The 97,329-nt window shown below is 49.2% G+C and carries 70 protein-coding genes, 5 tRNA genes, 2 rRNA genes and 2 pseudogenes (2 of these 79 cut by a window edge); 38 read left to right on the top strand and 41 right to left on the bottom strand.

Translation table 11 applies throughout. The annotated features are described in order from the left end of the window. From BQ2633_RS10365 to BQ2633_RS10335, 5 genes are all read right to left on the bottom strand, one after another. Positions 1–1,509 (bottom strand): 23S ribosomal RNA (locus BQ2633_RS10365); it reaches 1,380 nt to the left of the window's first position. Positions 1,510–1,771: 262 nt separating this feature from the next. Beyond that, a tRNA-Ala gene (locus BQ2633_RS10360) sits at positions 1,772–1,845 on the bottom strand. A 32-nt stretch (positions 1,846–1,877) separates the two neighbouring features. Continuing rightward, a tRNA-Ile gene (locus BQ2633_RS10355) sits at positions 1,878–1,951 on the bottom strand. Between the two features lie 161 nt (positions 1,952–2,112). Next, positions 2,113–3,639, bottom strand: a 16S ribosomal RNA gene (locus BQ2633_RS10350). Together the 16S and 23S rRNA genes with 2 tRNA genes alongside form the textbook arrangement of a ribosomal RNA operon. A gap of 936 nt (positions 3,640–4,575) precedes the next feature. Continuing rightward, positions 4,576–5,388: an ADP-ribosylglycohydrolase family protein gene (locus tag BQ2633_RS10335; protein ID WP_075566926.1), complete on the bottom strand. Its 813-nt coding sequence runs from the start codon at positions 5,386–5,388 to the stop codon at positions 4,576–4,578. 258 nt (positions 5,389–5,646) lie between these two features. On the opposite strand from BQ2633_RS10335, the gene BQ2633_RS10330 reads away from it, so the two are divergent. The 6 genes from BQ2633_RS10330 to BQ2633_RS10305 all read left to right on the top strand — a co-directional run bounded on the left by BQ2633_RS10330 (position 5,647) and on the right by BQ2633_RS10305 (position 16,786). Continuing rightward, a complete protein-coding gene (locus tag BQ2633_RS10330) occupies positions 5,647–6,924 on the top strand; it encodes an MFS transporter (RefSeq protein WP_075566925.1) in 1,278 nt (425 codons plus the stop codon). A gap of 279 nt (positions 6,925–7,203) precedes the next feature. Further along, entirely contained in the window at positions 7,204–8,493 is a 1,290-nt protein-coding gene (locus BQ2633_RS10325; protein WP_075566923.1) for an O-acetylhomoserine aminocarboxypropyltransferase/cysteine synthase family protein, read from the top strand. A 39-nt stretch (positions 8,494–8,532) separates the two neighbouring features. After that, entirely contained in the window at positions 8,533–9,477 is a 945-nt protein-coding gene (gene miaA / locus BQ2633_RS10320) for a tRNA (adenosine(37)-N6)-dimethylallyltransferase MiaA (RefSeq protein ID WP_075566921.1), read from the top strand. A 199-nt stretch (positions 9,478–9,676) separates the two neighbouring features. Next, positions 9,677–9,750 (top strand) — tRNA-Met (locus tag BQ2633_RS10315). A gap of 265 nt (positions 9,751–10,015) precedes the next feature. Continuing rightward, on the top strand, positions 10,016–16,081 hold the full coding sequence (locus tag BQ2633_RS10310; protein WP_141700203.1) for a hypothetical protein: 6,066 nt from the start codon (positions 10,016–10,018) through the stop codon (positions 16,079–16,081). Between the two features lie 222 nt (positions 16,082–16,303). Next, positions 16,304–16,786 carry a glutathione peroxidase gene (locus tag BQ2633_RS10305; RefSeq protein ID WP_428829846.1) on the top strand — a complete coding sequence of 161 codons (483 nt, stop codon included), beginning with the start codon at positions 16,304–16,306 and terminating at the stop codon, positions 16,784–16,786. A gap of 95 nt (positions 16,787–16,881) precedes the next feature. Here BQ2633_RS10305 and BQ2633_RS10300 read toward each other — a convergent pair whose 3' ends face one another. Beyond that, positions 16,882–19,467, bottom strand: coding sequence for an endonuclease MutS2 (locus BQ2633_RS10300; RefSeq protein WP_075566916.1), 2,586 nt, complete (start codon positions 19,465–19,467; stop codon positions 16,882–16,884). Positions 19,468–19,806: 339 nt separating this feature from the next. Continuing rightward, on the bottom strand, positions 19,807–20,088 hold the full coding sequence (locus BQ2633_RS10295) for a hypothetical protein (protein WP_075566915.1): 282 nt from the start codon (positions 20,086–20,088) through the stop codon (positions 19,807–19,809). Positions 20,089–20,642: 554 nt separating this feature from the next. Here BQ2633_RS10295 and BQ2633_RS10285 point away from each other — a divergent pair. Further along, positions 20,643–21,566, top strand: a complete 924-nt coding sequence (locus BQ2633_RS10285) for a hypothetical protein (RefSeq protein ID WP_346048608.1) — start codon at positions 20,643–20,645, stop codon at positions 21,564–21,566. Positions 21,567–21,812: 246 nt separating this feature from the next. Here BQ2633_RS10285 and mtgA read toward each other — a convergent pair whose 3' ends face one another. Both mtgA and BQ2633_RS10275 read right to left on the bottom strand, forming a co-directional pair. After that, entirely contained in the window at positions 21,813–22,517 is a 705-nt protein-coding gene (gene mtgA / locus BQ2633_RS10280; protein WP_075566912.1) for a monofunctional biosynthetic peptidoglycan transglycosylase, read from the bottom strand. 117 nt (positions 22,518–22,634) lie between these two features. Further along, a complete protein-coding gene (locus BQ2633_RS10275; protein WP_075566911.1) occupies positions 22,635–23,111 on the bottom strand; it encodes a DUF3127 domain-containing protein in 477 nt (158 codons plus the stop codon). Between the two features lie 305 nt (positions 23,112–23,416). Here BQ2633_RS10275 and dnaN point away from each other — a divergent pair, with 305 nt between their 5' ends. The 5 genes from dnaN (at position 23,417) to BQ2633_RS10250 (ending at position 30,467) form a co-directional block, all read left to right on the top strand. Next, complete coding sequence (gene dnaN / locus BQ2633_RS10270) at positions 23,417–24,541, top strand: DNA polymerase III subunit beta (RefSeq protein WP_075566910.1); 1,125 nt, start codon at positions 23,417–23,419, stop codon at positions 24,539–24,541. Positions 24,542–24,703: 162 nt separating this feature from the next. Continuing rightward, positions 24,704–25,954 (top strand): bifunctional phosphopantothenoylcysteine decarboxylase/phosphopantothenate--cysteine ligase CoaBC, encoded by a 1,251-nt coding sequence (coaBC, locus tag BQ2633_RS10265; RefSeq protein WP_075566909.1) that lies wholly within the window; start codon positions 24,704–24,706, stop codon positions 25,952–25,954. Continuing rightward, complete coding sequence (gene porD, locus BQ2633_RS10260; protein ID WP_075566908.1) at positions 25,936–26,850, top strand: type IX secretion system protein PorD; 915 nt, start codon at positions 25,936–25,938, stop codon at positions 26,848–26,850. The genes coaBC and porD overlap by 19 nt, the downstream gene beginning before the upstream one ends. A gap of 148 nt (positions 26,851–26,998) precedes the next feature. Then, positions 26,999–28,666 carry a DNA repair protein RecN gene (gene recN, locus BQ2633_RS10255; protein WP_075566907.1) on the top strand — a complete coding sequence of 556 codons (1,668 nt, stop codon included), beginning with the start codon at positions 26,999–27,001 and terminating at the stop codon, positions 28,664–28,666. A gap of 31 nt (positions 28,667–28,697) precedes the next feature. Beyond that, positions 28,698–30,467, top strand: coding sequence for a tetratricopeptide repeat protein (locus tag BQ2633_RS10250; RefSeq protein WP_075566905.1), 1,770 nt, complete (start codon positions 28,698–28,700; stop codon positions 30,465–30,467). Positions 30,468–30,583: 116 nt separating this feature from the next. Here the strand turns inward: BQ2633_RS10250 and pyrH are convergent, their stop codons facing one another. The 6 genes from pyrH to BQ2633_RS10220 all read right to left on the bottom strand — a co-directional run bounded on the left by pyrH (position 30,584) and on the right by BQ2633_RS10220 (position 37,211). Further along, a complete protein-coding gene (gene pyrH, locus BQ2633_RS10245) occupies positions 30,584–31,291 on the bottom strand; it encodes a UMP kinase (protein WP_075566903.1) in 708 nt (235 codons plus the stop codon). A 145-nt stretch (positions 31,292–31,436) separates the two neighbouring features. Next, entirely contained in the window at positions 31,437–32,819 is a 1,383-nt protein-coding gene (locus BQ2633_RS10240) for an MATE family efflux transporter (protein WP_083234032.1), read from the bottom strand. A gap of 51 nt (positions 32,820–32,870) precedes the next feature. Further along, complete coding sequence (locus tag BQ2633_RS10235; RefSeq protein WP_075566901.1) at positions 32,871–33,788, bottom strand: biotin--[acetyl-CoA-carboxylase] ligase; 918 nt, start codon at positions 33,786–33,788, stop codon at positions 32,871–32,873. Next, entirely contained in the window at positions 33,772–34,182 is a 411-nt protein-coding gene (locus BQ2633_RS10230) for a YraN family protein (RefSeq protein ID WP_075566899.1), read from the bottom strand. Before BQ2633_RS10230 ends, BQ2633_RS10235 begins: the two co-directional genes overlap by 17 nt. A gap of 321 nt (positions 34,183–34,503) precedes the next feature. After that, the gene (locus tag BQ2633_RS10225; protein ID WP_009437905.1) at positions 34,504–34,938 is read right to left on the bottom strand and encodes a nucleoside deaminase; all 435 of its coding nucleotides are present in this window, start codon (positions 34,936–34,938) and stop codon (positions 34,504–34,506) included. A gap of 128 nt (positions 34,939–35,066) precedes the next feature. After that, a complete protein-coding gene (locus BQ2633_RS10220) occupies positions 35,067–37,211 on the bottom strand; it encodes a Tex family protein (RefSeq protein WP_075566897.1) in 2,145 nt (714 codons plus the stop codon). 797 nt (positions 37,212–38,008) lie between these two features. Here BQ2633_RS10220 and BQ2633_RS10215 point away from each other — a divergent pair. Next, the gene (locus BQ2633_RS10215; RefSeq protein ID WP_075566895.1) at positions 38,009–39,259 is read left to right on the top strand and encodes a hypothetical protein; all 1,251 of its coding nucleotides are present in this window, start codon (positions 38,009–38,011) and stop codon (positions 39,257–39,259) included. 330 nt (positions 39,260–39,589) lie between these two features. On the opposite strand, the gene BQ2633_RS10210 is transcribed toward BQ2633_RS10215, so the two are convergent. From BQ2633_RS10210 to BQ2633_RS10170, 9 genes are all read right to left on the bottom strand, one after another. Continuing rightward, a tRNA-Leu gene (locus BQ2633_RS10210) sits at positions 39,590–39,673 on the bottom strand. A 51-nt stretch (positions 39,674–39,724) separates the two neighbouring features. After that, complete coding sequence (locus BQ2633_RS10205) at positions 39,725–40,330, bottom strand: hypothetical protein (protein ID WP_075566893.1); 606 nt, start codon at positions 40,328–40,330, stop codon at positions 39,725–39,727. 56 nt (positions 40,331–40,386) lie between these two features. Then, the gene (locus tag BQ2633_RS10200) at positions 40,387–40,875 is read right to left on the bottom strand and encodes a hypothetical protein (protein ID WP_075566891.1); all 489 of its coding nucleotides are present in this window, start codon (positions 40,873–40,875) and stop codon (positions 40,387–40,389) included. Between the two features lie 289 nt (positions 40,876–41,164). After that, positions 41,165–41,803: an orotate phosphoribosyltransferase gene (gene pyrE, locus BQ2633_RS10195; protein WP_075566889.1), complete on the bottom strand. Its 639-nt coding sequence runs from the start codon at positions 41,801–41,803 to the stop codon at positions 41,165–41,167. Between the two features lie 110 nt (positions 41,804–41,913). Next, entirely contained in the window at positions 41,914–43,173 is a 1,260-nt protein-coding gene (locus BQ2633_RS10190; RefSeq protein ID WP_075566887.1) for a lipid-A-disaccharide synthase, read from the bottom strand. A 123-nt stretch (positions 43,174–43,296) separates the two neighbouring features. Then, on the bottom strand, positions 43,297–44,082 hold the full coding sequence (gene surE, locus BQ2633_RS10185; protein ID WP_075566885.1) for a 5'/3'-nucleotidase SurE: 786 nt from the start codon (positions 44,080–44,082) through the stop codon (positions 43,297–43,299). Between the two features lie 126 nt (positions 44,083–44,208). After that, positions 44,209–45,249, bottom strand: coding sequence for a FecCD family ABC transporter permease (locus BQ2633_RS10180; protein ID WP_075566883.1), 1,041 nt, complete (start codon positions 45,247–45,249; stop codon positions 44,209–44,211). A 99-nt stretch (positions 45,250–45,348) separates the two neighbouring features. Continuing rightward, positions 45,349–46,812, bottom strand: coding sequence for an ABC transporter substrate-binding protein (locus BQ2633_RS10175; protein ID WP_141700202.1), 1,464 nt, complete (start codon positions 46,810–46,812; stop codon positions 45,349–45,351). Further along, positions 46,800–47,909, bottom strand: coding sequence for an asparaginase (locus BQ2633_RS10170; RefSeq protein ID WP_075566879.1), 1,110 nt, complete (start codon positions 47,907–47,909; stop codon positions 46,800–46,802). The genes BQ2633_RS10175 and BQ2633_RS10170 overlap by 13 nt, the downstream gene beginning before the upstream one ends. A 306-nt stretch (positions 47,910–48,215) precedes the next feature. Between BQ2633_RS10170 and hflX the strand changes: the two genes are divergently transcribed. After that, complete coding sequence (gene hflX / locus BQ2633_RS10165; protein WP_075566877.1) at positions 48,216–49,577, top strand: GTPase HflX; 1,362 nt, start codon at positions 48,216–48,218, stop codon at positions 49,575–49,577. Between the two features lie 308 nt (positions 49,578–49,885). Here hflX and BQ2633_RS10160 read toward each other — a convergent pair whose 3' ends face one another. The 6 genes from BQ2633_RS10160 to BQ2633_RS10135 all read right to left on the bottom strand — a co-directional run bounded on the left by BQ2633_RS10160 (position 49,886) and on the right by BQ2633_RS10135 (position 59,812). Next, positions 49,886–50,197 carry a DUF2149 domain-containing protein gene (locus BQ2633_RS10160; protein ID WP_141700231.1) on the bottom strand — a complete coding sequence of 104 codons (312 nt, stop codon included), beginning with the start codon at positions 50,195–50,197 and terminating at the stop codon, positions 49,886–49,888. An 81-nt stretch (positions 50,198–50,278) separates the two neighbouring features. Next, positions 50,279–50,881, bottom strand: coding sequence for a MotA/TolQ/ExbB proton channel family protein (locus tag BQ2633_RS10155; protein WP_075566873.1), 603 nt, complete (start codon positions 50,879–50,881; stop codon positions 50,279–50,281). Positions 50,882–51,038: 157 nt separating this feature from the next. Further along, positions 51,039–51,758, bottom strand: coding sequence for a hypothetical protein (locus BQ2633_RS10150; protein WP_075566871.1), 720 nt, complete (start codon positions 51,756–51,758; stop codon positions 51,039–51,041). A 266-nt stretch (positions 51,759–52,024) separates the two neighbouring features. Next, complete coding sequence (locus BQ2633_RS10145) at positions 52,025–56,662, bottom strand: cobaltochelatase subunit CobN (protein WP_075566869.1); 4,638 nt, start codon at positions 56,660–56,662, stop codon at positions 52,025–52,027. A gap of 151 nt (positions 56,663–56,813) precedes the next feature. Continuing rightward, entirely contained in the window at positions 56,814–58,913 is a 2,100-nt protein-coding gene (locus tag BQ2633_RS10140; protein WP_083234030.1) for a TonB-dependent receptor plug domain-containing protein, read from the bottom strand. Positions 58,914–59,098: 185 nt separating this feature from the next. Continuing rightward, positions 59,099–59,812 carry an HmuY family protein gene (locus tag BQ2633_RS10135; protein WP_075566865.1) on the bottom strand — a complete coding sequence of 238 codons (714 nt, stop codon included), beginning with the start codon at positions 59,810–59,812 and terminating at the stop codon, positions 59,099–59,101. Between the two features lie 618 nt (positions 59,813–60,430). On the opposite strand from BQ2633_RS10135, the gene BQ2633_RS10130 reads away from it, so the two are divergent. Both BQ2633_RS10130 and BQ2633_RS10125 read left to right on the top strand, forming a co-directional pair. Then, positions 60,431–62,809: a cation:proton antiporter domain-containing protein gene (locus BQ2633_RS10130; protein WP_075566863.1), complete on the top strand. Its 2,379-nt coding sequence runs from the start codon at positions 60,431–60,433 to the stop codon at positions 62,807–62,809. 150 nt (positions 62,810–62,959) lie between these two features. Then, positions 62,960–64,291 (top strand): aminoacetone oxidase family FAD-binding enzyme, encoded by a 1,332-nt coding sequence (locus tag BQ2633_RS10125; protein ID WP_075566862.1) that lies wholly within the window; start codon positions 62,960–62,962, stop codon positions 64,289–64,291. Positions 64,292–64,827: 536 nt separating this feature from the next. Here the strand turns inward: BQ2633_RS10125 and BQ2633_RS10110 are convergent. Further along, the gene (locus BQ2633_RS10110) at positions 64,828–65,826 is read right to left on the bottom strand and encodes a 2-hydroxyacid dehydrogenase (protein WP_075566860.1); all 999 of its coding nucleotides are present in this window, start codon (positions 65,824–65,826) and stop codon (positions 64,828–64,830) included. 242 nt (positions 65,827–66,068) lie between these two features. After that, a complete protein-coding gene (locus BQ2633_RS10105; protein WP_075566859.1) occupies positions 66,069–67,925 on the bottom strand; it encodes an ATP-dependent DNA helicase in 1,857 nt (618 codons plus the stop codon). Between the two features lie 99 nt (positions 67,926–68,024). Here BQ2633_RS10105 and BQ2633_RS10100 point away from each other — a divergent pair, with 99 nt between their 5' ends. After that, positions 68,025–68,834, top strand: a complete 810-nt coding sequence (locus BQ2633_RS10100; RefSeq protein ID WP_346048598.1) for a helix-turn-helix transcriptional regulator — start codon at positions 68,025–68,027, stop codon at positions 68,832–68,834. Between the two features lie 35 nt (positions 68,835–68,869). Here BQ2633_RS10100 and BQ2633_RS10095 read toward each other — a convergent pair whose 3' ends face one another. Then, positions 68,870–69,121, bottom strand: a complete 252-nt coding sequence (locus BQ2633_RS10095) for a DUF6965 family protein (RefSeq protein WP_075566858.1) — start codon at positions 69,119–69,121, stop codon at positions 68,870–68,872. A gap of 630 nt (positions 69,122–69,751) precedes the next feature. Between BQ2633_RS10095 and BQ2633_RS10090 the strand changes: the two genes are divergently transcribed. The 3 genes from BQ2633_RS10090 to BQ2633_RS10080 all read left to right on the top strand — a co-directional run bounded on the left by BQ2633_RS10090 (position 69,752) and on the right by BQ2633_RS10080 (position 71,973). After that, the gene (locus BQ2633_RS10090) at positions 69,752–70,522 is read left to right on the top strand and encodes an acyl-[acyl-carrier-protein] thioesterase (protein WP_075566857.1); all 771 of its coding nucleotides are present in this window, start codon (positions 69,752–69,754) and stop codon (positions 70,520–70,522) included. 210 nt (positions 70,523–70,732) lie between these two features. Beyond that, positions 70,733–70,805, top strand: a tRNA-Thr gene (locus BQ2633_RS10085). Between the two features lie 142 nt (positions 70,806–70,947). After that, the gene (locus tag BQ2633_RS10080; protein ID WP_176720126.1) at positions 70,948–71,973 is read left to right on the top strand and encodes a YitT family protein; all 1,026 of its coding nucleotides are present in this window, start codon (positions 70,948–70,950) and stop codon (positions 71,971–71,973) included. Positions 71,974–72,287: 314 nt separating this feature from the next. On the opposite strand, the gene BQ2633_RS10075 is transcribed toward BQ2633_RS10080, so the two are convergent. From BQ2633_RS10075 to BQ2633_RS10055, 5 genes are all read right to left on the bottom strand, one after another. Then, positions 72,288–73,088 carry a TrmH family RNA methyltransferase gene (locus BQ2633_RS10075; protein ID WP_075566856.1) on the bottom strand — a complete coding sequence of 267 codons (801 nt, stop codon included), beginning with the start codon at positions 73,086–73,088 and terminating at the stop codon, positions 72,288–72,290. 360 nt (positions 73,089–73,448) lie between these two features. Continuing rightward, positions 73,449–73,637, bottom strand: a complete 189-nt coding sequence (locus tag BQ2633_RS10070) for a hypothetical protein (RefSeq protein ID WP_075566855.1) — start codon at positions 73,635–73,637, stop codon at positions 73,449–73,451. Positions 73,638–73,820: 183 nt separating this feature from the next. After that, positions 73,821–75,566, bottom strand: coding sequence for a DUF349 domain-containing protein (locus BQ2633_RS10065; protein ID WP_075566854.1), 1,746 nt, complete (start codon positions 75,564–75,566; stop codon positions 73,821–73,823). 404 nt (positions 75,567–75,970) lie between these two features. Further along, complete coding sequence (locus BQ2633_RS10060; protein ID WP_075566853.1) at positions 75,971–76,897, bottom strand: magnesium transporter CorA family protein; 927 nt, start codon at positions 76,895–76,897, stop codon at positions 75,971–75,973. Positions 76,898–77,520: 623 nt separating this feature from the next. Then, complete coding sequence (locus tag BQ2633_RS10055) at positions 77,521–79,446, bottom strand: HD domain-containing protein (protein WP_346048594.1); 1,926 nt, start codon at positions 79,444–79,446, stop codon at positions 77,521–77,523. A 369-nt stretch (positions 79,447–79,815) separates the two neighbouring features. On the opposite strand from BQ2633_RS10055, the gene BQ2633_RS10050 reads away from it, so the two are divergent. Beyond that, positions 79,816–80,676 (top strand): sigma-70 family RNA polymerase sigma factor, encoded by an 861-nt coding sequence (locus tag BQ2633_RS10050; protein ID WP_009437939.1) that lies wholly within the window; start codon positions 79,816–79,818, stop codon positions 80,674–80,676. Between the two features lie 342 nt (positions 80,677–81,018). Continuing rightward, on the top strand, positions 81,019–81,381 hold the full coding sequence (locus BQ2633_RS10045; protein WP_075566852.1) for an ABC transporter: 363 nt from the start codon (positions 81,019–81,021) through the stop codon (positions 81,379–81,381). A 367-nt stretch (positions 81,382–81,748) separates the two neighbouring features. Here BQ2633_RS10045 and BQ2633_RS10040 read toward each other — a convergent pair whose 3' ends face one another. Beyond that, positions 81,749–82,264, bottom strand: a complete 516-nt coding sequence (locus BQ2633_RS10040) for a hypothetical protein (RefSeq protein ID WP_075566851.1) — start codon at positions 82,262–82,264, stop codon at positions 81,749–81,751. Positions 82,265–83,062: 798 nt separating this feature from the next. Here BQ2633_RS10040 and BQ2633_RS10030 point away from each other — a divergent pair. The 5 genes from BQ2633_RS10030 to BQ2633_RS10010 all read left to right on the top strand — a co-directional run bounded on the left by BQ2633_RS10030 (position 83,063) and on the right by BQ2633_RS10010 (position 88,074). Then, a complete protein-coding gene (locus BQ2633_RS10030) occupies positions 83,063–83,578 on the top strand; it encodes a hypothetical protein (protein WP_075566849.1) in 516 nt (171 codons plus the stop codon). A gap of 136 nt (positions 83,579–83,714) precedes the next feature. Then, entirely contained in the window at positions 83,715–84,302 is a 588-nt protein-coding gene (locus tag BQ2633_RS10025; protein WP_075566848.1) for a hypothetical protein, read from the top strand. Between the two features lie 138 nt (positions 84,303–84,440). Beyond that, positions 84,441–84,956, top strand: a complete 516-nt coding sequence (locus BQ2633_RS10020) for a hypothetical protein (protein ID WP_075566847.1) — start codon at positions 84,441–84,443, stop codon at positions 84,954–84,956. Between the two features lie 413 nt (positions 84,957–85,369). After that, entirely contained in the window at positions 85,370–86,161 is a 792-nt protein-coding gene (locus BQ2633_RS10015; protein ID WP_075566846.1) for a hypothetical protein, read from the top strand. Between the two features lie 632 nt (positions 86,162–86,793). After that, entirely contained in the window at positions 86,794–88,074 is a 1,281-nt protein-coding gene (locus BQ2633_RS10010) for a glycoside hydrolase 5 family protein (RefSeq protein WP_075566844.1), read from the top strand. A gap of 741 nt (positions 88,075–88,815) precedes the next feature. On the opposite strand, the gene BQ2633_RS10005 is transcribed toward BQ2633_RS10010, so the two are convergent. Continuing rightward, a complete protein-coding gene (locus tag BQ2633_RS10005; protein WP_075566836.1) occupies positions 88,816–89,115 on the bottom strand; it encodes a hypothetical protein in 300 nt (99 codons plus the stop codon). A gap of 396 nt (positions 89,116–89,511) precedes the next feature. Here BQ2633_RS10005 and BQ2633_RS11670 point away from each other — a divergent pair. The 6 genes and pseudogenes from BQ2633_RS11670 to BQ2633_RS09975 form a co-directional block, all read left to right on the top strand. Continuing rightward, positions 89,512–89,685: pseudogene (locus BQ2633_RS11670) on the top strand (polymorphic toxin type 47 domain-containing protein); the annotation flags it as partial. Positions 89,686–90,308: 623 nt separating this feature from the next. Further along, the gene (locus BQ2633_RS09995; protein ID WP_075567370.1) at positions 90,309–90,932 is read left to right on the top strand and encodes a hypothetical protein; all 624 of its coding nucleotides are present in this window, start codon (positions 90,309–90,311) and stop codon (positions 90,930–90,932) included. Between the two features lie 148 nt (positions 90,933–91,080). After that, positions 91,081–91,929, top strand: a complete 849-nt coding sequence (locus BQ2633_RS09990) for a hypothetical protein (protein WP_075566833.1) — start codon at positions 91,081–91,083, stop codon at positions 91,927–91,929. Between the two features lie 68 nt (positions 91,930–91,997). Next, on the top strand, positions 91,998–92,249 hold the full coding sequence (locus BQ2633_RS09985; protein ID WP_141700200.1) for a hypothetical protein: 252 nt from the start codon (positions 91,998–92,000) through the stop codon (positions 92,247–92,249). A gap of 285 nt (positions 92,250–92,534) precedes the next feature. Then, positions 92,535–92,906: a polymorphic toxin type 44 domain-containing protein gene (locus BQ2633_RS09980; protein WP_075566831.1), complete on the top strand. Its 372-nt coding sequence runs from the start codon at positions 92,535–92,537 to the stop codon at positions 92,904–92,906. 209 nt (positions 92,907–93,115) lie between these two features. Beyond that, on the top strand, positions 93,116–93,658 hold the full coding sequence (locus BQ2633_RS09975; RefSeq protein ID WP_346048587.1) for a DUF4948 family protein: 543 nt from the start codon (positions 93,116–93,118) through the stop codon (positions 93,656–93,658). Between the two features lie 15 nt (positions 93,659–93,673). Here BQ2633_RS09975 and BQ2633_RS09970 read toward each other — a convergent pair. Further along, positions 93,674–94,045, bottom strand: a pseudogene (locus BQ2633_RS09970) (conjugal transfer protein TraG); the annotation flags it as partial. Between the two features lie 579 nt (positions 94,046–94,624). On the opposite strand from BQ2633_RS09970, the gene BQ2633_RS09965 reads away from it, so the two are divergent. From BQ2633_RS09965 to BQ2633_RS11215, 5 genes are all read left to right on the top strand, one after another. Next, positions 94,625–94,906 carry an immunity 17 family protein gene (locus tag BQ2633_RS09965; RefSeq protein WP_075566830.1) on the top strand — a complete coding sequence of 94 codons (282 nt, stop codon included), beginning with the start codon at positions 94,625–94,627 and terminating at the stop codon, positions 94,904–94,906. Between the two features lie 23 nt (positions 94,907–94,929). Continuing rightward, the gene (locus BQ2633_RS11620; RefSeq protein ID WP_075566829.1) at positions 94,930–95,535 is read left to right on the top strand and encodes an RHS repeat-associated core domain-containing protein; all 606 of its coding nucleotides are present in this window, start codon (positions 94,930–94,932) and stop codon (positions 95,533–95,535) included. A 74-nt stretch (positions 95,536–95,609) separates the two neighbouring features. Then, on the top strand, positions 95,610–96,224 hold the full coding sequence (locus BQ2633_RS11365) for an Imm25 family immunity protein (protein ID WP_075566827.1): 615 nt from the start codon (positions 95,610–95,612) through the stop codon (positions 96,222–96,224). A 349-nt stretch (positions 96,225–96,573) separates the two neighbouring features. Continuing rightward, complete coding sequence (locus BQ2633_RS09945; RefSeq protein ID WP_075566823.1) at positions 96,574–97,062, top strand: hypothetical protein; 489 nt, start codon at positions 96,574–96,576, stop codon at positions 97,060–97,062. 61 nt (positions 97,063–97,123) lie between these two features. After that, positions 97,124–97,329, top strand: the start of a protein-coding gene (locus BQ2633_RS11215; protein ID WP_346048584.1) for an RHS repeat domain-containing protein. The gene runs 277 nt beyond the window's last position; 206 of the gene's 483 nt are visible here — the first part of the coding sequence; the start codon lies at positions 97,124–97,126; its stop codon lies off the right edge, out of view.

Here is a 97,329-nt window from a genome sequence, read left to right as displayed (position 1 = left end):
CTACAATCTTTAACGAGCTATTCCGTCAGCTCGCGGAAGTGTCACTCCTCCGTCTCCACATCGCCAACAAAGATAGTAACGGAATATTAACCGTTTCTGCCATCGGCATCACCATTAGGTTGAACCTTAGGTCCCGACTGACCCAGGGACGATTAACGTTGCCCTGGAAACCTTAGTCTTTCGGCGAGAGTGCATCTCACACTCTTTATCGTTACTTATACCTACATTTGCTTTTCATGAAGCTCCAACAGAGGTTATCCTCTATCTTCAAGGCCGCATGAATGCTCCCCTACCGATATCATTTGATATCCCACGGCTTCGGCAATAGACTTTATACCCGATTATTATCCATGCACAGTCCCTCGACTAGTGAGCTGTTACGCACTCTTTGAATGAATGGCTGCTTCCAAGCCAACATCCTAGCTGTCACGGGGACCACACTTCGTTAGTTTAACTTAGCCTATATTTCGGGGCCTTAGCCGGTGGTCAGGATTCTTCTCCTCTCGGGCGTGGACCTTAGCACCCACGCCCTCACTCCCGGGCTTAGCCTGTGTGCATTCGGAGTTTGTCTGGACTTGATAGGCGGTGAAGCCCTCGCATCCAATCAGTCGCTCTACCTCACACAGGGAACGCCCGAGGCTGCACCTAAATGCATTTCGGGGAGTACGAGCTATCTCCAAGTTTGATTGGCCTTTCACTCCTACCCTCACCTCATCCAGAAGCTTTTCAACGCTTATTGGTTCGGTCCTCCATCCCGTGTTACCGGGACTTCAACCTGGACAAGGGTAGATCACTTGGTTTCGCGTCTACCACCGCCGACTATGCGCCCTATTCAGACTCGCTTTCGCTTCGGCTTACGTGCTTCATAGCACTTAACCTTGCCGACGACGGTAACTCGTAGGTTCATTATGCAAAAGGCACGCCGTCACACCATAAGGTGCTCCGACCGCTTGTAGGCGTACGGTTTCAGGAACTTTTTCACTCCTCTAAAAGAGGTGCTTTTCACCTTTCCCTCACGGTACTGGTTCGCTATCGGTCTCTTACGAGTATTTAGCCTTGGCGGATGGGCCCGCCGGATTCAGACAGGATTTCACGTGTCCCGCCCTACTCAGGATACCACTATGCTTCATACGATTGTCGAGTACGAGACTGTCACTCTCTATGGTCGCTCTTTCCAAAGCGTTCCTCTAACTGTAATTCTTGCAACGTCGTGGTCCTACAACCCCATATAGACCGAAATCTATATGGTTTGGGCTCTTCCCCGTTCGCTCGCCACTACTAGGGGAATCATTATTATTTTCTTTTCCTAGGGGTACTAAGATGTTTCAGTTCCCCCCGTTAGCCTCCCGCATTTGCGGGATAACAGGTCTTCAACCTGCTGGGTTGTCCCATTCGGAAATCTGCGGATCAATGGTTATTTGCACCTACCCACAGCTTATCGCAGCTTATCACGTCCTTCATCGCCTGTAAGAGCCTAGGCATCCACCGTACGCCCTTAATTACTTCCTTTTCCTTATTCTAGACGTTAGGAATTAGACGTTAGACCTTAGTCTTTGCTAATCCTTTCGTAACTAGAAGGTGGGAATATACTTAAAGCTGTACTTTCGTTTACCTTTGTTTCGTTACTTGGATGATTCTCTGTTTTCGCATCTCACCTTGCGATGGATGGAAACAAGAATCAACTTGTTGCGTGTTCAATATGTCAAAGATCTCTTGCTCTGTCATTATGCTTTGATGTCTTATCATCATTGCGACTGAGCAGTAGAATGAGTGGAGAATAACGGATTCGAACCGTTGACCCCCTGCGTGCAAGGCAGGTGCTCTAGCCAGCTGAGCTAATCCCCCAAATCTTCGGAGCGCGGTGCTCCGTTTGCAAGTAGTCCCAGGCAGATTTGAACTGCCGACCTCCACATTATCAGTGTGGCGCTCTAACCAACTGAGCTATAGGACTGGCAGAAAAAATCCACGCAAGTCAAACTACTTCAGAGCTGCTCGGCTTCATCTTTCTCTTATGCTTAGCATAACCTATTGCGAGAAGTATAGGTGACAATCTTCTAAATTGTACCATTTTCTTTTATTTCCATTCAAGTAACCAGGTAACTGAACTTCCAGAAAGGAGGTGTTCCAGCCGCACCTTCCGGTACGGCTACCTTGTTACGACTTAGCCCCAATCACCAGTTTTACCCTAGGCCGACCCTTGCGGTCACGGCTTTCAGGCACCCCCGGCTTTCATGGCTTGACGGGCGGTGTGTACAAGGCCCGGGAACGTATTCACCGCGCCATGGCTGATGCGCGATTACTAGCGAATCCAGCTTCATGGAGTCGGGTTGCAGACTCCAATCCGAACTGAGAGAGGTTTTTAAGATTAGCATCCTGTCACCAGGTAGCGACCTTCTGTACCCCCCATTGTAACACGTGTGTAGCCCCGGACGTAAGGGCCGTGCTGATTTGACGTCATCCCCACCTTCCTCACATCTTACGATGGCAGTATCCCTGGAGTGCCCAGCATTACCTGATGGCAACCAAGGAAAAGGGTTGCGCTCGTTATGGCACTTAAGCCGACACCTCACGGCACGAGCTGACGACAACCATGCAGCACCTCCAAGAGTGTCCGAAGAAAAATCTATCTCTAGATTCGTCACTCTTAGTTCAAGCCCGGGTAAGGTTCCTCGCGTATCATCGAATTAAACCACATGTTCCTCCGCTTGTGCGGGCCCCCGTCAATTCCTTTGAGTTTCACCGTTGCCGGCGTACTCCCCAGGTGGTATACTTAATGCTTTCGCTTGGCGGCTTACATTATATCGCAAACCGCGAGTATACATCGTTTACTGTGTGGACTACCAGGGTATCTAATCCTGTTTGATACCCACACTTTCGAGCCTCAGCGTCAGTTGCAGCCCGGACACCTGCCTTCGCGATCGGAGTTCATCGTGATATCTAAGCATTTCACCGCTACACCACGAGTTCCAGCATCCCTGTCTGCACTCAAGACTACCAGTTTCAATGGCTAACGATGGTTGAGCCACCGTCTTTCACCACTGACTTAATAATCCGCCTACGCTCCCTTTAAACCCAATAAATCCGGATAACGCCTGGACCTTCCGTATTACCGCGGCTGCTGGCACGGAATTAGCCGGTCCTTTTTCTGAAGGTACATACAATAGAGGACACGTCCTCTTTTTTATTCCCAACTAAAAGCAGTTTACAACCCGGAGGGCCGTCATCCTGCACGCTACTTGGCTGGTTCAGACTTGCGTCCATTGACCAATATTCCTCACTGCTGCCTCCCGTAGGAGTCTGGACCGTGTCTCAGTTCCAGTGTGGGGGACCTTCCTCTCAGAACCCCTACCGATCGAAGGCTAGGTGGGCCGTTACCCCGCCTACTACCTAATCGGACGCATCACCATCTCATACCGATAAATCTTTGGTTATATCACCATGCGGCAACATAACAACATCGGGTATTAATCTTACTTTCGCAAGGCTATCCCCGAGTATGAGGCAGGTTTGATACGCGTTACGCACCCGTGCGCCGGTCGCCATCAGAAGAAGCAAGCTTCTTCCATGCTGCCCCTCGACTTGCATGTGTTAAGCCTGTAGCTAGCGTTCATCCTGAGCCAGGATCAAACTCTTCATTGTAATATAATAATTTGTTTTGATTCTGTATAAATTGCTCAGCTTCCTGTCTTGTTACTTTGGATTTGGAGTAGAAATTGACGGTACAATTCATTTTACCCGAAGCACTTCTGCTTCATTGTTGATTGTTCCTTGTACTTCTCTACAATCTGTTATGTAATCGTTTCAATGACTTCGCAGCTCGTTTGCTGCTGTCAGGCGTTCAGGTTGTCAAGTCTCATCTAACTAAGCACGTTGTATCTTAGCAAGTGACCCTTGCGTCCCGATTGCGATGCAAAAGTACGGCAAGATTCGCAAACTACCAAGACTTCCTACAAAAAAAATCGCAGAAAAATTTCAGATAGTGATATTTTGCAATCTAGACTACGCAGGATTATACTACAAAGCCCATTTTTCGCCCAAATTCCCCAGAACGAGATTTGAGGCTTTTTGTCCCCTTTTGCCGTGTTTTGCTCCATCTCATCGTAAAAACGGGCTTTATGTCCCTTAAATACTTCCTTAACCGGCATCATTTCTCGAGCATTTCTCGGAGATTGTCAGTGAATGATCGGCACTTCCTCAAAAAACGTTGAACATTTCTCGAAAAATCTCGGACGTTTCTCCAAAAACGTGGGAGATTTTCCAAATTTCGTTGGACTTTTTCCAAAAAACGTCGGAGTTTTTTTCAGTCCCCTCCGAGAGAAGATTTCTCACAGCAAATAGAAACACAAAAAAAGCAGGAAATGGAAGAGCAGCAAGCATAGAAGTTCAACCTTTAATTGCTAGAATAGACAACTTTCAAGCATAAACACACAACTATAATATAACGCGCGCGCGAAGGAAATTCATGCAACAGCGGCGAAGGTAGATATGCGTACTCAAAAACAACAAAAGTGGCGAAGCGCGCTTTGCACTTCACCACTAAGTTTCTACTCGTTTTCAAGAAATAAATAGCATCTTTCATTTTGCTCCATATTTATCTTCAAACTCACTGAGCAGCTTCTGAAATTCTTGAGGAATATAGTTCATCGCTTTTTGGCGCATATCCTCTGGAATACCGTAGAGCGCTTCGGCAATTCCCCCAGTGATGCAACCAATCGTGTCGCTATCCCCGCCAATGCTCACCGCATTGCGGACGGCATCTTCAAAGTTATCTGCTTTGAGCGCGCAAATGATGGCTTGCGGCACACTGTCTTGGCAAATTCCGCCATTGCCTTGTCCATCGATGCCACGCCAAGAATAACGCTGCTGCAGTTCCTCAACCTCCATCGTCAAGTCATAACCAAATTGTTGTGTGATGCGTTTTTCGATGTCCGATGCCGAAGTTCCTTGTCGCGCCCACAAAATCGCCATCGCGGTTGCTTGTGCTCCTTTCACACCTTCAGGATGGTTGTGGGTGCAATCGGCAGATTTCTTAGCCCATATCATCACTTCTTCTTCCGAATCAAAAGCCCAACCTACAGGCGCAACGCGCATGGCACTACCATTGCCACAACTATTATAGGGCAACGCTGCTCCACCTCTAGCTTTCTCAATGACCCATTGTTGGAACATCCCTCCATAACTCCCCATCGGGCATGGATAGTTCATGGCGTATGCACAATAGAATTCTGCAGCATCTCCTCCACGCAAGATCCATTCTGCGGTGGCAAAAGTGAGAATACTATCATCGGTACACTCCATTCGGGTTTGAAAAAAAGGAAAGTCTTTAGTGCGGATATTATCGAACTCATAAATGCTTCCAACAATATCACCAATAATTGCGCCTAACATATCTATCGTGAATTAGGATTAAACAAAAGAGAACCGCATTTTATGATCAATACCATTCGTATGAGGTCAGTGGCAGTAGCTTACGATGAAACAAAGATACGCAAAATAATGGAGAAACAGAACGTGATACGAAACAACTTTAATAAGACGATAGAGAAAAGCCGTTGGCACTCTTTGTCAATATCTCATTTTCTGTTATCTTTGCATGACAATTTCTAGCTAAATCATTCGCATTCTATCTACCAATCATCTGCAACAATGAATAATACCTCTATCAAATCTCGCCTCATTGGCATGAACTTCCTAGAGTTTGCTGTGTGGGGAGCTTATCTCATCTCCATGGGCGGCTTTTTAGCCAGCAAAGGCATGGGAGCCAACATCGGCTGGTTCTACTCCATCCAAGGTGTCGTGTCCATCTTTATGCCAGCGATTGTGGGCATCTTGGCAGACCGTTTCATCCAAGCCCAGCGCATGCTCGCTATTTGCCACTTCATCGCTGCAATCTGCATGATTGGTGTGGGCATCATCGGCAGCCAAGCGGAGTTTAGTTTTTGGGAAATCTTCCCCATCTACACCCTCAGTGTGGCAGCATATATGCCCACTCTCGCCTTGTCCAACTCCGTATCTTATAATGCCCTCGAAAAATATAATCTCGACACGGTGAAAGCCTTCCCCCCCATCCGTATATTCGGCACCATCGGTTTTATCATCTCTATGTTGGCAGTCGATTTCTTGGGTTGGCAGCACGGTCCTCAGCAGTTTTATGTTTCTGCAGGTTGGGGACTTGTTCTAGCCCTCTATGCACTCACTCTTCCGGAGTGCCCCACTGCCAAACGCGAATCAAGGAAGCATAAAGGTTTGGTCGAAGCCATGGGATTGCGCGCCTTTGCCCTATTCAAGCACCGTCGCATGGCATTTTTCTTCATCTTCTCTATGCTGCTCGGGGTAAGTTTGCAAATCACCAATGGATTTGCCAACACCTTCATCAGTAGCTTCAGCGCCCAAAAGGCATTCGAGGGAGTGTTCTTTGTGGATCATGCTAATTTATTGATTTCACTTTCACAGATTTCAGAAACATTCTGCATCCTGTTGATACCTTTCTTCCTGAAACGCTATGGCATCAAGACCGTGATGCTCATTGCCATGATGGCTTGGGTGCTACGTTTTGGACTATTTGCCATTGGCACTCCCGCCTTCCCCCAAGTCATCTTCCTCATACTCTCCATGATCGTCTATGGTGTAGCGTTCGACTTTTTCAATGTCTCTGGTTCGCTCTTCGTGGACAAGGAATGCGACTCTTCCATTCGTTCCAGCGCACAAGGTCTGTTCATGCTCATGACCAATGGCATTGGTGCCTCTGTCGGCATGGTGGGCGCACAATGGGTGGTCAACCAACACACCCAAAACGTGAATGGTGCGCAGATTGGTGACTGGGCTAGCGTATGGTATACCTTCGCTGGTTATGCTCTTGCCGTAGGTATTGCCTTCTTCTTCCTCTTCCAGGAGGAAAAGACACCCAATCAAGTCAAAAAATAGCACATTGTGATCTCGGGGCATCTGCTCAAGCACAAAAAAGCACTAGAATATCATTCGGCTAAAGAATAAGTTTGGCGCGCCTCAGCAGAATATTCTTCTGAAGTGCGCCATTTTCTTCGAAAAAAGAGGAGATTTTCAAACAAAATTCGGTAGAACTAAAAACGACACGCTATCTTTGCAGAAAAATCAGCGTCACATCACATACTGCACTTCCTCAAAGTTAGATTGTTATTAGGCAGTTGCTGACGATTAAATCACCAAACTTCACAGTATCCTATTATGGCAGAACAACATCCACACATCGACACCCTTTGTCTCACTGCAGGTTGGAATCCTAAAAACGGCGAGGCACGTCAGTTGCCCATTGTGCAAAGCACCACTTTCAAATATGAGTCAACGGAACAAATGGCGCGCCTATTTGATTTGGCGGAGTCTGGTTATTTCTACTCTCGCTTAGCCAATCCCACGTGCGATGCTGTGGCTGCCAAAATCACAAAATTAGAAGGTGGTGCAGCAGGTTTGCTCACTTCGAGTGGACAAGCTGCCAACTTCTTCGCGGTGTTCAACATCTGCAATGCTGGCGACCACTTCATCGCCACCAACGGCATCTATGGCGGCACTTTCAACCTCTTTGCCGTAACGCTCAAGAAAATGGGCATCGACTGTACCTTTGTCAGTCTCGATGCCACTGACGAGGAGATCCAAGCTGCTTTCCGCCCCAACACGAAGTTGGTGTTTAGCGAAACCGTCACTAACCCTGGTTGCCGTGTGTGCGACATTGAGCGTTGGGCAGGCTTTGCACATGCCAACGGAGTGCCTCTCGTGGTGGACAACACCTTCCCCACCCCAGTAAATTGTCGCCCCATCGAATGGGGAGCCGACATCGTGACGCACTCAACAACAAAATACCTTGATGGTCAGGGACGTTGCGTAGGAGGTTGCGTCATCGACAGCGGTAAGTTTGACTGGTCTGCTCATGCCGACAAATTCCCAGGTTTGACACAGCCTGACGAGAGTTATCACGGACTGACTTACACAGAAACCTTTGGCGAAGTGGCGTATCTGGTTAAAATCGTCGCTCAACTGCAACGCGACCTCGGTTGCTGCCAAAGCCCCCAAAATGCTTATCTCCTGAACAACGGCATTGAAACACTGCATTTGCGCATAGAGCGTCATGTAGAAAACGCGCGTCGTGTCGTAGATTTCCTCAAAAACAATCCTCAAGTGGCTTGGGTGAACTATGCTGGCGACAAGGACAGTCAGGATTATACATTGGCACAAAAATATCTTCCCAATGGCAGCTGCGGTGTGCTCTGCTTCGGTCTGAAGGATAAGTCGAGAGAAGCCGCTGTTCGTTTTCTCGACGCCCTTCGCCTCATCAACATTGCCACCCACGTGGCAGACGCTAAGAGTTGCGTGCTCCACCCTGCTAGCCACACACACCGCCAACTCTCTGACGAACAATTAGAAGCCGCTGGCATCCCCGTCGACCTCATTCGTTTGAGTATTGGTATTGAAAATGCCGACGACCTCGTAGCCGATTTGGAGCAAGCCCTCCAACAATTCTAAGGCTTCCATCCAGCGCTCGTCTAACCGCTCACTGATTCTATGGAATATCCTCCACAACTAGACATCATCTCTATCCTCGGTCCCACCGCCTCGGGCAAAACGTCCTTGGCGGTGGCACTGGCGTATCAGTTGGGCACTGAAATCATCAGTGCCGACTCTCGTCAAGTCTATCGACGCATGGACCTCGGCACAGGCAAAGACCTTGAAGACTATCTCATCGATGGTCACGCTGTGCCCTATCATCTGATTGACATCGAAGAACCTGGCACCAAATACAATCTTTATCGCTATCAGCACGACTTTTTTGAGACCTTGGGCGACATGCGCGCACGCGGTCTTCGCCCTGTCGTGTGTGGTGGCACGGGACTGTATTTAGAAAGCGTGATTCGCGCTTACAACATCAGCCATGTGCCGCAGAATCCTGCATTGCGTGCAGAGCTGGAAGGAGAGTCGCTCGAAGCGCTCACCGCTCTTCTCACCGAACTGAAAGCTCGTTCGGGACAAGCCATGCACAACACCACAGACGTGGACACTGCCAAACGTGCCATTCGAGCCATCGAAATCGAGACCTACAATCTCGAACACGGAGCCAGTGAGCGCAACTGCCCCACCCTTCGCAACATCACCTTTGGTCTGTCCCTCGATCGTGAAGTGCGTCGCCAACGCATCACCGAGCGTCTGCACCAGCGTCTCGAAAATGGCATGGTGGCAGAAGTGCAAAGCCTCCTCGACGAAGGCATTCCAGCCGAAGACCTCATCTATTATGGTTTGGAATATAAGTTCCTCACCCTCCATTGCACTGGTCAACTAACCTACGACGAAATGGTGCAGCAACTCGAAACAGCCATCCACCAGTTTGCCAAGCGACAAATGACGTGGTTTCGCGGCATGGAACGTCGTGGCTGCCCCATCCACTGGATTGATGCCTTGTTGCCCACGGACGATAAACTAGCCATCATCGAGCAAACTTTGAAGAATCTTTGAGGTTTTTCAAAGCCCACGATCCTTGTCCTCCGCCCATTTTAGGCAAATCATCCGATGCAAAAGTAGAGCCATACAAGGAAAAAAGCCCACCAAAGCTGTGCGAATACTAGAAATTCAACTATTGATTGCATTTTTCCACCAAATTATTTGGTGATATAGAGAAAATATCGTATTTTTGCACTCGCAAACCAGCAATAACGGCGAGGTAGCTCAGCTGGTTAGAGCGCAGGATTCATAATCCTGAGGTCCCGGGTTCAATCCCCGGCCTCGCTACTCGAAAAGACCCAAGCGTTGCTTGGGTCTTTTTTTTAATAGCTATTTAGTTGATCTTAGAGAATGCCAAATTGCCTTCTTGTAATCTCCCACAGAGCTTGGCACAGAACTTGGCACAGACCCTCTTATGCTTCTCCATCTAACCACACAGACATCCATGGAGCAACGCAACCATCATGAAACTACACAGACCTTCATGAAACAACGCTGACAATAGCTTATTCTTACGAAATAAAACATCAAAGCAATAATTTAATTCTACATTATGCACAGATTTCTACAACGAACCATCATGATGCTTATGCTGGTGGTAGGTTTCTGTTCCTCTGCCCTGGCAGAAGGCACAGCACTTGCCGAAGGTTACTACCGCATCATGAGTCGGAAAACGAATTTACCTGTCCATGTGCACAATCGTCAGTTGGGCTACGTTTCAGAACAAGCAGGTGCTGAAAACCCCAACAACATTGACCTCACTCGTGTATGGAAGGTGAAACTCGTCAATGGCAAGTATTGGATCATCAATGTGAGCGAAGGACTCCCCGTTCAACAGCATGGTCTGACCAATGTCACTTTCTCCGTGGGGTACAGCCCTGCCGACTACTACATCAAAGCAGCCACTGGCACTGGTAGCAACGGCTATTGGGTGATTTCTACCAACCCTGAATTCAAAGACAAAACGCTTTGGCACAATGGTGGTAGTGGTCTTGTACAGAACTGGGAAAACCCCGACGGCACCAACAACCACTGGAAGTTTGAAGCCCTGAACACTGAAGAGCGAAAGCAAGTAGAGAGTTTCGAACAGCAATGGCCCAAACTCGAAGCAGGTTTTCTCCATTTAGCACAGCTCCGCGAAGGTGGATTGTATCGTATCAAAAACGCTCAAGGTCAGTATTGGCAAGAAAACACCCAAAACAATCAGCTCAAGACCACAACTACCACCAGCAGCACTGATTTCAGCACGCTTTGGATTGTAGAGGCCAATGGCGACGGTTTTGCTTTCCGCAATGCCGCTACAAGCCGCTATGCAGCACCAGTAGATGGTGACAAACCGCTCACCACATCTTTGGACAACCGAAAGTTGTGGTTGGACTTCAAACACAGCTCAGAAAATTACTATAACATCAGTGGTAATAACACCTTCGCTGATGGTAGCTGCTTCGTCTTTGCCAACAACATCCTTAAGGGTGGCAACGCTCGCGTCAAGACCACTCAAAAGAATGAGAAAAAAGAGGATGTCACCGTATTCTCTCCCAACACCGCTGCCGACTGGCAATTAGAAAAGCCTACCGACGTATCAGAAGATGATATCAAGGCTGAAATTCGCAAAAAGACGAATGCAGCCTTCGTACCCGTTGAAAACAAACACTATCTGATACGCAACGTAGCTTATCCCAATCGCGTGCTCACCGTTCGTAGCACCTCTACTAATGTGATGGGCGATGTGCGCAACGAACGCGAGATGGGACAAATTTGGACCTTCGTGAAGGTGGATGGAAAATGGGCGATTCGCAGTGTTGTGAACCAACACTTTGTGGGTAACTCCGCAGGTCGCTCAGCAAACTATCAGATGACGGAGAGCCAAGCTCCCTTCACCATCCAACAACAAGACAAATGGTTCCCCTACTTGGCCTTTGTGGGTCCCAATGGTGGAAGCCTCCACTGCGCTAGTTCTGCAGACTTCAAAGTGGTCAACTGGGACGCTTCTGCCACAGCCTCAAAGTGGCAGCTCGAAGAAATCAAACTTGACGAAAAAGCACTCCAAGCGTATAATGATAAAATCAACACTCAGAATGAGCTAAAAAACAACAGCCAGAGCTATTCTGAAAAGTTGAATAAATTCTTCAAGGACTACGCTTGTTCCGAGTTGCAAGACAACTATAAGGCGATGACTGATGAGCAATTTAAGGCTGCATTGAAAGCTGAAAATCTTCCTCAGTTGCTCATCGACATGGCACTTCGTGTGAAGACCAATACTTGGAACAGCCAGAACACCGAAGCCAACCACTACGAAAAGTTCTTCCGCATCCAAGACTATCAGTCTTATAGCCATCCACAGAAATGGGCAAGAGAAAACAAGCTAATGCCCATTACGTTCAATCAGTATTCACAGCTCACCAATCCTACGGGTATCACCATCCCTGAAAAGGAATTTGTGTTGCTCTTCGTGGACAAAGACACTCCCAACGAGTGCGAACTCAATGCAGAACTCGTGCAAGGCAAGAGCACTACGGGTAGTCTCACCAAATTGCATAAAGGTGTCAATGTCATTTATTCCGACCAAACTGCACACCTCTACATCAACTACGTCATCAACAACGTAGAATTGAAGCATACAGACCAACCCAAGATTCGCATTCACGTGGAAGGTGGTAAAGCCAATGGCTTCTTCGACATCAACACGATGAAGAATGCAGACTGGGATAAGCTCCGCAAGCTCAAACAATATGATTTCTTCACCGACGACGTGATTCGTCTTAAGTCCAAACACACCATTCACAGCGTTAGTTTGAGCGGTGTAGAGGAACAACAAGACAAGAAGAACTGGATTTACAACGGAGAAGACAAAGGTATCGTTGGCGTACTCGGCAAATGGGACTGGGTGCACACTCTCGAACAAGAATTCTTCACCCCCAAACGCTACGAGGATCGTTTCAACTGCTTGATGTTCAGCACTGACGCAAGCGGACTTTATGCCTTCCCTTATGGCACATTCATCGGAACCGTTAGCTCCACTTTCAGTTATCACGAATGGGCAAAGGGTAGTCAATACGACAATGCTGGTAACCTCTGGGCGGTTGTCCACGAGACTGGTCACCACTACCAACGTCTCTTCAACCTTGCGCGCTGCCTAGAGAGCTCCAACAACCTCTGGTCTAACATCGCAGTCTGGAAACGCGGTGCGAGCGTGAGCCGTTTGCAAAATTCTCAGAAACTTTTCGACCGCTTCAACAATAAAAAGTCGTGGCTCGACATGGACTTGAACGACCGCACACGCATGTACTGGCAGTTGTGGTTGTACTACGTAGAATTGGGACACAAACCCACCTTCTTCAACGAATTGTTCGACAAGTTCCGCGAGAATCCTATCGACTTCTCCAACGCTAAAACCGACTTCTTGCGATTTGCTCAATTCTGTAGCGAAATTGCACAAGAAGACCTCACGGAATTCTTCACTTTCTATGGTTTCTTCAACAAAGTCGGCAAAAACATCCCTTACAAGTATAACGACGATTTCTATGATAAGTCTTATGGTGCTGCCACCATCACTATAGACCAAGCAGACATCGACGCTTGCAAGGCGGCGATGAAGAAGTACACAAAGAAAAACAACAATCTTATCTTCATCGACGAGCGCATCCGCAAAACTCCTGCCACCTACGAAGGTGCCAAACCAGGTGAAATGCGCTGGGGCACAATTGGTGGTATGGATCCAGGTGACAATCGCGTGTTTGGTGATGTGGGTCACTACGAAGACTTCGGCAAGCCCGGACAACCTGGTACTTCCGCAGCGCCCCAAGCAGTACTGATCGATGGTCGCACCGTGCGCATTCAAGGCACTGGAGCTGTGGGCTACAAGGTATATGATGAAACAGGAAACCTCGTCATGGTGGCAAACACCAATGACTTCCTTATTCCCAATAACCTGACACTCGCTAAGTTGACTGTAAACGTAGTTGGAGGTAATGGTAATGAAGTGAAGATCATCGAGAATGGTCAAGTAGTGGAACAATACAAGAAGCGATTCACTTTTGACAATCCTGCCAACCTCACCTTGTCAGAAGGTAAAGACTCTCCTCTGGGTAAATATTATATTCGCAAACACGAGTCAAATAATGGAAAGCTATACTATTTGACCCCTGACGGACACCCCACAGATCAGCTTGACAACGCAGGTCAATTCCTCGTTATGGCAAGCAGATTCTCTGGTGAATACTACCTCTATTCACTTGGTAAGCAGCAATGGATTTCCTATGAACCCAATAAAAACTATTGGGGAGAGCTCGGTTATCATGGAGAACCCAATCTCTTCCGTTGGAAGGATGAGATGACACAGTCCCAAACGTGGAAAATCACTCGCGAGAACAATTACTACAAAATTGCGCTGCAAAAAGACAGCAGAGTATTGTGGAACTGGCATGGAGGGATTAATTCCAAGAATAGCGTAGGTTTCTACAACTCTCAAACCGACGCTGGTTCACGTTGGGTGTTCGTTCCTGCTGACTTCACCACGAAATATCTCGCTCTCGTGAAGCACGCAGATAGCATCATGGTGCGCGATGCAGCCAAGGCGGTAAACACAGCGCCTTATCACCAAGAGTTCCGCAACCACTTGGCAAAAGAACTCGAGCGCCTCACCGCCACAGAAGACGACATCACCGCACTCAAGTCAAAGCTAGCAGCTTGGGAAACCTGGCGCACAGCTGACAGCACACTCACCGCAGATGCTAGTCGTGTGGTAAATACGCAAAAACTTCTCAACGAGTTTAAGGCGAAGCTTGCTGCGACCACCCTTGCAACATCGACCGATGCTACAGCCCTCACTACACTCAAAGCTCAAACAACTGCTTGGAAGACTTGGCTCACTGCTGACAGCACACTTGCTGCTGATGCAAGCCGCTCTGTGAACACCCAAAAACTCCTCGGTGAGTTGAAGACACAGCTCGCAGATGTTTCTTTGGTTGCTTCCACCTCTGAGGCAGATCTCAACAAGGTTAAAAAGCAACTCCCAGCTTGGAAACAATGGTTGAAGGCAGACGAACTCTTGCAGAAAGATGCAAATAAAGCGAAGCACAGCCTCACTTTCTACAACTCTTTCAAGACCAATGTGACCAACGCTGCTGCCAGCACTGCTGCCACTGAACCAGCCCTCCAAAAACTATCTGAGCAAATGACCGCATGGCCCGTGTGGCGCGATGCCGACAGTTTGGTGCAAATCCCACCTTATGGCAATCCTCTCAACACGAAGTTCCGCGCCCCCTTCACCGTGTTGGTAGAAAAGGACTACACGGAAGTCGCACAAGTGCAGGAGCTCAAAGACTTCAGCCGCTATTTCCGTCTGCTCGTCACTGCAGACAGCTTGTTGAGTCAAACCAACCCTGGTTATCCTTTGGCGAAGTTTAAAGAGATGTCAGGAGTTGAAGCCTGGCCTTTACAAGACGCAGCGGCAGAGCCCAAACCCGACTTTGGCTGGGAAATGTATCTTGAAACCATTCCAGATATGTGGGCAGGCCCTGCAAATCGTCCACAAATAAAGAGCGATAAAGAGGCCTACTTCATGCCCGAAGATGGTAAGATTTATCGTCTCCGCAGCTACTACGATGATAGATATATCACTAGCGAACCTGCAAATTCATCTAACGATGGAATTATGACCCCTCTTAGCCTATCTAAGCAGGTAAATAATTCAACCCTTTGGATTCTTCAACAAGACCAAGCAGGAAAACAATACCTAGCAGCTGCAAGTGGAAAAGGCTATCTCTCTCGAATGGCAAACAAAAATCACGGAAGCCTCAGCAACGAACCTGCAGAAATTTCCTTCGGCACAGCCAGATTAATCCAAGATAAAGGGATGCATCAACAAAAAGTTGGTACACTCTACATCCGCAATGCAGGTATGTCTCTCGTTGGTTGGAAAAATGACGATGCCATTGGTGGTCATATAGGAACAGACGCTAACCCCGTATGGCACCAAGAACATGGTATAGCCGGCACGAGCTTCTACTTCGACACCGTAGCAGATGCCACCTTCACCGTCACCACTTACGCCGGTAGCAATGGTAACTACGCCACTACGCAATTGCCTTTCGCAGCCAAAATTCCCGAAGGACTCATCGTCTATCGTGTGAAACAAGTGGCTGCCGAAAAGAATCTCGAACTTGAGCTCTTTGAAGGCAACGTGCTTCCTGCTAACACTCCTGTGATTCTCTCCAGCGAAACCGCAGGTAGCTTCGAGTTGCACCCCACCACATGGGCTGCTCCTCTCGAAACCAAGCTCCAAGGAACGAATCTTCCGCTCAAGGCTTCTGAGAAAAGTTCTGGAATGAAGTACTACGCGCTCACCATCGACGACGACACCCAAGAGTTGCTCTTCCGCCTCGTTGAAAATGATGTCGAAATCCCTGGCAACCGCGCCTACTTCACCCTACCTCTTGGCACTCCAGCGGCTTCTACACTCTCCTTCGTCCTACCTCCTGTGGTGACCAAGGTGAAAGCAACAGCCACCAAGAACAGTGCTTCTCAAAAGTTCTTCAACCTTGCCGGACAACGCGTCAATGCTTCCTCAGCAACTGGCGTCGTAATTTCACAAGGACAAAAGATGATCATTCGATAATCTTTCTCTCTCTTCTCATTAAGACCGACCCTCTTCACCGAGTGGTCGGTCTTTTGTTTTCAACTCAGCACACACGCGTGTGTTGGCTTTCGACTTTCCCACACTCCACAATCTGAAGCAAGGTTAAGTCTTAAATATATCGCTTACTATATAAATACTTTTTCCTACCTTTGCACTCACAACAAAGCTAATTCAACCCAACAAGGTATTCTCAAACATACAATCATGATATACGATTTCTCCACCGTCACCAGCAAAGGTGCGCCCTACCCTCTCTCCCAACACAAAGGGCAAGTGCTCCTCATCGTCAACACGGCTAGCAAATGCGGATTCACCCCCCAGTTTGCCGAACTCGAACAACTCTATCAGCAATACAAAGACCAAGGCTTGATGATACTTGGCTTCCCCTGCAACCAGTTTGCGGGTCAAGAACCAGGCTCTGGCAGCGATGCAGAAGCCGCTTGCCAACTCAACTATGGCGTCACCTTCCCCATCATGCACAAGATCAAGGTGAACGGAAGCGAGGCGGATCCCATATTCCAATATCTCAAATCGCAAGCAGGCGGATTCCTCACCAACGCCATCAAATGGAATTTCACCAAATTCCTCATCTCTCGCGATGGCACCGTGATTCGCCGCTACGCGCCCATCACCAAACCCAGCAAGATAGCCAAAGACATCGAAGCCATGTTGGCGCAGTCCTAAGAACGATTCCTCAACATAAATTCAACGCAAAAGCATCACCGCTCACCAACCCGAAAGTTGATGAGCGGTGATGCTCGTTTTTGGAAGAAAGAAAACTATCCCAACTCTACAACGGTGATGCCAGCACCGCCAAATTGGATGTGTTCATCGCGATAGTCGCGCACACCAGCCACGGTGTCGAGATATTGACGAATCATCGTGCGGAGTGCTCCCGTGCCTGTGCCATGGAGGATGCGCACCCGCTTTTGTTCGAGGAGCAAAGCATCGTCGATGAAGTAGTTCACAGCCGTGAGCGCTTCTTCGCCACGCATGCCACGCACATCCAGTTCAGGACGGAAATGGAGCTTCTTCTCGTACATCGCATCGCGCGTTTCCTTGCTCACGAAGGTAGACACCTGCGACACCGAAGGCTTCTCCACAGGTCGCGTCGTCACCTCCAAACGGTTCAGCGGCACTGTCGTGGTCATCACGCCAAACAGCACGCGCACGGTCTTGCCATTGATGGTTTGCACACGGCCCACACTGTGTTGCCCCTTGATGCGCACATAGGAGCCCACTTCCACCTTAGCTTTCGGCACGACAGCAGGTTGGGGATCATTCTTCTGCGCGATAGCACCGAGCAGCGAACCTAAGGCACCTTGCGCCTTCTTATTGTCTTTTTTGCGCTCTTGTCGGCGGCGTATCTGATCCATCTTGCGCGCGATGGCATCGTCTTTCTGTTGCTTCTCGATGGACTTTACCTCCTCACGGAATGCCTCCAGTTCCTGGCGCGCTTCTTTGGTGCGCTCCTTCTCTGCCTGACTTTCACGAATGGTGCGAATGGTATTTTCAATCGCGGCATTCGAAGCCTGCAACATACGCTCAGCCTCTTGACGCGCATCGGAGAGTACCTCCTTCTTCTGCTGAGAGAGCGTGGTGAGTTCCTCTTCGTAGTGGGCTATGGTCTGCTCGAGCTTCTTCTCGCGGTCGTGGATGTTCTTGCGCTTGTTTTCCCAATACATCTTGTCGCGCACAATGTCTTGCAGATACTTGTCGCTCATCACATAGTCCTTGCCCACCAAATCTGCGGCATAGCGGATGACATCTTCGGGAAGCCCAATCTTGCGCGCGATTTCCACCGCAAACGAACTACCCGGATTGCCAATTTGCAGCATGAAGAGAGGTTGCATCTTGGCACGATCGTAGAGCATCGCACCGTTGATCACATGTTCCGACTGCTCGGCAAAGTGTTTCAAGTTTTGATAGTGCGTGGTGATGATGCCACAAGCCTCACGTTCCACAAACTTTTTGAGAATCGCTTCTGCCAGTGCCCCACCGATTTGCGGTTCTGTGCCACTTCCAAACTCGTCGATGAGGAGCAAACTCTTGCTGGTGCAATGCTTCATCATCGACTTCATGTTGAGCAAGTGCGAAGAATAGGTGGAAAGGTCATTTTCGATGCTCTGCTCGTCACCGATGTCGATAAAAATATCGTCGAAAATGCCACACACCGAGTTCTCACGCACAGGCACAGGCATGCCGCACTGGAGCATATACTGCAACAATCCCACCGTTTTCAAGCAAACCGACTTACCACCGGCATTAGGACCAGAGATGAGCAAGAGTTTGGCACGATGGCGCAGCGTCACATCCAGCGGAATCATCTTTTTGCCGTGACGTTCCAGACTCTGTTGCAAGAGGGGGTGACGCGCTTGCACCCATTCGATGCAAGGAGCTTTCTGCAAACGAGGCACCACCGACTCAAACTGTTCGGTGAAGATCGCCAAAGCACGAAGATAGTCGATGTGTGCCAAAAACTGCATCGAGTGGAGAATGTCGCTGATATGCGGACGAATCTCGGAAGAAAGGATTTGCAAAATGCGAATCACCTCACGCTTCTCCGCAGCCTTGAGTTCGCGGATGCGGTTGTTGGCATCCACCACCGCAGCAGGTTCGATGAAGACGGTCTTTCCGCTCGCACTCTCATCGTGAATGATACCTTTGATTTTACGTTTCAGCGCAGGAGCCACGGGGATGACCAAACGGCCATCGCGAAGCGTGGGCGAGACATCACGATCGATGTATCCTTCGGCTTGCGCCTCGTTGATGATGGAGCGCAGACTGTGGCTGATGTTGCGCGAAGTCACCTCGATGCTGTGACGAATGTTGAGCAATTCGGGGGTGGCAGTGTCCTTGACCTTGCCATATTTGTTGAGCACAAGGTCAATGCGCTTGATGATTTGTGGAAATGCGCTCACGCCTTCCGTCATGCGTGCTAAAGCAGGATAGACCACTTCGGACGACACCTCAGCATCCTCCGTCTGGCTCGCTCCATTTTCGGACACTGCATCCGTCCCTTCTCCACGAGGTCTGAAAAACTGCACAAGGCTCACCACGGTTTGCAGCGAGCGTTTGAGATCAAAAAGGTCGAGTTCTTCGAGATACGTACGTTCGGGACGAATGCGCAACAAGGGTTGTCGCACATCATAGAAGTTTTCCTCATACACTTCCTCTTCGGTCATGCGGAAGAGGGCAAATTCGCGGGCTTGTTCGAGCGATTCTTTCACCAGCTCGAATTTGTTGGAAAACTTCACTTGATTGTCCACCCACTCCGTGCCTAAGGTCGACATGCATCGCCCTTTGAGCAGGGTGCGCACCTCGGAAAAACCGATTTTATGTTCGAAGTTATTGGGATAAATCATTGGAGTTCTTTCTATTTGTCTGCAAAGATACGAATAAAATGGCGCGTGCACGAGAAGAATAGTCCTTGCTTTGCAAGAATTTGCAGTGTGTTCCCCCTGCTGACTTTCCTCATAGCGCACAAAGCGCCTTAATGCGCCCTCCTTTCCATTCGACTCGCAGTGAAACACATAGCGCTCAACTAACCTTTCCGCTTCTCATTGGGAGGTTTTAGGAAAGTGGGGAGCGACGCTTCACTAGGTCTGTATTAACTCAAGTGAAAAACAGAGGTTTTCAAACAAAAAAAAGACCATTAAACCTTTCACATTTCAAAAATCGCAGTGATTTAGCCTTATCCAACGTCATTCCCCCTCCTCTTCCCCTCCTTTAGGATTAGCTTGTTGCCATACTTCAACTCGAAACATCCACTCATTGCGCCAAGGATGAGCCACTACTTTCCACATCTCACAACTGCGCGCAGCGTGATGGTAGGAGTTTTCTAAAAAGACTTTTTTTGACCTTTCCTTCTTTTCTTGGTCATCAGATGAAAAAATGAGCACCAGTTTCTCGCGTGCGCGCGTTACGCGCGCCTTCCCTAGGATTTTTGTTTTTTTGCTTTCACAACCTTCACCATCTCCCTGCAAAATAGGGGGTGAGTTTTCTTATGGAGACGTTTCCTTTTGGGGAACATTTTCAGGCGATTTCTCGGCAAAAATCATCGTTCGTGTGAAGGTTGTGAAAGTGAAAAGATAAAAATCCCTGTAATGCGTGCGCGCGTTACGCGCGCGAGGGGCTTTGCAAAACCATTTCTTTGCGGTCTATTTTTGGGGCTTTCCCACTTGTGCGAAAAAATCTCCCACGTTCTAAAAAAAATCTCCGAGAGTTTTCCAAAAAACTCCCACGTTTTTCCAAAAATCTCCGACATTTTTTGAGAAAAGTCCGACGTTTTACGCTGCAATTCAGTCCCTTTTTGTCATCTTATGGTCCATGCGGTAGACCGTACAACGAAACTGAATCCTATTTGGCTCTTCTTGTGGCACAGCTACCATGAAGAATTGTGCAAAATAGCAGATTTAAGATACAAAAACACGAACATCACACTTTTTTCTACAATTATCTAACAAAAGACTTGGTATTATGACTACAAATCACTAAATTGCACACAAAAACAAAACAAAGCCACCCCATAAAATCAACTATGAAGATGGCATTCTCTCCATTTTCCCGAAAGATTCACCACACGTTGCTCGTGCTGGGACTTCTGTTTATTGGATGTTTTCTTTTCTCTTGTCAGACAGATGAGGGGACGGAGCAACCGTCTCCACAGAAGAAAGCGCAATACAAGGATCCTAGACTGGTCATGAGCTACTACAATGATGTATTCGACATCTACAACTTCTGTGAAGCTCCCTTTGTGCATCCCGACACCATACAATGTCGCATCGTGGGGGATGGTACACTACCATACGAAAAGAAACATCAAGTTGTCCCTACCGTGGAGCACAAAGCCCTTATAGACGGATTCATCAAAAACTGGCAAGCAGATGGGAGATTGTCTTCCGCAAAAGAGCAATGTGCTTTTGGGGTTTTCGATGACTCGCTCACGGCAGTAGTAAGACTGACAGGGGAAAAGGCATTTCCCTCTCCTATATATGCTCAACAACGTATGAAAGAATTGGGGGCAGACCTCCCAGTGCACTATGCGGCAACGGAAGGTTTTCGCTCTGTACAACTGATCAACCCTCCTGTGGCGATTCGCGTAGCCTTATATTATCGTTATACGGCTAATGATGAAGATCTCAAAAGTAGAGAAAAGGATGTAACAGCCGAAGCATACATTGTGAGCTTTGACCCTCGGGTGGCCATAGCACGCGGAGGAATCGGAGAAAATGGACGCAACCTCAAGGTGGTACGACGCAAACTCACCAGCATGACTGCCGAAGATTTTCGATGGCTCAATGCAGACTTCTTCATCGACATTCCGCGCAAAGCAGACACACCACGCAAAGACAAGGGGAAGTGCATCGGTGCTAAGGTGTATATTGAACGGGAAGATGGCACAATTATAAAATCTGGCTCCTTCCTTTTGGCGGAGGCATCCCTGTCTTTTATCCTGAGATAGAACATGATTATGACTATGCCATCCCTTGGTTCTTTCACCACAACCGAGGAATTAGAAAGCCGAAATAGAACAACAAGGCAACCCGACAAAGTATATTTTTTCCTTTCGAAAAAGAGATGAGAGGGGAGGAATGAGTGATATTCCTCCTTAAAAACTATCGAAGCGGGCTGACTTCACAAGTGGAAGTCAGCCCGCAATATTTTGCTCCATAAAAATAGGAATGAGAAAAAGGACAAGCTCTAGAAATCAGTCCTTTGTAGTGTTTTCCCAAGGTTTGATGTGCTTCATCTGTCGCAAAATCCAACGCTGGCGACTACGCATGTAAGGCGTGGGTTCCGCACTGTTGAAACGCAGAGGAGCTGGCAGAGATGCGGCTATCATGGCGCAATTTTTACGCGAGAGTTCACTTGCAGAGCAATGAAAATTCTCTTGTGCCACAGCTTCGGCACCATAGATGCCATCGCCCATCTCGATGCTATTGAGATACACCTCCATAATGCGCTCCTTAGACCACAGGAGTTCGATGAGAACGGTGAAATAAACTTCAAATCCTTTGCGCACCCACGACGAAGTGGGCCACAAGAAGACATTCTTTGCCGTCTGTTGCGAGATGGTGCTTCCTCCACCGCTTTTGCCCCCATTAAGACGTTGACGCACAGCATAGCCGATGGCTTGAGCGTCAAATCCATTATGCTGCATAAAACGCTGGTCTTCACTGCTGATGACGGCGCGAGGCAAAGCGGGGGAGATTTCAGAGAGGGGCACCCAATCGTGTTTGAGACGCGGTGTTTCTCCACGTCCCACTTGCTGCACACAGCGAATCACCATGAGAGGGGTGAGCGGCACAGGCACCCAACGATAGATGAGGGTGACCAAGACTGTGGACGCAAAGAAAAGAAGAACAGCCCAGCGCACAATGCGCCAAAACAATTTGACAGGATTGACAGTCATAAGCGGCATAAGAGGATAGACAAAACAAAAATAAGACTACCTTTCAAGCAATTTAGCCCCAACATAGAAAATGTTGGAGCTAAAGATGGATGTATTCGTCTTTCAAATGAGATAGCCTTAGAAGGGAAGGTCGTCACCGGGATTGGATTGTACTTCAGGCGCTGTAGGAGCGGCGGGAGCAGAAGGTGCTGCGGGAGCCGTAGGAGCCTGACCAAAGTTACCAGTTCCAGCAGCAGGCTGAGTGAAACCACCTTGGGGAGCAGGAGCAGGTGCACCATAACCTGGAGCAGGTGCTCCATAAGCAGGAGCGCCCATGGCTTGAGGTGCAGCCACACGCCAAGCGCGAATGGAGTTGAACCAACGACCTTGGTATTCGCGTGCATCGATGTCAAAGCTCACGGTGTATTCTTGACCTACTTGTATATTGAATTGGTTGAGACGATCTTCGCCAAAGACATCAAATACGCAGCGGCGAGGATATTGCTCAGTGGTGGTTTCGAGCACGAAAGACTGCATTTTCCAGGGATTACCCGTGTTATTAGAAACGCCAGAACGTGGTTCGAGTGCCACAATGATTTTACCAGTAATTTCCATGTAGAGAGTATTATTGTTTGGTGTGCAAAGGTAACGATTTCTTTTGGAAAAGGCATACTAGCCGGCGCAATTTTGTGGAGGGAAAGGAGAAAATTGAGGGCAGTGCAAAAAAAACAAGAGAAGATGCGGTAGAATCGAAAGAAAAGCGTAAATTTGCCTATTAGTAAAAGTGCGTACGCCCAATGAATACTGCCACGACCCAACCAACGGTTTATTGAGATTTTCAAGCAGTTTCTTGAGTTTTTCCAACGTTGCGGGCAAGCACTAGATTCAACAAAGCATCATAACCCAAAGAATAAGCCCTTATGAAGTTCGTTATTTCCAGCAGCCTCCTATCACAACGATTACAGACCTTAGGACGCGTGATTCCTTCTAAGAATAGCATGCCCATTTTGGACAATTTCCTCTTCCAAGTGGTCGATGGCAAACTCACGCTTACGGCTTCGGACAATGAGATTACCCTCCGCACCACCCTCGAATTGGTGGAAAGCGATGGTAACTTGAGTTTTGCGGTCAACGCAAAGACGCTGCAAGATGCCATGAAGGAAATCCCCGAACAACCGCTCGAATTTACGGTTAACCCTGATGGCCTTGAAATCAGAGTAGACTTCCAAAATGGTCACTACACCCTCGTGGGACAAAATGCCGACGAATATCCTGTGACCAAAGGTTTGGAAGGCGAAGTGTCTACCTTGGTGGTGGATGCTCAGCGCTTGTATAGCAGCGTGAGCCGCGCGCTCTTTGCCGCTGCCGACGACCCTTTGCGCCCCGTGATGAACGGTGTCTTCTTCGATTATCAGAGCAATGGTTTGGCAGTGGTGGCTTCCGATGGCAGAAAATTGGCTTGCAGCCGCTTGCTTGACCTTACCAGCGACGCGCCCACCTCGTTCATCCTCCACAAAAAGCCTGCCAACATCTTGAAAGGCATCCTGCAAAAGGAAGATGGCGACTTGACCATCCAGTTTACCAAGCGCAATGCGACCTTCAGCACGGAGAACTACGAACTCTCTTCGCGCCTCATCGAGGGTAACTTCCCCAACTACAACAGCGTGATTCCTAGAGAAAATCCCAATCTCGTGACGGTGAACCGCGCGGCTTTGGTGTCTGCACTCCGTCGTCTGCTCATTTTCTCCAACGCTGGCAGTCCCCTCATCAAAGTGCACGTTGAGCCCAGTCGCATGATCCTTTCTACTCGCGACAGCGACTATGGTCGTTCGGGTGAAGAGTCCTTGCTCTGCGAATATACGGGCAACCCCATGAACATCGGTTTCAAGGGTACGCTCTTGATGGAACTACTCAACAATCTCGAAAGCGAAGAAATCGTGTTCCAACTTGCCGATCCTTCTCGCGCTGGAGTGATTGTTCCTGCCGAACAACCCGAAAATGAGGATGTGCTCACCCTCCTCATGCCCATGATGCTCAACGATTAAGACGCACACTCGCTCTTAATCTCCGCAGCACCTCCGTTTGTGTTCATGTGTCGCTCCTAGAGAGGGACTACGCGCTGCCTCTTCGTGAGGGAGAACGATGACGCAGACGCAGGTGCTGTGTGGGATATTCCCATACACCTCCCATTTTGACTCTTCGTCTTTATGCTCTCTTCTCTTCACAACAAGCACATCGTCCTCGGCATCACCGGGAGCATCGCTGCCTACAAGGCTTGCACGCTGGTGCGTCTGCTCATCAAAGCGGGTGCAGAGGTGCAAGTGGTGATGACTCCTGCTGCCAAAGAGTTCATCACTCCCCTCACCCTCGCCACCCTCAGCCGAAAAGCGGTAGCGAGCGAGTTCTTTGATCGCAGAGATGGTTCGTGGCACAGCCATGTAGACATGGGGCTTTGGGCAGATGCTATGATCATTGCCCCTGCTTCTGCGGCTACGATTGGCAAGATGGCACACGGCATAGCAGACAACTTGCTCATCACCACCTACCTCTCCATGAAAGCACCGGTGTTTGTGGCACCTGCCATGGATTTGGATATGTTTGCGCATCGCACCACGCACGACAATCTCGAGCGACTTCACGAGTTTGGACACCACATCATCGAACCGCAGGATGGCGAATTGGCGTCGGCTCTCGTGGGAAAGGGACGTATGGAAGAACCTGAGCGCATAGTCGAAGTGCTGGAAGCCTTTTTTGCGCAAAAAGAGGGAGCGACAACCGACCATGCGGATGCTCCAGCCTCCAACGATGTTCCCTCACGCGGACGTGTGCTGGTGACCGCTGGTCCCACCTACGAGAAGATTGACCCAGTGCGCTTCATAGGCAATTACTCCACCGGCAAGATGGGTTTTGCACTCGCAGAATCTTTGGCAGAAGCTGGCTTTGAAGTGGCACTTGTGGCTGGACCCGTGGCACTCACCACCCAACATCCTCGCATTCACCGTATTGACGTGGAGAGCGCAGCCGAGATGTACGAAGCTGCCATGCGCGAATTTCCTTCGTGCGTGGGCGGTATCCTCTGCGCTGCCGTGGCAGATTTCACCCCCAAAGTGGTGGTTACGGAGAAAATCAAGCGCGAAACAACGGGAGAATGGAACATTCCGCTCCAACCCACGCAGGACATTGCCCGAAACTTAGGACAAATCAAAGAAAATCGCTGGCTTGTGGGCTTTGCGCTCGAGACCCACGATGAGACCACACACGCGCTCGACAAGATGGCGCGCAAGGGACTGGATGCCATCGTGCTCAATTCTCTCCGCGATGAAGGAGCAGGTTTTGGATACGACACCAACAAGGTGACGATTTTCAGCCTTGATGGTGCAGAAAAATCCCTTCCTCTTCTGCCTAAAACAGCAGTGGCACAAGCCATTGTACAAGAACTATGCGAAAAATTCTGCTAATCCTTTTCGTCCTCTGCACTGCGCTCATGCCCTCATCGGTGTGGGCGCAAGAACTTGATGCCACTGTCACTTTCAACACCCGACAAATCGAAGGGACGAACACGGCTGTATTTGACAATCTGCAGCGCGCACTCACCGACTTCCTCAACGAACGACAGTGGACGAACCTACAGTTTCGCCGCGCTGAGCGCATCCGCTGCACCTTCAACTTCACCGTGCAGCAATATGATGAGAGTGACCACCGCCTCAACTGCGTGCTCACCGTCACCGCTACGCGCCCCATCTACAATGCGACATACACCACGACGACTTTCTCCACACGCGATGGGAGTGTCAACTTCCGTTTTCAAGAATTTGACAAACTGGAATTTCGTCCTGAGACGCTAGACAACGACCTCACGGCGATTATGGCATACTATGCCTACCTCATCATCGGTTGGGATCTCGACACGATGTCGCCGAAAGGGGGAACGGAGCAACTGCAAATGGCACAATCCATCTGCAACAATGCGCAGTCGCTCCAACTCTCTGCCAAAGGTTGGAAAGCTTTTGACGATGGCAAGAATCGCTATGCCGTTATCAACGATTATCTGGACGGAGCGATGGAGCCTTTTCGCTTGATGCAATATGAATATTATCGCAAAGGACTCGACCAAATGGCGGAAAATGCAGAACGCGGGCGCGCTGCCATCACCGCTTCTTTTGAACATCTGGCAAAAGCACGCGAGAACAAGGCGATGAGTCTCCTGCCTCAGCTCTTTACGGAGTTTAAGGCGGACGAGATTGTCAATATCTATCAAGGGAAATCTACCCAAAAGGAGAAGGACTTCTTGGTCGATCTCCTCGGACGCATCAACGCTTCCAAAAATTCTTCGTGGAACAGAATTAGGAATTAGACGTTAGAGGTTAGACATTAGACGTTAGAAAGTAGATATGTCTAATAGCAACTAGCGACTGCGCACCGCCCCTCAAAAGTCTAAAGATTGCATCTAACGTCTAATGTCTAAAGTCTAATGTCTAACGTCTCCCCTCTAACGTCTAAATATGCTTCTTTCATTACATATTTCCAACTATGCCCTTATTGATCAGCTCGACCTCACGTTAGAGCAAGGAATGTGCGTGATTACGGGTGAAACAGGTGCGGGTAAGAGTATCATTCTCGGTGCACTCGGACTGTTGCAGGGCAACCGTGCCGATGCCAAAGCCATCAAAAGCGGTGCGAAGAAGTGCGTTGTCGAAGGCACTTTCGATATCACTGGACTTGCCGTGGAAGAACTGTTGCAAACGGCTGACATCGACCTAGAAGACAGTACTATCATCGTGCGCAGAGAAGTGACGGCAGCCGGAAAAAGTCGCACCTTCATCAACGACACGCCCACCACACTAGGCGTGCTGCGCGAGGTGAGCAGCAAACTCATTGACATTCATTCGCAACATCAAAATCTCCTCTTGAGCAACGAGGACTTTCTTCTCGACACCCTCGACTCGGTGGCAGGCAATCAAGCCCTCATCGGCGAGTATCACGCAGCCTTCCAAACCTGGCACCAAGCGGAACACGCACTTCGCCAACTCCAGCAGACGGCACACCAACAAGAGAGCGACAGAGAGTTTTGGGAATTTCAACTAGCACAGATTGACGAAGCGCAACTGCAGGAAGAGGAACAAGCCCAACTCGAAGAGGAGAGCAAAACCCTCGAACATGCTGAAGACATCAAGAGTGCTTGTTATCAAGCGGTGGGATTTCTCCGCAACGATGAGCACGATGTGGTGCAATTACTCCGAAGCGCAAAATCTGCCCTCGAAGGGGCTGCGCGCTATATGGGAGGTCTTGACGAACTCAATGAACGTCTGTCGAGTGCGCGCATAGAACTCGACGATGTCCTCAGCGAAATTGAATCGAAAGCCGAAGAGGTGGACTTCGATCCTGAGCGTTTGCTCTGGGTGAATGACCGCCTGTCCACCATCTATTCCCTAGAAAAGAAACACCAAGTCAGCGAAATCAGCGAACTCCTCGCTATTGCTGAGGATTTGCGCCAACGACTCTCGGCTATCGACAATGCCGATGAGCGCATCGCTGCCGCAGAAGCTGAGGTGAAACGCACCTTTGCTGCGGTCACAGCCTTGGGGGCTCAACTCACTGCGGCGCGCCAACAAGCGGCAACGGAGATGGTGGACAATCTCACCCAAGGGCTGCAAGAACTCGGCATGCCTTCTGTGCAAATCCTCTTCGATTTCACCGCGCGTCCTCGTCCCGACCGTATGGGCTGCGATGCGGTGCGCTTTCTCTTCACTGCCAACAAACAGATGCCGCTGCAAGATGTGGCACAAACTGCCTCTGGCGGTGAAATCGCTCGTGTGATGCTCACCCTCAAAGCCTTGATAGCTCAAAAACGTAACCTCCCCACCATTATTTTCGACGAGATCGACACGGGTGTGAGCGGTACGATGGCAGAGCGCATGGGACGTGTGATGCAACGCATGGGACAAACCGCACAAGTGCTCTGCATCACCCACTTGCCGCAGATAGCCGCACTCGGGAAAGTGCACTTTTGGGTGCACAAACAAGAGAGCGACACCGGCACAACTTCCAGCATCCGCACCCTCTCTGACGAGGAGCGTGTGCAAGAAATCGCCAATATGCTCTCGGGAGCTGCCATCACGGATGCAGCTTTGGCAAATGCTCGCCAACTTCTCACCGAGGGTGCACAATAATCCACAACCTTCAACGCAAGATTCTTCACCAATGAAATACCTCCTTCCCCTTGCGCTGGCTTTCCTTCCCACGCTGAGCCAAGCGCAGAAGCCCAACGATGCTCAACAAGCTGTGGTGCGCGTAGTAACCTTCAACGAAAAGGGAGATACACTCCACACCACTTATGGATACTTCGCATCTCCCACGGCAGAAGTCGTAGCTCCCTACGCTGCCTTCCGAGGTGCCACTCGCGCTGTTGTGACCGACACCAAAGGTCGCCAAGCCGATGTGCTGCGCATTGTAGCTGCTAGCGACAACTACGATATGGTGCGTGTCACCACCGCCATGCCCACCAAGAAATTGCCCTTCCTCACGCGCAGCACAGCAGTGGGTGCGGCTGGTACAGCGTGGCAACAGACGTTTTTCTCCACCGAAAAACAAGCGCAACCTCTTGCTACCAACGTCCTCTCGGCAGATGCTAACAACAACTTCCCTTACTACACCCTGAGTGCACCCAACGAGGAACAATATGTGGGGTGCCCCATCGTGGACAACGGACAAGTGGTGGCAATCGCTCAGCGAAATCTCTTGGATCATGCACAAGGCATCTGTGCCATCAGCGCAGCCGTGGCAGATTCGTTCAGAGTGAATGCAGCTTCTGCCCTTAACAGTGATTTCAACGCGATTAGAATGCCGAAGCAGTTGCCCACCACCAGTGAGAACGACGCTTACTCTTATTTCTTCATGATGCTCCGCACCCAGCGCGACAGCCTGCAAGTGCTCCCCCTCATCCAAGATTTCATCACGGCTTACCCCAAGAATGGGGCTGCTATGCTCGACCTCGCCAGCTACTATGCTCGTCAGCGCAAATATGCCGAAGCCGATGCGTGGTTGCAACGCCGCTTCACCCTCGGTGGTGACGGACTCGATGCGGTCTACGATGCACAGTCGCAACTCATCTATGAGAAGGCATTGAACGACAGCACAAATTATCCAACTTGGAATCTCGAAGCTGCGCTCAAGGCGTCCGAAAAGTCTTACACTCTTCAGGCAAAACCCTCCACCTTACTCCAACAAGGGGTGATTCTCTACAGCATGAATCGCGATGAACAAGCCTTGGAGAAGTTTAAAGCCTACAATGCCACAGCAGCTGCTTCTCCACAATCCCACTATTTTGCAGCTCAAGTGCTCATGCGCATGAAAGTGGTGGACAGCCTCATCGTGGCAGAGCTGGATAAAGCGTTGGAGATTGCCGAAAAACCCTACAAAGGCGCGGACGTGGCTGCCGTCTTGGAATTGCGTGCCTACTACAATGAGAAACTCGGCAACGTGCGCGCTGCTGTGTTGGACTACAATGACTACGAACAAATCGTAGGTTCCAACCGTCTCTCTGCGCAGTTCTATGCGCTTCGTGCAATCCTCGCGGAGAAAGCACGCATCTATCAAGTGGCAATCGACGACTTCAATTCTGCCATAGCACGTGCCACCAACAGCGAAGAGCGTGAGGACTATCGCATCAATCGCGCCCTCCTCTGCCTGCGTGTTCGCCTTTGGGACGATGCTATCGCAACGGCTCAACAAGCCCTCGCAGAGAATCCTCAAGCTGCCGACGCTTATAAAATCATTGGTGTGGCGTATGGCGAACAACAAGATCGCTCGCGTGCGCTGGAATATCTCACCAAAGCACAGCAGTTGGGCGATGAAAATGCGACTACCCTCCTCCAAAAATACAGCGCTCTCCCTGCTAACCGCAAAGCATCGGCTGCAGCTCGCACCGCAGCTCCTGCAAAACGTGGCTCCGCTTCGGCTCGCAAACGATAAGTGCTCACCTTTTGAACTGAACACTTTGACATCTTTTCCCTAACGTTGGTAGAAGCACAACAAAAAACTCCGAGAAAACTAAAATTTTCTCGGAGTTTTTTGGGTATTAGCCAACCTTAGGCGTGCACGTAAGTGCCGATGTCTTCGCCTTCCATCACGCGACGGAGGTTGCCCACGATGTCCATGTTGAACACATAGATGGGAAGACCATTCTCTTTGCACATAGCTGTGGCAGTGACATCCATCACCTTCAAGCCGCGCTGAAGCACTTCGTCATAAGAGATTTCGGAGAACTTCGTGGCAGTGGGGTCTTTTTCAGGGTCGGCAGTGTAGACACCATCCACACGCGTGCCCTTGAGCATCACATCAGCTTCGATTTCGATGCCACGAAGTGACGAACCCGTGTCGGTGGTGAAGTAAGGATTGCCCGTACCTGCGCTCATGATCACGACTTCTCCGCGTTCCATGGCTTCGATAGCCTTCCATTTGGAGTAAAACTCTCCGATAGGCTCCATGCGAATGGCGGTGAGCACACGGTTTTTCACGCCAATAGCATCAAGGGCAGAGGAAAGCGCAAGGCTGTTGATCACCGTGGCGCACATGCCCATTTGGTCACCTTTGACACGATCAAAGCCTTTACCAGCACCGCTCAAACCGCGGAAGATGTTGCCACCGCCAATGACGATGCCGATTTGCACACCCATCTGATGGATTTCTTGGATTTGTGCGGCATATTCGTTGAGACGTTGTGTGTCGATGCCGTGACCTTGTTGCCCCATAAGGCTTTCGCCACTGAGTTTAAGCAGGATGCGATTGAATTTCATATAATAGAAAAATGAAGAAATTTGCGAATTAAAGGAAGCGTGCGCGCATAAACCTCCGAACTATCCGAAAGTTCCGACACTGCTTTGCGTGCTACGAGAGCGATTGCAGCACAAAAATACACATTGTAGCGGAGGTTGGCAAGATTTAGCCAAACTTTCTGCGCAACACCCCTGGTAATTGCAATGCCATCACCCCACCCCGCAGCGCAAGATAGGCGGTGAAGGCAATCCACAAGGCGTGATTGCCCATCGTGGAAGCGAGCACTTGGTGGAGCAAAAAGAAGAGGGCAGAAGCATAAGCCACTCCGACGAGCATGCTCCGCGTGGCAGTGGTGCCAATGTATAGACCATCAAAGAGAAAAGCGGTGACACTCACCACGGGCAGGGCGATGACGTAGGGCAAATAGGTGCGCGCCACCGCAATGACCTGCGCATCTTGTCCCAACTGCTCCACGATGAAATCGCCCATCACGAAAAAGAAGGCGGAAAACAACAGTGCAATGATGCCGCCCCACAAGAAGAGGGCGCGCACCAGTCGGCGAAACTCCACGCCATCACCTTGCCCCGTGATGCGACCTCCCACAGCCTCGCCAGCATAGGCGAAACCATCGAGGAAATAGCTTGTGAGGAGGAAGAGTTGCAGGAGAATGGCATTGCCGGCTACGACATAGTTGCCACTGCGATTGCCAAAGGCGGTGAAGGAAAACATCACTGCCACCAAACACAGCGTGCGGAGGAAGATGAAAACATTGACGGTGAAGAAGCGTTTCCACGCGGCAAGGTCGCGAAACACGCGATGTCCCTGCGAAAACAAAGCGATGCCATGCTTGCGCGCCACACGAACGGCAAAAGTCAAGGCTAATATCGCTCCCACCCACTGAGCAGTGAGCGCGCCAATGGCTACACCTTCGATTTTCATCTGAAGTCCATAGACGAGAAAGAGGGAGATGCCGATGTTGAGCAGGTTTTGCATCACCGCAACAATCATAGGATAGACGGCATTTTGCATACCTAAGAGCCAACCATTGAGCGCAAACAGACTGAGCATGGCAGGTGCGCCCCAAATGAGCCAATGAAAATAGTCCATCACAAGGACGCGTTGTGCTCCTTCTACCGACATGAGCCAAAGTCCTAGTTCGATGATGGGCTGTTGCAACAAGAGGATGCCCAAACTCAAGGAGAGGGCAATGACCAACGACCGACCTAGCACCACGCCACTCTCACTGAATTGTTCGGCTCCATAACTTTGCGCAGCCACACCTCCTGTGCCCATGCGGAGAAAATTGAAGAGCGAGTAGGTGGTGGAGAATAAAGTGCTGCCCACACTGATGGCAGCAAGATAATAAGCGCCAAGATGGGCTGCAATGTAGGTGCCCACGATGCCCAACAACGGTACAGTGATGTTGGTGAAGATGGAGGGCAGCGCAATATGTAGGATTTTTCGGTGCATCGTTTGTTCAGTCGTCTGTGTTAAGTCTATTATTGGGGTTGCATGCTCCTGGAATTTCTTACCTTTGAGGATATTCATTTCAGCATGCTCTAGAAGTTTTTATTTTTGGGGGCTGTTTCTTTCAGCAGGCTACGGAGTGTCGAGCTGAAACTTCACGGCTTTGAAATCAAAGGTGCGCAAGGCTCCAGCGTTGTCGCGAAGGGTGAGCAGTCCAGTGGGCACAACTTGCTCAAAGGTGGCTAAAAATCGCTCACCAGTGGCGGTGTCTTCATAAGGGTGTACGCCTTCACGGCGAAAAAGTCGCTGTTGATAAGCCGTGGCTAGACGCGTTTTTTCGCCTGCCAACCACAGCGCATAGAGGGTTTCAAAGTGGCGCACAAAACTTTCCAACACTTCTTCGGTGTCGATGCGATGCCCGAGGAGTTGCCACAAAGAAATAGGATTGGGCGCATCGCTCACGAAGCGCGGTTGATTGACATTGATGCCGATGCCCACCATGGTACTCTCCACCATCGCCCCTCGGAGCTGGTGATTGAGGAGCATTCCACAGATTTTCTGCTCACCCACATACACATCGTTCGGCCATTTCACACTGACTCCTTCGACATAGTCATCGAGCGTTTGGGCGACTGCCAAACAAGCTATCTCAGAAAGATAGAATTGTTCGGTAGCGCGCACACCTTGCGGACGGAAGACAAAGGTGAACATGAGATTGTCTCCGCAATCGCTCTCCCATTTCGTTCCGCGCTGTCCGTGACCACGAGTTTGAAAATCGGTACTCACCATCCACACCTCCCCTGCTGGTGCAGCATTCATCGCTATCATCTCCATCGTAGTGGGCACAGTGGGATAATGCTTGCGAATCCAATGTGGGGGGAGTTGGGCTTTTGCTGGTGCACTACACCCTTCGCAGGTGTCTTCTTCGCAAGAATCAGCAACGAAAGACGGAGCTGCGGGCGATACTCTGCGAGAGTTCACAGTATTTTCTCGAGAGTTCGCATCATTAGTCGGAGTGGCTGGCATTTCGGAACTAGAAAAAGAGTTCATCAGCAGGATTTTTCGGGTGAAAACGTTGAGGGAGTTCCAACGGGAAGGCGTTTTTGTAGTGGACAATCTCAAAAGGTGGTGCGCTACCCACCAAAGCAATAACGTCGAAGCGGAAGGGAACATCGCCCACTTGCTGTTGGCGCATATAGGCTCTCGCAGCAAGGGAGAGGTGTTCGCGCTTGTGACGGTCTACCGCTGCTGCAGGATCGCTCCATTCATCGGAAGTGCGGGTTTTGACTTCCACAAAAACGAGTTCGCCCCAGTCGTCTGCCACGATGTCTATCTCGTAGGGAAAACAACGCCAGTTGCGCGCCAAGATGTGATAATCCTGACGAAGGAGGAAAGAACAAGCGAAATCCTCACCTAAATGTCCTAGTATGTTGTGAGAAGACACGATATTTAGACGTTAGAGGGTCGCAGACCCTTTTTTGCTCGCCACAAGTGGCTCGGGCTTATGAGAAATTAGACATTAGAGGTTAGACGTTAGAGAGTCGCAGACCCTTTTTGCTCGCCACAAGTGGATCGGGATTATGAGACGTTAGACATTAGAGACTAGACGTTAGAGGGTCGCAGACCCTTTTTTGCTCGTCACAAGTGGATCGGGATTATTAGAAGTTCTAGTGCTTCTAGTTCATCTAGTATTTCTAGTCCAATCGCGCTAGCCTTCTAACGTCTAACGTCTAATCTCTAACGTCTAACCTCTAACCTCTACTACTTATCTTTTACTTTTGAAAAATTGTCGCATCAGCTCCCCGCACTCTTCGGCAAGGACACCAGCGGTGACTTGGGTGCGAGGATGCAAAGCCTCAGGGGCGTAGACAGAATAACCGCGTTTGGGGTCGGCAGCTCCGTAAACAATGCGCCCTACTTGCGCCCACGCCAAAGCCCCAGCGCACATCACGCAGGGTTCGACGGTGACGTAGAGCGTGCAGTCGCTCAAATACTTTCCCCCGAGGGCATTGGCAGCGGCGGTGACGGCTTGCATCTCAGCATGAGCCGTGACATCATTGAGCGTTTCGGTGAGGTTGTGTCCGCGCGCTATGATGCGATCTTGGCACACTACCACCACTCCCACCGGCACCTCGTCGCGATCGGCAGCCATTTGCGCTTGTTCCAAAGCGCGGAGCATATATTGTTCGTCTGTTGTCATTCTTTTGGGTTGAAATCATGGAGCAAGAAAGCCCCACTATTATTATAAAGAGCAAGAAACCAAGGGGAGAAGAGGAAGAAACAAAGGAAGAAATCCAAATACATGGAGCGATAAGACAGCGCAATGTACTAGCCTTTTTTCATACTCAATGCGATTCTTCCACGAGCCTTGTCCACTTCCACCACGCGCACTTCCACTTGTTGCTGCACTTGCACCACTTCCGCTGGATCTTTCACGAAGCGATCCGCCAGTTGCGACACGTGCACCAGCCCTTTCGTCTTGATACCTAAGTCCACAAACGCGCCAAAGTTGGTGACATTCGTCACGACACCTGGCAGCACCATACCAATTTCCAAATCATCGATGCTGTGCACGCGCTCCTCAAATTGGAACACCTGCGCTGTGCCACGAGGATCTCTGCCAGGTTTGTCAAGTTCTGCCCAAATATCATGGAGCGTGGGGAGCCCCACTTCGGCAGTGCAATAGCGTTTGAGGTCAATCTTCTGTCGAATCTCAGGATGCGCGATGAGCGACTGGAGGTCAGTTCCCGCATCACTCGCCATCTTTTCCACCAGCGCATAGCGTTCGGGATGCACGGCGGTGTTGTCGAGCGGGTGCTTCGCTTGGGGAATGCGCAAGAAACCTGCGCACTGTTCAAAGGCTTTCGCCCCAAGTCTGGGGACTTTCAAGAGTTCTTTGCGCGAAGCAAACGCCCCATGTTCGGCACGATAATTGACAATGTTTTGCGCCAATGCTGCTCCGAGTCCGCTGACATAGGTGAGGAGATGGGCGGAAGCCGTGTTGAGATTCACCCCAACAGCATTCACGCAGTGCTCTACGGTGTGATCTAGCGCGCGCTTCAGGGCGGTGGCATCGACATCGTGCTGATATTGCCCCACACCGATGGCTTTCGGGTCGATTTTCACCAACTCTGCCAGCGGATCTGCCAAACGGCGGGCGATGGACACCGCACCACGCACGGTGACGTCGTGGTCGGGAAATTCTGCGCGAGCCACTGCCGAAGCGGAGTACACCGAAGCTCCGTCTTCGCTCACCAAGAAAATGGGAATTTCGTCCCAATTCACTTCTGCATTCGCCTGAGATTTCAGACTGCGCACCAGTTCTTCGGTCTCACGTCCTGCCGTACCATTACCAATCGCCACGGCTTCTACGCGATATTGCTTCGCCAATTTCTGCAAGGTGGCTGCAGCGGCTGCGCGGTCTTTCTTGGGTTCGTGAGGATAAATCGTGGTGTTGTGCAAGAGATTGCCTTGTTCATCAAGGCAAACCACCTTACATCCCGTGCGAAAACCAGGGTCGATGCCCATGATTCTGCGCGCTCCGAGGGGCGCAGCGAGGAGCAGTTGTTGCAGATTTTGTGCAAACACGCGGATGGCTTCTTCGTCTGCCTGTTGTTTACTCTGCGCGGCAAATTCCGTTTCGATGCTGGGGCGCAACAATCGCTTGTAGGCATCGGCAGCTGCTGTGGCGATTTGCGCCGCGGCTGCTGTGTTGGGGCGCACAAAAGGTCGGGCGATGCGGTCGGCTGCCCCACTCTCATCGGCAGGAGCGATGGACACGCGCAGCATGCCTTCCGATTCTCCGCGACGCATTGCCAACAGACGGTGGGAAGTGCAGCGACGCAAGGGTTCACTCCAATCGAAATAATCGCGATATTTAGCCGCCTCTTCCTCCTTGCCTTTCACTAGTTTTGAAGAAATCACGGCTTCTCTGCCAAAGACATTGCGGAGACTCTGTCTGCTGCGTTCGTCTTCGCTGATTTGCTCTGCGATGATGTCGCGCGCGCCTTGCAGGGCAGCTGCGACATCGGGCACCTCGTCGGTGAGAAAACGCTCGGCTGCCAACTCTGGATCGTCTTGCGGACGGAGCAGCAACTTCTGAGCGAGGGGTTCCAATCCTCGTTCGCGCGCCACCTGCGCCTTCGTGCGGCGTTTGGGTTTGAAGGGGAGATAGAGGTCTTCCACCTCGGTGGCATCCCACGATTGTGTGATGCGCTGGCGCAACTCATCGGTGAGTTTGCCTTGCGCTTCGATGGTTTCGAGCACAAAGGTCTTGCGATGTTCAAGTTCTTGGACTTTGCGGTATTCATCTGCCACTGCTGCCACCTGCACTTCGTCGAGTGCGCCCGTAGCTTCCTTGCGGTAGCGAGAAATAAAGGGGATGGTTGCCCCCTCGTCCAAGAGTTTGAGGGTGGCTTCTACTTGTTTATCGCGCAGATTGAGGCGTTGCGCTATAAGATGTTGGATAGTCATTGAGAGGGTTGCCTATTTATATATAAGGAGTCTTCTAGGGTTTTGTAGGCATTCTTCATTATCGCTACAGATCTTCTACACTGTCACTACAGACGCTCTTCATTGTCATTATAGATGTTCACAAAGTCACAGCAACTGTGGATTAGGGTGAAGATTAGACCAACGCACAAAGAGGCTACATTTTCCTTTTGCGCGAGAGCCCAGACCCTGAAGTTCCAACAAATTTACGACTTCTTGGGCATCCTACCAAGGTTTTCGCACAATAGTTGGGAACTCTCATTTTCATTTCTCCAGCGTTGTTATTCTACAAGCATACATTTCCCATATTTCGGAAGACATTTCATCCTCAAAACAAGCCATCACTCCTCTTTCTTTGCAAGTCTTCCCGAAGAATGGCGGTGTATGTCCCATAAAAAGCTCCATTTTCGAGTTTCATCCGCACCCATCTTTGGGATTTTATACGATATTACACATTAACTCGCACAAGACATTTACTACAATATCCACGAACCATTGGCATAATACCCTAGTTATCAAAATCTACTTTATTCTTTTCGTTGCAAAATCCTCATGGCTCTACATTAGTCTTCATGCACGTCGCTTATAAATTTCATACGCTTTTTCTCGAAATAAGTCACTTTTTACGGGTAAACACTTACGTTTCAAGAAAAAACTACATTTTTATCGCAGATTTGTTTGGTTCATATTGCAAAATATCTTACTTTTGCGAAAGTAAACTCTGATAAAAACAACAAAATTATAGAGATTTATCTCACACACTCCTATTTTCAACGCGTATGAATAGAAAAATTACTGCATTTACTTTCGCAGCTGCACTCTTCACCCTCGCAGGGATTAGTGCGCAAGCTCAGAAAAAGCCTAACCAAGCTCCTCCCATTCCCATCAACTTTGACAAGGATGCAACTAAACTGCAAAACCGCTTCCTTGAATACGTCAAGGTTGTTTCTCCCAATTGTCGAACTATTGAACAAAAAGATCTACCAAAAGATCAGGCTTACTTCAACTTCGCGATTCCCAGATTCACAATTGGAGCAGTCCCTGGCGCAGAAATTCAGTTTGAGTACAAGTGGTCAGGCTCTTGGATGGACAGTTATCTCTATCTCGACCGCAATCAAAACAAGAAGTTCGATGTCACCAGCATGGAAGACAACGAACTTGTTTATGCCACGGTATATAATGGTCAGAAGAAGACGAAAAATGGCGTAGAAAAAACAAATGAACAATGGAGGGTCAACTTTCAGAACGGAACCTTCACAGCTCCTTCCAAGCCAGGTGAATACCATCTCCGCTTCAAAATCGACTGGAATAGCATTGACCCAGGAGGTAACACTGACGCGAAAAACGAAATCGTTAAAAATCGTGGTAATATCGTAGACTTTGTCCTTTATGTGTATGATCCAAAAGACTTAGATACAGGTTACTATATTGGAATGAACTACGAGCTCAACGTAACTCATTCTAATAATGGCAACTTTGCCACGATGATTGTGCCTTATCCTGTGAGAATCCCACAAGGAGTTCATGCATACAAACTCAGAGGTGAGCCATCTGCTAGCGCTATTAATTTCGAACTTATCGAAAGTAAGGTTATCCCTGCCAACACTGCAGTGTTTATTATTGCTGATAAACCAGGTAAATATACTTGCCCCGCAGTTGCATGTGCTGATGACCCCATAGAAACTCACCTCTATGGAACAACTGAAACTCTCACACCTGCAATGCGTGATCAAGAACACTTCAAGTACTATGTATTGGTAGATAACAAGCAAGGTAATACAGAATTTCGCCAAATTCAAAAGTACAACATCCCTGCTAACCGTTGCTACTTGAAGATTCCAGTAGGTACAGCAGCACCTGCTATACATTTCGAGCTTCCCAAAGTCGTTGAACCCACTGCAGTGACTAAGGTAGCTAGCGACAACAACGGACAAACGGGCGCAACCTACAACCTTGCCGGACAACGTATCGATGCAACGACTGCAAAGGGTGTTGTGATTCGCAATGGTAAAAAGGTGTTTGTTCCCTAAACACTCCACATTAAGCTGTCGTAGCGCGGAGCACTCTGCTCAGCCCCTCCTATGAGAGTAAGGAAATAGCTGAGCATTTCCGCACAACGCACGACATGCCACTCTTATTTCACAAAGGTCATCCCGACGGGATGGCCTTTGTTTTTGTATTACACCGCAATGGAGAAACAAGCTCTAAAAGTAATCTCCCCAAAAAGCAAACAACCTTGCTGAAAAAGCCGACAATTACACAGGAAAGTTCGCCCGCATAAGGATGCGCACAAAGGCTTACAGAGGGCAAACGTGAGAGCACAAAAAATCCCTCCTGCTGGAAATCCAACAGAAGGGAGGTGCCTGAAACGAGACTCGAACTCGTACAGCCGTAATGGCCAAGGGATTTTAAGTCCCTCGTGTCTACCATTCCACCATTCAGGCGTAATGTGGTGCAAAGGTAAGGATTTTAAGAAAGCTGACCAAATGTTTCGCCTAATTTTGCACAACAAACACATCCGAATTTGCTGAGTAAGTAGCCAAATATCGGAAAAGTCCCACATTTGGTTGGCCATCTCCTTTTGTCACACTCACGATTCCCCCATTGTTGAGGTCGTAATGACGCTGGCAACGCCCACAGACGAGCGTGCCTGGTGTAGAAGGATTCCACGACAGTCGACGTTCCACATAAGCCCCTTGGTAGCAAGAAGGGCAAACGAGGTCGAAAGCCACGACCGTCTGCCGTCCGCTCAGATCGGGCAAGGTAGGAGTGCCCACCACAAATCCGGCTATCGAAGTGGGAGCTCCGTAAGCATCGAGTGCCGTACGCGGATATCGGCTCGTGCGCTGGGCAGCATTCGTGAAAACGTAGTGCGAAGCATCATACGTGATGGCGCACCACTCCCCTACACCATGCACTGCTGCGGAGAGCACTGGAGCGGCTGCCACGGGAGAAAAGCGCAAAAAGGCACGATGGTGTGAATAACGCGAAGCGCTCTCCTCACCGCAAGCCAGCAAAGTTGCCATGGCTCCCAACATCAGCGCCATGCCGCCTGCTACAAATCCGTGGCGCAGTGGCCACTTACGCAATAAAGCCATCATCTTTTACCATTTTAGCGCATAAAACAAAGGAATCCCCACCCCGGGCGATGAAGCGTTTAGCCCACCGCTAGGATTTGGCTCAAGAACTGTGCCAGACCGTCGGGCGCCTTCTTGATGTGCTTCTCCACCATCTTGCGGATGAAGAAATTGAGTTCCACACCGATGGTGACCTTGAGTGCCGCTTGATAAGTGCCTTTCTCCACGAGTTGCACCCAAACCGTAGCATTCACGGGAGAATTCTGCGTCACGAGTTTCACCAACTTGCAAGGTTCGCGCTCCACGATGGCAAGCGACACAGGTCCCACCTTAGTATCGGCAGAAATGGTGTCTTCGGTGAACTGCATCTTCTCCACTTGTTCGCGAATCTCAGCGAGTTTATCGGGCGACACTTGGTCGGCTGGGAGATTTTGCAAGATATATTGCATCTTCTCAGGGTCGGAGAAAGCCGCTTTAAGGGCTTCAAAACGGCGCAAATCAGCCAAACGCTCGTAAGCCTGCGCTTGCGTAGCATTGACCGTGTAGATTTCGGAGGTATATTTTGTCATTTTAGAGAGAAATAGTCTACCATCCCTCCTTTGAAAGTGCGAAGCACGCTGAGGATGATTAGGCACTTGTCCACCCACGTTCATGTTTAGGGGATAGTTTTGGGAGAATGCTCGCTACCTGTCGGGAGAATCCCCGCAATAGATTGGAGCGCAGCACCACATTTGGGCGAACAGCCACAACATATATGGAAAAACGACCACAACAGTCTGAGCGAAAGTGCCCACCATCCGCGCCACTTGCACGCGCAAAGGAGGGAAGGAAGAATGCGATAAGAACAGGAGCGAAGTCTTACACTTCAGGGCTCCAAGTGGAAGGATTGGCGCGCCAACGAGCCAAGAGAGGCAAGTGACTCTCCTCGATGTAGCCAATGGCACGAGCCGTTTCCACCACAGCTTCATAGTTGGTGAGCGTGGTGAGGGTGACATTCGCAGCGCGGAAAGCCTCTTCAGCCACAGGGAATCCGTAGGTGAAGCTCGCCACCATGCCGAGAATTTCAAAACCAGCGGCACGGAGCGCCTCAACAGCCTTAAGACTGCTACCACCTGTCGAAATTAAGTCTTCGACAACCACCACTTTTGCACCTTCGGGCAGGGTACCTTCGATGAGATTGCCCATGCCGTGGTCCTTAGCTTTGGCGCGCACGTAGCACATAGGGAGATCCAAGGCATCGGCTACCAAAGCACCTTGAGCGATAGCACCAGTGGCGACACCAGCAATGGCAGTAGCTTCGGGATATTGCGCACGAATCATAGCTGCGAGTTGGTCTTTCACGAAGGTGCGCACCTTAGGATAAGCCAACGTCTTGCGATTGTCGCAATAGAATGGAGACAACCAGCCACTCGCCCAGGTGAAAGGCTGCGTAGGTTGAAGTTTGATGCACTGCACCTCGAGCAGTTGCTGTGCAAATTGGGAAGCGATGGAAGACATATTAGATTGATTTTAAGTGAATAGTCAGAAAAAGAAGTCTACACTATGCGAGCGCAGGGGGAATTCATACGCAATGTACTTGGGAAGCGCCGCTGTGGTGTCGTATGATACTATGGCAATGTCGGGGAATTCAGTCCCTCGCGCATCGCGTGTACAATGAGCTGCGCCCCCTCTTGTGGGGCAACATCTGTGCCAAGTTGGGCACGCATACGGGCATATCCCGATAATTGCGCTTGTCGAGCCGCGCTTGTGTCGTCGAGCAGTGGGAGCAGATGGCGCGCAATGTGGTGCGGTGCAGTATGATCTGCAATGAGTTCAGGCACAACCTCGTCGTCTGCAATGAGATTGACCAAAGAGATGAAGCGGCAGTTGAGAAAATGCGGTTGGATGGCACGCACGAGCGCACCTCCTCTGATATGATAGCACACCACCTGCGGCACACCAAAGAGCGCAGTTTCGAGCGTTGCGGTGCCACTTGTGACCAACGCCGTGTGCGCGTGCTTCAACAGCGCAAAAGTAGCCGCAGACACCAGATGAACATGAGGATAAGCCTGCAAATAAGGTGCATATTCCTCAGGTTCGATGCCAGGAGCAGCGGCAATCACCGCCTGGTATGCTTGTGGTGCGACAGATTGTTCGACAGTGTTGTGCGCAGGGGGGGCAGATTGGGTAGCAGAGACACCACGGCTTCTTGCGGCAGATTCGGTTTGCACCTGCGCAAAAGCCTGCAACATCCGCGGCAGGTTGGCAGCTATTTCCGAGCGGCGCGAACCAGCAAGCAGTGCTACAATTTTGCGCTGCGGATCGAGCTGATGCGCTGCACAGAAGTCTGCGAAAGAATGACTGTCATGCTGCAAGAAATCATCGACCTCTGCACGCGAAGGATTGCCCACATAGTCCACTTTATAGCCATGTTCGCGCTCGAAATAGTCCACTTCAAAGGGTAAAATCGAGAGCACCTTGTCCACATTTTGGCGGATTTTGCGAATGCGTCCCTCTTTCCATGCCCAAATCTTGGGGGCGATATAATAGAAGATGGGAGCATCGAGGTGTTTTCGTGCCCAAGCCGCGATATTCAGATTGAAACCAGGATAATCCACTAGGATAATCGCATCGGGACGATAGACCTCAATAGCCGCCTTGCACGCACGCATGGCGCGGAGTATCTGAGGCAAGTGAAGCATCACCTGCACAAATCCCATATACGCCATAGTGCGATAGTGCCAAAGCACGTCAACGCCAGCTGCCGCCATGAGATCGCCGCCCAAGCCTTGAAATTGAGCATCGGCATCTTCCTTTCGGAGGGCTGTGACGAGGTGTGAAGCGTGAAGATCGCCCGAGGCTTCGCCAGCAATGATGAAATAGCGCATGATGAAAGGGGGAAATTACGAGGTGGAATCTGCTGAATTGGTTAGTGAGAAGGGAGAAATTACGAGGTGGGAAATGCGATGTAGGAAGGAGAAAAGTCGAGACTCACTCCCTGTTGCTGTGCCTTACCACTCCTTCGATTTGAGTTGTTGCAACAAGGGATAGTTGGTTGCATCGAGCGTCTGCGGAGTAATCGACACATAACCGTGAGCCAGCGCCCAGCGGTCAGTGTCTTCCGCTTCAGGTTCTAGTTCGTAGGGTTCGCCAGTGAGCCAATAATAAGGTGAGCCACTGCGAGGTTTGTAGTTCACCGCCATCTCGTTCACCCAGCGCGAACGCGCCATACGGCACACTTTCACGCCTTCAAATTCGGATAAAGCAGGGAAATTGACATTGAGGGCGGAGAAAGGTGGAAGTCCTTCGCGGAGCACCTGTTGCACAATCTCTATAATGTAGGGCGCGCAAGCCGACATATCGACATCGTAGCTGAAGTGACAGTAGGAAAATCCGATGCCGGGCACGCCTTGTAGCACCCCTTCGTTAGCTGCTCCCATGGTGCCGGAATAAAAGGTATTGACACTAGAGTTATCGCCGTGGTTCACCCCTGAAACCACCAAATCGGGCTTGCGATTGTAGTTGTCGAGGAGCACATTGAAGGCGAGTTTCACACAGTCCACCGGACTTCCCGTGCAGGAATAAATGTCGAGTCCGTCTTCCTCATGCACGAGTCGGCACTGAATGGGCTGCGTGGCGGTGATGGCACAGCCAAAACCAGAGCGCGCACCACTGGGTGCCACTACCAAAATGTCGGCGATAGGGCGCAACACATCGATGAGAAAGTTGAGTCCAGGGGCTTGATAGCCGTCGTCGTTGGAAAGAAGGATAAAGGGTCGTACGGAGGAGTTGAGCATTTCTTCGAGAGAGTTGGAGAGATGGACAATAAGAAAATAGAAAAAGAGTCTCCCTCAGTGGCAAGGCAGCGCCATGTGTGGTGCAGGCAGTGCGAGGGCCTCGGGCAAACCTTGCGTCTGTTCACCTCATCGAGGGCGATGTTGCAGTAGCAACAGCACCATGATGGGTGCACCCACTAGTGGAGTCACCGCATTGAGCGGAAGTTGCGCTTCGCCCCATAGCGGCAGTCGCGCCACAAGTTGGCAGAAGAGAAGAAGCACACTCCCCATCAAGAGCGTGAGGGGCAGCAGACGATGATGGGCACCTTGGTGTGACACCAAACGCGCTGCGTGTGGGGCAGCCAAACCGACAAAGGCGATGGGACCACAAAGGGCAGTGACCACTGCGGAAAGCAGACCAACGACCCCTAAAAGGCGGAAGCGCTCGCGATCCACGCTGATGCCCAGCGACTGCGCATAGACATCGCCCAGCAACCATGCGTCGAGCACGCGCAACTGGCGGATCGTCAAGAGTAAAAGAAGAATGATCGCAAGGGCAAAAAGCGGAAGTTGCGACCAACTCACAGAAGTGCAGTCACCCAAAAGCCAAAGTTGATAGTGGCGCAGTCCATCGGCAGAAGCACGATGTGCCAAGATGGCAAGCACCGAAGAGACCATGAAGGAGAGCATCACGCCCACTAAGAGCACAGCTGTGGCACTCGCCAGACGACGGCTCACACTAAGCAGCACACTCAGCACCACCAGTGCGCCCAACAAAGCCGAGAGCACGGTGAGGGTGAAGCCAGTCAAGACCGAAACACTCCCCACAACCATCATGGCAAGGGCAGCTCCGAGGGCAGCACCAGCGTTGATGCCCAGCAGAGAAGGGTCGGCTAGCGGATTGCGAAAGAGAGTCTGCGTGAAGAGTCCACTTCCTCCAAGCGCGGCTCCTGAGAGCGCGGCAGTGAGAGCGATGGTCAAGCGATGGTGCACCACGATTTCTTGCCCGATGGCGGAGGATGTCTCTCTATCGCCCAGCAAACAGCGAGCGGCATCGCCCAAAGCGGTCGCCACCTCTTGCGGAGTCATCCACACACTACCCACAAAAAGATGCAACCCAATGAGCAGTAGCACGAGCAAACTCAAGCTCAGTAGCAGGGTTCGGTGGGAGGGGGAGAGAAGGAGCATGTAGGGGAGGGACAAACAGAGGGATAAATGCGGAGAAAAAGCCGTGGGCGATTGAAGGTATCCCAATGGTGGAAGACCAATCTTCGCTTCAGCAGAGCATCAGTGGAGCGGCAGCGAATGGAAATAGCGCAAAGCGTCTGTGGCATCTAGCGGCAAGGTACCGAGCATGATGCACCATTCGCGCAACAACTGTGCAGGAGCGAAGGGGGTATGCTCATAGTAAGGCACTTGCATCGTGGGGCACACCCACACGCGATGGGACCGCACAGCAGGAAATTGCGCATAGACGCGCGAGAGAGCCGTGAGTGCGGCGTAGTTTGGGGGCAGTTCGTCACCGCCTTTGATGATCCACACGTCTGCCGTTTGGGCATATTGCCAAGCGCGCTCCAAAGGAAGTGGCAGGCTACCGGCTTGATCGTTGTGGCGCAAGGGATAGTCTCCGCCTGCGTCTGCGATGAGGGTGGCAAGATAACTACGTCCGCCAGGCACATACCAAGTGCTTTGCCAGGGCAAATCGAGCCAAACACGCACCGCACGATGGGAGATGCTTGAAGGGGGCTGCAGCGTTACGGAGGAATCTTCCCCTCGTGATGCTGTCGTCTTGTGCATTGGTGCATCCTTTTCTCGGAGGTTATCCAAATTATCTCCGACATTTTCAAAATTTTCTCCCACGTTTTTTGGAAAATCTCCAACGTTTTTGGAAAAAACTCCGACGTTTTTCTGATTTCGTCGGAGATTTTTTTTGTGCTCTCCCACATTCGGTGTATCCACTGGAATTTTAGCAATAGAAGTGGACTGCATTTTCGGGTGATGTTCCCGCTGCGAAGCACCGGATGGCGTAGGGTGCGCTAACCCCGATGACGTTGTTTGCTCTAAAGCCGACTGCACAGTTTGTGCCAACCATTCGTAGTTGCGCACTTCAAGTGCAAAGAGGCTGTCGGCTAGTTGGGATTTTCCCCACAGTCTGCCGTAGAATCGCATCCATTCAGCGCGCCCCAAAGGCGATGTTTCGAGATAGTCGGCACAGTCCACGATGGGAACATGAGCGCGCTCTAACGACTCGTAGCGAGCATTTTCAAAGGGAGCAAACAGACAAGCCTGCGTTTTTGCCGCAATGATGCGCTCCACATTGGGTTGGTCGCCACGTCCAAAGTCGGGAAGGTGGAGCTGCTCGAGTTCGGGTACGACGATGTAGGCGGTGTCGCAAAGTCCCACGAGCGACTGTTGTGCTCCGAGTTGGAGCGCAAGGGCAGCATGCACGGTGCTTTGCGGAAGGGTGCGCTGCAAAGGGGTGTGGAGCAACACGGACGTAGGGTGCTGCGCTTGCAAGGCTTCGACAGCAGCGGAAGACATCGCTTGATCCACCAGAAGATATTGGCGCAACACTTGCGTGGTGTCCCATGGATTGACGATTTCCACCCACGTGTGGTCGGGCGCATCGGTCATGCGGAGCAATTTGGCGTAGCGCATCGGCGCCGCCGTGGGAGAGACGGACGAGGCACAACCGCAGAGCAAGAGCAGCCCTGCGATTAGAAATCCAAAGCCCAACTTTAGTCGGCACATATTCCTCGTACTTTTGCCATGTGTCCGCGTTGCAAACAAACCTCTTCATCGGTTTGCAGGGCAAAAGGTAGGGTCACTTCGCCCACCAACGAGGTGTTCATCAACTGGCAGATGCGCTGTTTGTCGTAATTGTGCCCAAGGAGGAACATCAACTTGGTCACTACGGCTTCGAGTGTCATGTCGTGACCGTTCAACACTCCGGCTTCTATGAGCTGGAGTGAGGTGTCATAGCGCCCCATGTCCACCGTTCCTGTAGAACACTGCGTGGTGTTGATGATCACCACCCCACGATCGCTGAGTTCTTTCAGACGTTCGTAGAGCCACGGCAGCTTGGGCGCGTTGCCCGCTCCGTAGGTTTTGAGCACTAGTCCGCGGAGATTGGGGATGTTGAGGTAGGCATTCATCACCTCTTCGCGCATGCCGGGGAAGAGGGTCAAAATGGCGATGTGGTCATCGAGAAGATAGTTGGGACGGAAGGGCTTCTCAGGGTCGGGACGATGGATAAACGCTTCTTCAAACTTGATGTGGATGCCAGCATCTGCGAGATGATGGAAATTGTAAGAGCGAAAAGCGTTGAACCCCTCGGAGTTAATCTTGGTGGTGCGGTTGCCGCGGAGGAGTTTGTTCTCAAAGAAGATGCAGACTTCGGGCACCATGGGCTTGCCTTCTGGGCAGCGCGCGGCAGCAATCTCGATGCTGGTGAGGAGATTTTCCTTTCCATCGGTGCGCAACTGCCCAATGGGCAACTGACTTCCAGTGATGACCACAGGTTTGCCTAGGTTTTCGAGCATAAAACTCAAAGCGGAGGCAGTGAACGCCATGGTGTCTGTGCCGTGGAGGAGGACAAAACCATCGTAGCTGTCGTAGTTGTCGGCGATAACCTCCACCATGCGCGTCCAATACTTCGGTTCCATGTCGGAAGAGTCGATGGGGGGACCAAAGGTAATGGTTTCGATGTCGTAGTGGAAACGCGCGAGTTCGGGCACGAAGTTGCTGATGTGCTCCCAATCGAAGGCTTCAAGTGCGCCAGTGGTGGGATTTTCAAGCATACCAATCGTACCGCCAGTGTAGATGATGAGTATCCTAGCTCCGTTCATGTGATGATTTGTTTCTGCAAATATACCTTTTTTTAGCGAGATTATCCGCCTTTTCGCGTCAAAAAATCCCCCACTCTAGCACGGCTCTCAGCAGGGGAAAAAGAGGGAAAAGGAGGCTTTTGCTGGCAGATTGACGGAGATGGGTGCGAAAAACGGACGAACGAATAGCCAAATCCGATATTTAGTTGTATCTTTGTATCAAATTCGCACTGTCTTTTTCTTTTGTTTTTATGGCTTTGTTCCTCATTTTTGGAGGCAAAAGCGCCAATTTCGACACAGGCAGTGCAACGATGATAAGACGACGATATGAAAGAATTTATACAAACTGAGGTCAAGGCGGAAACGGCTGTCCTTGTGGCACTCATCACCAAGACCCAAAACGAACATAAAACGCAAGAGTATCTCGATGAACTGGCTTTTCTGGCGGAAACGGCAGGAGCCGAGACGGTGCATCGCTTCACACAGCGTGTGGATGGTCCGAGTTCGGTGACTTATGTGGGCAAGGGTAAGTTGGAAGAAATCCGTGCCTACATCGAGGATTGCGAAAAGGCGGCAGAAGAAGCCGAAGAAGACCCGCTCTGGCCTGCCGATGTGGAGAAGCCACGCCCCGTGGGTATGGTGATTTTCGACGATGAACTCTCAGCGAAACAACTACGCAACATCGAGGCTGTGCTGCAAGTGAAGATTTTAGACCGCACTTCGCTCATCCTAGATATCTTTGCCATGCGCGCACAAACGGCAAATGCGAAGACACAAGTCGAACTGGCGCAATATCGCTACATGCTTCCTCGTCTGCAACGCCTTTGGACGCACTTGGAACGTCAAGGTGGTGGTTCTGGTGGTGCCGGTGGTGGCAAAGGCGGTAGCGTGGGTTTGCGCGGACCTGGTGAAACGCAGCTCGAAATGGACCGACGCATCATCCTCAACCGTATGTCGCTCCTCAAAGAACGCTTGGCAGACATCGACCGACAAAAGACTACGCAGCGACAAAATCGCGGAAAAATGGTGCGCGTGGCGCTGGTGGGCTACACCAACGTGGGAAAATCCACCCTCCTCAACCTACTTTCTAAGAGCGAAGTCTTTGCTGAAAATAAGCTTTTTGCGACGCTTGACACCACAGTGCGCAAGGTGATTGTGCACAATCTGCCTTTCCTCTTGGCAGACACGGTGGGATTCATCCGCAAACTCCCCACGGACTTGGTGGATTCCTTCAAGTCTACCCTCGATGAGACACGCGAAGCTGACTTGCTTGTCCATGTTGTCGACGTGAGTCACCCTGATTTTGAAGAGCAACTGCAAGTGGTGAACCGCACCCTCTGCGACTTGGGATGCGCCGACAAGCCACAAATCTTGGTGTTCAACAAGATGGATGCTTACACTTGCACGCCTAAAGACCCTAACGATTTGACGCCTGCCACGAAAGAAAACGTGACGCTCCCCGAACTCATGCAGACCTGGATGGGACGCACGCAAGGCACGGGTGAGAACATGACCGACCAACAGGGCACTGCTCCCTTGGATGTGATTTTCATCTCGGCACGCGAGCGCGAAAACATCGAAGAACTGCGCGACCTCTTCTACAAGCGCGTGCGCGAAATCCACGTGCAAAAGTATCCTTACAACGACTTCCTCTTCTACGACTACGACGCTGAAGGGGAAATGGTCTAACCTTTTTCACGACTTCTCCCTCACTCGCGGACTTCCCAACTTGGGTTGCCCCAGCAAGTGAGGGAGATTGTCATAGAAGGTGGGGAAGATTGGAGTGGAAAAGGGGAGGTTGCACCGATTTGCAAGGAAGGTCACTCCACAAAAAGACGCTAGACCTCAGCGATTAGAGCCATGCAGGCAAGAAACTCTGCATCGTTCTAACGCTGAGGTCTAGCGTTGTTTATCTCAATATCTGAGATTGATGTTCAAAAGGTCATACAGCTTGATAGACAAGCCCGATTCGTGATTGCGAATTTAGCACGAAAGCCCTATTCGGGTACGTAGATGACTTCGCCATTCTCCAACTGATAGGCGACACCCACCTTCTTGCCGCGCGAACCTTCGGCATTGCTCTGGTCGTTGGAGGGCGTGTAGCGTTGTATCTTTTCGCCTTTCTTGGTCACAATCTCCATGTTTTCTTTACCAGGATTCTTGACCATGGTGAAATCTTGCGTACTAAACATTTCGGTCATATTGTAGCGACTCACCAAAGCTACCATCAACGCCACAGCAAACACCATAGCCACGTCAAAAAGATTGGCTACGCTGCCCATGATGTCGTGATCATCGCCACCACCCATCAGACGGCGGCGAGTTTTGTTTCCTTCTTTTCTACTCATATCTACAATAGGTTTGAGAGGATATATGGGGAAATCACAAGACTAGGCTTGGGCATACTTTTCTGCCAAACGCGCTTCGATGAAGTCCAAACGCGCAGCATCTGCCGCCAACCAGCGTTTTTTCACCTGAATGGTCAGTGTGCCGATGGCACCAATCACCAAACCCACCACCGTAGTGGCGAAGGCCACCTGCATGTTGTACGCCATACTGGCAATATCGCCCGAGGAGAGTCCCACCAAAGCGGGTCCCATGGGGATGAGGGTACCCATCAGTCCGAGCACAGGTCCCATCTTCGCCAACGTGCGAGGAAGATTTTGATCGGCATCTGCGGCAATGTCAAACTCGGCAAGAACACGCTCACGAAGAGGTGCGTCGTTCGCGGCAGCTACTAGGCGATGATAGAAAGGTGCTGCGATGCCCAATCCAGCAGAGGGGAGTTGTTCGAGCAGAGTATCCACGTTGTCCGCAGTGAGTTGATCAAGGGCGGTTGCTATTTGCGCATCTGCCTTGCGGCGCGCAAGGAGTTGTCCGAAAAAGCCTCCCACGAGCAAGAGTGCGCGCACGAAGAAAAGCACCAAGAGGACGATGGTGGGCACGAGCAATCCCGTGCTGATCCAGAAGAGAATGTCAGAGATATAGTTCATTGTTATAAGATATGTTTTACAGATTTGTGGGGAACCCATCCCCGAAAGTCCGTTCCATCAGCTGGTGGAGCGGATTTTTCATATGATGAGGGTTGAAGCAATGTAGAGGGAGTGCGGAGCATTCGTGCACAGCTTGCCACAACGCTACTACCCCACCCTAGTGTTTGGCGGAAGTAGTCTTGCGGCGACTCCAGAAAAAGCCGATGAGCGCAAAGAAAACAAAGAGCACCACGACTGCCAAGAGGGCGAGCACATCGACACTACCCACACCTTCCACCGCAGTTCTGCCATTGACAGTGGCAATCACGCCAAGAATGGCAATGAGAATATTGAGGAGGAAGAGGAGTTCAAGGCGAAGTTCGCGTTCGGGAAGGAGAAATTCCAAACCGAAGCCGAGCGCCACAAAAGTCACAGTCACAATGGCTGCCAATCCCCACGCGACGAGTGCGAAGTCTACGCCAGGGAGGAAGAAGATGGTGCTTACTTCAAGCGAAAACAGCACGGGAAAAATGAGCAACCCTGGGTAGATAGCCAAAAGACCGCGCCAGAGTTTGCGCAACAGCACGGTGTAGCGATTTTGTGCCACGTAGATTTGTTGGTAAGGCTTCGCAGGGGCTTTGGTGCTTCCCCAACAGTAGGCGAGGAGGAACGCCACATCGATGCTGAGCACTACGGCAGTGTCGCGCATCAAATCGGGATTGGCAAGCCAAGCCTCAATCTGCGTTTTGGATTGCTCCACCGCCCACGGCCATGCGAGCCCAACGAAGAGGGCGCACAAGGCGAAGGTGATCCAGCGCACTCGCGGTGTCGCCAGCGAAAGTTTGAGCAGCGTGCTCAAACCTACAGCCACCATAAGACAAAGAACGAGAGTTTGCATTTTAGAAGTTAGAGAGTAGACGTTAGACGTTAGAGGGTCGCAGACCCGTTTTGCTCGCCACGACAAGCGTGGCTAGGGAAATAGACATTAGGTTTTAGACGTTAGACATTAGACCTTAGTGAGTAGATGCTAGCTCTTGGGGCGTTTCATCTCCCTCTTTCGAGCATATTAGCCCCTATCGCCTATTTACCATGAGGACTATGCAGAGCAAAGCCCTGCATAGTCTGATGGATAGCCTCTAAAGTTAGAACTTTAGGCGAGAAGATTTATTGTTTGTTGCGGCGACGACGCACGAGCACAATCGTACCTGCGGCAAGTGCCACAATCGCTACCACGACTACGACACCACTTGCGATGCCCTTAGAGGTGAGTTGCGAAGTGGGCGCTGCATCTTCGGCTTTCAGCACTGTGCCCTTGCCCGATTTGTCGTTGCGCGCGGCATCTATGCGGTCTTTGTAAGCCTTAGCCTCAGCAGAAGACACCTTGCTAGCGATGAACTGTTGGAGCTTTTGGTTGTTGTTGACGAATTCAGTGCCGGCAGCATCGTACTTCGCCACGAGTTCGGTGTGGAGTTTCGCCAACGCCTGCACCTTGTCTGCCGAAGCCTTCCACATGCCCTTGCGCGCACTCTCCAACATGATGGCAGAAATGCCCTGCAAAGCAGCGGGATTCACGCGTTCGAAGTATTCGCGCATACCGAGGTTGTGCTTGTCCTTCACGTAGGTGTCGAAGATTTCGTCCCACATTTCATTGTCAATCGCCTCAGGTTTCATCACCTCCCATCCGAAGGTGTTTTGCACCAGTTCCTCAAGCCCTGCCGCAGCTCCTTCGCCGCCTTTCATTTGCTCCTTGAGATAAGTGGGATTAAACATAGAAGTGCGGCTTTCCACGCCGATGGCTTCTTTGACTTCCTGCATGCGCATGTGGTTATGGTTGCGATAGTCCGCCAAATAAGCATCAGGTTCTTTACCGGTCACCTGACGTACGGTGAGGTTCATGCCACCCATGAACTCAAACACGTGGTCAAGACTGAGTGCGCCCCAGGTGTTATTCTGGCGAGGTTGGATCACTACGTCCGTACGTGTGAGTGCGGCTTCAAACGCTTTACTTTGATGGTCTTCCCATTGCTTTTGGTCGCCATAGAATGCGCCCATGTTGTTGAGATAAGCCTCAGCAATTTGCTTGCGGTCGGTCCATTTGTCGGACGCCATCGCCACTTCTTGGATGCCAGTGCCGTAGTTGCCATTCACACCACCGAAGATGCGGCGTGCCGCCCATGCGCGGGCTTCCTTGGGAGAGATACCTTTCTCGATGAGCAAGCGTTCGCTTTCCACCACTCCCGAAGCGACTTGGTTCTCAAATTTGTCGTCCTTCGCCTCAGCCGCCATTTCCACAGCTTTCTGCAGGAGGAAAAGGCGAGAAGCTGCCAAATCGCGGAGCTGACCACTGGTTTGCACCACCACATCAATGCGAGGGCGACCCAATTCTTTGGAAGGGATGAGGCGCAAATCATTGACGCGTCCGAAAGCATCGCGCAGAGGTTCTACACCAAGCATGTAGAAGGCTTGCGCCAAAGTAGCACCTTCGGTCTCGATAAACTCAGAACTCCAGAAGGTATAGCTGACTTTTCGGGGGATGCTGTCGTGGTGACGGCGGCGATATTCCTCAATCGTGTTGCGCGCCAGCTGTTTTCCCTTCTCCCAAGCCGACTCTGTAGGCGTAGCCTCAGCATTGATGGAATAAAGGTTGCGACCGGTGGGCAGCGAGTTGGGATTGGCGATGGGATCTCCCCCAGCCGAAGGAGCGGTGTAGCCACCCGAGAGCGAGCGCATCAGCGTGTTGAGTTCCTTTTCCGGGCTTTGCAAGAGCGCATAGCGATAGTTTTGCACATTGCGCAAAGTGCGTTCCACCTCTGCCACTGCATAAGCCATCGCCTTTTGTTCCTTGGTATATTCGGGTTGCTTGGACATGGCAGCCATGGCAGCGCGCATTCGTGCCATCTTCTCCGCACGACTACCACCACCCTTCGCAGCGTTGGGCTGACCTTTCGCAGTAGTGGGATGTCCCATCGCAGCAGGCTTTCCACCCTTGGCTTTTTGTGCCATAGCTGCAGCCATAGCAGGGGGCATCTGTCCGTGAGGCATGCCCGATGCACCGTGGGGATGCCCAGAAGCCCCCTGGTTTTGTGCCATCGCTCCGTGAGGATGACCAGCACTTGCAGGGGTTTTCCCCTTGTCTTCACTCTTCATGGAAGAATCTGCCACAGGTTTTGCAGCGGCTCCCATTTTTTGTCCAGGGTGTCCCTTCATAGCACCAGGATGTCCAGCAGGCATTTGTCCTTTCATCGCAGCACCGCCACCTTTTGCAGCAGGCATGCCACCAGGGTGTCCAGCAGGCATCTTGCCCTTCATTGCAGGCATACCACCCTTTTGTCCGCCTTTAGCCATCATCGCTGCCATCATTCCACCATGAGGTTGGGTGAGGGCTGCATAAACTTCGCGGGCTTCATTCAACTGTTGTGGGGTGATACGCGCCACTTGGCAGATGGTTTGGTCAGACACCATGCCTTCTTGGTGGAGCAAACGTCCCACCAACTGGCGAGCAGGCACGAGGTATTTCTGAGTAAACAAGGCTGCTCTGCGCTCGAAATCGGCAGGCACACGATGTTGCAATTTGTCGATAGCCAACTGACTATAGGCGATGGGGTCGGTCGCCATGGCATAAACACTACTCTCGATATGAGCTGGTGTGTAGACTTCTCCCAAGACGTAGGGACGACCATTGATTTTCTCATTGGAAAGTTCCTCGGAAAAGTGCTCAATGCGCTCGATGTCTGCCTCGGTGTAGGGACGTGTGCGCACGCTGTCGAGACCTAATGAGCGATGGATGCCCATTTGGATGGTCAAGGCTTTGACCGCCAATGAAGCCTTGTTGACTTCTGCTTGCTGCCGAGCGTTGAGCGCAGGAGCTTTTGCGGATTTCCCTGCCGCCTGCTGCGTGCTTGCTGCCGCCCACAAAAGAGCGTTGTAGTGCTGAATCGCCTTGTCTAAATCACGATAGGTGGAACGAAGATTAGACTCCATGAAAGGTGCGGTGAGATAACTCTGAATTGCGCCATAACTTCTGCGTTTGGCGATCATGGCTTCTCCCACATTGGCGATAGAATAGAGGTAGAAGTGGGGCATTGTTCCGACCAATCTGTCTGCCCAGTCGTGAGTGCTGAGCGCAACTTGCTTGTCCGGTGTGAACTCTAGGCTTCCGTGCGTGCCGAAGTGGATGAGGGCATCGGCTTTGAAGCCATGTTGCGCCCAAAGATAGGAAGCGAGATAGAGATGTGGAGGAACGGCATCCACACCATGGGCGATTTTGAACTCGTCATTGCCCATGGCAGCGGCAGGTTGTGGCATGATCACCACATTGCCAAAGCGCAATCGGGGGATGCCAAGGCGACCATCTTCGGTGGACAAATACTTACCAGGGAACGCGCCATAGGCTTTTTCCACGGCTTTGTAATCTTCGGCAGGGAGACTCTCCTTGACCCAACTCTCAAATTGGGAACGGGTCACCATTTCGGGCTTTCCCTTGCGCAGGAAGTCCTGCATTTTGCCCACATCATACGTGCCGAGGAGTCCGCCACGTGCTTGAATCATACGACCTAATTCAGCAGAAGAAGCAGGAAGTCCGCTCACATTGTAGCCCTCACTGCGCAAACGCACGAGGAAATTGTACAACGAGGGCACGACTTCCATGCCTTGCGCCACGAGGGCACTCTGACCTGGGCCTTTGTAGTAAACCACAGCGATGTGCTTGTCGGCATTCTTCTTTGACTTAAGTGCGACATAATGGCGAATAGTCGTGGCAAAATCCTTGACACGATCGGGCATGGCGTGCACTTGCAACAAACCTTCTTTGTCGCGCTTGTGGGCAAACACGGCATAAGGTAGGAGTGCACCGTCCAACTCTGGCATGCCAACGGTCTGCGAGAGGTAGCCGCCCGAAAGCCCTTGCTTGCTTTCCTCCCACTTGCTGCGTTCTCTCTGCACATTGATGGGAGCAAAGAAGGGGATGTTTTGACGAAGCAGATACGCCACTACGTCATCTCCCAATCGACCGTGCGCCATGTTGATCATGGCAGAAGGACTTACGCTGTCGATGTGTGCGCCAGCGATGAACTCATGCGCATCGTCTACATGATAAACCACGAAGTTTTGACGCTCCAACTCAGCCACCAACTCAAAGGGCTGTCCCATGATACCGGTGACAATGATGCGAGGAGCATCCTTTTTGAAAAGACCATTTTTCTGGAGAAACGCCTCATACTCGCGCACCGAATTGAAACCGAGTTCTTCGGCATCGGGATTTTTAGGATCGAGGTGGTAGAGTAAGCTCGAGGGATGCTCACGAGGTGCTTCTGCTTCAGGAGCGAGCAGTATCTTTTTATCGATATGCTTGCGCACATAACGGAGAAGGTTGCGATAGTTTTCACGGCCTCCATTGTCCATATAGGCTACAATGCGCGCTGCCGTGGCAGTGTCGAGCGAACAAATGTCATTGGCAGGGTTAGTCACAGTGAGTGCCATGACTGGAAGTCCCTTTTCTGCCAGTTTCTTCACCTCAGCACGTTGGGCTTCTGTGATTTTCAAACCCATGGCGTTGATGAGGACGAGATCATATTTGCCGATGTTCTCAATGTTTTCGGCATCTACGTCTTCCAAACTGATGAGAGCATTGTCATTGGCTTTGGCGATATGACCCGAAGTGAGGGGTTGGAAGTTGACCAAAGCGATACGTGTGGTGCCCAACCACGTGCGCCACGCGAAGGACGCCGCAAAGACAAAGAGGAGAAATCCTATAAAACCGATCCACAATCGGCGAGATCGTAGGAAAGACTGGAATTTTGACATTGTATATATAGACGTTAGAGGGTAGAGAATAGACGTTAGAAGATAGACCTTAGACATTAGAGGGTCGCATCCTCTTTCTGCTCGCCACGCAAGCACTACTCGGAGGAATAGGCGTTAGACCTTAAGGAGTAGACCTTAGACGTTAGAGGGTCTAGAAGAGTTTATCGACATCTATCTTGATCGTTCCCACAAAGGTGCGACCCACATCGGGAAGTTGCACAGAAGCAGTAGCAGCACGATCACGATAGTCAAATAGATTGTCGATGAGCAATCCCACTGTGATGCCTCGTTTAGGAAGCTGCACACCGAGATTCAACGAACAGAAGGTGCGCGCATCGAAGCGATAGCGATACATCACGGGGAGCTCCACCCCCGTCTGTGAGTTGCGCAACAGACGATAGTCATATTGCGAAAAAGCACAGCCCCAATGCCCATTGAAATCTGCCGTTGCCGTGAGCGATTTTGAGACAACATAGTGATAAGCTGCGCCAAAAGTGAGGCTATGTGGACGAACATCGGAGGTGTTGTACGACTGAGCAAAACGTCCGTGTCCGTTACTCATCTGATAGTCCTTAATATAGTTGTAAGTGGCGCGCACGTGCAGTCCATACGTCGTGGTGTAGCGCGCAGAAACTTCCACTCCTGTGGTCTTTCGGTCGTCGAAATTAGCATAACGTATGGTGTCTGCGCTCACGCTCTCGTAGCCGATGTAGTAACGATAGCGGTTGTGAAACACAGAAGCCGAAAGATTCAGACGATTCCACTCATATTCTGCCGAAAACGAGATCTGTTCGCTCGTCTCAGGGCGGAGATTGGGATTGCCCACCACGTGCATCACGTTCATCATATTGAAGTCTTGATACACCTCTTTAAGCGTGGGTGGACGATAGCCGTGAGAATAGTTGGCACGCAGCGTTAGATTATCGAGCGGACGGTAGAGCAATGACACTTTGGGCGTGAAGTGCGCGCTGTATCTCCATGGTTTGTCGAGACGCACCCCAGCCACCAGATTCAGTTGTGGGTGGATGTGCCATTCCTCTTGTCCATAGACCGACCACTGAGTGCCCGACACCGCGCCAGAATCTTTGAGCATATAGTGCTTGAGATAGTCGTTGCTCATCTCTGCTCCCAGACTCACCGTATGCTTGTCGGTGAGGAGGGTGTAGTTCAAGCGTGCTGTCTGCTGATGATTGCGATAGGGGGTGATGCTCTTCGGATCACCGGCAGTTCCCTCTGCATAAGGATAGTTGTAGGTCTTGGTGTAGGTGTCGTTGAGATAGGACAGATCGAAACGATGTTGTGGCGAAAGGAGATATTTCACATTAGCTCCCCAGGCAAAATCATTGTAGCGATCGTAGCGTTTCCCACCACGCACGAGGGGTTGTCGGTTACTATAAAACGAACCTTTGACTTCTGCGCTAAGACGTTCGTTAAATTGATAGCCCAGTCGCTGCGACACGGTATTAACGGTGTAGCCCTTGATTTGGAGTGTGTCGGCTTGGCTCTCTTCTATCTGTTTCACGCTGCCTTCGGGCGAGATTTGCTCATAGGCATACTTGCTCACGTCGGGCACCACGAAACTTTCGCGGCTGCGCCAGCCCCAGTTGGTGAAGGAAGTCCAACCCTTTTGGCGAATCCCTAAGTTGGCTCCATATTTTTCTCCATTCTTTCCCGCATAACGTCCGGTAAGACTAAATGAAACAGGGCGTTTGGCCTTGCGCGTGATGATGTTGATGACCCCTCCTTGAGCATTACTGTCGTAGAGGGTGGAGGCGGCTCCACGCACCACCTCGATGCGCTCAATCTCATCGGGATTGATGCGGTTGTAGTCGATGTTGTGATCGCTGCTTTCACCGCTCAGTCGCTCACCATCTATGAGGAAGACCACCATCTTGTTGTTCATCCCTTGATAGGTGAGCGTGGGCAACTGGCTCATTGTATTGAGACGAAACTGGATGCCTGGGAGGGCATACTGCAACAGTTGCTGCATGTCGAGGGGATTGATGCGATCAATCTCGGCACGTGACACTATGCGTGTAATCACCGGTACATCTTTGAGCGGACGTTCTAGGCGAGAACCAGTGACCACCACCTCATTAAAGGCTTTCTCGTCGAAGATACCCGAAGGTCCTTTCGCCTTCTGCCTTACGGACTTTGTTGCGACTGGCTTTTGCGCTCGGACGGACAAACAGCATTGTCCCATGCCTGCAAGAAGACATAGGACAATGAGGGAGGATTTGACGTTATACATTAGATGTTTGACGTTTACATTGAAAGACTATGCAGCAGTGGGCGCATCTTTCTACAGACATTCGCTCTCTGACCACATAGAGGAAGGAGATTATATTTTGAGATTAGACGTTAGACCTTAGGCACACTACCCCATTGTTAAGGCATTGTATCTAAGGTCTAACGTCTAATTCTTATGTTTTGCGCTTATTTCACAGGTACAGCATCAAAGGTGTAGAAACCATTGTCACCAGCGTTGTTGGTGAATCCTTTGAACTTGAGCAAGAAATGACGACCATCTTTCGTGCGCAAAGCCACGACATTGGGTTTCGCTTCGTAGGAGATGTTAGGCATTTGTCCCTTGCGCTTGAACATCGTGGAGAGCACAGGGTTGCGCACATCGTTAGAAGTATAGGTGAGAATGCCGTTCACCATATTGGCAAAGTCTACCATCACACGGTCTTTTCCTGTGGCGATGGTATCTACCACGCTGATGTTGGCAATATCGGCAGTCTTCACCTCGTTAAATTCAGTAGCAGAGAGGAGCTTCGTAGCACCATTGTTCGTGCGAAGGAGGTTGTAGCGGAAAGCGAGGTCCCACTTGATTTTCACATCGTCAAGGCTACCAGCTTTCTTTTCGGTAGTCACCTCCCTGGTTTTGGTGTTGATATAAGTCCACGTGCCGAAATCAGGATGAGTTTCGTGTTCACCAGTGGCAAGATTCACATACGTCCAGTTAGCATACGCACCATTTCTAGCAGTCATGCCGACATTTTTCACGGTGAGCACCTTACCCGTTTGTTGCACTTGTCCAGGCAGAGGTTTAGGAGTAGGCAGAGGTTTGTTGTTCGTTTCATCTTTATCGCAAGCTGCGAGCGTGAGGGCTGCCATAGCGGCCACAAGGAGAGTTTTGATGTACATAGTTGTATTAGGAATTGAGGGGGAGAGAAGCAATGCCAACGGCAATAATATTCATGCCTTCACGAGCAGTAAACTTCTATCTCTGATGATGTTGCAAAGTTACGGCTTTCTACCATCCCTCACAATCGCTATTTTCAGTGATTCTTCCGAAAGCATTTAACACTTCATGCGTCACTTCCTTGTGTTTTCGCCAACTCCATACCTAAATATGAGGATAAGTGGAAAAAATCTATATTTCTCACACCACCTCTCTCTTCCTCTTTCAAATCTTTATTCCTCTTCCATAGCAGTGCATTCATCCCCATCCATAGCATCATTTGCCCTCATCATTTGCGCAACACTCACCACATTGCTAGGACTATTCTCCCCTCCCTCCGCGGTGTTCCCCCAAAAACGGGGAGAATTCTCGAAAAACGTGGGAGATTTTCTGAAATAAGTCGGAGATTTTTTCTCAAACCTCGGACATTTCTAAAAAATTCTCAGAGAATATCGCTCAGTACAAAAGAAGACACGGCATAATTGTTGAAAGAAAGTGTTGCGTTGCTCCACAAAAAATCGTATCTTTGTGGATATTGGCTAAATATACACGATTTTACAACGGCTAACGTCAGAAAATATATGAATCAACTCCCACCCATCATTTCCGACCTTGCACTCATCTTGCTCGTAGCAGGGGTGGTCACGGTCATTGTGCGCAAGCTCAAGCAACCCCTCGTGCTGGGCTACATCGTGGCAGGCTTTTTGGCAAGCCCACACATGCCCTATATGCCCTCGGTGCAAGACCACAGCAACATCGAGGTGTGGAGCGAAATTGGTGTTATCTTCCTCATGTTTGTGCTCGGACTGGAGTTTTCGCTCAAGAAAATCGCGAGTATGGGCATGCGTCCCGTAGTGGCAACGTCGCTCACCATGCTTTCTATGATAGGCGTTGGGGCAACGATGGGACAACTCATGGGATGGAGCAATTTCGATAGCCTATTTCTAGGCGGAATCCTCAGTATTTCTTCCACCACCATCATTTACAAAGCGTTGGACGACCTCGGATGGCTCAGTCGAAGGTTTGCACAAGAGGTGTTTTCGGTGTTGATTCTGGAAGACATCTTCGGCATCTTGCTCATGATTCTGCTGAGCACGGTCGCTGCCACCACCAATGCAGCCACAGGCGGTGGAAGTTCGCTGCTCACCAGTTTGACGAGTCTTGCTGTTTTCCTTGTATTGTGGTTTGTGGTGGGCATCTATGTCGTGCCCTATTTCCTCAAGAAGAACCGCAAAATCATCAATTCTGAGATTCTTCTGGTCGTGAGCATCGGCTTATGCTTCGGCTTGGTGGTGCTCGCTGCTCAAGCGGGTTTCAGTGCTGCTTTCGGAGCTTTTGTCATGGGTAGCATCTTGGCAGAAACCATCGAGGCAGAGCGCATCGAAAAACTGGTAAACCCCGTGCGCGACCTCTTTGGCGCAGTGTTCTTTGTGTCGGTGGGCATGCTCGTAGACCCCGCAGTTTTGGCAGCCTATTGGTTGCCCATCGTACTCATCTCCCTTGCCCTCTTCATCGGCATGGCGTTTTTTGGCACCCTCTCCTTTGTCATTGCAGGCCATCCGCTACAGCGCGCCATGCAGTGCAGTTTTTCGCTCACGCAAATCGGAGAATTCTCCTTCATCATCGCCACGCTTGGCCAGAGTCTCGGAGTCACCAGTTCGCATCTCTATCCTATCGTAGTGGCTGTCAGCATTGTCACCACTTTCTTGGCGCCATATATCATTCGCTCTGCCCAACCTGCCTATCGATTCATCGAACGTTTCCTTCCCGAAACTTGGCAAGCGCGCATCGCCGACCGTCCTGTTGCGGAAGATGGCGCCTTAGCCTCTCTTGCTGCCACCACCTCTGCAGTCCTCACTCCGGAAGGCGATGCCGTCACTTCGTTAGGAGAAGCCATCGTAGCCGCAGCTCCCACCCTCTCCACGGGAAAGGCAGCCCTCACCTTCGTGCGCGTGGTGTTTCTCCAAACCCTTGTTTACACCATTTTGTCCGCCACCGTCATCGGTCTCTCCTTCTCCGCCTTTCTCCCTGTGCTGCGCCACATTCCGCCCACGCACTTTGTGGGCAATGCCCTCACTGGCTTGGGCACGCTCTTTGTAATTTCGCCCTTGCTGCGTCCCATCGTAGCGCGCAAGAATCGCAGTCGTGCCGCCCAAACGCTCCGCAACTCTTCGTGGGGAAGCGCCTTTTTCAACATCATTTTCTTCGTGCGTTGGTGCATCGCCACCTACTTGGTGTTTTACGTGTTGGAATATCTCTCTCCCTTCGCATGGTACTACCACCTGCCTCTTGCCTTTGGTATCATGGTTTTAGTCGCCAATAGCCGTTGGGTGAAGTATCGTTCCATCAAGGCAGAGCGTCGTTTTGCCCACAACCTTCGCCAGCGCGAAGTGGTGGCTCAGCAGAAGAGTTCTCAAGAATACGGTTTTGCTCGCCGTCTTTCTGCGCGCGATGTGCACTTCGCTCGCTTGGTGGTGCCCCCCTTCTCGCAGTGGGCAGGTCGCTCGCTTGCCGAGCTTGACTTTTCGTCCAACGAGGGTGTACTGGTGGTTGCCATCATTCGCCAAGACATTCGCATCAATGCTCCCGATGGTCACATGAACATCTTCCCTGGTGACGAATTGGAAGTGATCGGCGACGACACAAGTTTGGACACCTTTGCCCAGCGCATGGCCATGGAAGTGGAATATCTGATAGAAGATGACGGTCGCGACCACAGTCTTCAGCTTCGTCGCATCGTGGCATCTCCCACTTCTCCCCTCCTCCCCTGCACCGTTGCAGAGAGTGGCATCCGCGATGTTCACCGCTGTATGCTCGTCGGAGTGGAAGATGCCTCTGGCAGTGTGGAACTCGCTGAGGCTTCTCGCGTGCTTCAACCCACAGACATTCTTTGGGTAGTGGGTGAGGAATGCCATCTTCGAGCTTTAGAAGCCAGTCTAAAAGGAACAGAAAATCCCTAATCACAAATTGCAAGAAAAACTAGAGTTACTAGAAAAACTAGCCCCTCTAACGTCTAATCTCTAAGGTCTAAAGACTCTTTCATTTATCTCCGAGCCACGCTTGTCGTGGCGAGCAAAAAGGGTCTGAGATCCTCTAACGTCTAACGTCTAATGTCTAACATCTATATCATCGGTGGTGGTGCAGCAGGCTTCTTCCTTGCCATCACGCTTCGCGAAATCTCCCCTACCACGCACGTCACTCTCGTAGAGCGCGCCAGTCAACCGCTGACCAAGGTGCGCGCCACAGGCGGAGGCCGATGCAATGTCACCAATACTTTTGCGCACGTCGACCAACTCCAAGAGGTGTATCCTCGTGGTGCGCGCTTGATGCAGCGACTCTTCCGCACCTTCTCCCCAAGCGACATCTACGAATGGTGGGAACTGCATGGGGTGCCTCTCAAAGTGGAAGACGAAGGACGTGTGTTCCCTCTGAGCAATACGAGCGATGCCATCGCTCAATGTCTGCTCGATGAAGCCAAGCGTCTAGGCATAGAACTCCTCACCAACACGAGTTTGCAGCACTTTGATTCTCACCCAGAGGGGGGATTCTCCCTCACCCTGCGCAAGGGCGGCGAAGACCGATTGGTCCACTGTGACCAGTTGGCACTCACCACGGGAGGTGCTCCCCATGGCGAAGGTTTTGACGCCCTCAAAGCCTCTGGTCATCAACTCGAAACGCCCTGTCCATCGCTCTTCAACTTCCGCCTTTCCGATGAGTCCCTGCGCCAACTTTCGGGCATAACGCTCGACCATGTACTGCTCACTCTCGCTGGCACAAAGGTGCGCACTGAGGGATCGCTGCTCCTCACACACCAAGGCATCAGTGGACCCGCCGCATTGCGGCTCTCGGCTCACGGAGCGCGCTTGCTTGCCGAACGCAACTATCAGGGAGAAATCCTCATTTCATGGTTGGGCACTACGGATTTTGATGCCACTCTCTCGCTCCTGAAGCAGATGCAAAGCGAACTGTCGGGCAAAACGCTTGGTGCAGCGCGCCCCACTTTCGCCCTCTTGCACGATTTACTCGGACTCACCCCTGCCGACCTCGGACGAGGGGAAGAAAAAGTGGATTATTCCTCTTCCCCTCTCCCACAACGGCTGTGGCAGCATCTGTTGCAACGCGCAGAACTGCCCACCGATCGCCGCTGGAGTGAATTGGGCAAGAAGAATTTCAACCGCCTTGCCACCCTACTCACGGCAGACTCCTACACCCTTGTGGGACGTGGCACGCACAAAGACGAATTTGTCACCTGCGGCGGGGTGTCGCTCTCTTCGGTCAATGCCAAGACCATGGAGAGCAAATCGGCACCTGGACTTTTCTTTGCTGGAGAGATGCTCGACATCGATGCCTTGACCGGTGGTTATAATCTCACTGCCGCATGGGTCACTGCCTACGTCGCCGCCCACGGCATGGCAAAACAGTGGGAGGAGAAGGCAGAATAAGACTCCGCCAGTGCGACATCAGGGCAAGCAACAGAGTATTGTCAAATTGCTCGCACGGAAGTTTGTGCACATTCACACAGAAGCATACAGCCATCACTTTGAAGTGAAAAGAGAAAACATAGAAGACCCTACCATCCACACAGAAGGGAAAGCGACACTAACGCAGAAGGAAAAGCAAAATGTCCTGAAGTATTAAAAGACATTTGCTGAGAGATACACGCATTCACTCTGCTGTATGAACAAAACAATCGGGAAGAACCTTGCGGCTCTTCCCGATTTTCGTATCCTCTGCACGGAGGAGTAAGAGTAAACCCAAATCGGTCATTAGAACGTTATAGTGCTACTCGTTATTGAGAGGATAACTTCCTGTCATCTTTCATTTTCTTGTTGGCATCTTGTTGCTCGTTTGTTCTCGACGTAGCCCGCTACGCCATCGAGCAAACGAAAAACAAACTGCTCAACAACAAATAAAATCTGTTCAGGATCTAATGACCGATTTGGGTTAAATCAGCAGATGAACTGCGAACAAGGTAAGATTAACCTTGCACTTGGTGACTGTAGGGCTTACCTTCTGCGAGTTCGCGCACACTGTTGAGCGTGGTGGTGGCGATGTTGTGGAGCGCTTCTTCAGTGAAGAAAGCCTGGTGAGAGGTGAGCACCACGTTAGGAGCACTGAGCAAACGCGCAAGCACATCGTCCTTAATCATGTTGTCGCTGCGGTCTTCATAGAAGTATTCTTTCTCTTCTTCGTAAACGTCCAGACCAGCAGAACCGATGTGGTGCGTGCGAAGTCCTTCGATGAGGTCTTCCGTGTTGATGAGTTGACCACGACCAGTGTTGATGATCATCACCCCCTTCTTCATCTTAGCGATGCTCTCGGCATTGACGATGTGCTTGGTCTCAGGCGTGAGTGGGCAGTGGAGGGAGATGATGTCGGAATTGGCGTAGAGCGTGTCGAGGTCTACGACTTCCACTCCATATTGCTTCGCAAATTCGTAATCAGGATAAAGGTCATAAGCCATGATGCGCATGCCGAAACCATGGAGAATCTTGATGAGCACCTTCGCGATTTTACCCATACCGATGAGACCCACCGTGCGGCCATTCATGTCGAAGCCCAAGAGTCCCTTCAAACGGAAGTTACCTTCGCGCGTGCGGTTGACAGCACGATAAATCTTACGGTTGAGACTCAGCATGAGTGCTACGGCATATTCTGCCACAGCATAGGGAGAGTAGGCAGGCACGTGCACCACATCGATGCGACCCTTGGCGGCCTTGAGGTCCACATTGTTGAATCCGGCGCAGCGCAGTGCGATGAGTTTCACACCATACTCCACCAATTTGTCGATTACTTGGGCGTTGCATTCTGCATTGACAAAGATGCACACCACATCCGCCCCCTTAGCTAGGGGCACTGTCTTGAGCGAAAGGTGCTCTTTGTAGTACTGGATGTCGAAACCATAGTCAGCGTTGGTGGCTGCAAAAGAAGTTTCGTCGTAGGAATGACTGTCGAAAAATGCGATTTTAAGTGCCATAACAATTGTGTTCTTTGGATTAACTTAGATAGTTGTGCCTATATATGGAGCGTGCAAACCTAGCATTTCTCTGTGTTCAGGGAAAATAGGAGCATCCCGCCCAGTGTTCTTAGTGCAAAGGTAGGAAGTTTTGGCGGGGGCGACAAAAAAAAGACACAGCAAAGCGATGTTTTTTTCCTTGCTGTGTCTGGTTTGTTTGCAGTGGTTAGCATTTTCAGGTCAAGATGCTCCCACGCACAGAATCAGTTGTCCGTTTTGCGCTTGCGACGTTTGGTTTCCGTCTGCGGTGCATCGGGCTCTTCGATGCTGGCAATGGCACGCACCTGCTGATATTTCACCACTGAGAATCCTTCCAAAGCCACTTCTGTGAGCAAACGCTTCTTGAGATGGAGCAAATCTTTAATATCTTTGATGGTGTTCATCACTCGTGTGCCCACCGTTTTATTCTCCGTAGGCACCGAAAGTTGGTGCATGAAGTGCTGCATCGCCTTGACCTCTGTGAGGAAATAGCGTGCGCCCTTCTCCACTCGCTCAGCCAAGTGCTCGTTGGTGGCGTAGTCGTCGTGCAGCGCGATGAGGGTTTCAAACTGCGGACGGAATTTCAGTGCCACAGCCACCATCTTTTGTTGGAGGAGTAGGCGTTGATTTTGACAATCTTGGAGCGTGGCAGGGATGCGCTTGTAGAAATGCTCCTGCAATAGGCGCAGCAGTGCGTCGAAGAGGATGAGCAACTGCCCAAAATCGAAGAGTTCGGTCATGAGCCCAAAGAAATAGTTGCGCTCCATGGCAGCTACCTCCGTTTCGTTGGGCACTTGCTCCGCCATGGCATGAGAAAATTGCACCACCGAAGCATCCTGAATGATGGCTTCTCGCGGTATCGGCGCCGAAAGCACCATTCCCTCGAGGGTTTTGCAGCGCGAGAGTGCCACATACGCCTGACCATGGGAGAAAGCACTCTGCACGTCGATGATGGCGCGCTCGAAAGTCAATCCCTGACTCTTGTGCACCGTGATTGCCCATGCCAAGCGGAGGGGGATTTGCTTGAAAGTGCCGTCCACTACCTCCTCGATTTCATTGGTCTTTTCGTTGAGCGTGAAGCGGCTGTTTTGCCAAGTTTCCATGCCCACTTCTATCTCTTCTGCCGAATCGTTGGGACACACCGTCACCGTGTTGTCGGAGATGTCGGTGATTTCGCCCAACATACCATTATAATAGCGGTGTTCTCCCGAACTATCGTTTTTGATGAACATCACCTGCGCTCCACGTTTGAGGGTCAGCACCTCGGCAGCGGGATAGGAGCCCTCAGGGAAAGTGCCTTCGACCGTGGCGCGAAAATCTTTTTCTGTCGCTGCCAGTTGCGCCATCTCTTGGGCATTGATGTGGTCGGCTTGGTGATTGTGGGTCACGAGTCGCACATAGGTGGCTCCCGAAGCCTTGAAATTGGGCAGGTAGCGCGCATTGAGCAGCTGGAGGATGCGATCGTCGGCACGATTGTCGCGCACCGCGTTGAGGAGTGCTAGGAATTCTTGGTCAGTTTGTCGATACACCTTTTGCAGTTCGATGGTGACAAAAGGCGTTTGTTGTAGTGCGCGGCTCGAAAAGAAAAACTCCGAGTCGTAGTATTTCATGAGGGTTTCACGATCTTCCTCGCGCACCACAGGGGGCAACTGCTGGAGGTCGCCTATCATCAAGAGCTGCACTCCCCCGAAAGGTCGAGGGTCGGTGCGCAATCGACGGAGCGCAGCATCCATGCAGTCCAAGAGGTCGGCACGCACCATGGAGATTTCGTCGATGACGATGAGGTCGAGCGAACGGATCAACTTGCGCTTTCGGTTGGAAAATCGGAATTGCTCATTGGAAAATCGGCTTCCGGGGATGTACATGCCGAAGGGCAGTTGGAGAAAGGAGTGAATGGTCACTCCTCCGGCATTGATGGCAGCGATGCCCGTGGGCGCAAGCACCACCATGCGCTTGTGCGACTCCTCGCGAAGCTGACGCAAGAATGTCGTCTTTCCCGTGCCAGCGCGACCCGTGAGAAAGAGGTTGGTATGGGTGTGCTCTATAATTTTGTGCGCCAATTCGCGCTCTACATTTGCCATATTCAGTGTTTTGATGCCGTATTTTTGGGGACTAAAACCTACCTAAAATGAGAAAAACGAGGGATTTTTCCTGCAAAAGTACGGCTTTTTTGCTAGGTATTGATTAAATTTGCAGACAACCTCGGTCAGAAGTACGCTCTTCTGCCTCCCCAACATTTGCAAGACATGACATCTCCCAACGAAGTTACCCCATCCCATCCTGCCCTTGATACTCCGCACCACGGACACTCTCCTTCACCACACGGAGGGCACCCCTCTATGACTGGTCAAGGCAAAGCAATGACTATGGGGAATAAGTCACTCCGCATGGCGGTGATCGATAACAACGTGTTGGCGTGTCGTGGTTTGCAGGGATTGCTGCAACGCCTCATTCCCATCGGCACCATCGACACCTTCGAAAGCTACGAAGCACTCATAGAGAGTCAGCCCAATCAGTATGCGCACTTCTTCGTGTCGGCACGCATCTATTTTGAGCATTCGTCCTTCTTTCGTCAGCGTCCTTTCCAAACGATCGTTTTGACCAATGGGGAAAACCTGCCTCCTGTGCCGGGGGTGTTGATGCTCAATGTGTGTCGTTCGGAAGAAGAGGTGGTGACCGATTTGCTGCAGCTCCACAGTCATGGACACGGCCATGGACAGCATCGCCCACGTGCCTCGAAAGCAGAACTCGAAGCCTTGTGGAGCAACCACAACGAAGAGGAGCGACAACCACTCACCTTGCGAGAAATCGAAGTGGCTACGCTCTTGGCGAAAGGGCTCATCAACAAGGAGGTGGCAGATCGTCTCAACATTAGCATGACAACGGTCATCACGCACCGCAAAAACATCATGACCAAACTCGGGGCTCACGCCTTGTCCGACATCATCATCTATGTGGTGATGAATGGGTATCTCGATTTGGGGGAATAGCCCACAGCAGTGCTATGCTCTAACCCTGCCGCGTTTTATTCAAATCCCTCAGCCAAGAGGCAATCGCGCACTTCAAAGAGGTGGTGCACTTGCGCGCCATAGGTGGGATTTTCGTAGTGCATCTGCACCACATCGAGATAGTTGCGCACCATCACTTTGACATCGGGTATCACCATGCCGGGTCGCAACTGGATGCGTTGGGGCAAGCGGTCGAAGCGTTCGCGAAACCACACCACGAGTTCTTGAATCACTGCGCGGTCATAAGTCTTTTGATAGGGAATTGACATAGCAAAAAGTGTAAACTTGCACCACTCTATTGCTTAGGCGTCAACTCCAAAGCAGTAAGGAGTCTGATGCACTAGGGCATTATCAACTAGAGGGGTGCTCATGTGTAGTGCAAATTTACGCATTATTCTTTAGCACAAAAAGTTCTTGCGCTGCAAAACGTGCGCTGCTCCCTCCCTTTCTCCGAACAGACTTCTTTTTTCGTAGCCTTGTCCCTCCCAAACGGGCTTTATTTCCTTCCCCCACCTCACGAACGTCCCACTCAAATCCCCCTTTGTTCGTTCCTCGCCTTCAAACTTTTCTGAAATTCCTCAGACATTCATAACCCCCAAAAGATCAGAACATTATAGTGTCCCAAAAAAATCTCCAACGTTTTTCAGAAAATCTCCAACGTTTTTCGGAAAATCTCCAACGTTTTTGGAAAAATCTCCAACGTTTTTCGAGAAAGCTCCTACGTTTTTCGAGAAAGCTCCTACGTATTGAATCAACCACGCTCCTTTCTAACGGCTAATCTCTAACGTCTAACGTCTAATCTCTAACGTCTAACGTCTAATCGAGCCACGCCTGTCGTGGCGAGCATAAAAGGGTCTGCGACCCCTAACGTCTAATCTCTAACGTCTAACGTCTACAATATGTCCCCTCGCCTATTTTATCCCTATACGGTAGAACCCTTTCAGGAAGACTTCACCGGCAAACTAGCGTGGAGCACCTTGGGCAATCTCCTGCTCCGTGTGTCCACCCTCCATGCCGAATCCCATGGATTTGGCTACACCTACATGAACCAGCACCACCGCGGATGGGTGCTTTCGCGCTTGGTGATAGAAATCAACCAGATGCCCCGCACAGGCGAAGCCTACACCCTCTCCACGTGGGTCAACAAGATATTCCGCCAATTCACCGATCGTCTCTATGCGATGCAAAATGCGCAGGGCGAAACGGTGGGTTATGGCCACAGCACCTGGGCACTCATCGACTACGACACGCGCCAACCCGTGAATCTGGAAAACCTGCCCGACGGAGGATTCTCTGGAGCTCTCCACCCCGAAGATGTGCCCATCGCAGGAGCAGCCCGCGCAAGAGTGAAGAGCGAAACTCCAGTTTTGGTGCATCGTGCAGCCTTTAGCGATCTCGACATCAACGGACACGTCAATTCTATTCGCTACATCACCCTCCTGCTCGACACCTTCTCCAAGCAGTGGCACGCCACGCACGAGGTGAAACGCATCGAGATTTCTTATGGACTGGAAGCCTATGCCGACGACGAACTCCGCGTCTATGCCGATGCGCTCGACAACGACCGTTGGGCTTTTGAAATCCGACGTGTGCGTCCCTCAGAAGGCGACAAAGAAACCCTCGTGGTGCGCAGCATCATCACTGCCCCTGCTCTGACGGAGACAGCCTAAAGGAAAAAACACTCTTGAAAGAGGGGCAGCATTTGTCGTGCAAAGCCACCACCGTCCCCAGCTTTTGTGCGCTGTGATTGGGGCTAGTCACCACCTCTGACACAGAAGGAGAATCCTGTCTTTTTGTGCGATTTTTCAAGAAAAACATTTGGAGATTCGGCAAAAACGCACTAACTTTGCACCGCAATCTCCGCAAGGAGCACTGTGAAAGCCGGAATAGCTCAGTTGGTAGAGCGACGCATTCGTAATGCGTAGGTCACGAGTTCGAGTCTCGTTTTCGGCTCTCCGCCTTAACCACCCAATGTGTTTGGGTGGTTTTCTTGTGTATAATTATCAAAAAACTATCCGCAAAGCGTAATCATCTCGGTTAGGTTTCGTAACTTTGCACCTAGACTTTACTGCCCCCAAGGGCTAACATTGAAATTATGACCGCTATTTCCAACTCTCTCAACTCACAAAAACCAAAATGGTACGAACCCGCCACTCATCTTCAATGGTGGCTCACATGGGTTTATATCGTGGTTGGTGTGACGATCATGTGCTCCGGCTTCGTCTTCTTCATCAACCCCTATCACATCGTCCCAGGAGGTGTGTATGGCGCTGGTATTGTTTTGCACAGCCTCTTCCCTAGCATCCAAGTCGGCACGTTCGGTTGGTTTTTCGATGTCCCCTTGCTCACCCTTTCCGCCATATTTTTAGGATCTAAAATCGGTTCTCGCACCATCTTTGCTGCGATGATGTCACCTTTGGTGATGAACTTGCTCGACTGGATAGCCTATCCCAATGCCGCTGCCATGAAGGCACTCGATCCTACTCAGCTCTTTGGCGGGGTGATCAACATGAGTGATCATCTCATGCTCACCACCATCATCGGGGCAGCCACCATCGGATTGGGTTGCGGTCTGGTAGTGCGCCAACAAGCCACCACAGGCGGCACGGACATCGTGGCGATGTTCTTGCAGAAATATCTCAATATCCGCTTCTCCAATGGTATCCTCATCTGCGATGCTGTGGTGGTGCTCTCTGGTCTCTTGGTCTTCGGACTTGGACTTGGGCACGTGGATGCTGGCGCAAGTGGACCGTCATGGCATCTCTCCTTCTATTCGCTCATTGCTATCTTCGTTTCATCGAAAACCATCGCTTATGTGATCAATGGTGCACAAGATGACAAGCTCGTCTTCGTCGTGTCGAACAAGCCCAACGAAGAGTTTCGCCAATTTATCCTTCAAACACTCGACCGCTCAGCTACACGCATCAAGAGTAGCGGTCTTTACAGCAACGACGACAAAGAAATGCTCTTCTTGGTGGTATCTAACAAAGAGATTCCCGCTGTGAAGTTGAAGATTCAGGAAGTGGACCCCAATGCCTTCGTAGTGGTGAGCGATGCTCACGCTGCTTATGGTGAAGGATGGCGCCCCTTGCCCCTCCCCGGTGAGATTACGGCGGAATAATCCAGCCTTTTCTCCCCATTCCTCTCCCTTTTCTTCTTCGCGCTCGGGAGATTCCTGCCCTTCTGCTTGCGATGATTCATCCCTCTTTGGGGCTGCTCTTCCGCCTTTCGAGATAGGATGTTCAGCGAATCTCCTTATCATACTCAAAAAGTCCGCATCAGCACATTAGCTTGTGTTGATGCGGACTTCTTTTTTGCGTGTAGTCTGCTCTGAAATGCCGTGATACTTTCTCAAACCTCCCACGTTGTGTGGGCTTAGCTTCGCAGTAGCCCAACAGAAAGATGGGGTTCACCCTCAATATTCGCGGTAGGAGCTTATCGCTTGCGGAGCTCCCAGAAGGCAACAGCCGCTGCAGCAGCAACATTGAGGGAGTCCACCTGATGCGACATGGGGATGCGCACCACAAGGTCGGCTTCGGCAATGGTCTGCGCAGAGAGTCCATCGCCCTCGGTGCCCATGATGAGAGCTAAGCGGTCGTATTGGTGCAAACGAGGGTCGCCCAGTGCGAGAGAGTCGTCGGTGAGTGCCATGGCGGCTGTGGTGAACCCATAGTCGTGGAGGCAGGTGAGGGGCGGTGTGACCCACGTCCAAGGCACGAGGAAGGTACTTCCCATGGACACGCGGATGGAGCGGCGATTGAGGGGGTCGCACGAACTTGGGGTGAGTAACACAGCATCTACGCCCAAAGCTGCGGCAGAACGGAAGATGGCACCGATGTTGGTGGTGTCCACTACCCCATCTATCACGACAATGCGCTGAGTGTTGTGGAGCACCGTTTCGAGGGTGGGCGGAGCTGGACGTCGCATGGCACAGAGCACTCCGCGGGTGAGGGTATAGCCCGTGAGAGAAGCCAGGAGTTCACGTTCGCCAGTGTAGACGGGAATGTCGCCACAGCGTTCGATAAGGCTCGCTGCATCGCCCGTGATGTGGCGTTCTTCGCAGAGCAATGCCAAAGGCACATAACCTGCATCGAGAGCTACGTGGATGACTTTGGGACTTTCGGCAATGAAGATGCCTTGTGAGGGATCAAGCCGATTGCGCAGTTGGGCTTCGGTGAGGGAGGTGAAGACCTCAACTCCGGGATGTTGGAGGGAGGAAATGGGAATGACGGGCATAAGCCAAAGAGAGAGAAGGGGCGATGAGGGTTCACCGCAGGAAAGACGATGTGAGAGAAAAGACAAAAGCTCCGTGCCGACAGCAAACCGTGAGGCACTGTCGGCACGAAGCAAATGGTGAACAAGCCGCGCTCATGCGCAAGACGCCCTAACCCCTTCACTGTTCTGGGCAATAGCCTTAAAGATGCCAGCATGGAAAGGGAAGATAGGGCTATGCAGTGGGAGTGAAGGGCTTCAACCTCCTTATCTTGTCGGGAACAACCTCCTGCGATGGGGCTGCGACAAGCGAGAGAGAAGCACGCAACTGGCTCCAATCTGCCCTGAACCGCACAGAGCAACGGGTAAAAGAGGGTGTCTTATTTAGTCCCAAATAGAGTTGTTGTCCAGATCCTTTTGACGAGACTTCAGAGGCATATCGTCCTCAATGTCTCCATCTTTCGTTCCACCTACAGGATTTTCAGGCTGCTTTTCTCCGCTTACGGCAATCATGCCCTCAGTGAGCATGGTGATGGTTTGGATTTCGGGACTTGAATAAGTTTTCTTTTGCATTGTTGTTTGTATAAGGTTGAATATTCAACAAGTGAACCAACAAAGAAGACCACCGCACTAGGGCTTAGTGGGTGCGCCTTCTTGGTGGTAGGTTTATGATCATGGGAGAAATTAGTCCATTCCGCTGTCGTATGCTATTCAGTGCAGGGATGGTGCACCAAAGACGTATGCACATGACAAGGGTTATTCTCCGAGTTGTGCAATCTTTTCAGCCAAGAGCGTGAGATCTTTCTTGAGGAGTTCGATGCGACGCTCAACGTCAGCCACGAACGAAGATCCAGACTTAGACTTAGTGGTGAGGAACGAAAGGTTGGTTTCGTAGGTAGCAATCTCCGCCTTCTTTTCATCATATGCACGTTGGAGACGCTGGCGCTCGTTGCCGCCTTGTGCAACTACACGACGAGTGAGGTTGTCGATGCGACGACGTCCAGCTTGTTCATGCAAAGTCGCGTAGAGGGTGTCGCACGCCTTGCGATAGGCGCGATAGACTTTTTCCTTCTTTTTGAAAGGCACGTGGCCCACTTCGTTCCATTCGGCTTGGAGAGCTTTGACCGCATCGTGGAGCTTTTCACTGCCTTCGGCAATGAGTTGTTCCAAACGAGCGATGATGTCTTGCTTCTTAGCCAAGTTTGCCACTTCTTCTTCGTTACCGCTGGCATTAGCCGCCTTTTTGCGATCGAAGAAAGCATTGCAAGCAGTGTTGAAACGCTTCCAGATGGCATCGCTCGCCTTGTGCGCCACCGCACCGATGGTCTTCCATTCGGCTTGCAACTCCACAAGCGCCTTGGTGGTAGCCGCCCAGTCAGTGCTCTCGCTCAGCTGTTCCGCCTTTTCGCAGAGGGCAGTCTTCTTTGCCAAGTTGGCAGCGAGGGTTTCGCGCACTTCCTTGTAGAACTTAGACTTAGCGGTGAAGAAAAGGTCGCAAGCGGCACGGAAGCGGTCGAAGATTTGTTGGTTGGCTTTGCGAGGTGCATAGCCCACGGTCTTCCACTCGGCTTGGAGTGCCACGATTTCCTTAGACTGTGCTTCCCAATCGTTCATGGTGTGGAGAGCCGTCAAATCAATCGCCTCCACACGTTCGCAGAGTGCAGTCTTGCGAAGGAGGTTGTCTTCTTCTTGTTGTTTTTGGGCAAGGAAGAAATCTTGGTGACGCTTGTTGATGATGGTAGAAGCCGTCTTGAAACGATTCCACACCTCATCGCGCAATTCCTTAGCCACAGGACCGGTTTCGCGGAACTCAGCGTGCAGTTGTTGCAATTGGTGGAAGGCGCTAATCACATCTTCTTGCTCTGTGAGCTTCTCAGCGGCTTCGCAGATGCGCGTCTTAATCTCCAGGTTCTTCTTGAAGTCATATTCGCGCATCTCATGATTGATGCGCAAGAGGTCGTAGCACTGCTCCACATAGTGGTGGTAGTTTTTCCAAGTGTCGGTGACGTGTTCGGCAGGGATGGTGCCAATTTCCTTCCACTCGGCTTGGAGTGCTTTGAAAGTATCGTAGTTTTTGTCGATCTGCTCAGCGTCTGCGGCAAAACCTTTGATTTGCTCGATGATAGCGAGCTTTCGCGCCAAATTTGCTTGGCGTTCAGCTTCAGCCTTTTCAGCCATTTCTGCACGGCGCACCTTGATATTGGCCAAGAGCTGCTTGTATTCAGCTTCTAGGGGCTGTTCGGGTGCCACAAAGTCCGCTTCTTCGCCGCCTTCTGCCAAGAATTGTTCGCGTGCCTTTGCCACTGCCTCGTTGTGAAGGCGATAGTAAGCACTACGGCAGGCATCGAGTGCGTTGCGGTCAGCGTTATCGGGTTGTTCCAACAGGAGTTTGAGTTGCGCAATCACCGCTTCGGGTGAAGTCAATGGTGCGTTACTCGCAGCGTCGTTTGCGACGTGTTCAGTGGCAGCTACTTGGAGCTGAGGATCTACGTGTTCACTCATTGGTGGAGTGTCGATTTGTGGGTGAGAGATGTTAAACAAAATTGACGTGTGTGAGGGCGACACCTTGGTGTCTCCTCTTTATTTGACAATTCTAGACTGCAAATAACGGCAAAAAGATAGGAATATCCAAATCTTTTTGCCAAAATCTGCACTAAATAGTCTAATTTTCTATGAATTGTATGTTTTATTTCTCGAAATGCCTATCCTTTTCTCGCCTATTGCTGCACAAGTGCTGCAAGTGCAAGAGCGGAGTTTTCGTGACGATACAGGGCGACAGTCCCTCAAAATCACGTGGATAACGGCCTAAAACGTTAGGAGTTTTTTTCGTAAATCGTGGGAGAAAAACAAAAAAATCTCGGAGATTCTTTTGAGCAATCTCCGAGATATCTTTATAAGAATACGGATTAAATCCAATTGATGCGGCGGAAATACCAGATGAAGAGCCAAGTGACGAAAATGGAGGCTCCGATGGTGAGTGGGAATCCCCAGACCCAATGTTCCATGCCGTTGAGGAGGTTCATCCCGAAGATGCTGGCGATGAGCGTGGGGAACATGAGGATGATGCTGACAGAAGTCATGGTTTTCATCGTCTGGCTCATGTTGTTGTTGATAATCGCCGCATAGGTGTCGATGGTCGACTCCAAGATATTGGTGTAGATGTTGGTGGTTTCGCGTGCCTGACTCATCTCAATATTTACGTCTTCAATCATGTCGGCGTCGAGTTCATCGACGGGCAACTTGAATTTCAACTTGGAGAGGAGCATTTCATTGCCACGGATGGAGGTGGCAAAGTAGGTGAGCGAGTCTTGCAGTCGAGAGAGATTGATCAAATCGGCATTGTTGATGGGTCGATCTAAGTCGCGCTTGGCAGCATCAATGATGGTGCTGATTTGTTTGAGTCGCTTCAGATACCACACAGCACTGGAGAGGAAGAGGCGGAACACGAAGTCTACGGAGTCGGTGAAACCGAGATTTCGCTTCTGCTGATACGACACGAAGTCCAACATCATGTTAGTTTCGAAGTGGCACACGGTCAAACAAATGTCTTTGTTGAGAATCAATCCCATGGGGATGGTGGTGTGTGGTGTGCGACTTTGCTCTTCCTTTTGGTAGGGAATACGGAGGATGATGAGCATCCACCCTTCGTCGTAGTCGTAGCGTGCACGTTCGTCCTTGTCTCGAATGTCATCGAGGAAGTAGTCGGGCACTTTGAGCGTTTGAGTGAGGTATTCTTCGTCTTCAGGAGTGGGGCATGTGGCCTGGATCCAGCAGTTGGGAGACCATTCGTCTTGCGTGCGCAGACCTCGGTTGTAGTTCCAATATGTGAGCATAACGGGCTTTCTTCTTTATTGCAAAAAGGGGGTGTGGGTAGGAAGAAAGCCTTGCTCCATCCTAACCAAACAAGATGTGATACGTTTCCGAATGATAGTCGTCCATTTGGGTGAGAATTAGCGCGAACTTGCGGTGTATGCCTTCTTTTTCCCTCTGTAAATGAGGCGAAGAAGCGGCGACACTGCGGCACTCTTTCAGGGCTTTTTCAGCAGGTGGCTGCGCGTCTGATGAGGTGCATTCGCTTTTTAACGGCTGCAAAAGTAGTGTTTTATTTTGAAATAGCCCATTTTTCTATCACAAGAAATGCGAAGAAGGCTTTCGGTTTTTCCTTGCCACACGCCACGATGTGGCATGGAGCAAAGCCAATGTGGCAGTTTCTTCAGGAAGTGTGGGAGCATTGTTGCCCTTCGTCGGTGGGTCCCACGATTTTGGGGCTTTAATGCGCTTGAAAGACGAGGTGTTATCCGAGGAAATGTGGCGATAAAATAGAGAGCCAATAGGGACACAGCGTTGGGGCGCAGGGTTGTTATCCAGTGGAAAATTGCACTACCCTGCCCAACATTGCCCACCCTGCTAGAGAATTCTCCGTGAATAGGCAGAGGATGAGAGCAATGGCGGGGGATTATGCCTTCAACACTTCGTCCACCCCCTCGATGACGCTCAAGAATCGCACGGCGGTGCGGAGCTCTTCGGCAGAGTGCACGGCATAATGCAGCATACACTCCACGATGTTGTCGCGCGTCTCCATCTCGATGCGATAGAGATTGAGCTGGAGCCCTTGCGTGAGGCATTCGGTGATGTCGCTGAGGAGTCCAAATCGATCGATAGCCCGCAGGTGGGTGCGCACTTCGTAAGTGTAGTCGGTGACGGGGAAATCGACATTGACAATCGCATCTCCGCGCTGTGCCGATAGACTGATGGCGCGGCGACAGTCGCGACGATGGATGACGACTCTGCCATCGCCTTGAGCTTCGTTGGTGAAACCGATGACTTCTTGCCCTGGCAGGGGCTGACAAATGGGACAACGGTGGGGAGCTTCGGTGTGAACATGGCGAAAATAGCGCGACAGATAGCTCTTGGCGCGATAGGTGGTGACGACCTTTTCCCACTCGGGCAGCGGATGCGCTTGCGGATGGGTGCCGATTTCTACGCAACATCCATGGGTGAGCACGGTGGGAAGAGAGGCAAGTTTGCCATCGATGCGGGCATATTGGGCGTGTTTGCCCACATTGCGCTCAAAGGCGAAATCGAGGGCAGTGGCTTGCTGGGGCAGGCGCACGGGGGTGCCGTCAGCGTCATAGACGGTGATATCTTCGCTATAAAGGCTTGCTGTCACACCTTCCATGAAGTCGTCATCGCCGTCGCTCTCGGCGATTTGCTGGAGTTGGATGCAAAATTTGTCGATCCACTGGCGGTCCGACTTGCTCAAGAGTTGATTGACCCCGCCACCATGCTCATGGTTGCGGTGGGTTTCGATGCGATCCACGATGAGCCCAAGTTTGGTGCGCGTCACCATTTCTTCGGAGGAAATGTGGATTTCGTCCCAGCGTCCGCATCCGCTGAGCAGCTGCACGTGATAGGATTGATAGCCATTCTCTTTGGGCACATCGATGTAATTGATGGAACTGCCCACTTTCTCTTGAAAATGATTGGTGAGCACGCCGTAGATGCGCAGGCAGATGGCCTTGTCGGTGCGCATTTTGTCCACTTCGTTAAGACGCTTGCGGTCGTAGATGACACGAATCACATAGCGATGGTCGATGTGGTGAAAATCGCGTCCCGACTTGCGCATGCGGGTGTCGATGCTGTAGGGCAGGCGATAGCGCACTTCGGTGCGTACGTGCAGGTCTTTTTCAGCCAATAGTTGTTCGATGCGCGTAGTAAACTTCAAGAGTTCTTCGCGGTGTTGCTCGATGTCTTGCTCGAGGAGTTGCTGCAATCGCTCATAGCGATCGGGACATCTGAAACGAAAGGACAGATTTTCGAGCTCTCGGCGCAGGTTGTGCAGTCCCAATCGATTGGCAAAGGGGGCGTAAAAAAAGTCGGTTTCACCACCGATTTTCATTTGTTTTTCGGGGAGCATAGATCCGAGTGTGCGCATATTGTGCAGGCGGTCTGCCAACTTGACAAAGACGGCGCGGATGTCGTGGCGCAAGGAGTCGAGGAGCTGGCGGAAATTGTTCTCTTGCTTGCGCACGTCGGGAGCAGCACCAGCGATTTTGCTGGGTTTTGTCACCACCTTGACCAGAAATGCCACGTCGTCACCGAAGCGCTCACGGATGTCTTCGATGGTATAGGGGGTGTCTTCCACCACATCGTGGAGGAAAGCCGCCACGATGGAGTTGGCATCGAGCATAAACTCCTCAGCCACAATGCGAGCCACCGCCACGGGGTGCATGATATAGGGATCTCCAGCCGCGCGCTTCTGCCCTTCGTGCGCTTCTTTGGCAAGGTTGTAGGCTTGACGCAGGCGAATCATGTCGTCGGCAGGGAATCTCAATGACAAACGCTCGAGCATTTCATCGACCGTTTTGTCTAGTTTTTGCATATAGTCGTTCATGATCGTAAGGAGATGGCTAGTGATGATGGACTTGACGTTGGGAGCGCAAAGACCTCTTTGGAGAGAAGAAAGCGCCAATGCGGACGGCTCTCCCCAACAGTGGAAAGAAGAATCTGCTGTCTTTGTTCGCTTTTAGAGTTCAAAGTTATCACAAAATGCAGAATCTGACAAGTAAAGTCAGCAAAATCTTTATAACATCTTTAATTCTCACGTTTTATTACGACATTCTTTGATATATCGCAAAGAATGTAGTATATTTGTACCTGCGTGGGCGCATCCGCCATGGCAAAGTACAAACAGAGCCATGTTGGTTGCGGCTCATTGTCATGAAAATCATTCAATATTTCCCCGTTCGTTATGCGACAACTAAAAATTTCTCAGGGTATTACCAACCGTGGTGATGCCGCTATCGACAAATATCTCACCGAGATTGGTCGTCTTGAACTCCTCTCCATGGATGAGGAGGTGGAACTCGCACAGCGCATTCGCCATGGCGACCAAGCTGCTCTTGAGCGTTTGGTAAAAGCCAACTTGCGCTTTGTGGTGTCCGTAGCCAAGCAGTACCAAAATCAGGGGATGTCGCTCAACGACCTCATCGACGAAGGCAACATCGGCTTGATGAAAGCTGCCCAGAAGTTCGACGAGACACGTGGTTTTAAGTTCATCTCTTATGCTGTATGGTGGATTCGTCAAAGCATTCTCCAGGCGATTAGTGAGCAAAGCCGCATCGTGCGCATGCCTCTCAATCAAGTGGGTTTGCAGGCCAAGATTGGTCGTGCCACCACAGAGTTTGAACAGCTCTACCAACGTCGTCCTTCTGCAGAAGAATTGGCCGAACTGCTCGACACCGACCTCGACCGCATCAAAGACAGCCTCAACGCTGGCGGTAAGAAGGTGAGTGTGGACGCACCCTTCCAAGACGACGAAACGAACTCCATGATCGACATCATGACCGATGAAGGAGCACCCGGCACCGACAACAGTATGGAGCGCGAATCGCTGTCTACCGACATCGACACCGCCCTTCAAGTGCTCTCTGAGCGTGAGTGCAGCGTGGTGAAAATGCTCTTCGGCATCGGTCGCACGGAAATGACGGCTGAAGAAGTGGCGACTACACTCAATCTCACCCGTGAACGTGTGCGTCAAATCAAGGAACGTGCTTTGCGTCGCTTGCGCGAAGAGGCCAACGTGAGCATCTTGCTCAAATACCTAGGATAGACTCCGAACGGAACTCGTAGCCCACGGCTCAAGTTCCGACTTCTTATTGTTTTTTCATGCTCGGCAATGCGGTTTCGACTGCGTTGCCGTTTTGTTTTGTGTGAGAGGAAAGAGGGATACAATCAAAACAAAAGACCTAAAAAAACGATTCTCCTCATTGTTATATAATTTTATTTTGTATCTTTGTAAGGTATAAACACGATATCTCACAAAACGTAAAATAGCCTAGTACGCTCTCCCCATTCTTATATTTACCTATTTACTACTACTATCAAATCTATTGCTTTTCACGCCAAACGCAAATCTTTCACACATTAGTTCGACCTAAAACATCATCTGATTATGAAAAAGATTTATATCACCCTCTTTATTTGTGTATTGGGACTTTTCAGCTTGTGCAGCTGCGAGGACCCAAAGTATCGTGAGGTCTTCGAAATTACAGACTATTTTGTAGAAGAACTCCAAACAACGTATCAAAGCTATGGTCTAATAGGAGGTGCTAAATACACACAGTACACGAACAATAGAGAATTCAAGGTTTTCCCAATGGGACGTTTAATCAACGTACGGATTGAACATGCAGCCGATGATGAAGAATATGAAAAACTAAGAAGTGCATTAGAATCTCATTATACAGGAGACGAGCGAGTTCAAAAGGTATATCGATGCCAATTAGGCACTATTATGGTAGATTGTCGTAATTGAATTAGACATTTCCACTTAAAACCTAAGAACTGTGTTAGCCTCTTTTTACAGCATAATAAGTGAAATCTCCCCACTGTTTGATTTGTCAATCAGACAGCGGGGAGAATTATTCACAAATGGACAAACTGCTATAATTCCCGTTGTTTTTCACATCCCCAAAATAAGAAGCACTTTGAAACTTTGTTACAAGTCTAGTGTGCACAGTTTGTTATCAATAAAGCTTATATGATTTCACAAAAAGTCCGCATTAGCAACTCGAGCTAATGCGGACTTTCGATAAAACATTAAAGTCATATAGACAGTACCAAGGACTATTCTAAGACTTTAATTATATAAGTATGCCACCTATATTGCCTTTTAGACCCTGCTACTCTTTTTCATCACCACTTTTCCCCATACCGATAGAAAAGCCTTCTATAATTGCTATAAAGTAAACTACCCCACTAAAGAAATCGAAGTCCACAAAGAGAAGGTCAAATAAATACTTATAGTCAAACTGCACCAAAGCATCCAGAAATTCAACTCCTTCTTCTTGCGCAAGGAAACCTAAGTTTGTAAAAAAGTCCCCCATAAGGCAGGATAACAAAGCAAAAAAGGCTCCGAAAAATCCAATTATTGCGTTATTGCCTCCACTAACAACTCTGACACACCATCCTACAACAAACCCAGCAACAATTCCCATCCATACCCATTGCCTTTCTGCAACTATACAAATGAATGCCCACACAGTAGCAACCAATATACAAGAAACAAGTCCTGCTATAGCAGCTAAGGCTACATTCCCTTGTCTGCTATGAGGTTCTACAACTACATACTCAGGATCAGACGCTTGTTTATACGGATCAAATTCATTGTTTTGTTGATTAGAATCTTTATTGCTCATAACGTTTCATTTTAAGATATTAAGTCTGTCATTACGACAGTAGAACTAAGTGAACTAATCTTCCTTACTACAAAAGAGGAAGAATCGACGGGGTTATTCTTTTCCTAATATTAATCTGAGTTTAAATGTTGTTTTTGGAAAATGGATTAAACAGTGAGCTCTAGCCTCTACCAAGAAACCCAATGAAGAACGAGATAAAAAGAAATATATAATTTGCAAAGTTAGTAGTTTTTTCTTGAACTAGAAAAAGATTCTGTTTTTTTTCATAGGAATGCACCTCAAGGCACCAACGAACATGTTGAACGACTAACGAATAGAACGAAAACTCCCTTTTTCCTTTGGGAGGTAAATCCAAAAATAAACAGATTCTCGCAAGATAACAAGAAAAAATCTCTCTTTTCTTTGTCATCCCCCCTTTCGAAAGCGAGATAACCTGTCTTTATCTTCCATCCTGTCACGGAAAGGCTCTTATTTGGAGAATAAAAACCGTCAGACATTTTGCACTCCCCCCAAAAAGTCTACAAAAAATTCCCTTCCCCTTTGGAAGATTCCCACGAACTTTGTACTTTTGTGGTCAAGACACACCACCCTCTGCCTCAACCACTAAGAAGAGTGTTGTGCCTCCCCATATAAAAATAAAATGTGCCTCCCCACATAAATCTAAAAAGAGAATTGTATCCTCCGGCGTAGAAAAGCGATACTCCTCTACTTCATCACTAAAAAAGAATAGGGAGGGACCCGAAAAAGGGGCGTACCAGAACCCACCAATAACCTAAAACATCTTCAACACATAAATCCATGAAAAAACTCTTTTTATTTATTTCCTTGAGTTGGGCTACACTTTCTGCTAGTGCCCAATCCGAAGTTCTGCTTCCTCAGACGCAGCAGACCTACATCTATGAAGAGCAACTCACCTATCCCACAGGAACGGAAGACCGTTGCTATCTTATCTTTTGGAAAGATTCGCTAGGCGTGCATGGGTGCTTAAATGCTACAACAGATGAGTTTTATCTAGCTAGAGAGGGATACCTTCCTGGTTATGAGATTCGTCCTCTGCAAAACATCATTGTAAAACAGGATTCCTTGTCTTTTACAGTCGAAGCAGGGGTAGAATTTTACAACCCAGTTCCATTATACTGCAGAGAGGAGGCTACAGCGCAGCGCATAGGCATCCCCCGTTGGATACAAGCAGGTGCCAAACCTGATGTGACCACCCATAAATACAAAGGGAAAATCGAAGCCAACCGTTTGGTCATAGATGAAGGAGAACCTTTTAGCATTCCTAGGAAACGTGTTTTCATTCGCTGTAATTGAGTTCTACTTTTTACTACTATTCTACACTACGCCATGGGAACTCTAGATTCTCATAATTTAGTGCTTGTTTAATTATAAATGGAATTGGAAACTCAGATTTCCTTCTATGACCGTAAACTTCTAATAACATACATCTATGATACTTCGACTATTGTTTTGCTGCATCTGCACTCTTTGCTGGTGCAACTCGATTTTTGCTGATGACACACTCCACATTGTGAAGTTTGACGATGAAACTTATTACACCATAGAACGATTTGAAGGAGGAGCGTTTTCTCAGAACTTCATCTACTCGCCTACTAGCTTTGCACGTGCTTTCAGAGATGCGGCAGCCATAAAGGCAGATACCTCGCGCAAGCAACCCAAAGAACCTGACGACCCTTTCTTGGAATTTGACTGCTACAACATGGACGGCTACTTTAATCGTTATTTCCAAGACATCCAAAATCTTCCTACAAAATTCTTCGATGGCCTTGCTGCATTGCTTCCTCAAGAATATGTGTCAAAAATGATGGTGCAGATAAGTCTAAATCGAGACGGCGTTCTCTTAAGGGCATCCCTACTCATGCCTGCTGGTGCCCAGCCACTATCTAAGCAATCTTTGACTGAAATCAATCGTTACCTCCTAAATTTCTACTTTCCTAGAATGAAGGAAGGTTACCATAAAGTCCCAAGGTTGCTTCCTATTCGTATGCTTTTTCAGAGAACTCATCGAGCCGAGTAATCTTACGTAGGCTGTTCTGTCGTCTCCCGCCATCTCCTTAGTGAGTTGGCGAGGGATACTTGCAAACTCTACAGAGGGATAATTACGAATCGTACTATAACGGTCTAATGAACGATTTGGGATAAAACAAATACACTTATGAAAAAGTTTCTTATTCTCCTTTTTCTCTCTTGGACGTTGCACGCTGTATATGCTCAAACAGAAAAACTCGTTCCTATTGAACACGTGTCCTCCATCTATGAAGAGCAACTCGACTATCCTGCAGGAAGATGGGATCATTGCTATCTTATCTTTTGGAAAGATTCGCTAGGTGTGCATGGATGTTTAAATGCTACAACAGATGAGTTTTTTCTAGTTAGAGAGGGATACCTTCCTGGTTATGAGATTCGTCCTTTGCAAAACATCATTGTAAAACAGGATTCCTTGTCTTTTACAGTCGAAGCAGGGATAGAATTTTACAACCCTATTCCATTATATTGCAAGGAGGAGGCTACAGCGCAGCGCATGGGCATCCCCCGTTGGATACAAAAAGGTGCCAAACCTGATGTGACCACCCGTATATACAAAGGGAAAATCGAAGCCAACCGTTTGGTAATAGATGAGGGGGAACCTTTTAGCATTCCTAGGAAACGTGTTTTCATTCGCTGTAACTAATCTCATGTACCCCATCATTTCCGTGTTGAGGTGATGGGGTACTTTTAAGGTGTATATTATATACATCTTTGCTCCATCTATAAGCAGCAATAAAAGTACAAATTCAAGTGTTGTCATTCATTATCCCGAAACAGTGGATGTAGAAATCTCCATCACAGCAACAAGGGCTCCAATGCGTTTGATTGCAGCTGCCCCAGGAATAAACTCCCGATTTAGACAATCTCTCTATCGGTGTCATTCCAGATTATATTGTCGAAAAAATATACGGACACTGTGTCAGAGGACTTACGCACGCAGTTGTAATCCGCCCCAACGCTGATGGCTCAGCAGATTATTATGACCCACAAACTGGCAGCAGCGGCACTCCCCCTAAAGGAACCTACTCAGATTGGAAATACAAAAATTCATTCGCTATGAATATCTTGAAGACTGCCTTCGCTTTTTTCTTTGCGCTCTGTTTTATGATGATGGGCGCAAACAGCTATGCTCAAACAACTGATCGCATCAATGCCGAAGCCAGCAAAAATGAACTCAAAAGAAATGCAGTCTACCTACCACCAGCTTTGGAAGAGTTTGCCGACACGACGCTCCTCCATCAGAGATTTAATGTAGAAAACAAAGGCAATTACCTCTACACCCCCTTTACAGAGGATAATGAGCCCACTATTCCCTTTAATTATGGGTTTCTACATCCACTTGGCGAAAGATTCTACAATTGCTTTATGGGAAAGGTGGATCGCATCCTCCGTCCGAAAGAAGACAAGGGCTTCATCATCTTGACAAACTATCTCGTTGTCCTTGATGATAAATATGCCTTTGACACCAGCAACAAAGATACTTCTAAGTTGGCTGATCTCAAATATCTTGATTTCAGGCATATCAAAAGAGATTTCTCTTACGGACATCCTTATCAAGGATTCACCGACTACGATCGTGTAGAACTCAGCAATTTTGTCCAATCGTATGGCAGACAAGCTGCATTAGAAACCGCCAATGCCTGGGTCATGGCTAGCTATCCTTTCAGTTTGCAATCTACGAAATTTGAGAATCTATATACACGAGGAAGAAAGCTCATCCTCACCGATGGTAAAACAACCCTTTACTTGTATTTTCTGATGATTGATTCTGTTGCACTCAACTTCGACACAGAGGTTCTTCCCTACATAAAAGGGGTATTTCGCTTCAACAGAATTCAGAAAAGATAAACGCCACGACGTATGCTATGCTAAAGTTTTATGGTATTGCCCGAAAAAGTGTGTGAGTTTCCCTGTTCCCCCTCCCTTTTGTTAGGCTACCCCAACAAAAAGGGCGCATCGCGACACGCATGTGCAAGGTGCGTTTATAGCTGCGATTGAGTCGCTCTATCCAATTAGTCGTGCTTAGCTTCGACCCATGTATTTAAACTGCCTCCAGAGGAGAGAAATGTGGAAAATAAGTCCGACATTTGTGACTTCGTAAGCTCCATTGTCTACCACAAATAATAAGAACTTTGGAACTTACACACAAATTTTGGACCCTATCCTTATTTGATGTGGAGCGGAAACTCAGAACGATCCTGTTGCTCACCTTTTGCATTTTCTACTACCGCAAGCCTATAACAAAGAAACACAAGTGCAATAGCGAGTACCGCATTGATTATCATCTCATTTTCAGGAACTTTTTTTTATACTTCCGTTAAGCAGTTTACCGAACAGCTATAATTTGATTTACACGAATAGCATTCATTATCACAGAATGAGGAGATATCAAACAAAGTAAGTATATTTGCAGGAAAGTATTCAAAACCAACTATGCAGATATCACCTATCCTATATCATGCACAAACATTCAAAATGCAATGAACAAAATACGATACTACATGATGGCACTATTACTTGTTTGTGCCACAGCCGTTAAGGCACAATCCTTTGTTACAGTAGAAAACGGAAAACTCTATCGTGACGGCAAACCCTATACTTTCATCGGAACAAACTATTGGTATGGCGCCATACTGGGTTCGAAAGGAAAGGGCGGGAACAGAAAAAGACTGAACCGTGAACTAGACGAAATGAAACGTTTAGGCATCACCAATCTACGCATATTGGTGGGGAGCGATGGGGAAGAAGGCATCAAATGGAAAGCATCGCCAGTGCTTCAGCCTTCTCCAGGTGTGTATAACGACACGATATTAGAGGGGCTTGACTATCTGATGTTACAGCTTCAACGTCGTGGCATGGTGGCAGTACTCTATCTTAATAACTCTTGGGAATGGAGTGGAGGCTATGGCTTTTACCTCGAAAATGCTGGTGCAGGCAAAGCATTACAGCCTAACGAGGTGGGATATTCTGCCTACGTTAAGTATGCTGCGCAATTCGCAACCAATCCCAAGGCACAACAGTTGTTTTTCAATCACCTCAATTTCATACTCAAACGTACCAACCGCTACACCGGAAAGCCCTACACAGAAGATCCTGCTATCATGTCTTGGCAAATTTGCAACGAGCCCCGTGCGTTCGACAAGGCAGCCCTGCCCCAATTCGAAGCGTGGATAGCTAAGGCTGCAGCGATGATGAAGAGTATCGATAAGCAACATTTGGTGAGCGTTGGTTCTGAAGGCGCCTTCGGTTGTGAGGCTGATTATGATTCGTGGCAACGCATCTGTTCCGATGCCAATATCGACTATTGCAATGTGCACATTTGGCCCTATAATTGGGGCTGGGCTAAGAAAGACTCGCTGATGCAAAATATGCAACGCGCTCAAGAATATACCAAGGACTATTTAGATCGACATTTAGAGATTTGTGCCCAAATCAACAAACCGCTAGTAATGGAAGAATTTGGCTATCCACGAGATGGTGTTTCTTTCTCTAAACAATCGGCTACCACTGCTCGCGATGCCTATTATAACTACGTCTTCTCGCTCTTAGCAGACGATTTAGCCAAGGGTGGATACTTCGTGGGTTGCAACTTCTGGGGCTGGGGAGGTCATGCGCAACCTCAACACGAACAATGGATACCCGGAGATGACTACGTGTGCGACCCACCCCAAGAGCCACAAGGGCTTTACTCGGTGTTCTCTTCTGACGATTCTACCATTAAGATCATAAAAGCAGGTATCGCTAATCTGCCCAAACGCTAATAAACGACACAACCCAACAAGGAGTTTCCTGCGTTTAGGCAGTACCTCCAACGAGACTTCGAACGCTATCAAGAACCTAAGCAATGAATTCGAGTGGAGGTGCCAGTCTTCAACAAGGAGCGCGCTAAGTTCTATCTTTACCATGGTGGGGGCATTTAGAAGCACCAAAGAAAGAGACAAAGGTGGCAGGATTCTCCAAACACAAAAAATCGCCTCAGCTCGTATGAGTTGAGGCGATTAGCTTCTTGCTAGAAAGAACATGCACTCATCACCACAGAAAATGAATCATTAACCAAATACACAGGTTTGAGTGTTAAAACGTAGGGCGGATTTTGGTCAGAATTTCGAGTAAACTAGGAGGAAAAGAATACACTCTACATGAGTTCAAAATCATTCACCCAAGGAGTCTTGCACAAATTCTCAAACATTTCCCGATTTTCTCGGACGTTTAGAAGATTTTCTCGGACGAAAAAGAAATTTCGTCCGACTTAATTTGAAAAATGTCCCTTGAAATAGAACGAACGACGTGTTGTTTTTGGTAAAACAACACGTTGTTTCTTCTCAAACAAGCCGTCGATTTCTATAAACAAGCTCAGATTACAATAAAACGCGTGAAATACCCAAAACATGCTCCCAAAATCTCTATTTTCAAACCCTCTGAGAATCGCATAAATTCCCAGCAACTTTTTCTGAATTCGAATTTGGGCGTTAAATGGGGGGATAGGAAGTATGAAAATATCTTTATTGTAATGAATAAAAGCCCGGATAAACGTAAATTAGTTTACCACGCCAGACAAAGCAAGGAGTGCCCTCAGTTAGTTCTATCTGCATAAGCTCTTCTTGGACATTGGGGGCAAAGGCTGCCACAAAGTGTGCGCATATCAGTGGACAAAGGGCTGCTTCTTCGACAGGAGCTGTCTTGAGTTTCCCCTTTTCATCGATGTTTGAAACTACGGAAAGCTTACCTACTTCCGCCTCGTTTTTGACCTCCGTGCGGTCTTCTAAGACCAAGACATAGTTGTCGTTGTTATTTGCATCCATAATACTATGAATTAGATGATTATCACTTGCTAAGACGCAAATATATAGGCTTATATAAGACGCTCTAATGTATAGGGTGTAGGCAGGATAATAAGGGAAGAAGGGGGAAATAAACGATCGTGCGTTTTATTAATCAGAGAGAGAAGATGTCCTAGAGGTGTTTCTAAGGCGATAGCAAGGTAATCTTATATTTTTTGCTGTATTTTACCCCAGTGTTGCACTTAAGGGTGGAATGTGCATGCTCAATATTTCCTTACAATTCCTTGGTCTAATGATGACAAAGGTTTAACTTTGCGGTAAGAGAAAAGGCATTGTATAGAAGTCTAACTCTTAGCCTGTAAGGCTGTTCATTCCTCACTTTAAAGAGGAGAATAGGCTTGTAGGTATAAGTACGATTCTGCTCACCCTGATATGGATTTTACTAAGGGGCATGATAAACCGCATATTGGAGTTCAAACTCAAGGGAAGCGTTCTGATGGTGGAAGTAAGAGGTTTAATCTTACCTATGATGGTAACACCCACTCTCATAGATCTCCCAAGAAGGGTGAGGGTGTGATAGATGGACATTAACTATGTATGTAATTGCAAATGGATGAACAATATCAAGAGCTATTGAGATGTATAGAGAGCCTTGATGCAAGAGAGAGAATTCAGGAGCTCGGAGGTGATGTCTTGGATAGAATCAAAAATCGATTTGTACTAGGCAATCCTAGAGTTTGGTGGCTATCTTTTCGTTTTCCCCCGAAGGAGCATCATTATGATGATGATTATCAATACAAACGGATATCTTGCTTCTTGAACAATGAAGACTTCTGCTATTTTATTGCTGAATTGGATGTCACACACATATTCAAGGCAAGGGTCGCAGATGTGGTATTCATAATTGGAGAATGCTCGTTTTTTGAATACTATGTTGTTTCTATGGACTTGAAGAAGTTGATTTGTGAAACAGAGCATGGAGATTTTCTGGAAATAACGATTTGAGGTGATAAAAAGATGGCGAGTATTCAGAAGAAAATCAACAGTAGACCCAAACTAAAACTAAAGTTTGAAACACCAAAAGCAGAATTCTTCAAAAGAATAGCCTAATTTTGCACTTGCCGGTTGACTCTACGAGAATCCAAATCGCGATAAGTACTTAGCTGCAGCTGGTGAACATCTGAAAACCAAAGGAATTCATTAAGATGAAAAATATGACAGAAGTAAGGTGGAGGAATAATCAAGTTATCAGCATTGAGACTAAACGAAAGGATGAATCAAGAGAAACTAGGGTGTATGTGCTCGCTCAGATGATAGGGAAGGCTGAACTCCTGTTTTTCAACCTATTTAATACTGATAACAATTGGGGTGATGTAGACTTAACCCAAGTTCCTATTCTTTTCTGCGCCACTGTTGCTCGTCAATTCATTAAAAGCAGCAATATCTTCAGGCAGAATATTAAAGGGATTGAGAACTATATCTCTCCAAAGCGTAAGATAGACCCCTTAGGTATGGGAAGTAGATGGATTACGCTCTGGGAAGGAACCCCAAACGAAAAGAAAATTCTTATCATAGGAGATGGTGGGGGCAGACTCTTTGAAGTAGATACTTACTCAGGGAAATACAATGAACGAGATATCATTGCGTCAATAAATAGAGACGATTTAGAAACGATTAATAGCTATGAATTGAGGAATGTACGAATCTATGCTGAGCTTAATGAACGGCTATATTTGTGTTACAAAATGGGGAGAAATGTAGACCCTCTAAAGGATTTGGTGTTTAATCTACCTATCCCCTTAGAGTACAAAGAGTATATTGAGATCATATCAACCTAGAATCAACGACTTAAAGGGCTTAAGTAATCAATTGGAGGATCTTCTTGCAAATCTTGGAGACTTCAAGGTAATGCACGTAACGATACAACGAGGAGCAAAAGGACGGCTGTATGCAGCCTCCCATACAGAACATAAATGGCATTAGCATATGAAAAAGCGAACGAGAGCAGAGTACACAAAACGCATTGACAAAGTCTTCTCATACGTGAAGGGCTACACTCACGAGGCGGAGTATTTGGAGCGTTTAGCAAATCCATCTTTGGAGAAATGGAATTTTATCCAGTTAAATACTGTTGCCCACACGGAGTTTGACGTGTGTCAACTGCAATTTTGGCACAATCCTAGTCCTGAACTTTTCCAAAGAATGGTAGATGCTCTCCATATCCAGTACATTGCATATTGGTCTATGTGGAAAAAGGATGAAGAGCTGAGAGCAGAAAAGAAACTCACGTTATCATCGGAACTTACTACTTTGCCGGGTTTTCTGCTTGCTATGGCGATGTTTGCAGATGACATGCTTAGAGAAAGGATCGTAGACGTTACCACAGAGGCTTTGAACTATAAAACGCGCAACCAGTTTAAGCTACACGTTACCACCCTTCCCCTTGCGAAGTTTCTTTATCAAGATATTCTCACAAGGAAAGGCATCATCTGGGGGAAGAAGGAAGACGTACCCATAGCACCCTACGACAAGGTGCTAGCAAATGCTGCTACCTGCTCTGCAGAAGAGGTGGAGGATTTGCTAGACGACCTGATGACATATCACCTCAAGACTTATCATATTGATTCTTTCATAGCCAACCCTTTCGATCCCACATGGAGCTTATTCCCTGTGGAGGCATTTGCTCTCTACAGATATTGGCTCATCAAACGGAAACTTGACATTGCTAATCTACAATTCTCAGACGCCATGCTAGCACATTATGCTCCATACCTGCAGCAGGCAGAGTATAAGGTTTCTCCACATATTCAAAAGATTATAGATGGTCTGGAGTAGGACTATAACTCGATGGAAACCATCACTGTAACCTCATGGGGGTGCCAGCTCCTATTCGTCCTAAGAAGATGAGTAAGCCCAAGCTCTCGCTTAAGGCACCGACCCCATCGCTGACGACGGTTATCCCAGCGGGCAAGCCTGTCTTCGTGGGTGGTCCACCGACTATAGACCTCTTCGCCTTGGCTATGCAGCTAGGACTTAAGGGGCTTGGCAAGCTGTGGAAGAGTTGGGGCAAGAAGCTCTTCGACAAGCTCTTTGGTGCTGTAGATGATGGTAATAAGTGGAAGAAGTTCGCCAAGTGCTGTCTCCTCGTTTTTTGAGTACTATGTTGTTTCTATGGACTTGAAGAAGTTGATTTGTGAAACAGAGCATGGAGATTTTCTGGAAATAACGATTTGAGGTGGACTTCAAGCAGGGTTATGAGAGTCGAATGTGATACATTATCGTTTAGATTGTCTTCCCAATGTTTCTCAGATTTTCTGCGTTTTTGTTTGTGGCTCCGAGGAAAAATAGCTCAATATCTTTGCAGAGAAATACAAGTAAATTCGAAGTCTGGTCATGTAAGAGAAATTCGGAATTTACTTACTTCTTACAATAAAGGGAGAATGGCTGCCCAAAAAGCTTTGAGTTCGATGACTCCTTTTGGGCGAGTCTTTGTGCAATCTAATCCTTCTCATTCACCTTTGTTCTCAGCAGCAATTTCTGACAAAATTGAAGGTAGAATCAAAGCATATACCAAATGGAAAGGACTTGTTGCGGCAGGATGTCCTTGGGATCACAAGAAGGCAATACAAAGACTTCAAGGGTATAAACATTGGTCTTGTGATAAGAATAAACATTTCTTGTTTTTCTATGATTTGTGGTCTAATAAACATTATGGTTTTATCGGAAAAGCAGTTGGGTTTACAGAATGGGAATTAACAGCCGGGGCAGGAGTAGCACAACTGAAAGATAATAATCAAAGTTGGGGAGCATGAACCTCTCAATACTTGCAAAATCGAATTAGGGAACTTGGGGATGCAGACTTTTTAGCAGCTTTTGATGATGCAAGTGATAATGAAGCAATCAAAATAGGTTTTAGATGATATGATAGATATGGAGGAACTCCTTCTTTCTTAACGGCTCAAGCTATCTTAGATGAAATCTATAAATCTTATCAGAACAACAAACTTGTAAATATCAAGAAATGTCCAAATCATTAACGCCATTTTTGATCGTATTTGTTTTTTGGTTTTTTGGATGTGCAAGAAATAATATGCCGTCAGATCATCATATGTTAGAGAATTTCAATCTCAATGAGTCTGAATTTGAGAGATTGAGAAACATTTCTGTTAAGTACGATAGATTTTATTACCCCCCCTATGATGAAACAGATAGTACAGCCTATATCATCTCATATAAAGACAAAAAGGAATTGGATTCTTTAATCAAGAAACTAGATATTATGAGTATACAGTATGATGGGATATCGGAAGTTTACTTGCTCTTTCATACATGGGGAATTTCTGTCAGCGGAGGGTACAAGGAATATATCTATGCTCCCAATCTTGAAGATAAGATAGAGAATTACAATAAAGAGGTTGCCCTAGATCCCACTACTGAAATGTATATCGTAGAAAGAATTACGGAGGAAGATTTGGATAAAGTTTCACGAAGATATTCTGTAAGTATAGAGTTATATCGTCCTATAAAAAATGGTTGGTATATACATCTCAGTCGAGAGAATTGATTCTTGAGATATATGCTATTCTTTTATGAGGTAACTTAAAGATGGATTTGTTTTGATGCGCTCTCTTTCTAATTCTATCAATGAAAGAACCTCTTGTTTCACCCGCTTATAGTTGGCTTCGATAGTCTCACGGAGATTATCGGAGCCATCTTCGTTTATGAACTCTGCGATGATGGGAATGGGCTGATATGCCTTCATCTCCGCGGAAACCTTGGCAGAATCCACCACACTCTCAGCGTGGAAGATTTTCTGATCGATACGCTCGTCGAAATTGTCGGAGACAGCTCCGACAAACATGCCTTGTGTGAGGTTGGAGATTTTGGAAGCAGGGATAAGACTATCGAGTTGCGTGGAGATGGAGGTAGACTTGTCATTGAGCTTGATAGTGATGAACCAACTGTGTAGAATGAATTTCTCAAACAAACATTCCTAAAGCGCAGATATCAACAGAATCCGTCAGATTTATAGACGCTCAGAGTTCCAGTATTCACGTTTGACCCTATTTTGTGTCACCAATTCTCTCTGTTTACGTATAGTTAATGGAATATAGTCAGAAAGGGGCTAATATCGCACATTAGAAACTCAAAAACATCTATTATGGGGTTTACCGATAGAGAAATCCTAACAATCAGTAGTTTAACGGACAACAATAAATCAGAATAAAGAACACTACTGGTTAGGAAGAAGAAGTATAAGGAAGGAAGAGGAAGGAAGAAGCAGGAGAATGTAAAGTTCTTAATGAAATACTTGCTTACTTGAACGTCAATCGTTACATTTGCACGTACGCACTATGTGCGAGCTATTTATATGAAACCATTATGAGCTTTTTGAAACGACCTCTAGATTTCTCATCAGCCCTTCGAGGGACACTGTCACATTGCTCGCTGGCAGAGTCCATTGCACAGCAGCTGATGCGTCGCTTCAAGAAACTCGTAGCACAACAGCCACCACAAAAGCCTCAAGTAGATGGAGAAGATTACTCAGCAGATTGACCAGTTTTGGCAAGTTATCAAAGCAGAGTTCCTAGCTCATCCCAGCTGGGGATACCTGCTACTCGTCCTTGCATTCGCAATATATCTCATCGGTATTATTCTTAACAAGGACTGGGCAGTGCATCCTGCTGGCTACTATAGTGGTTGGCATATGATAGAGGATTTCTTCGGCCGTACAGGCTTGCGCATCGTAAGTGGCTTATTCATCTTTGTCGCTATCCTTGGACTCATCTACCTGTTCCTGAAGACTTACTAGCATAACAGTCCTCTCACTCTTATATGCCCCGTCGTAACACTCCTGACCATAGCTATTTTGATAGCGTAAGCACTCAGTTGGAGCTGAGTGTAGGTCGCTCGTGTTCAGGTGTGGTGTCGAATGTGGAGAGCAATGCCGCATCGGGCATCTTTCCCGGTTTGAATGCCGTAGACACGGGTCTTAAGGCGGGGATGGCTTATCATCGCTTCCGCTACTACTCTCCCGAAACAGGAGCATACATCAGTCAAGACCCTATTCATCTTGAGGCGGGGCTGACAAACCTGTATGTATATCTACACGATGTGAATGCCTGGGTGGACCCGTGGGGGCTAAAAGGTAAAGCTTGGTTTAACTATGCAAAGCGCTGGCACGATAAAAGAGCTGACGAAATCTTTGGGGTAGGTAAAGGACGAAGTGTTTCAGGTAGGCACTATGACAAGACATACAAAGGTAGAGACATCGAGTTTAAGTCAGATAATTTTTCCAAAGGGCCTCGGTCTAAAGAATCGCTAGAGCGAATGCAGAAACAGCTTAATAAAGATATTCAAAATAAAAAAAGGGAGTTGCTAATCCTCATTGGCATTTTGAGCATGACCCAAGTGCTGTTCCTGAGATGCAAGATCTACTAAAGAAGATGGATGATAACGGGATTACAAGATCTCATGGAACATCTACACCAGATTTTCATTAATAAATAAACACCATGTCACAATTTCATAGTGTTATCAACGAATTTAACCGACTAACATCACTCTACGGCTTTAAGGCTCTTAGAAAGTTATGGTACAGTGATCTTGTTGTTTTGAGTAAACATCTTGAAGGGTATTTCTACTGTTATATTATAGCACGAGTATATAGACACAATGGAGCTTTGGAAACAACTCTGTGGGTTGGTCCAGTTGATAGACCTGATGATGGGTTAGAAGCTCTATCTGCTCATATTAAATTGCAAATTGGATATGATCAAACACTAAATACCACCTTTTTTCATAACTGCGAGTCTCGAATTATACACCTAATAGAGGCTGATGTTATTAGCAATTTAGTACTGTTTTCATCTCGAGAGTTGCAGTTACCTTCAATAGAAAATGAGAGGCATAAAGTATACACCCGGTATTTTTTGCCTCTATATCAATTGTTGCTTGATAAGGCTGGTAAAGAAAAGAAAGTGCTTCTTAATAAAAAAGGATTTCAAATTTTATTTGAAAGTGTATATGCTGACTTAGAAGGGGATTTGTTGTTTTTTTGCGAAGATATAGGGAAGAGTGCCGTAGAAACCTTTATATGGGAAATGTGCTATCTCTACGCAATTACATAGTATAAAATAGTAATTATGAGCAAGTGCATAGGCGGCATAGCGCATGACACAGTAGGCGCCTTGGCTACACATCAGCCGAGCAAGAGCTTTGGTGACTTGTTTGAGGAGAAGAAGGCGCAGCTGAAGTCTCTTCAAGCAGCTCTTGCTCGTGTCGTACTACCGAAGACACCACCTATGCCAGCGGTGAACGAGGGGCTATTATGGATATCAGACAGTCTCTTGATTTATCTCCTGATACAAAAATTGTATTCCATGATAAGAAACGTCGGGTAATATTAATCAATCCTGATAAGTCCCCTGATTGGAAATCCCCATCAGACAAGCATCGTAAGGTGAAAAATGTACATTAATGAGTAAGCAGATTAATTTCTACGCCACAGAGGTAGATAAGAAGTTCCTGGAACAACTATTGAAGGAAGTATTTGGTGAAATGTTAGATGTCCCATCTCCCCAAGGACCACTAGAACCATTTCCGCCCGTTTTATACAACTCTAGTTCTTTTTTTCTTGTGGAAAGGAGCCGGAAGGAAGATCTTGTATACTACGCACACGCTTATTTCACAGGTGAGATAATAAGTGCTTTAGATACGGTAAACAGCCCCATATTAGAATACTCGCCTGCAGGCATTAATGCAACAGAGGGATATTATCTTCAAGGGCGTTTTTATACTCGAGCAAAGGACAAAGAATTTCTCAAGAAAGTATCATCCTTTATGGCTAGAATGAAGAGAAGATTCTTGTATATTAAGAAGTACAATATCTATTTGTCTCCCGATATCGATGTCCGAATCTCTAGGTTTTCTTGTAATAGAACTATTACACAAGACGACCTCTCTTAAAATTAGATATATAAGATTCGACAACTAGATTGCGCAAGCATTCTTTGTTAGAATACTACTATTGGCTCTTGGCCTTTGCAACATCTCTGTGGTGCAGGCAAGCGTCACCTCCTCTTCGATGTGGACTGCCCACTTCGAGTATGATGTGATGGGGCGAGAAAGTCTGCGCCGTCTCTTGGGTGGTGTTGAGAGCCGTACGAGGTATGACCGCTCTGGGCGAGTAACAGATCAGGTAACGAAGGGAGCAGGCTATGAGGTGAGTCATCG

Source organism: Ihuprevotella massiliensis, assembly GCA_900095835.1.
Classification (GTDB): domain Bacteria; phylum Bacteroidota; class Bacteroidia; order Bacteroidales; family Bacteroidaceae; genus Alloprevotella; species Alloprevotella massiliensis.
This window is presented reverse-complemented; position numbering and strand designations above follow the sequence as displayed.

Excerpts from the sequence above, each read along its gene's own strand:
- BQ2633_RS10335 (WP_075566926.1), bottom strand. The coding sequence starts at position 5,388 with ATGTTAGGCGCAATTATTGGTGATATTGTTGGAAGCATTTATGAGTTC.
- BQ2633_RS10330 (WP_075566925.1), top strand. The coding sequence starts at position 5,647 with ATGAATAATACCTCTATCAAATCTCGCCTCATTGGCATGAACTTCCTA.
- BQ2633_RS10325 (WP_075566923.1), top strand. The coding sequence starts at position 7,204 with ATGGCAGAACAACATCCACACATCGACACCCTTTGTCTCACTGCAGGT.
- miaA (WP_075566921.1), top strand. The coding sequence starts at position 8,533 with ATGGAATATCCTCCACAACTAGACATCATCTCTATCCTCGGTCCCACC.
- BQ2633_RS10310 (WP_141700203.1), top strand. The coding sequence starts at position 10,016 with ATGCACAGATTTCTACAACGAACCATCATGATGCTTATGCTGGTGGTA.
- BQ2633_RS10300 (WP_075566916.1), bottom strand. The coding sequence starts at position 19,467 with ATGATTTATCCCAATAACTTCGAACATAAAATCGGTTTTTCCGAGGTG.
- BQ2633_RS10285 (WP_346048608.1), top strand. The coding sequence starts at position 20,643 with ATGAAGATGGCATTCTCTCCATTTTCCCGAAAGATTCACCACACGTTG.
- mtgA (WP_075566912.1), bottom strand. The coding sequence starts at position 22,517 with ATGACTGTCAATCCTGTCAAATTGTTTTGGCGCATTGTGCGCTGGGCT.
- BQ2633_RS10275 (WP_075566911.1), bottom strand. The coding sequence starts at position 23,111 with ATGGAAATTACTGGTAAAATCATTGTGGCACTCGAACCACGTTCTGGC.
- dnaN (WP_075566910.1), top strand. The coding sequence starts at position 23,417 with ATGAAGTTCGTTATTTCCAGCAGCCTCCTATCACAACGATTACAGACC.
- coaBC (WP_075566909.1), top strand. The coding sequence starts at position 24,704 with ATGCTCTCTTCTCTTCACAACAAGCACATCGTCCTCGGCATCACCGGG.
- porD (WP_075566908.1), top strand. The coding sequence starts at position 25,936 with ATGCGAAAAATTCTGCTAATCCTTTTCGTCCTCTGCACTGCGCTCATG.
- recN (WP_075566907.1), top strand. The coding sequence starts at position 26,999 with ATGCTTCTTTCATTACATATTTCCAACTATGCCCTTATTGATCAGCTC.
- BQ2633_RS10250 (WP_075566905.1), top strand. The coding sequence starts at position 28,698 with ATGAAATACCTCCTTCCCCTTGCGCTGGCTTTCCTTCCCACGCTGAGC.
- pyrH (WP_075566903.1), bottom strand. The coding sequence starts at position 31,291 with ATGAAATTCAATCGCATCCTGCTTAAACTCAGTGGCGAAAGCCTTATG.
- BQ2633_RS10240 (WP_083234032.1), bottom strand. The coding sequence starts at position 32,819 with ATGAATATCCTCAAAGGTAAGAAATTCCAGGAGCATGCAACCCCAATA.
- BQ2633_RS10235 (WP_075566901.1), bottom strand. The coding sequence starts at position 33,788 with ATGAACTCTTTTTCTAGTTCCGAAATGCCAGCCACTCCGACTAATGAT.
- BQ2633_RS10225 (WP_009437905.1), bottom strand. The coding sequence starts at position 34,938 with ATGACAACAGACGAACAATATATGCTCCGCGCTTTGGAACAAGCGCAA.
- BQ2633_RS10220 (WP_075566897.1), bottom strand. The coding sequence starts at position 37,211 with ATGACTATCCAACATCTTATAGCGCAACGCCTCAATCTGCGCGATAAA.
- BQ2633_RS10215 (WP_075566895.1), top strand. The coding sequence starts at position 38,009 with ATGAATAGAAAAATTACTGCATTTACTTTCGCAGCTGCACTCTTCACC.
- BQ2633_RS10205 (WP_075566893.1), bottom strand. The coding sequence starts at position 40,330 with ATGATGGCTTTATTGCGTAAGTGGCCACTGCGCCACGGATTTGTAGCA.
- BQ2633_RS10200 (WP_075566891.1), bottom strand. The coding sequence starts at position 40,875 with ATGACAAAATATACCTCCGAAATCTACACGGTCAATGCTACGCAAGCG.
- pyrE (WP_075566889.1), bottom strand. The coding sequence starts at position 41,803 with ATGTCTTCCATCGCTTCCCAATTTGCACAGCAACTGCTCGAGGTGCAG.
- BQ2633_RS10190 (WP_075566887.1), bottom strand. The coding sequence starts at position 43,173 with ATGCGCTATTTCATCATTGCTGGCGAAGCCTCGGGCGATCTTCACGCT.
- surE (WP_075566885.1), bottom strand. The coding sequence starts at position 44,082 with ATGCTCAACTCCTCCGTACGACCCTTTATCCTTCTTTCCAACGACGAC.
- BQ2633_RS10180 (WP_075566883.1), bottom strand. The coding sequence starts at position 45,249 with ATGCTCCTTCTCTCCCCCTCCCACCGAACCCTGCTACTGAGCTTGAGT.
- BQ2633_RS10175 (WP_141700202.1), bottom strand. The coding sequence starts at position 46,812 with ATGTGCCGACTAAAGTTGGGCTTTGGATTTCTAATCGCAGGGCTGCTC.
- BQ2633_RS10170 (WP_075566879.1), bottom strand. The coding sequence starts at position 47,909 with ATGAACGGAGCTAGGATACTCATCATCTACACTGGCGGTACGATTGGT.
- hflX (WP_075566877.1), top strand. The coding sequence starts at position 48,216 with ATGAAAGAATTTATACAAACTGAGGTCAAGGCGGAAACGGCTGTCCTT.
- BQ2633_RS10160 (WP_141700231.1), bottom strand. The coding sequence starts at position 50,197 with ATGGGTGGTGGCGATGATCACGACATCATGGGCAGCGTAGCCAATCTT.
- BQ2633_RS10155 (WP_075566873.1), bottom strand. The coding sequence starts at position 50,881 with ATGAACTATATCTCTGACATTCTCTTCTGGATCAGCACGGGATTGCTC.
- BQ2633_RS10150 (WP_075566871.1), bottom strand. The coding sequence starts at position 51,758 with ATGCAAACTCTCGTTCTTTGTCTTATGGTGGCTGTAGGTTTGAGCACG.
- BQ2633_RS10145 (WP_075566869.1), bottom strand. The coding sequence starts at position 56,662 with ATGTCAAAATTCCAGTCTTTCCTACGATCTCGCCGATTGTGGATCGGT.
- BQ2633_RS10140 (WP_083234030.1), bottom strand. The coding sequence starts at position 58,913 with ATGTATAACGTCAAATCCTCCCTCATTGTCCTATGTCTTCTTGCAGGC.
- BQ2633_RS10135 (WP_075566865.1), bottom strand. The coding sequence starts at position 59,812 with ATGTACATCAAAACTCTCCTTGTGGCCGCTATGGCAGCCCTCACGCTC.
- BQ2633_RS10130 (WP_075566863.1), top strand. The coding sequence starts at position 60,431 with ATGAATCAACTCCCACCCATCATTTCCGACCTTGCACTCATCTTGCTC.
- BQ2633_RS10125 (WP_075566862.1), top strand. The coding sequence starts at position 62,960 with ATGTCTAACATCTATATCATCGGTGGTGGTGCAGCAGGCTTCTTCCTT.
- BQ2633_RS10110 (WP_075566860.1), bottom strand. The coding sequence starts at position 65,826 with ATGGCACTTAAAATCGCATTTTTCGACAGTCATTCCTACGACGAAACT.
- BQ2633_RS10105 (WP_075566859.1), bottom strand. The coding sequence starts at position 67,925 with ATGGCAAATGTAGAGCGCGAATTGGCGCACAAAATTATAGAGCACACC.
- BQ2633_RS10095 (WP_075566858.1), bottom strand. The coding sequence starts at position 69,121 with ATGTCAATTCCCTATCAAAAGACTTATGACCGCGCAGTGATTCAAGAA.
- BQ2633_RS10090 (WP_075566857.1), top strand. The coding sequence starts at position 69,752 with ATGTCCCCTCGCCTATTTTATCCCTATACGGTAGAACCCTTTCAGGAA.
- BQ2633_RS10080 (WP_176720126.1), top strand. The coding sequence starts at position 70,948 with ATGACCGCTATTTCCAACTCTCTCAACTCACAAAAACCAAAATGGTAC.
- BQ2633_RS10075 (WP_075566856.1), bottom strand. The coding sequence starts at position 73,088 with ATGCCCGTCATTCCCATTTCCTCCCTCCAACATCCCGGAGTTGAGGTC.
- BQ2633_RS10070 (WP_075566855.1), bottom strand. The coding sequence starts at position 73,637 with ATGCAAAAGAAAACTTATTCAAGTCCCGAAATCCAAACCATCACCATG.
- BQ2633_RS10065 (WP_075566854.1), bottom strand. The coding sequence starts at position 75,566 with ATGAGTGAACACGTAGATCCTCAGCTCCAAGTAGCTGCCACTGAACAC.
- BQ2633_RS10060 (WP_075566853.1), bottom strand. The coding sequence starts at position 76,897 with ATGCTCACATATTGGAACTACAACCGAGGTCTGCGCACGCAAGACGAA.
- BQ2633_RS10055 (WP_346048594.1), bottom strand. The coding sequence starts at position 79,446 with ATGCAAAAACTAGACAAAACGGTCGATGAAATGCTCGAGCGTTTGTCA.
- BQ2633_RS10050 (WP_009437939.1), top strand. The coding sequence starts at position 79,816 with ATGCGACAACTAAAAATTTCTCAGGGTATTACCAACCGTGGTGATGCC.
- BQ2633_RS10045 (WP_075566852.1), top strand. The coding sequence starts at position 81,019 with ATGAAAAAGATTTATATCACCCTCTTTATTTGTGTATTGGGACTTTTC.
- BQ2633_RS10040 (WP_075566851.1), bottom strand. The coding sequence starts at position 82,264 with ATGAGCAATAAAGATTCTAATCAACAAAACAATGAATTTGATCCGTAT.
- BQ2633_RS10030 (WP_075566849.1), top strand. The coding sequence starts at position 83,063 with ATGAAAAAACTCTTTTTATTTATTTCCTTGAGTTGGGCTACACTTTCT.
- BQ2633_RS10025 (WP_075566848.1), top strand. The coding sequence starts at position 83,715 with ATGATACTTCGACTATTGTTTTGCTGCATCTGCACTCTTTGCTGGTGC.
- BQ2633_RS10020 (WP_075566847.1), top strand. The coding sequence starts at position 84,441 with ATGAAAAAGTTTCTTATTCTCCTTTTTCTCTCTTGGACGTTGCACGCT.
- BQ2633_RS10015 (WP_075566846.1), top strand. The coding sequence starts at position 85,370 with ATGAATATCTTGAAGACTGCCTTCGCTTTTTTCTTTGCGCTCTGTTTT.
- BQ2633_RS10010 (WP_075566844.1), top strand. The coding sequence starts at position 86,794 with ATGAACAAAATACGATACTACATGATGGCACTATTACTTGTTTGTGCC.
- BQ2633_RS10005 (WP_075566836.1), bottom strand. The coding sequence starts at position 89,115 with ATGGATGCAAATAACAACGACAACTATGTCTTGGTCTTAGAAGACCGC.
- BQ2633_RS09995 (WP_075567370.1), top strand. The coding sequence starts at position 90,309 with ATGACAGAAGTAAGGTGGAGGAATAATCAAGTTATCAGCATTGAGACT.
- BQ2633_RS09990 (WP_075566833.1), top strand. The coding sequence starts at position 91,081 with ATGAAAAAGCGAACGAGAGCAGAGTACACAAAACGCATTGACAAAGTC.
- BQ2633_RS09985 (WP_141700200.1), top strand. The coding sequence starts at position 91,998 with ATGAGTAAGCCCAAGCTCTCGCTTAAGGCACCGACCCCATCGCTGACG.
- BQ2633_RS09980 (WP_075566831.1), top strand. The coding sequence starts at position 92,535 with ATGGCTGCCCAAAAAGCTTTGAGTTCGATGACTCCTTTTGGGCGAGTC.
- BQ2633_RS09975 (WP_346048587.1), top strand. The coding sequence starts at position 93,116 with ATGTCCAAATCATTAACGCCATTTTTGATCGTATTTGTTTTTTGGTTT.
- BQ2633_RS09965 (WP_075566830.1), top strand. The coding sequence starts at position 94,625 with ATGGAGAAGATTACTCAGCAGATTGACCAGTTTTGGCAAGTTATCAAA.
- BQ2633_RS11620 (WP_075566829.1), top strand. The coding sequence starts at position 94,930 with ATGCCCCGTCGTAACACTCCTGACCATAGCTATTTTGATAGCGTAAGC.
- BQ2633_RS11365 (WP_075566827.1), top strand. The coding sequence starts at position 95,610 with ATGTCACAATTTCATAGTGTTATCAACGAATTTAACCGACTAACATCA.
- BQ2633_RS09945 (WP_075566823.1), top strand. The coding sequence starts at position 96,574 with ATGAGTAAGCAGATTAATTTCTACGCCACAGAGGTAGATAAGAAGTTC.